The sequence below is a fragment of the Bacteriovorax sp. PP10 genome, assembly GCF_035013165.1.
Classification (GTDB): Bacteria; Bdellovibrionota; Bacteriovoracia; order Bacteriovoracales; family Bacteriovoracaceae; genus Bacteriovorax; species Bacteriovorax antarcticus.
Window position 1 is genome coordinate 1,204,299 of record NZ_JAYGJQ010000002.1, and the last position, 115,343, is coordinate 1,319,641.

The 115,343-nt window shown below is 39.1% G+C and carries 101 protein-coding genes and 1 tRNA gene (2 of these 102 cut by a window edge); 64 read left to right on the forward strand and 38 right to left on the reverse strand.

The annotated features are described in order from the left end of the window. Positions 1–538 carry the beginning of a TolC family protein gene (locus tag SHI21_RS15900; protein ID WP_323577845.1) on the reverse strand. The gene continues 773 nt to the left of window position 1, outside the view, so the window shows 538 of its 1,311 coding nt (coding positions 1–538); its start codon is at positions 536–538; its stop codon lies beyond the left edge, outside the window. 71 nt (positions 539–609) lie between these two features. Between SHI21_RS15900 and SHI21_RS15905 the strand changes: the two genes are divergently transcribed. After that, positions 610–1,116, forward strand: coding sequence for a MarR family winged helix-turn-helix transcriptional regulator (locus SHI21_RS15905; RefSeq protein ID WP_323577846.1), 507 nt, complete (start codon positions 610–612; stop codon positions 1,114–1,116). Between the two features lie 36 nt (positions 1,117–1,152). Then, the gene (mtgA, locus tag SHI21_RS15910) at positions 1,153–2,028 is read left to right on the forward strand and encodes a monofunctional biosynthetic peptidoglycan transglycosylase (RefSeq protein ID WP_323577847.1); all 876 of its coding nucleotides are present in this window, start codon (positions 1,153–1,155) and stop codon (positions 2,026–2,028) included. Position 2,029: 1 nt separating this feature from the next. On the opposite strand, the gene SHI21_RS15915 is transcribed toward mtgA, so the two are convergent. Together SHI21_RS15915 and SHI21_RS15920 are read right to left on the reverse strand one after the other, a co-directional pair. Beyond that, positions 2,030–3,334, reverse strand: a complete 1,305-nt coding sequence (locus SHI21_RS15915) for a S8 family peptidase (protein ID WP_323577848.1) — start codon at positions 3,332–3,334, stop codon at positions 2,030–2,032. 98 nt (positions 3,335–3,432) lie between these two features. Further along, positions 3,433–4,983 carry a methyl-accepting chemotaxis protein gene (locus SHI21_RS15920; RefSeq protein WP_323577850.1) on the reverse strand — a complete coding sequence of 517 codons (1,551 nt, stop codon included), beginning with the start codon at positions 4,981–4,983 and terminating at the stop codon, positions 3,433–3,435. 380 nt (positions 4,984–5,363) lie between these two features. Between SHI21_RS15920 and SHI21_RS15925 the strand changes: the two genes are divergently transcribed. Continuing rightward, on the forward strand, positions 5,364–5,699 hold the full coding sequence (locus tag SHI21_RS15925; RefSeq protein ID WP_323577851.1) for a thioredoxin family protein: 336 nt from the start codon (positions 5,364–5,366) through the stop codon (positions 5,697–5,699). A gap of 228 nt (positions 5,700–5,927) precedes the next feature. Next, complete coding sequence (locus tag SHI21_RS15930) at positions 5,928–7,508, forward strand: HAMP domain-containing methyl-accepting chemotaxis protein (RefSeq protein WP_323577852.1); 1,581 nt, start codon at positions 5,928–5,930, stop codon at positions 7,506–7,508. A gap of 54 nt (positions 7,509–7,562) precedes the next feature. Here SHI21_RS15930 and SHI21_RS15935 read toward each other — a convergent pair whose 3' ends face one another. Together SHI21_RS15935 and SHI21_RS15940 are read right to left on the reverse strand one after the other, a co-directional pair. After that, the gene (locus SHI21_RS15935; RefSeq protein ID WP_323577853.1) at positions 7,563–7,868 is read right to left on the reverse strand and encodes a hypothetical protein; all 306 of its coding nucleotides are present in this window, start codon (positions 7,866–7,868) and stop codon (positions 7,563–7,565) included. 53 nt (positions 7,869–7,921) lie between these two features. After that, entirely contained in the window at positions 7,922–8,227 is a 306-nt protein-coding gene (locus tag SHI21_RS15940) for a hypothetical protein (protein WP_323577855.1), read from the reverse strand. Between the two features lie 152 nt (positions 8,228–8,379). Here SHI21_RS15940 and SHI21_RS15945 point away from each other — a divergent pair, with 152 nt between their 5' ends. The 6 genes from SHI21_RS15945 to SHI21_RS15970 all read left to right on the forward strand — a co-directional run bounded on the left by SHI21_RS15945 (position 8,380) and on the right by SHI21_RS15970 (position 14,317). After that, positions 8,380–9,339, forward strand: a complete 960-nt coding sequence (locus tag SHI21_RS15945; RefSeq protein ID WP_323577856.1) for a hypothetical protein — start codon at positions 8,380–8,382, stop codon at positions 9,337–9,339. A gap of 159 nt (positions 9,340–9,498) precedes the next feature. Continuing rightward, positions 9,499–9,981 (forward strand): NADH-quinone oxidoreductase subunit B, encoded by a 483-nt coding sequence (locus tag SHI21_RS15950; RefSeq protein ID WP_323577857.1) that lies wholly within the window; start codon positions 9,499–9,501, stop codon positions 9,979–9,981. After that, complete coding sequence (locus SHI21_RS15955; protein WP_323577858.1) at positions 9,974–10,591, forward strand: NADH-quinone oxidoreductase subunit C; 618 nt, start codon at positions 9,974–9,976, stop codon at positions 10,589–10,591. The genes SHI21_RS15950 and SHI21_RS15955 overlap by 8 nt, the downstream gene beginning before the upstream one ends. Further along, positions 10,591–11,754 (forward strand): NADH-quinone oxidoreductase subunit D, encoded by a 1,164-nt coding sequence (locus SHI21_RS15960; RefSeq protein ID WP_323577860.1) that lies wholly within the window; start codon positions 10,591–10,593, stop codon positions 11,752–11,754. The genes SHI21_RS15955 and SHI21_RS15960 overlap by 1 nt, the downstream gene beginning before the upstream one ends. A 40-nt stretch (positions 11,755–11,794) precedes the next feature. Then, positions 11,795–12,319: a 4Fe-4S binding protein gene (locus SHI21_RS15965; RefSeq protein ID WP_323577862.1), complete on the forward strand. Its 525-nt coding sequence runs from the start codon at positions 11,795–11,797 to the stop codon at positions 12,317–12,319. A 513-nt stretch (positions 12,320–12,832) separates the two neighbouring features. Further along, a complete protein-coding gene (locus tag SHI21_RS15970; RefSeq protein ID WP_323577863.1) occupies positions 12,833–14,317 on the forward strand; it encodes a hypothetical protein in 1,485 nt (494 codons plus the stop codon). Position 14,318: 1 nt separating this feature from the next. On the opposite strand, the gene SHI21_RS15975 is transcribed toward SHI21_RS15970, so the two are convergent. Next, entirely contained in the window at positions 14,319–14,885 is a 567-nt protein-coding gene (locus SHI21_RS15975; protein ID WP_323577865.1) for an RDD family protein, read from the reverse strand. Positions 14,886–15,037: 152 nt separating this feature from the next. On the opposite strand from SHI21_RS15975, the gene SHI21_RS15980 reads away from it, so the two are divergent. From SHI21_RS15980 to SHI21_RS15990, 3 genes are read left to right on the forward strand one after another with little or no spacing between them, the layout of a single operon-like run. Next, positions 15,038–16,729 (forward strand): urate hydroxylase PuuD, encoded by a 1,692-nt coding sequence (locus tag SHI21_RS15980; RefSeq protein WP_323577867.1) that lies wholly within the window; start codon positions 15,038–15,040, stop codon positions 16,727–16,729. Between the two features lie 10 nt (positions 16,730–16,739). After that, positions 16,740–17,063, forward strand: coding sequence for a hydroxyisourate hydrolase (gene uraH, locus SHI21_RS15985; protein ID WP_323577869.1), 324 nt, complete (start codon positions 16,740–16,742; stop codon positions 17,061–17,063). Positions 17,064–17,065: 2 nt separating this feature from the next. Then, on the forward strand, positions 17,066–21,667 hold the full coding sequence (locus tag SHI21_RS15990; RefSeq protein WP_323577870.1) for a serine hydrolase: 4,602 nt from the start codon (positions 17,066–17,068) through the stop codon (positions 21,665–21,667). Here SHI21_RS15990 and SHI21_RS15995 read toward each other — a convergent pair. After that, the gene (locus tag SHI21_RS15995) at positions 21,660–22,862 is read right to left on the reverse strand and encodes a class I SAM-dependent rRNA methyltransferase (protein ID WP_323577871.1); all 1,203 of its coding nucleotides are present in this window, start codon (positions 22,860–22,862) and stop codon (positions 21,660–21,662) included. The two genes, SHI21_RS15990 and SHI21_RS15995, sit on opposite strands and share 8 nt — an antisense overlap. Further along, positions 22,862–23,191: a hypothetical protein gene (locus tag SHI21_RS16000; protein ID WP_323577873.1), complete on the reverse strand. Its 330-nt coding sequence runs from the start codon at positions 23,189–23,191 to the stop codon at positions 22,862–22,864. Before SHI21_RS16000 ends, SHI21_RS15995 begins: the two co-directional genes overlap by 1 nt. A 79-nt stretch (positions 23,192–23,270) precedes the next feature. On the opposite strand from SHI21_RS16000, the gene SHI21_RS16005 reads away from it, so the two are divergent. The 4 genes from SHI21_RS16005 to SHI21_RS16020 are packed head-to-tail and all read left to right on the forward strand — an operon-like array spanning position 23,271 to position 28,188. Beyond that, the gene (locus tag SHI21_RS16005; protein ID WP_323577874.1) at positions 23,271–24,197 is read left to right on the forward strand and encodes a hypothetical protein; all 927 of its coding nucleotides are present in this window, start codon (positions 23,271–23,273) and stop codon (positions 24,195–24,197) included. A 43-nt stretch (positions 24,198–24,240) separates the two neighbouring features. Next, positions 24,241–25,296 carry a hypothetical protein gene (locus tag SHI21_RS16010; protein ID WP_323577876.1) on the forward strand — a complete coding sequence of 352 codons (1,056 nt, stop codon included), beginning with the start codon at positions 24,241–24,243 and terminating at the stop codon, positions 25,294–25,296. A gap of 54 nt (positions 25,297–25,350) precedes the next feature. Continuing rightward, complete coding sequence (gene ettA / locus SHI21_RS16015; RefSeq protein ID WP_323577877.1) at positions 25,351–27,033, forward strand: energy-dependent translational throttle protein EttA; 1,683 nt, start codon at positions 25,351–25,353, stop codon at positions 27,031–27,033. Between the two features lie 9 nt (positions 27,034–27,042). Next, positions 27,043–28,188 carry an aspartate kinase gene (locus SHI21_RS16020; RefSeq protein ID WP_323577878.1) on the forward strand — a complete coding sequence of 382 codons (1,146 nt, stop codon included), beginning with the start codon at positions 27,043–27,045 and terminating at the stop codon, positions 28,186–28,188. Here SHI21_RS16020 and SHI21_RS16025 read toward each other — a convergent pair. The 6 genes from SHI21_RS16025 to SHI21_RS16050 all read right to left on the reverse strand — a co-directional run bounded on the left by SHI21_RS16025 (position 28,185) and on the right by SHI21_RS16050 (position 32,675). Continuing rightward, complete coding sequence (locus tag SHI21_RS16025; RefSeq protein WP_323577879.1) at positions 28,185–29,282, reverse strand: CpaF/VirB11 family protein; 1,098 nt, start codon at positions 29,280–29,282, stop codon at positions 28,185–28,187. The two genes, SHI21_RS16020 and SHI21_RS16025, sit on opposite strands and share 4 nt — an antisense overlap. Beyond that, on the reverse strand, positions 29,275–30,885 hold the full coding sequence (locus SHI21_RS16030) for a pilus assembly protein N-terminal domain-containing protein (RefSeq protein ID WP_323577881.1): 1,611 nt from the start codon (positions 30,883–30,885) through the stop codon (positions 29,275–29,277). Before SHI21_RS16030 ends, SHI21_RS16025 begins: the two co-directional genes overlap by 8 nt. After that, positions 30,885–31,199, reverse strand: coding sequence for a hypothetical protein (locus tag SHI21_RS16035; protein ID WP_323577882.1), 315 nt, complete (start codon positions 31,197–31,199; stop codon positions 30,885–30,887). The genes SHI21_RS16030 and SHI21_RS16035 overlap by 1 nt, the downstream gene beginning before the upstream one ends. Next, entirely contained in the window at positions 31,183–31,659 is a 477-nt protein-coding gene (locus SHI21_RS16040; RefSeq protein ID WP_323577884.1) for a hypothetical protein, read from the reverse strand. Before SHI21_RS16040 ends, SHI21_RS16035 begins: the two co-directional genes overlap by 17 nt. An 81-nt stretch (positions 31,660–31,740) precedes the next feature. Next, on the reverse strand, positions 31,741–32,445 hold the full coding sequence (locus tag SHI21_RS16045; protein ID WP_323577885.1) for a hypothetical protein: 705 nt from the start codon (positions 32,443–32,445) through the stop codon (positions 31,741–31,743). A 44-nt stretch (positions 32,446–32,489) separates the two neighbouring features. Continuing rightward, positions 32,490–32,675: a hypothetical protein gene (locus SHI21_RS16050; protein WP_323577886.1), complete on the reverse strand. Its 186-nt coding sequence runs from the start codon at positions 32,673–32,675 to the stop codon at positions 32,490–32,492. 165 nt (positions 32,676–32,840) lie between these two features. Here SHI21_RS16050 and SHI21_RS16055 point away from each other — a divergent pair, with 165 nt between their 5' ends. The 3 genes from SHI21_RS16055 (at position 32,841) to SHI21_RS16065 (ending at position 35,477) form a co-directional block, all read left to right on the forward strand. Then, the gene (locus tag SHI21_RS16055) at positions 32,841–33,467 is read left to right on the forward strand and encodes an SPOR domain-containing protein (RefSeq protein WP_323577887.1); all 627 of its coding nucleotides are present in this window, start codon (positions 32,841–32,843) and stop codon (positions 33,465–33,467) included. 9 nt (positions 33,468–33,476) lie between these two features. Continuing rightward, positions 33,477–34,556: a mannose-1-phosphate guanylyltransferase gene (locus tag SHI21_RS16060; RefSeq protein WP_323577888.1), complete on the forward strand. Its 1,080-nt coding sequence runs from the start codon at positions 33,477–33,479 to the stop codon at positions 34,554–34,556. A gap of 315 nt (positions 34,557–34,871) precedes the next feature. Beyond that, on the forward strand, positions 34,872–35,477 hold the full coding sequence (locus tag SHI21_RS16065; RefSeq protein ID WP_323577889.1) for a GNAT family N-acetyltransferase: 606 nt from the start codon (positions 34,872–34,874) through the stop codon (positions 35,475–35,477). Here SHI21_RS16065 and purE read toward each other — a convergent pair whose 3' ends face one another. Both purE and SHI21_RS16075 read right to left on the reverse strand, forming a co-directional pair. Next, positions 35,478–35,987 (reverse strand): 5-(carboxyamino)imidazole ribonucleotide mutase, encoded by a 510-nt coding sequence (gene purE, locus SHI21_RS16070; protein WP_323577891.1) that lies wholly within the window; start codon positions 35,985–35,987, stop codon positions 35,478–35,480. After that, positions 35,984–37,129, reverse strand: a complete 1,146-nt coding sequence (locus tag SHI21_RS16075) for a 5-(carboxyamino)imidazole ribonucleotide synthase (protein ID WP_323577892.1) — start codon at positions 37,127–37,129, stop codon at positions 35,984–35,986. Before SHI21_RS16075 ends, purE begins: the two co-directional genes overlap by 4 nt. Before the next feature lie 122 nt (positions 37,130–37,251). On the opposite strand from SHI21_RS16075, the gene purF reads away from it, so the two are divergent. Genes purF through purM form a run of 8 tightly spaced genes read left to right on the forward strand, consistent with a single transcriptional unit; the run spans position 37,252 to position 48,270 of the window. Next, a complete protein-coding gene (purF, locus tag SHI21_RS16080) occupies positions 37,252–38,772 on the forward strand; it encodes an amidophosphoribosyltransferase (protein WP_323577894.1) in 1,521 nt (506 codons plus the stop codon). A 3-nt stretch (positions 38,773–38,775) separates the two neighbouring features. After that, positions 38,776–39,915 (forward strand): phosphoribosylaminoimidazolesuccinocarboxamide synthase, encoded by a 1,140-nt coding sequence (locus SHI21_RS16085; protein WP_323577895.1) that lies wholly within the window; start codon positions 38,776–38,778, stop codon positions 39,913–39,915. Further along, on the forward strand, positions 39,912–41,222 hold the full coding sequence (gene purD, locus SHI21_RS16090; protein ID WP_323577896.1) for a phosphoribosylamine--glycine ligase: 1,311 nt from the start codon (positions 39,912–39,914) through the stop codon (positions 41,220–41,222). The genes SHI21_RS16085 and purD overlap by 4 nt, the downstream gene beginning before the upstream one ends. Further along, positions 41,223–41,798, forward strand: coding sequence for a phosphoribosylglycinamide formyltransferase (gene purN / locus SHI21_RS16095; protein ID WP_323577897.1), 576 nt, complete (start codon positions 41,223–41,225; stop codon positions 41,796–41,798). It begins immediately after the preceding gene. Then, positions 41,795–44,881, forward strand: a complete 3,087-nt coding sequence (locus SHI21_RS16100) for a phosphoribosylformylglycinamidine synthase subunit PurL (RefSeq protein ID WP_323577898.1) — start codon at positions 41,795–41,797, stop codon at positions 44,879–44,881. The genes purN and SHI21_RS16100 overlap by 4 nt, the downstream gene beginning before the upstream one ends. Further along, a complete protein-coding gene (locus SHI21_RS16105; RefSeq protein WP_323577899.1) occupies positions 44,878–45,660 on the forward strand; it encodes a phosphoribosylformylglycinamidine synthase subunit PurQ in 783 nt (260 codons plus the stop codon). Before SHI21_RS16100 ends, SHI21_RS16105 begins: the two co-directional genes overlap by 4 nt. 12 nt (positions 45,661–45,672) lie before the next feature. Next, positions 45,673–47,268, forward strand: coding sequence for a bifunctional phosphoribosylaminoimidazolecarboxamide formyltransferase/IMP cyclohydrolase (gene purH / locus SHI21_RS16110; RefSeq protein WP_323577901.1), 1,596 nt, complete (start codon positions 45,673–45,675; stop codon positions 47,266–47,268). 12 nt (positions 47,269–47,280) lie between these two features. Further along, positions 47,281–48,270 carry a phosphoribosylformylglycinamidine cyclo-ligase gene (purM, locus tag SHI21_RS16115; protein WP_323577902.1) on the forward strand — a complete coding sequence of 330 codons (990 nt, stop codon included), beginning with the start codon at positions 47,281–47,283 and terminating at the stop codon, positions 48,268–48,270. Here the strand turns inward: purM and SHI21_RS16120 are convergent. The 5 genes from SHI21_RS16120 to SHI21_RS16140 form a co-directional block, all read right to left on the reverse strand. Beyond that, on the reverse strand, positions 48,267–48,860 hold the full coding sequence (locus tag SHI21_RS16120; RefSeq protein ID WP_323577903.1) for a hypothetical protein: 594 nt from the start codon (positions 48,858–48,860) through the stop codon (positions 48,267–48,269). The genes purM and SHI21_RS16120 overlap by 4 nt on opposite strands. A 1-nt stretch (position 48,861) precedes the next feature. Next, positions 48,862–50,166, reverse strand: coding sequence for an adenylosuccinate lyase (purB, locus tag SHI21_RS16125; protein ID WP_323577905.1), 1,305 nt, complete (start codon positions 50,164–50,166; stop codon positions 48,862–48,864). A gap of 14 nt (positions 50,167–50,180) precedes the next feature. After that, entirely contained in the window at positions 50,181–50,837 is a 657-nt protein-coding gene (locus SHI21_RS16130; RefSeq protein WP_323577906.1) for a hypothetical protein, read from the reverse strand. Between the two features lies 1 nt (position 50,838). Then, positions 50,839–52,578, reverse strand: a complete 1,740-nt coding sequence (locus SHI21_RS16135; protein WP_323577907.1) for a TolC family protein — start codon at positions 52,576–52,578, stop codon at positions 50,839–50,841. An 80-nt stretch (positions 52,579–52,658) separates the two neighbouring features. Further along, on the reverse strand, positions 52,659–53,009 hold the full coding sequence (locus tag SHI21_RS16140) for a hypothetical protein (RefSeq protein ID WP_323577908.1): 351 nt from the start codon (positions 53,007–53,009) through the stop codon (positions 52,659–52,661). Positions 53,010–53,068: 59 nt separating this feature from the next. Here SHI21_RS16140 and SHI21_RS16145 point away from each other — a divergent pair, with 59 nt between their 5' ends. Genes SHI21_RS16145 through SHI21_RS16175 form a run of 7 tightly spaced genes read left to right on the forward strand, consistent with a single transcriptional unit; the run spans position 53,069 to position 58,959 of the window. Next, positions 53,069–53,842, forward strand: a complete 774-nt coding sequence (locus SHI21_RS16145; RefSeq protein ID WP_323577910.1) for a 3-deoxy-manno-octulosonate cytidylyltransferase — start codon at positions 53,069–53,071, stop codon at positions 53,840–53,842. Continuing rightward, entirely contained in the window at positions 53,829–55,442 is a 1,614-nt protein-coding gene (locus SHI21_RS16150) for a CTP synthase (protein WP_323577912.1), read from the forward strand. The genes SHI21_RS16145 and SHI21_RS16150 overlap by 14 nt, the downstream gene beginning before the upstream one ends. Positions 55,443–55,444: 2 nt before the next feature. Further along, complete coding sequence (gene kdsA / locus SHI21_RS16155; protein ID WP_323577913.1) at positions 55,445–56,245, forward strand: 3-deoxy-8-phosphooctulonate synthase; 801 nt, start codon at positions 55,445–55,447, stop codon at positions 56,243–56,245. 2 nt (positions 56,246–56,247) lie between these two features. Next, the gene (locus tag SHI21_RS16160) at positions 56,248–56,808 is read left to right on the forward strand and encodes a KdsC family phosphatase (RefSeq protein WP_323577914.1); all 561 of its coding nucleotides are present in this window, start codon (positions 56,248–56,250) and stop codon (positions 56,806–56,808) included. Then, on the forward strand, positions 56,808–57,077 hold the full coding sequence (locus SHI21_RS16165; RefSeq protein WP_323577915.1) for a DUF493 domain-containing protein: 270 nt from the start codon (positions 56,808–56,810) through the stop codon (positions 57,075–57,077). Before SHI21_RS16160 ends, SHI21_RS16165 begins: the two co-directional genes overlap by 1 nt. Further along, positions 57,074–58,102 carry an NAD(P)H-dependent glycerol-3-phosphate dehydrogenase gene (locus SHI21_RS16170; RefSeq protein WP_323577917.1) on the forward strand — a complete coding sequence of 343 codons (1,029 nt, stop codon included), beginning with the start codon at positions 57,074–57,076 and terminating at the stop codon, positions 58,100–58,102. The genes SHI21_RS16165 and SHI21_RS16170 overlap by 4 nt, the downstream gene beginning before the upstream one ends. Next, positions 58,099–58,959, forward strand: a complete 861-nt coding sequence (locus SHI21_RS16175) for an ADP-ribosylglycohydrolase family protein (RefSeq protein ID WP_323577919.1) — start codon at positions 58,099–58,101, stop codon at positions 58,957–58,959. The genes SHI21_RS16170 and SHI21_RS16175 overlap by 4 nt, the downstream gene beginning before the upstream one ends. Here SHI21_RS16175 and SHI21_RS16180 read toward each other — a convergent pair. Next, positions 58,940–61,183 carry a protein-disulfide reductase DsbD family protein gene (locus tag SHI21_RS16180; protein WP_323577920.1) on the reverse strand — a complete coding sequence of 748 codons (2,244 nt, stop codon included), beginning with the start codon at positions 61,181–61,183 and terminating at the stop codon, positions 58,940–58,942. The two genes, SHI21_RS16175 and SHI21_RS16180, sit on opposite strands and share 20 nt — an antisense overlap. Before the next feature lie 156 nt (positions 61,184–61,339). On the opposite strand from SHI21_RS16180, the gene SHI21_RS16185 reads away from it, so the two are divergent. The 8 genes from SHI21_RS16185 (at position 61,340) to SHI21_RS16220 (ending at position 69,328) form a co-directional block, all read left to right on the forward strand. Beyond that, a complete protein-coding gene (locus tag SHI21_RS16185; RefSeq protein ID WP_323577921.1) occupies positions 61,340–62,656 on the forward strand; it encodes a sensor histidine kinase in 1,317 nt (438 codons plus the stop codon). Next, positions 62,649–63,449, forward strand: a complete 801-nt coding sequence (locus SHI21_RS16190; RefSeq protein ID WP_323577923.1) for an ABC transporter substrate-binding protein — start codon at positions 62,649–62,651, stop codon at positions 63,447–63,449. The genes SHI21_RS16185 and SHI21_RS16190 overlap by 8 nt, the downstream gene beginning before the upstream one ends. Before the next feature lie 91 nt (positions 63,450–63,540). Then, positions 63,541–64,353, forward strand: a complete 813-nt coding sequence (locus SHI21_RS16195) for a tetratricopeptide repeat protein (RefSeq protein ID WP_323577924.1) — start codon at positions 63,541–63,543, stop codon at positions 64,351–64,353. Next, positions 64,346–65,428: a hypothetical protein gene (locus SHI21_RS16200; RefSeq protein WP_323577925.1), complete on the forward strand. Its 1,083-nt coding sequence runs from the start codon at positions 64,346–64,348 to the stop codon at positions 65,426–65,428. The genes SHI21_RS16195 and SHI21_RS16200 overlap by 8 nt, the downstream gene beginning before the upstream one ends. 59 nt (positions 65,429–65,487) lie before the next feature. Then, a complete protein-coding gene (gene guaB / locus SHI21_RS16205) occupies positions 65,488–66,957 on the forward strand; it encodes an IMP dehydrogenase (protein WP_323577926.1) in 1,470 nt (489 codons plus the stop codon). Positions 66,958–66,964: 7 nt separating this feature from the next. Beyond that, positions 66,965–68,521 carry a glutamine-hydrolyzing GMP synthase gene (gene guaA / locus SHI21_RS16210; protein WP_323577927.1) on the forward strand — a complete coding sequence of 519 codons (1,557 nt, stop codon included), beginning with the start codon at positions 66,965–66,967 and terminating at the stop codon, positions 68,519–68,521. Between the two features lie 3 nt (positions 68,522–68,524). Beyond that, positions 68,525–68,911, forward strand: a complete 387-nt coding sequence (locus tag SHI21_RS16215) for a hypothetical protein (RefSeq protein WP_323577928.1) — start codon at positions 68,525–68,527, stop codon at positions 68,909–68,911. A 9-nt stretch (positions 68,912–68,920) separates the two neighbouring features. Next, a complete protein-coding gene (locus SHI21_RS16220; RefSeq protein WP_323577929.1) occupies positions 68,921–69,328 on the forward strand; it encodes a hypothetical protein in 408 nt (135 codons plus the stop codon). On the opposite strand, the gene SHI21_RS16225 is transcribed toward SHI21_RS16220, so the two are convergent. The 3 genes from SHI21_RS16225 to SHI21_RS16235 all read right to left on the reverse strand — a co-directional run bounded on the left by SHI21_RS16225 (position 69,329) and on the right by SHI21_RS16235 (position 73,323). Then, positions 69,329–71,632, reverse strand: coding sequence for a fatty acid cis/trans isomerase (locus SHI21_RS16225; RefSeq protein WP_323577930.1), 2,304 nt, complete (start codon positions 71,630–71,632; stop codon positions 69,329–69,331). Between the two features lie 161 nt (positions 71,633–71,793). Beyond that, entirely contained in the window at positions 71,794–72,696 is a 903-nt protein-coding gene (locus SHI21_RS16230) for a hypothetical protein (protein WP_323577931.1), read from the reverse strand. A gap of 3 nt (positions 72,697–72,699) precedes the next feature. After that, entirely contained in the window at positions 72,700–73,323 is a 624-nt protein-coding gene (locus SHI21_RS16235; RefSeq protein ID WP_323577932.1) for a hypothetical protein, read from the reverse strand. Positions 73,324–73,490: 167 nt separating this feature from the next. Between SHI21_RS16235 and dnaE the strand changes: the two genes are divergently transcribed. From dnaE to SHI21_RS16255, 4 genes are read left to right on the forward strand one after another with little or no spacing between them, the layout of a single operon-like run. After that, complete coding sequence (dnaE, locus tag SHI21_RS16240) at positions 73,491–77,081, forward strand: DNA polymerase III subunit alpha (RefSeq protein WP_323577934.1); 3,591 nt, start codon at positions 73,491–73,493, stop codon at positions 77,079–77,081. Then, the gene (locus SHI21_RS16245; protein WP_323577935.1) at positions 77,074–78,372 is read left to right on the forward strand and encodes a hypothetical protein; all 1,299 of its coding nucleotides are present in this window, start codon (positions 77,074–77,076) and stop codon (positions 78,370–78,372) included. Before dnaE ends, SHI21_RS16245 begins: the two co-directional genes overlap by 8 nt. Positions 78,373–78,410: 38 nt before the next feature. Continuing rightward, a complete protein-coding gene (locus SHI21_RS16250) occupies positions 78,411–79,334 on the forward strand; it encodes a hypothetical protein (RefSeq protein WP_323577937.1) in 924 nt (307 codons plus the stop codon). Next, positions 79,306–80,382, forward strand: a complete 1,077-nt coding sequence (locus SHI21_RS16255) for a quinone-dependent dihydroorotate dehydrogenase (RefSeq protein WP_323577941.1) — start codon at positions 79,306–79,308, stop codon at positions 80,380–80,382. The genes SHI21_RS16250 and SHI21_RS16255 overlap by 29 nt, the downstream gene beginning before the upstream one ends. Here SHI21_RS16255 and SHI21_RS16260 read toward each other — a convergent pair. Further along, the gene (locus SHI21_RS16260; RefSeq protein WP_323577943.1) at positions 80,379–80,603 is read right to left on the reverse strand and encodes a hypothetical protein; all 225 of its coding nucleotides are present in this window, start codon (positions 80,601–80,603) and stop codon (positions 80,379–80,381) included. The genes SHI21_RS16255 and SHI21_RS16260 overlap by 4 nt on opposite strands. A 201-nt stretch (positions 80,604–80,804) precedes the next feature. Between SHI21_RS16260 and SHI21_RS16265 the strand changes: the two genes are divergently transcribed. Together SHI21_RS16265 and SHI21_RS16270 are read left to right on the forward strand one after the other, a co-directional pair. After that, positions 80,805–81,500, forward strand: a complete 696-nt coding sequence (locus tag SHI21_RS16265; RefSeq protein ID WP_323577944.1) for a hypothetical protein — start codon at positions 80,805–80,807, stop codon at positions 81,498–81,500. A 159-nt stretch (positions 81,501–81,659) separates the two neighbouring features. Beyond that, complete coding sequence (locus tag SHI21_RS16270; protein ID WP_323577945.1) at positions 81,660–84,359, forward strand: RCC1 domain-containing protein; 2,700 nt, start codon at positions 81,660–81,662, stop codon at positions 84,357–84,359. Between the two features lie 5 nt (positions 84,360–84,364). Here SHI21_RS16270 and queC read toward each other — a convergent pair whose 3' ends face one another. Both queC and SHI21_RS16280 read right to left on the reverse strand, forming a co-directional pair. Further along, the gene (gene queC / locus SHI21_RS16275; RefSeq protein WP_323577946.1) at positions 84,365–85,066 is read right to left on the reverse strand and encodes a 7-cyano-7-deazaguanine synthase QueC; all 702 of its coding nucleotides are present in this window, start codon (positions 85,064–85,066) and stop codon (positions 84,365–84,367) included. 6 nt (positions 85,067–85,072) lie between these two features. Next, a complete protein-coding gene (locus SHI21_RS16280; protein WP_323577947.1) occupies positions 85,073–86,800 on the reverse strand; it encodes a phospho-sugar mutase in 1,728 nt (575 codons plus the stop codon). 103 nt (positions 86,801–86,903) lie between these two features. Here SHI21_RS16280 and SHI21_RS16285 point away from each other — a divergent pair, with 103 nt between their 5' ends. Together SHI21_RS16285 and SHI21_RS16290 are read left to right on the forward strand one after the other, a co-directional pair. Beyond that, complete coding sequence (locus tag SHI21_RS16285; RefSeq protein WP_323577948.1) at positions 86,904–87,152, forward strand: ferredoxin; 249 nt, start codon at positions 86,904–86,906, stop codon at positions 87,150–87,152. Then, a complete protein-coding gene (locus SHI21_RS16290; RefSeq protein ID WP_323577950.1) occupies positions 87,152–88,435 on the forward strand; it encodes a putative Na+/H+ antiporter in 1,284 nt (427 codons plus the stop codon). Before SHI21_RS16285 ends, SHI21_RS16290 begins: the two co-directional genes overlap by 1 nt. On the opposite strand, the gene SHI21_RS16295 is transcribed toward SHI21_RS16290, so the two are convergent. Next, entirely contained in the window at positions 88,432–89,517 is a 1,086-nt protein-coding gene (locus SHI21_RS16295; RefSeq protein ID WP_323577952.1) for a branched-chain amino acid aminotransferase, read from the reverse strand. The two genes, SHI21_RS16290 and SHI21_RS16295, sit on opposite strands and share 4 nt — an antisense overlap. 234 nt (positions 89,518–89,751) lie before the next feature. Here SHI21_RS16295 and SHI21_RS16300 point away from each other — a divergent pair, with 234 nt between their 5' ends. From SHI21_RS16300 to cheB, 4 genes are read left to right on the forward strand one after another with little or no spacing between them, the layout of a single operon-like run. Next, positions 89,752–91,620, forward strand: coding sequence for a chemotaxis protein CheA (locus SHI21_RS16300; RefSeq protein ID WP_323577953.1), 1,869 nt, complete (start codon positions 89,752–89,754; stop codon positions 91,618–91,620). A 10-nt stretch (positions 91,621–91,630) separates the two neighbouring features. Beyond that, positions 91,631–92,131: a chemotaxis protein CheW gene (locus SHI21_RS16305; protein WP_323577954.1), complete on the forward strand. Its 501-nt coding sequence runs from the start codon at positions 91,631–91,633 to the stop codon at positions 92,129–92,131. 35 nt (positions 92,132–92,166) lie between these two features. Further along, positions 92,167–94,050, forward strand: a complete 1,884-nt coding sequence (locus tag SHI21_RS16310; RefSeq protein WP_323577955.1) for a CheR family methyltransferase — start codon at positions 92,167–92,169, stop codon at positions 94,048–94,050. A 6-nt stretch (positions 94,051–94,056) separates the two neighbouring features. After that, complete coding sequence (gene cheB, locus SHI21_RS16315; protein WP_323577956.1) at positions 94,057–95,517, forward strand: chemotaxis-specific protein-glutamate methyltransferase CheB; 1,461 nt, start codon at positions 94,057–94,059, stop codon at positions 95,515–95,517. Positions 95,518–95,550: 33 nt separating this feature from the next. On the opposite strand, the gene SHI21_RS16320 is transcribed toward cheB, so the two are convergent. The 5 genes from SHI21_RS16320 to SHI21_RS16340 all read right to left on the reverse strand — a co-directional run bounded on the left by SHI21_RS16320 (position 95,551) and on the right by SHI21_RS16340 (position 100,023). After that, entirely contained in the window at positions 95,551–96,264 is a 714-nt protein-coding gene (locus SHI21_RS16320; protein WP_323577957.1) for a hypothetical protein, read from the reverse strand. Positions 96,265–96,310: 46 nt separating this feature from the next. Further along, complete coding sequence (locus SHI21_RS16325; protein ID WP_323577958.1) at positions 96,311–96,433, reverse strand: hypothetical protein; 123 nt, start codon at positions 96,431–96,433, stop codon at positions 96,311–96,313. Positions 96,434–96,641: 208 nt separating this feature from the next. After that, positions 96,642–98,198, reverse strand: coding sequence for a methyl-accepting chemotaxis protein (locus SHI21_RS16330; protein ID WP_323577959.1), 1,557 nt, complete (start codon positions 98,196–98,198; stop codon positions 96,642–96,644). Positions 98,199–98,464: 266 nt separating this feature from the next. Further along, positions 98,465–99,583, reverse strand: coding sequence for a hypothetical protein (locus SHI21_RS16335; RefSeq protein WP_323577960.1), 1,119 nt, complete (start codon positions 99,581–99,583; stop codon positions 98,465–98,467). Between the two features lie 83 nt (positions 99,584–99,666). Then, the gene (locus tag SHI21_RS16340; protein ID WP_323577961.1) at positions 99,667–100,023 is read right to left on the reverse strand and encodes a hypothetical protein; all 357 of its coding nucleotides are present in this window, start codon (positions 100,021–100,023) and stop codon (positions 99,667–99,669) included. Positions 100,024–100,437: 414 nt separating this feature from the next. Here SHI21_RS16340 and SHI21_RS16345 point away from each other — a divergent pair, with 414 nt between their 5' ends. Both SHI21_RS16345 and SHI21_RS16350 read left to right on the forward strand, forming a co-directional pair. Further along, positions 100,438–103,536 carry a response regulator gene (locus tag SHI21_RS16345; protein WP_323577962.1) on the forward strand — a complete coding sequence of 1,033 codons (3,099 nt, stop codon included), beginning with the start codon at positions 100,438–100,440 and terminating at the stop codon, positions 103,534–103,536. Positions 103,537–103,608: 72 nt separating this feature from the next. Continuing rightward, positions 103,609–104,760 (forward strand): hybrid sensor histidine kinase/response regulator, encoded by a 1,152-nt coding sequence (locus SHI21_RS16350; protein WP_323577963.1) that lies wholly within the window; start codon positions 103,609–103,611, stop codon positions 104,758–104,760. Positions 104,761–104,806: 46 nt separating this feature from the next. Here the strand turns inward: SHI21_RS16350 and SHI21_RS16355 are convergent, their stop codons facing one another. The 3 genes from SHI21_RS16355 to SHI21_RS16365 all read right to left on the reverse strand — a co-directional run bounded on the left by SHI21_RS16355 (position 104,807) and on the right by SHI21_RS16365 (position 105,672). Next, complete coding sequence (locus SHI21_RS16355) at positions 104,807–105,148, reverse strand: hypothetical protein (protein WP_323577964.1); 342 nt, start codon at positions 105,146–105,148, stop codon at positions 104,807–104,809. Between the two features lie 19 nt (positions 105,149–105,167). After that, positions 105,168–105,497, reverse strand: coding sequence for a hypothetical protein (locus tag SHI21_RS16360; RefSeq protein ID WP_323577965.1), 330 nt, complete (start codon positions 105,495–105,497; stop codon positions 105,168–105,170). A gap of 100 nt (positions 105,498–105,597) precedes the next feature. After that, positions 105,598–105,672, reverse strand: a tRNA-Val gene (locus SHI21_RS16365). Between the two features lie 114 nt (positions 105,673–105,786). Here SHI21_RS16365 and SHI21_RS16370 point away from each other — a divergent pair. From SHI21_RS16370 to SHI21_RS16400, 7 genes are all read left to right on the forward strand, one after another. Continuing rightward, positions 105,787–107,436, forward strand: coding sequence for an ABC transporter ATP-binding protein (locus SHI21_RS16370; protein WP_323577966.1), 1,650 nt, complete (start codon positions 105,787–105,789; stop codon positions 107,434–107,436). Beyond that, the gene (locus SHI21_RS16375; RefSeq protein ID WP_323577967.1) at positions 107,408–109,192 is read left to right on the forward strand and encodes an ABC transporter ATP-binding protein; all 1,785 of its coding nucleotides are present in this window, start codon (positions 107,408–107,410) and stop codon (positions 109,190–109,192) included. The genes SHI21_RS16370 and SHI21_RS16375 overlap by 29 nt, the downstream gene beginning before the upstream one ends. Before the next feature lie 57 nt (positions 109,193–109,249). Continuing rightward, positions 109,250–110,305 (forward strand): DsbA family protein, encoded by a 1,056-nt coding sequence (locus SHI21_RS16380; protein ID WP_323577968.1) that lies wholly within the window; start codon positions 109,250–109,252, stop codon positions 110,303–110,305. A gap of 131 nt (positions 110,306–110,436) precedes the next feature. Continuing rightward, positions 110,437–112,347: a hypothetical protein gene (locus SHI21_RS16385; protein WP_323577969.1), complete on the forward strand. Its 1,911-nt coding sequence runs from the start codon at positions 110,437–110,439 to the stop codon at positions 112,345–112,347. 48 nt (positions 112,348–112,395) lie between these two features. Next, positions 112,396–113,889, forward strand: a complete 1,494-nt coding sequence (gene pyk / locus SHI21_RS16390; RefSeq protein ID WP_323577970.1) for a pyruvate kinase — start codon at positions 112,396–112,398, stop codon at positions 113,887–113,889. Continuing rightward, positions 113,880–114,077: a 4Fe-4S binding protein gene (locus SHI21_RS16395; protein WP_323578344.1), complete on the forward strand. Its 198-nt coding sequence runs from the start codon at positions 113,880–113,882 to the stop codon at positions 114,075–114,077. The genes pyk and SHI21_RS16395 overlap by 10 nt, the downstream gene beginning before the upstream one ends. Continuing rightward, positions 114,077–115,072 (forward strand): epoxyqueuosine reductase, encoded by a 996-nt coding sequence (locus SHI21_RS16400; protein WP_323577972.1) that lies wholly within the window; start codon positions 114,077–114,079, stop codon positions 115,070–115,072. Before SHI21_RS16395 ends, SHI21_RS16400 begins: the two co-directional genes overlap by 1 nt. Here SHI21_RS16400 and SHI21_RS16405 read toward each other — a convergent pair. Continuing rightward, positions 115,055–115,343 carry the 3' end of an ABC transporter permease gene (locus tag SHI21_RS16405; RefSeq protein ID WP_323577974.1) on the reverse strand. The gene runs 929 nt beyond the window's last position, so the window shows 289 of its 1,218 coding nt (coding positions 930–1,218); the start codon falls outside the window, past its right edge — the gene reads right to left on this strand; it ends in the stop codon at positions 115,055–115,057. The two genes, SHI21_RS16400 and SHI21_RS16405, sit on opposite strands and share 18 nt — an antisense overlap.

Consider the following 115,343-nt stretch of genomic DNA (forward strand, 5'->3'; position numbering starts at 1 on the left):
ACTTGAAAAGCTTAACGTCTTTTAAGTGATCCTGAAGAACTTTTAAGTTCTGTGCAGCTACATCCTTAAGCGTTTTGTTTGCCAGATTTTTATAGTAGGCAAGAGTCACATCCATTTCTGTTTTAAATTGTGTCCATTGTAATTCTGCGTTGGCTGCATTCGCGCCTTCTTTAGCAGAGCGAAGACGATTCATACTAGCGAATCCTTCGAATAGTGGATACGTCCCAGTTAAAACCAACTGACTATTAGGAATGATTTGTGGAACGATGACTTCATTACCACCAAGAGCAACGTTTGTGAGAGCGTACTTCTTATCAAAAAGATAAGTAGCGTTCGCAGTTAACGTTGGAAGGTATCCAGAATATCCTTCTACTTTTTTCCATTTCGCTTCATCAGCAACACTTTGCGAGCGTTGTACTACTGGAGAAGTTCCAAGAGCTTCATTGATTGCTTCTTGTAATGTAAGAGCGTTCGCGCTGCCTGTAAGGAGCATCGCCGAACCCATAATAAGACTGTGTAATAGTATATTTTTTTGCATATTAACCTCGTATAAATCAGTTTTACTCCTAAATCGTTTGCGTTGCAAACTATTTGTGATAGAATCTATTGATGGGAAAAAAAGTAACAAAAACAAAAAACATTGAGACAGATAAGCTAACAGAATATGAGACGAGGGTTCATCCGGGACTCAAAACATTCTTTGGCTATAGCCTCTATAAAACAGGAATTATCCTCCGCTCTTTAATGGAAGATGGGCATCTCTATAAGCTTGAACTTGCGGCCCCTGATTGCGGTATACTCTATGTGCTCAACACGGGAGCAATCGTTAATCAATTAACTCTAGGACAGGAGTTAGGGATAGATAAAGCAACAATTGTAAAAATCATTGATAAACTTGAGAAGCTTAAATTGGTAAAGCGCGACGTAGATCCTACGGACCGTCGCTCTAAGCTTGTCTCTCTAACAGCAAAGGGTGCTGCCATACTGGAAAAAATTAGAACTATTAGAAGTGAATTGGAGGCCGAGGTCTTTAAGCAATTTTCTAAAGAAGATGAAGCTCACTTAAGAAGACTGGTCCCAGAGCTTTTAGAAGCTTTGATGAACATAAAAAAATAACAAAATATTTTTGCTTCATGGTAATCTCATACCTATATGAGTGAAACTACTGTGAAGCCCCCAAGAGGCCCCTTTTTAAAGGGACTAATTATCTTTTTAAAAACTGTGAAATGGTTTTTGATTCTTAGTATTGGTCTTACTATTTTCTATCGTTTTGTTCCTGTTCCTTACACTCCACTAATGTTTTGGCGTAGCATCGGCTCAGTTTTTACTGAAGATAAGTTCGTAGGTATTGATAAAAAATGGGTACCCATTGAACAGATTTCTAAGCCTATGCAGCAGTCAGTTATTAAAGCAGAAGACTACAAATTTTATCAACATAATGGTTTTGATTTCGAAGCGATCGAAAAGGCCATGCAGTATAATAAAACTCACAAAAAGAAAAAAGGGGCGAGCACGATTTCTCAGCAGACAGCTAAGAACGTTTTTCTGTGGCCTTCGCGTAGCTGGCTTAGAAAAGGAATGGAAGCTTATTTCACTGTCCTGATCGAGGCCCTGTGGCCTAAAGAGCGCATCCTGGAAGTTTACTTAAATGTTATTGAGCAAGGTAAAGGCGTCTACGGTGTAGAAGCTTCAGCTCAGAAATTTTTTAAGAAGCCAGCATCCAAACTAAACTCTTCTCAGGCCGCACTGATGGCCGCTGTACTACCAAATCCAATCAGGTTTAGAATTGATAAACCAAGCCGCTATATCAGCCGCCGTCAGCGCAGAATTATGGGAGGACGTGCACCGATTGCGATAGCTAAGGTTGATGTAAAAGCTGAATTAAAACCAATCGAGACACCGGAAGAAAAATCACGAGAGTTCTTTTCTTTAAAGTTTGATAGTGAAGAAGAAGCTGATAAAGAAAAAGGGGCCGAAGCCCCCAAAGAATCAACGCCAAATAATAGCGAAGACAATAGTAACGATTAAGTTATTTGATTGATCTAGCTAACTCTAAACCTTTTAGAAGATCAATTCTTCCACCAGTAATCATTTTATCTTTGTAACGATAATCAGTGTTCACAGAGTCCATGATGACTTGTTTTAACTGAAGTGGTGAAAGGTTAGGGTAGTGAGAAAGAATTTCAGCAGCTACACCAGTTGTTGTGGGGCTTGCCATTGAAGTCCCTGACATCGAAGCGTATCTGTTACCTGGAGTTGTCGAGAACACGTCTGAGCCTGGAGCAGCTACATCGACATTCACCTTACCATAGTTAGAAAATGAACTTAGAGCACCTGTCTTAGTCGTTGAAGCGATAATTAAAAGGTTATCACTCTTATGGCTTGCCGGGTATGTAGGGTACTTATCAATATCAGAAGTATCGTTTCCAGCGGCCGCAATAACTAAAACACCATATTTGTCCTGAATGTATTTAAGTGTGTCAGGAATTAAATTCTTCCCTTCGTTCTGTCCTTTCCCAAATGAGCAGTTAATAATTTTTGCACCATTTTTAGCAGCGTAAATAAAAGACTCAGCTACATCAATATCAGTTTCATCACTGCTGTTTGGAACTGTCTTGATTCCGATAATTTTAACGTTCGATGCGATTCCCGCAATCCCAATACCGTTATTTTGTTTTGCCCCAATCGTTCCTGAAACGTGAGTTCCATGAGAGTGAGTGTCTTTATTATTTCCTGTTGCACGCCCTTGTGAATCTCTTACAAGAGTGTTGATTCCGTTTACATCATCAACATATCCATTGCCGTCGTCATCAATTCCATTTCCAGGAATTTCGCCCTCGTTAACCCACACAACATCTTTTAAGTCTTCGTGAGTGTAATCAATCCCTGTATCAACTACGGCAACGATCACAGTCGATGTCGCGCTTGTTCCATGAAGCTGGTAAGCAGCGTTTACTGAAACACCATTTTTATCAGCATCATTGAATGACCAGATTTTATCAACCTTAGGGTCATTAAAAAGATTAACGGCCTTGAATGATTTTTCAACATCAAGAGGAGATGCTACCGGCATTGGTAGAGGAGACTTCTCTGCGCGAGAGTTTCTTTCTGTGTACTCAATGTTCGGGTTGTTTTTTAATTGTTTTTCTAAAACAGAAACATCGTTATTTCTTACGATATAGATATTTCCAAATAGATTTTGAACTTTTGAATCAGCACCAAAGTTTGGAACAGCTTTACCAGCTTTTACTTTTACAACTAATTCAGTGGGAGTTATTGCAGCATGGGCAGACGTCATTGTCAGTACCAGCATACTCATAAGCAGAAATTTCATAAGTTTAATCCTTTAAACAGTGTTGAAGTAACAAGTCTAAAGGACGCATTTTGAAATGAACAAACTTTTCGTCTACGGTGTTGGATAAAGTTAGAAATTTATCCCTTTATGGCCACAAATAGAGAATCTACCGACTCTTCCAGGCTTTTTGATTGAGCACTCAGTTGGTGAGCTGAGGTCGCACATTTCTCTGCCGACATGACATTCTCATTGGTAATATGGTCGAGTTGGCTCATGGCAAGTGAGATAGAGCTGATCCCCTGGGCCTGCTCGCTTGAGCTCGCATTGATTTCTTTTATCATATCTTTCATTTTTTCTACGTGGTCGTAAATTTCAATCAGGGCATCATCACAGTTTCTTGCTGTGCGAACACCGGTTTCAATGCTGGCCTTACTCGATCGCGTAATTTCCACCGAGCTTCTTTCCGTTTTTTCAACGATGGACCCAACCTGGTGGATGCTATTGCTTAGAAGTTCATTAATCTCTTTCGCAGCATCTCCACTCATCGTTGCCAGTTTACCAATTTCTTCAGCGACAACCGCAAACCCTTTTCCATGTTCACCGGCGCGGGCCGCTTCTACTGAAGCATTAAAAGATAAAAGTTTAGTCTGAAAAACGATATCATTAATGACATCAGTTTTTTGTCCAATGCCTTTAATCACATTCACCATTTCTCTGATTTCCTGTGCGGTTTCTTCCAGCATTTGTGTGGTTTTTACCTGGTCGTTTTCAATTTCACCAACGGCACTCACCATATCGCGAATAGCACTTTTACCTCTTTGCGAAGACTGCACGCACGTTTCAGCAATCGAGACGGACTCATTTGATAAGTCAGCATTTCTGTCGACTGTTGCTTTAATTTCGTCGATAGCACTCACTGATTCCTGAAGTGAAGAGGCCTGCTTACTTGTTGAGTCTTTAATCATGACTCCCAGGTCAGCAAACTCCATAGAACTTTTTAAAACGGTGTCAGTTCCTTCTGTGAGTTTTTTTCCTGCTGTATCCAGTGTCATCTTAATCGAGCGGATCACATAAGTCGCAATGAGAATTCCACAAAGGAGCACTGAGAGAAGTGAGATGATTGAACTTTTTGAAATCATCTGTTGAGCATCTTCTACTTCAACTGATGCGGCCTTGAATCTTTCATTGGCAAGATTGAGTTTTTTTGCAATATCAACCTGCAAGGATTCATTTAATCCATCAATGACGTCATCATATTTACCTAACTCATCAACTTTTTTATTTTTAATATCGGTGATCATATTCGATCCAGCTGACGAGTAACTTTCTATTTTTTTTGTAAAAGCGGATTCATCAAATGCCGGATCAATGAATTTGATATGCGCTAAGAATGGCGTTCCATTATCTTTTATCCATTTAGAAAACTCATCATTTTTATCTGTAATTGTTTTATCAACGGTTCCGGAGTCTTTATCAACAATGGCATCCATAAAACCTAAGGTATTGTTGGTAAGAAGATTGGTAAAATAATTAAGTTCACGACTGGCATCATTTAAATGAGTGAACTCAGAATAGGCACGGGCCACTTTTTGGTAGGCCATGTAATTGACCAGCGAGCTGATAGAAGAAAGAATCACAAGTGCAGTAATTCCGATTTGTAGTTTCTTGGTCACTGACAAGTTCTTCATATAATTCCTCTCGATGTTTAATCATTAATCGGCTTATAAAGAAGGATCTGAATTTAATAAATAATTAAGAAAAATCTGAAGCTGACAATCATTATCAAACTCCAGATTTGGGTACCAAATAGATTGGAACGCCCTTATGGCCCGATTAGCTGAGTGTGTAAAGGGATCGGCGTTATTGACTAGAAAAAACCATAAATAGTTCAAGAGGAATACAGGGCAATTTAAAGGTTTTTTTCGTGCAATGTGAAATCTCTTAATTAGGGCCTTTCTTTACAGACAAGTTCAAGGGATTCTTGTGCCTAGCTATGGCCTACATGGATTTAACCATTGTTCTTTAATCGGCCATTGAGATGAGCGTCGGTTTATAATACTCTGCCAAAATGAAAGCACAACGCCTTAAAACATTCAGCGATTTTTTAAGAAGAGCAGAGATCATTCCGCATGCTCTTTTGGTGATTACTGAGGATGATTCGGATGCTTGTGACCGCGCGATCCTGGAGCTTCGATCTCTTAATTATGACATCCCATTTTATGAATTAAATCTTTCAGACAATCCAAACTTAAAAGAAGAATTGAATCGTTATTGCGACATCGATGGTCTTCCGACTTTTATCTATTTCCGTGGTAAAAAAATGGTGAGTCAGATTGTGGGCTTTGATAAATCAAATAATTTTTCTCAATTTTTGACAAGCGCAGTTCAAGTAGAGCAGCTTTAATAAGCTTTTTTCAATCAATTTTTCAAATAAATCTCATCGTTATTCTAAATAAACTCCAAATAGGAGTTGCCAAAAAAATCAATGAAAAAACACCTTTAAAAAAATGCTGGCAATTGAATAAATAAATTTCAAGGCCCATTCATAAGAATGGCCAAAGATGAATATGTTTAAGTATTTCTTCATTCTTTCGATCTGTTAGGCATACGACTAATGATGGAGAGAAAAAGTATGTTTGAAAAAAGAAGTTTGAATTGGAAAATGAGAGCAGCATTTTGTGTGTCTGCGCTTTGTTTGGCAGTCGTAGGCTTTTTTAGCTATCAAGGTTTGCAGGAAGTGAAAGAGAAATATGAACACGTTTCTAATATTAATCTTCCCAACGCTATTTACCTTGAAGAGTTAAAAGGTATCTCTGATAAAGCGATGAGCTTAATGATTCAAAGCACTCTTGAGGGCAATGATGAAAAAGAAATAAAGCGCCTTGCTGGGCGATTTGAAGATACCATGAAGCAGTTCAATGCAGTTGTTGCTGATTACGAGAAAGCTCCCTTTGTTGAAGGCGAGGGTCCTCTGCGTGATAAAATGATGGCAACGTGGAAACTGGTGAATGCAGATATTGCTAAAGGAAGGGAGCTGGCCTTATTAAAAAAACCTGAAGAAAGACATTTGTTTCAAAAATTTTATATGAGCACTGAAGTTAAAGATGCTCGTTTTAAATTTTATAAAGACCTGGGCGAATTATTAGAATTTCAAAAAACAGAAGCAGTGAAATGGGTTGATAGTGCAAAAGCGAGTAGTGCCAAAGCTGAAAAGACGATTATTGTCTTAGGGATCGTTGGTTTTATTTTTTCAATCGCTACAGGATTTTTATTCTCACGTGCGATTTCTTCAACATTAAATCGTATTGCAGAAGTTCTGGCAGATGGGGCCAATGAAATTGCGCAAACATCTTCTCAGGTGGCCGGATCAAGTGAGACATTATCATCAGCAGTCTCTCAACAGGCAGCGGCCGTTCAGGAAACTTCGGTTTCAGTTGAAGAGTTAACGGCGATGGTTAAAAAGAGTTCTGATAATTGCCATTCATCAGCTCTTTTCTCATCGGAGAGTCGCGATACAGTTATTGAAGGAAAGCGCGCAGTAGAAGAAATGATCAGGTCAGTTGATGAAGTGAGTGTTGGTAACGATCAGATCATGCAATCGGTAGAAGAAGGTAACAGAAAAATTGCCGAGATCTCTTCTGTTATTGCCGACATTGCAGCTAAAACAAAAGTTATTAACGACATCGTTTTCCAGACAAAACTCTTATCTTTTAATGCTTCAGTTGAAGCAGCAAGAGCAGGTGAAAATGGAAAAGGATTTGCGGTTGTTGCGGAAGAAGTAGGGAACTTAGCTCAAATGAGTGGTCGTTCTGCCGGTGAAATTTCAGCAATCGTTGAAGAGAGTATTAGAAAGGTAGATCAAATCGTGGCCGACAATAAGGCCAACGTGGAAAGATTTGTTTTAATTGCCAAAGGCAAAGTTCAAAAAAGTCAGGATGTCGCTTCAAAATGCGGAACGATGTTTGATCAGGTGGTCGACAGCACTTCAAAAGTGAATGTATTGATTGACGAAATTTCCAGAGCATCTACTGAGCAGTCAAAAGGGATTCAGGAAATTACAAATGCTATGGGACAGATTGATGTGGCCACGAATGAAAACTCAAGTGTCACACATTCAGTAGCAAAAGCGGCAAAAGATTTATCAGATAGAGCGGATGTATTAAAAGAGATGTCTTCGGAACTTTATCAAACGGTGCACGGGAAAGCTGCTTAGATAAAGTTGATAATTGAAAATAAAAGGGGCCTGATTGCACAGGCCCCTTTTTAATTATTTAGAAAGAAGTGATTGTGCAGATTCAATTAAAATGTCTAGAGCTTCTGACTCTGAAGCACCTGCGTTTAAATCCTGAGTTTCTTTAATTTTTTGAGATAGGAAAGATGAAGTCTCTCCAGTTTGTAGCATTTCCTGAGCGTCGTTGATGATAGCGTTTGCCTGAACTTTTCCTAAACTACCTGACGTTGTAGCACTTGAAAGAAATGGTGCTGCAGATGTTAATACAGATGAGTCAGTTACTGAGTAAGCAAATACGTTAGCAGTTACAGCAAGAGCAAGAATAGCGATAAGTGATTTCATAATAACTCCAAAAGTTGTGACGAAGAGAGTGTGTGATCTTCGTTAGTCTTTATTTATTCGTTTTCTTTAATAATTTCTTCTGCGCGAGCAAGTAACATATCGACTGCTTCTCCAGTAGATAGGGCGCTATTGTTGTCTTGAAGAATATTAATTCTTTCCGCTAGCTTCGGATGAATAGCTCCACTTTGCAAAAACTCTTGAGCATCATTAACAACCTGAAGTGCTTCAGGGTATCCACCTGTTGTAGAGGCAGAACTGATACTAGGTAAAATAGAAGTAAGAACTGTTGAATCAGTAATTGAGTAAGCAAATACGTTAGCTGATACAAGTAAAGTCATCATTACGATTGCAAATTTCATAAAGGCTCCAAATTAAGGGGGAGGCCTTTAGGGCCTTCCAAGATTAGTTATTTTTTATTTCAATGGAATTGTACATGGGGGAGCAATTCCCTCAAGAATGTTTGTAAAGATTACCTGTAAGGCCCGATCAAGTGTCTACCGACAAGACACTCATGAAGAGATCGTCTTTAATAATTCCTGTATTTATCGCTATGTTGAGCTTCGGTGGTCAGGCCCCTGCTGCAACTAAGTTTGATATCGAAGAAACCCTAAACTTCACTGAGGCCTGGTATAAACCGGGACGTTCTGATGAAGATAACTTTAGACGTCTGGTAGAGGGATTAAAGAAGATTTCTACTGGGAAAAAGGTCATTGCCAAGGCCACGGAAAAAGCAGCTCAACAAGGCTTTACGCTTTTTGATGTCGTCGCAATCGGGGATGGCTCACTCACAGACACAACTTTAATTCGTCGTTTTGCGGCCTCAAATCCTGCCGCCGTCATGTATGAAACCAGATCGAAGGTCTATCTTAATAAACACCTTAAAACTCTGGATGCTTTATTAGACTTCGCTCACGAGCTTACTCACTACACTTACCGCGAGCCTTTTAATCCATACGATTCAAGATTCCATTTAAAAGACTTCATTAAAAGTACGGTCGAAGGCAGGGGCGGAGAAGTTGATGCCTATATGGTTGAGTGCAAGGTCCTTCAGGAGCTGCTTCCTGGGGTAGGGTTTGCCCGTTCGAACTGCCAGAAGGTCTACGACCAGAAACTGGGCAGTGTTTCAAAGGAGCTGGGGATTCAGGAGTTCTATAAAGTGGGGAACCATTTTGATAACCTGAAAAAGGACCTGGATAAGTTCGCTATTACCGCAGGGGAATTGCCACAAGCATCAAATAGTGAAGCTTTGTTTATATCTTCGGCCTGGGGACTCCCATATCCCGTTGCTGCAGTGAAAGAATACGTCAATATTATGGACCGCGTTTGTAAAAACGACCAAAACCGCATCACGCTTATGCAAGATAAGATAGGAAGAGCGCCTGCGAGTGTCGACTCCAATAAAGACACTCAAGATTTTCGTCTTATGTTCGAAGATTTCAAATCTCGCTGTGACAGATTTGTTTCTAAATAGATTTTTTAAAAGCACATCTCGTCATAAAATACCCGTCTAATTTTATCACTTTACCTCTCACTTTTCATTGACGACAACCAGTACCGTCGGTAAAATTTGTGTAATAATTGTAAAGATTTAATGAAAGAACTTTGTGCGTACAAAATATAGGAGCACGAGATGCAAGACAGCGTCGTCATGATGAAAGTAGATGATTTTTTAAACTGGGGTCGCAAGAACTCACTTTGGCCTATGACTTTTGGTCTCGCTTGTTGCGCGATCGAAATGATGGCGACAGGTGGATCGAAGTACGATCTTGAGCGTTTCGGATGTGGAGCTTTCATGGCCACTCCAAGACGTGCTGACTTAATGATTGTTGCAGGAACTGTAACTCTTAAGATGGCGACAAGAATTAAAACTCTATTCGAACAAATGCCAGAGCCTCGTTATGTTTTATCGATGGGTTCATGTGCAAATAAAGGTGGCCCTTACTGGCAACACGGATACCACGTTTTAAAAGGTGTGGATGAAGTTGTTCCTGTAGACGTTTACGTTCCTGGATGTCCTCCAAGACCGGAAGCTTTAATCGAAGGGATCATGACTCTTCAAAAGAAAATTGCAAACGAAAGAATGCTTCGTGATAAGTGGGTAAAACATGCATAATCAAATCGCAGAAACTCTTAACAGAGTCGTGTCTGGTGCCAACGCTGTAGTTAATACTGCAACAATTGGTGACTCATCAATCACTGTTGATTCAGGAAAAATTTTAGACGTTTGTAAAACTCTAAAGAGCGAAGGATTTAATGTTCTTCAAGTTATCACTGGATGCGACTACGCAGACAGAATCGAACTTACTTACATCCTAGCTGACTATACAAAGAATCTTGAGCTTCTAGTAAAAACTGCTCTTCCTCGTGGAGACGGTAATGGAAATAATAGAGACACTCTTCCAAAAATCGATTCAGTTGTATCGGTTTGGAATGCAGCTAACTTTCAAGAGCGTGAAACTTACGACATGATGGGTGTGAGCTTCGTTGGTCACCCTGATCACAGAAGAATTTTAACTCCTGATGACTGGCAAGGTTACCCTCTACGTAAAGACTACGTTGTTCAAGAGAAATACTTAGATATGCTAGTGAACCCTCCAAATAAAATTAATACTGAAGATCACTTCTTCGGTAAGAAATTAAAAGCTGAAATTGGCGACCCTAAAAAAGTATCTGCAAGCTGGAAGTCAAACGATGCAGAAGAAACTGAAGCGGAGGAGGCATAATGTCTAGTCATCACGTTGAAGAAGAAAAAATCTTATTAGGTGATCAGGAGATTTTAAAATCTGACCTGCTTACTTTAAATATGGGTCCTCAACACCCTGCTACTCACGGTGTATTAAGACTTGAAATTAAAACTGACTCAGAAATCGTTGTAGAAGCGATTCCTCATATTGGTTACCTTCACAGATGTTTCGAAAAACATGCTGAGAACTTAGACTATAGAGGAGTTATTCCTTTCGTAGACCGTATGGACTACGTAGCTGCAATGGGGATGGAGCTTGGATACGTTTTAACAGTAGAAAAAATGCTGGGAACTGAAGTTCCAAAACGTGCTGAGTACATCAGAGTTATGGTTGCAGAAATGCAACGTATTGCTTCTCACTTAATTTATTTTGGTACGTATGCAATCGATATGGGAGCTTTCACTCCTTTCCTTTATGCTGCTCAAGATAGAGAGCAAATCCTGAGACTTCTTGAAGAATTATCAGGTGCTCGTATGCTTTATAACTACATCTGGATTGGTGGTGTATGGAATGACGTAAACGACGATCAATTAAAACGTATCGCTGCTTTCTGTGACTACTTCGAAGGTGCACTAAAGAAATACTTCGACCTGGTTGGGGAAAACAAAATCTTTATCGAAAGAACAGCTAACGTTGGAATTCTTACAAAAGAGCAATGTTTTGATTACGGAGCTACTGGGCCGGTTCTTCGTGGTTCTGGTGTAAACTGGGATTTAAGAAAAAATCGTCCATACGGAATTTATGAAAAATTCGATTTCGACGTTGTTGTTGGAAAAGGAGAAAAAGGAACAGTGGGAGACTGCTGGGATAGATTCTACGTTAGAATTTTCGAAATGTTCGAATCGATCAAAATCATCCGTCAGGTTCTTGAAGGAATTGAAGAAGGCCCTATCATGGGGAAAGTTTCAAAGATCATCAAAGTTCCAGCTGGTGAAATCTATATGAGAACTGAGTGTCCTCGTGGAGAGTTAGGGTACCACCTAATTTCTGACGGTGGAAAAACTCCATATAGATTAAAAGTTAAGTCTTCATGTTTTACTCACGTATCTATGCTTCCTATCATTGCTCCAGGGCAGATGGTTGCCGATTTAGTTGCTTCTGTAGGAAGTATCGACATCGTATTAGGTGAAGTAGATCGTTAAGTATAAACGGATTTTAAAGAATAATTATTAGGGAATAAATATGGAAACGATTCACCTTAAGAAAAACATTGAACCAGAACTGACTTTTTCTCAGTGGTTTAAAAACGTTTACTACGCTGTTAAATCGACAGCGATTGGTATGGGAATTACTTTTAAATATGTATGGGGGAGAGATACAGTTACGATCGAATACCCAGAAGTAAGAGAAGAGCTTCCAAGCAATTCACGTTCACGTCTTTATAACGATGCTGAAAACTGTATTTCATGTCTTCAATGTGCGGTTTCTTGTCCAGTAGACTGTATCTACATCGCGGCAGTGAAGAGACCAACAGATGCACCAAAAATTAAAACGAAAGATGGAACTCCGATTCGTTTAGATCTTAAGCAATACACTATCGATACTGCTCTTTGCATGTACTGTGGACTGTGTACGACAGTTTGTCCGACTGAGTGTTTAACTCACACGACTGATTACGAATACGCTTCATACACACTAGCTTCTATGAAGTATGACTACCTCGCTCCGGATATTAGGGCGTGGAGAACGAGAATCGTTAAATCTTAAAATCTAAAAGTTGGCCTCCCTTTTTGGGAGGCTTTTTTTTGCCTAATCTATCTCTGTGAAATCTAATCTCAGGGGTAAAAAATTCCAAATAGTCCTGGTTATAAATAAAAATAACGATTTACTGGATTATGCTAAAATTGAGCAATGAAGCTTTCCAAAAGAATGTTCCTTTTTTGTTTCTTAATATCCTTCCAACAAATTGCGTTTGCTGTTTCCGACAAGATGAATGCTTGTTTCATTACTATAAATTCAAGTGAAGAGAAGAATGTTTTTAAGAAACAATTATCGAGTGGAAAAAATGCTGGAAAATTTGATTTTCATGAATTTGCTCCTATCAGTAATGACACGAATAAAAATGATTCTTGGTTTAAGAATGCATGTGACTCTAAAATAAAATGCGATATTTTAGTTGTCTCGGGGCATTTTGCGGGCAAATTTTTTGGATCAACTGGACTAACTCTTCCTTTAAATGAGTTAGAAAAGAGATCTTGTTCAGATGATTGCCAGGGCATAATGGAAAATCCGAAAGAAGTTTTTTTATTAGGTTGTAATACGCTGGCAAAAAAAGAAGAAGATAACAGAACTGCTTCTCAGTATTTAGATATCTTGCTCGCCGATAATATTCCATTAAGTGAAGCCACTAGAACAGTTGAGCAAAGATATGGTTCAGTAGGAACTTCAATTGAAGATAGTATGAAGAGAGCATTCAAAAATGTTCCTCATATTTATGGTTTTGATTCTGTTGGACCCAGCGGAAAAAACATTGAACACATGTTAAATAAATATCATCAGCAAAACCCGGATTACTACTCCCATTTAAATGAAGTAGAGATTAAAAGAGCACTTTCATTGATGAATAAATTTACAGAATGGAATCAACAAAATCAAAGCTTGGCCAATGTTTTAAAAGTAACAAACTTTGCACAAACTTCTGGTCTATTAGTTACATGCTCAGGTTTAAGTGGGTTGTCGGTTGAAGACCCTGCTTATGAAAAGCTAAAAAATATATGTTTGTTAAAGTCTGATAAATTAAATGAAGAGGACGGGATAGAGCATATTCTAAATCTATTAAGTGATGAGAATTTTTCACTCTACATTCCAGCGATCAGTGACTATTTAGACAGTAAACCTTCGCTGAGTGAGGGATTATTAGAGAGAATTGAAAACAATTCGGTTATTAAATCGAAAATTCAAAATCTTTATAATTCAGCAAAAACTGGATTTGGTAAACTCGATATTGCTTCTTTCGCGCTTAAGTTGAATATTATTTCTAAAAGCGAATATTTAGATACAGAGAAAAAGGCAATGTTGACGTATTTGCAACCTCCTGTATCAGTCGGCTCCCGTGATGCAATTTGCAGTTATAATGCAAAAAATAATATTAATCTAAAGAAGAGTGATTTAAGCAATAAGGTTTTTTCAGATTTTAATGCACTTCTAGCTCTAAAATGCTTAGAGGTTAAAGACCCAGAAATTATTAATGCGATTTTGGATGTTGCTCAATCTAAGTCTAGTCTCGATAATAGATTAGGGGCGATTTATGCCTTAGCGGTTGTTGGGCCTGATAATATTAAGACTTTAAAATATTTAGAAGGTAATTTATTAAATTCTAAAATTAGCGATGCAGAAAAAGGTTTAAGTTTAATGGCGCTTGCTGAAACGGGGTATATTTCAGATGTAATGATTTTACGTCTTGTGAAGATGCTTAAATCCAAAAGTGTTTTTCGCATAAACAATGAAAGTATGCCGGAGAGAGTGGCCGGTCTTGGTGCTTTAAGTATGATGCAATTTAAAACATACGATCAGGTTAAGACCGTTTGTAAGGTTGTAGGAGAAAGCAAAAAAATTGACTACCAAGATTATGAAAATCTCGTTATGGCGCTTGAAAAGCTTCCCCCTGAGGAGCGTAGTAAGTTTTTTCAAGACACTAAATTTGAAAACAAAACCTTTTATAATGAATTAAAAAAGGTTGCTTCTCAATACAACGTGACTGAATAAATTAAAGCTTCTTTAAATACTCTTCTTTTTTAGATTTATATTCTTCTTCAGTTAAAATCCCTTTTTGGTAAAGGTTGTAAAGCTCTTCAAGAGATTGAGAGTCTACGCGTTTTTCTGCTGAATTGTTTGATCCTTTATCAGTTCCAAAAATCACTTTGCATTGAGCGACGAAAATTTGCCAGAAGTTGTTTTCTGCAAATGTTTCTTCAACAACCACTGTTTCAGCAACCATATCGTGGAAAGTTTGTTTTTTGTCTGTGAAAAGTGAAATGAAGTACCCAAGACACAAGAACATCCCAGAAACCCAAGACAGAGCGTATCTGATAATTGAATCTTTGATTGTTAACTGTCTTCCGTCTGCTTTTAAAACGGCAATCTTCATAAGCGCTTTACCTGGAGTGGCACGAAGTGGAGAAGTTTCAAACACCACGTGATAAAAACCACCTAAAAGGAAGGCAAGGATTTGCGGGAAAAAGGCCACAAGTAGAAGAATGGCCATGATGACCCAAATAACAAGAGCGTCTAAAATAAACGCAGCTGCGCGCTTCCAAAATCCAGCATAAATCATACAAATTCCTTAAGTGAAGGTTACCCAGAATATTTATCATCAAATGTGAGATTTTCCCAGTGATTTACACGTTTTTCGACATCTCGCACGGTTTTTTTTCAAGGCTTGTATGATCTAATTGGCCGACATATTTCAATCAGTTAAGGAAGTTTATGAATCAAGATTTTTACGAGTGGATACTACTCATCGGAAGATGGCTGCATATTACAGTTGCAGTGACATGGATTGGTACCAGCATTTTCTTTATGTGGCTTGATCGTACATTCCAAAGAAATATGGAATCAACTAATGAAGGACACGTCGGCGAAGTCTGGATGGTTCACGGTGGTGGATTTTATCACGTCGAAAAATTACTTATGGGCCCGACGAAAGTTCCAAAAGATCTTCACTGGTTTAAGTGGGAAGCTTACTGGACGTGGTTATCAGGTGCTTTTTTAGTTTTTATGATTTTCTATACAGGAGATGCCACTTATCTTCTGGATTCAAGTGTATCGAATATCACTTACACTCAGGCCGTGTGCCTGGGAATTTTTACTTTAGTTGGTTCATGGATTTTCTATGATTTTTTATGGGAGAGAAAACTTACTAAAGATAAACCAATCGTCGGTCACATCCTGACTCTGGCATGGTTTTTTGGAATGACTTATCTTTTATGTAAAACACTAAGTGGTAGAGCAGCTTACATCCACATCGGTGGGATGCTTGGGACATGGATGACGGCCAACGTGTTCATGAGAATTATTCCTCGTCAGTTGAAAATGGTTGAAGCTTCAAAAAGTGGAACACCGGTTAATCAGGAATGGGCGAAAAACGCTAAGAACAGATCAACTCATAATACTTATTTTACTCTTCCAGTAATTTTGATCATGATTTCAAATCACTTTCCTATGACTTATGGAAGTGATTACAACTGGCTTATCCTGCTTTGTTTAAGTGGTGCCGGTGCTTGTATCAGAGAGTACTTTGTTGGGAGACTTAAAACTCCAGGAAGATCAAAAATCTTTGGTGCTCTTGGTGTGATTATTATTGCAACGGTTATGTTTTTTACGACTGGTGGAAATAACCCTGAAGTAAGTGTTGAATCAACTCCTGCTCCAGTGGCCGTTGAAAAACAATCAGCAGAGGTCGCTCCTGAAACACCTGTTGCTGAAGCTCCTGCTGCGACAACAGCGGCACCTGCGAATCCTGAAGCTTCTGCAGTTGCTGCAACTTCAAATGCAACTGTCGACGTAAAAGGACTTATCACTTTTACAGGAACACCACCTCAAGGTAAAAAATTAACTCTACCAGGTGGATGTAAAGAAGGTGGATCTAAATTCACTGATGAAGTCATCGTCAACAACGGAAAACTAGAAAACGTTTTAGTAAGAGTTGTGAAAGGTCTTGAAGGAAAAACTTATACTGATGTTCCCACTGAACCAGTTGTCTTGAATCAAAAAAATTGCATCTACCATCCAAGAATGGCAGCTGCGAGAGTTGGTCAGGAAGTTGTGTTCGTTAACAGCGATCCAGTTTTTCACAATGTTCGCTCAATCAGTAAAAGTAATGAGAAATTCAATTTAGCGATGCCTAAAAAAGATCAGCGCATTTCTAAGCGCTTTGATAAACCAGAATTTTTCGTTCAGGCAAAATGTAGTATCCATCCATGGATGTCGGCTAACCTTGCGATCGTTGAGCACCCATTTTTTGCTGTTTCTGATGTTAAGGGAGAGTTCACAATCAAAAAACTTCCTGTTGGAACTTACACAATTGAAGTGTGGCATGAAGTGTTTGGTGTTCAGACGAAAGAGATTACTGTCACTGAAAATGGCAAACCTGATTTGAATTTTAACTATAAACTTTAAGAGAATAAAAATGATTAGCACACACATACTAGATACGAGCTTAGGGATGGCGGCAAAAGATGTCCGCGTTGTTCTGGAAAAACATGATGGATTGGCATGGAGTGTTTTATCTGAAGATAAAACCAATGCCGATGGCCGAATTGTTTTCAACTGCCCAAATGTTGCCGGTGAATACCGACTGACATTTGATATTGTCGATTACTACAAAGCAAAAGGACAAGAGTCATTCTTTTTAAATACGCCTGTCTCTTTCAGAGTTACTGACGTTAATAGAAAATACCACGTTCCACTTTTATTGAATCCTTACGGATACAGCACTTATAGAGGTACATAGAAATGAAATCTTTTGAAATACCATATTATCATGACTATATTTCCCCTGAAATTTGTGCATCTCTAAAAGAGCATGCACAAAACTATAAGGGTGTTGAAGGCCTGGTTCATATCGGAGCGAGTGGAGGATTAGAAACTCCTGAGTCTATGAAGTTTTTATGTGAGCTTTATGAAAAAACAAAAGGCGAGCTGGCCCAAGTTTTAGAGCAAAGAATACTCGACAGAAAGTTCATCGATGAAAGAACAGCTTCTTGTTATAAATTCAATCAATCCTTAAAGATTGATTTCGAATCGAGCGATTATAAAACAATTTTAGGTCATGAAGACTCTCGCGGACGCGTGGTCATCGGGCCATTAAGTACATTGTATGCCAAAAAAGGTGGAGGAAAACCTATTTCCGAAATCCCTGAGTACTTAAAAGGCAATCATGTGACTCTTTTTGGGCCACCTGATAATGCCAAACTTTCTATCAATGCGATGAACGCTTATCACAGAAAATTAAAAGGTGAGCCTCAGATCGTTGAAGAGCTTTTAAAAACTCACATCAGCACTCCTAAATGGGGAGCAGACGATGAAGATTCAAAAACACCACTGAGAGAAGACCTGATTTCTGCCGGCGAAAACCTTACACATTGTTTCGATAGAACAATTAAAGTCGTCGATGATAAATCAAATAAGACTTATGAGCTTGCTGAAGATAAATTATCACTTCCTATCAAGCGCTTTCCGGGCCTTGCTCTGCCATGTTTCTTTTTATTTTATAAAAACAATCCAATCCCATTACACTTATATGACTTCGCTCTTCACTTATTTAAAAACTGGCACAATAAAGAGGCCCTTGCTTTTTATGTTCCTAAATTAGAAAACGAAGAAGAGGCCCGCTACATTCGCATCATGCTTGAGACAGCTGAGAAGATGATCGCGGCCATCCATAAAGACTACGTCGTTGGATCAATCCGCCTGATGATCGTTCTGGAAAACCCACGTGCTATTTTACGTGTGAATGAAATTATGGATGAACTTTATCCATACTTCGCTGGAGCTTCTCTAGGGTGGCATGACTACCTGGGATCAACAGCACGCTTATTTAAAGAAGACGGCAATTACCGAATTCCTGTTAAGGCCGACCCAAATATTGTTATTAAATACATCAAAGGCTCTCACGATCTACTCGCTGCAGTTGTTGGTTCTCGCGGTGGAATTAAAGTAGGTGGTATGTACGGAATCCTTCCGACAACTCCTGATCTTTTCAGTGAATCTTTCCAGGTGACGATCAAAGGATATATCAAAGATATCATCACTCAGATGAAGCGCGACCTGACTGGATTTTGGGTAGCTCACCCGGACTTCGTGCGTATCGGACTTGCTCTAGTGGAAGCATGGAAATTTCATCAACAAGGTGACAAATCAAAACTTGATGAGATGGTCACTGGTCTATTAGACAAAAAATACCATAAAGAAATTCTCGATTTTATTCACGGCCCGGATATCACAGGTCTTGATGTTGACGATGATATGTATGTGCGCTCACTCTTAGTTGCAGATATCAAAGAATCAAACTTCATTGCTAACAATCACCCGGATGAAGTCCGTTATAATATTTTCCAATCGCTTCAGTACATCACTGACTGGCTTTCAGGGAATGGCTGCGTGGCCTTGCCGGCGCAAATCGCTGGAACACCAGTGCGTGTAATGGATGACCTTGCAACGGCTGAGCGCTCGAGATGGGAAGTGTGGCATGAAATTTACCACGGTAGATTTACGCTGCAGGAATTCCTGAAAATCGCTCACGAAGAACTACACTTTATTCGCAAAGACTTATCTGACGATACAAAAATTGTTCAGGTTAAATGGGATGAGCGTACAGAAAAGTGGTACCCGATTGCTATGAAGTTAATGATTCGTTTAATGACGGATAAAAAGCCGGTGGAATTCGCAACTGAGCTTCTTCTGCCATTCACGATCCCATACGTTCGAGAAGCATCAGACCCTTGGGCAGCTGTTTCTAAAATTGATAAAGAGAAGTTTGCCATTCCTGGTGAGATTGAAAGATTCAATTACTACTTCGAAATGTGCGGAGCTTTCGAGTTCGCGGCATCACAAACTAAAAATGTAGTTGTGGATTTATCATCAATCGAAAAAAGCATCATGATGTTTGATAAAAAATCCATCATTGAAGCAGCAAGCTTCCACGGTGATATTGGTGAAGGCAAAAAAACTCTGGATAAAATGGCCACAAGTGAGCAGTCACTGGTGTTTAATACTGAAGAAAAAGTTAAATCAGAGTTAAAGGATCTGGGGAAACAGTACCTGGCAAAATTCGGAGTAAAATTCCTGGTTTCGGCCAAAGGTAAAAGTGGAGAAGAGCTCCTTACTGTTTTAAAAACGAGAATCAATAATAGTGAAGCTCAAGAACTAGATAATGCCAGAAACGCACTTTTTGAAATCACTAAAAAAAGAGTGATGGAGCACCCGTTAAACTCTTTAAATGAAAAGTTTCAACAGAGTTTAAATAAGCACAAAATCAAAGGGGCCATGGTTGCCATCGCGACACCTGAGATCCAAACTGTATGCCTGGGAGATAGCACTCCTGATACCTGGTTTGAGCTAGCTTCATTAAGTAAAACTTTTGCCAGTGCTTTTGCTATTGAGTATTTTACAAAAAATAATATCTCTATCGAAACTTCAGTTAATACAGTTTTAAAGAATACTAAATCAACTTTCCGTTTATCAGACGACAATGTTCAAATTAAGCACCTGATGAATCACAGTGCGCTTAATATGCACTATGTGAAAGGTTACCCAGCGAACGGAGAGATGCCTAAAATTGAATCTCTTTTAAGTGAAGTTGCGGTTATTAATCCTCCGGGAGAAAAATTTAAATATTCAGGGGCAGGATTTATCACTCTTGAGCATTTAATTGAAGCTCACTCTGGTAAATCGATTAAAGAGATCACAAAAGATTTCTGGCCTGGTTTTAGTTTCGAGCAAAAAGATCTTCCCAATACTAAATACGCTCACGGCTTTACAGCAGAAGGCGTAGAAGTTCCCGGCACCAGACTTATGTTTCCTGCTTTTGCAGCAGGAGGAATGGGAACAGGCAAGAGCATGGCCTCATTCCTAAACGCACTGACAGACGCCTACCAGAATCTTTCAGGTAGTGGGCCAATCAGTCACGACACTGCAAGATTGATGCTTCATTCGGCCGATAACGGCTGCATGAAGTTCATGGGCAGTGAAATGGGACTGGGAGTGTTTGTTGCCGAAGCTGGAGATAACAAACTCGCGATTCACCAGGGTGCCAATGATGGATTCAGAGCAATCTACATCCACTGCTTCCACGGTCCTGATATCGGAAAAGGTTTTGTGATTCAAAGTAATGGCGAACTCAATGCGGTACTTTTTATTTCTGAAATCTCTCAAATGCTTTTAAAAGAATTAAACTTCTCAGGAATTGATTTCACGAAGTTTAAAGAAAATTTTAACGTGTCTAATCTTTCACAAGAAGAAGTGGTTAATATTGGATACAAGAATTTAATCTTTGATGCTTTTCTTCCAGCACTGCCAGAAGAAATTATTGAAGTAGGGGCATTAGACCCATTATCTAAAACCAATCTTGCTATTGGTGGAAAAGTTTTAGAAGTCACAAATCAAAAATTTGCCCGTGCGACTAATTTACTAAGCCCGTTTGAACCATTCTTTGATCCCAAGTTATTTGGGAAACAAGGAAAGATCATGGATAGCTGGGAAACAGTCCGACACAATCAAAAAGAATGTGACCAGATGGTTTTTGAATTAAAAAAACCTTCTGAAATTAACTTTGTTACTTTTTCTACAAAGTACCATCTTGGAAATCAAGCTCAGTACGCTAAAGTTGAAGGACAAGTTGATAACAATTCAGAGTGGATTGAGATTGCACCTAAGACTCATCTTGAAGGTCACGCTTTCATGGCCTTAAAAGCAAACCCAACAAAACTAGTCTTTAAATACATCAGAGTTTCAAATTACCCGGATGGTGGTTTATCACGCCTGGGTCTTTATAAAGACCTCGATGAAAAAGAAATCAAAAGCTACGTTTATAAAGACGAAATCAAGCTTCCTACAAAACCATTAAGCATTGTGTACAAACCAGACGCTGCTGAAATCAAAAAGAATCTTGCACGTTTTAAAAAAGGCGACGAGATCAATGTGGCCAGCATGGCCTTTGGTGGAAATCTAGTTAAAGCAAGTAACGAGCATTATGGGCCCGCGATTTTAGTAGTCTCACCTTATTCACCAATGAGTATGTTTGACGGTCTTGAATCAGCGAGAAGTAGAGCAAAGGATCACTCAGAAGAGTGTATCGTGTCTCTAGCTTGGGGCTGCAAGGTTCATCGTATTGAAATGGACTTCATTTATTTCGTAAACAACAACCCGTTATTTGTGAGCATCGAAGGCCGAGTGAATAATGAATGGGTAGAGATTATTCCTAAAGTGCGCGTAAAGGCCTTTGCAGGAAATGCGAAATCATTTGAGATTAAGAGTGATAAGATGTTTGATCAAATTAAGGTGAAAACATTCCCAGACGGTGGGATCAATCGCCTGAAAGTTTTTAGCTTTATTTAAACTCGATGAGGAAGCCTTTTAAGTAATCACCTTCGTGAAAACCCTTAAGAGGCACACAATCTTCGCTGAGCTTAAAGCGCTTACCAATAATAATTTTATTTTTAAACTTAGAAGCATCGACGATGCTTTTAAGTTTTTCTTCAAACTTCGTCCAGCTGATAGTGTGAGTGTTTAAGAAAGCAAAAATCTGCCCTTTTTCTTCATCTAATAATTCCAGCATTTGCGGAAGTAGATTTTCATAGGACTTAAGTGCACTTGAAATTTTATTCCCATCACTCGAAGCACTTGGAGGATCGCAGACGATCACTTCAAATTTCATTTTCTCATTAATGAGTTTATCCATCGCACGCTCGCTTGGCATGCAAAGGCTAGAGTGGTTGTCTTTTTTTAATTGCGGATTAAGGGCCAGGTTCTCATCAAGCCAAGCTAAATACTTTGGCGAGAGATCCACCGAAACCACATTATCAAAATCCATACCCAAGCAGTAAACTGAGAAGGCCCCAGTGTAGCTGAAGAGATTTAAGAGACTTTTTTTATTCTGTAGATACGGTCGCATATTTTTTCTAATGGCACTCATGTCACTATAGATACCAAAATCATAATGCTGATTAATTTTGATCTGGTAGTTAAGTCCAAATTCTTTCAGAGTAAACTCAGAAGAATTTTTTGCTACATTAAGACATCTGATAGCTTTCGCCTGATCAAAGTTTCTCTCTTGTACCCAGATATCTTTAATTTCTGGAAGGTTCTGTTTTAAAAGTTCAACCAGACTTGCTTCCTGATCTTTCCAAAACATTGCGTAGTACTGAATCATCAATTCATTTTTCAACAACTGAACTAACAATCCCGGAAGACCATCACTTTCACCGTTGATCAAAAAGATATTTTCACGCTCACTCATAAGTGGACGTCTTAAATCAATGGCCGTTTTAATTCTTGCTGCTAAAACCTGCTTAAAATCCAATGTCCATTCAGCTTTATCCAAGCTCCATAGTCTGGCCTTCACCGTCTTATGTTGAGGATCATTAATTAAAAGGGCCACATCCTGACGATTCTTTTCATCGACACCGATTAAAAAGAAAGCATCTTTAGGGAATTTTTTTGTGTAACTGTCGTCAGTAATCCACGGGTGCCCAAGCTTCAAGTATTTGCATGAGGCCGGGTGTAGATTGACCTTAGGTATTGGTTTGTTCATTAGAGGATTTCTTTTACCGGGCTGTTAGTATCGTCGTAAGGTTTTAGGATGTGAAGTTCATCAATCGTGTCTTCTAAAAGCATAAGCAGCCTATTAGTCACTTTGAATGGATCATCCAGATCAAGAATGTTGAAATCCATCAGCTTCATTTTAAGCTCATCTGGAATCGCTTCATAAGGATTAATTTCAGTGCAGATATCGCCTAGAAGTTTTATACGTGCTTCAAGATCATCAATCTTTTCTTGAAGGGGGTTGTACTCAGATAAATCATTATCCTGAATACGTCCGATTTCTGCGATATCATTTGGGTTTTTTGAAATTTCACTCATGCACTAAATATTTCAAATATGAATTCTTACGTCAATTGTGAAGTGGGGATTATGGCCAGATAATTGCCTATGAAGCCTTATGATGACTAAACTTTTTATCTATTGTGCACTTCTATCAAGCATTCTTTTATTGCCAGATCGTATTTGGGAAAAAGGATGGAATCTTCTTGAATGTTTTTTCACTTACTTGAAAAAAATGAATGAGAAAAACCCTTTTCAAAAAGAGCAGAAAAGTGGAGAAAAACTTCTTAGTTTTCTTCCTAATTTGGAAGCCAAACTGGCCATGGGTTTGAAAACCACGACAGACTCAATACCACGGTACAAATTCTACACCACACTGCTTTTTGATTTACTCGAAGTTCACCAAAAAAGAGGGATCAGTTTAAAAAATATCCTTCCGGAACTGCGCTTAAATCTCATCAAAGATTTACAGTTTGAAACTAAACTTCGAAGCAATCTCTTGGGAGGAAATTTACAATTTGTTGTGATCACCATGACCACATGGGGCTTTATCTTTTTCTCGTCTTCTATGGCCGATTTACCACTAAAATCTTCCGACCTGATGATTATTTTAATGGTCCAGATATTTGGAATTTTAACCTTTAATATAGCACTTAAAAAATTCAAAAATCATATTTTTAATAAATTCTCAGAAGCAATCGAGAGACTTTATCTTTTTGTAAGTCTGGTGGAAATAGGGATGCCTGTAGGACAGACACTCTCGGAATCACGCGTTTTAGAAGGGGGGCTTATGAAGCATAAACTCTTTTCTGCCTGTGCTTCAAGACTTGTGACCCTGGTGAATCGTTGGAAAGAAAACGGTATATCTCCTAAAGTAGAATCTCAGGAAATCATCAAAGAGTTGTGGAGCTTAAAAGAAAATGGTTTCGAACAATTTAATAAAGGCGTTGAGGGACTTAAGTTTTGCGTGACGGCCTTCTTTTTTCTTCCGGCCTATTTCTTTTATCTCTATTCAATTTTCCAATACTTTATGCAATTAAATTAGAATTAGGTGTAGACAAAAAACACTGGTTACCTGCTAATAAAGTATGCGTTTAATTGGTCTTGTTTTTTCTTTTTTATTATTGAGTGGGCAGTCTTATTCAGAGACTGTGGTTGTGCATACATCTCAAGAAATTGGGGGCGAGCATTTAAATGCAACAGAGTCCATCACATACAATACAAAAATTAATTATGAAGTGCGGGATAAATTAAAGAAAGATGTGGGTTTTACCTATTATCCAGAGACGAGGGTCAGGCACTCTAAATTTGATAAGCAGGGACAAGGTTACGATGTTACTTATAGCATTGGCGCCTTTGGACTCAGAGACATTAATCAAAAACTAGTAAACCCCAAAGCAAAGAAGCATTTTATCATAGCTGGAGACTCAACGGTCTTTGGAGAAGGCTGCAATGATGGAGACACCATTGTCGCTAAGCTTGCTCCGTTTGAAACGAATGCGCATTTTTATAATTTTGGGATGCGAGGAGGGGCCGTCCACAACACGATGGCCTTGATGGATTCTTATCCATGGCACACTCTGATCAAAGAGAAAGAAGGTGTTTTTATTTATGCATTTGAGAATGGTTGGATGTTGCAAAGGATCATTGGAAGTCTTGACTATTCTTCTTGGGATAGAGGTCAATCACCCTATTACAAATTAGAAAATAATAAGCTTGTGCGTCAAGGAACCTTTAGAGACCGTTTTTTTGTCTATTGGTTTTACAGACTGATCAATAGTAGCACTTGGCTTAGAAAATACATTATTGATTTACCTCGCCTCAATGAAGATCATACTCAATTGGTAGTAGAACTTTTTAAACGCATGAAGTTGAATTATTCTGAGCATTTTCCTCAAGGGAAATTTATTGTTTCAATGAGAGATACGGCCTTGCAGATTGGGCCTCAGCTTTTTGTTAGTTTGAAAAATAAACTAGAAACAGCTGGAATAACCGTCATCACGCTTCCTGAGCGAGTTCATGTCGCAGAAGAAGTGCTTATACCCAATAAAGATTACCATCCCAATGGAGTAGGCAATCAGGCCATGGCACATCTCTACATAGATGCCTTGAAAAAAATAAATGTTTTACCCATGGAACAATAGCACTTTTTTAGGTAAATTAACTATTCAGTCGAACCTCTTTTAACAGGAAAAATCATGTCATACGTGAACGATAAGCAAATTATTTATAATATGAATAAAGTCGGAAAAGTTTATAAACAAAAACATGTCTTAAAAGACATCCGCCTTTCATACTACTACGGTGCAAAGATTGGTGTTCTTGGTCTTAACGGATCAGGGAAGTCGACACTTTTAAAAATCATGGCAGGGCTTGATACAGACCACTTAGGTGAAACAACTTTATCGAAAGGCTACACAGTTGGATACCTTGAACAGGATCCTCAACTTGACCCGAATAAAACAGTAAGAGAAGTGGTTCAGGAAGGAGCACAACATGTTGTCGATCTTCTTCGTGAGTTCGATGAAGTCAACGCAGCTTTTGGTGAAGAGCATACTGATGCTGAGATGGAAAAACTTTATACAAAACAAGCTGACCTTCAGGATAAGCTTGATGCTGCCAATGCTTGGGATTTAGACTCTCGTCTTGATCTAGCAATGGATTCACTAAACTGTCCTCCTGCTGATCAAAAGTGTGGAGTTCTCTCAGGTGGGGAAAAGAGAAGGGTTGCTCTATGTAAACTTCTTCTTCAAGAGCCAGACATTCTTTTATTAGATGAGCCTACCAACCACCTTGATGCTGAAACTGTTTGGTGGTTAGAGAGACATTTACAAAGTTATAAAGGAACAATCATTGCCGTTACCCATGATAGATATTTCTTAGATAACGTTGCAGGTTGGATTCTTGAACTTGACCGCGGTCAAGGGATTCCATACGAAGGAAACTACTCTGGATGGCTTGAGCAAAAATCTAAACGTCTAGCTCAAGAAGAAAAGACTGAATCAAAAAGACAAAAGTCCCTTAAAGAAGAGTTGGAGTGGATCCGTGCTGCTCCTAAAGCTCGTCAGGCAAAATCAAAAGCGAGAATTGCAGAGTACGAAAAACGTCAGCAAGTTCAATCAGAATCGAGAAACGAGACGAACGAACTCTTCATTCCACCAGGGCCTCGTCTTGGTCAAAAAGTTGTTGAGTTTGGCGATGTCGCTAAAGCTTATGGCGATAGACTTTTATATGAACATTTAAATTTCAAACTTCCTCCTGGAGGAATTGTTGGTGTTATCGGGCCAAACGGTGCTGGTAAGACAACACTGTTCCGCATGATCACTGGAAAAGAGCAGCCTACAAAAGGAACAATTGATGTAGGTGAATCAGTTAAGCTTGCTTACGTTGACCAGGACAGATCTCTTGATCCTGACACAACAGTTCTTCAAGCTATTTCAGGTGGATTAGAGTTATTAAAACTTGGTGGCCGCGAAGTAAACGCTCGCGCTTACATTTCACGTTTCAACTTTAACGGTGAAGACCAAGGTAAACGCATTAAAGAATTATCTGGTGGTGAGAAAAACCGTGTTCACTTAGCAGCGATGCTAAAAGAAGAAGGAAACGTTTTACTTCTGGATGAGCCAACGAACGACCTTGACGTAAACACACTTCGTGCACTTGAAGAAGCTCTAATGGAGTACGCAGGTTGTGCCGTTGTTATTTCCCATGATCGTTTCTTCTTAGATAGAATTGCAACTCACATGGTAGCTTTCGAAGGTGACCAGGTTGTATTCTTCGACGGAAACTTCTCTGATTATGAAGAAGATAAGAAAAAACGTCTTGGTGATAAAGCTCTTATTCCAAGCAAAACTTCTTACAAAAAACTTACGAGAGATTAAGAGGCAACAATGTCGAAATGGATCGTCGCTAAATTTGGTGGAAGTAGTGTTAAAGATGCCGAGGCCATGCTTCGTGTATCTAACGTGGTAGATGCAAACCCCGATATTAGAATCGTTGTTATCTCTGCCACTCAAAATACAACTAACCAGCTAGAGTTTATCGCTCGCGCCGCTTCTAGCGGCGATAGTGAGACCCTAAAATCATTGATTTTAGAACTCACTAATCGCCACACGACAATTGCAAACGAACTCTTCTCAAGTGAAGAGGTTCACTCAGAGCTAAAGTATTTGTACGATGAAGTAGAACTCATCGGAGAAACAATTTCGAATGCCCGCATGTTCACACCAAAAATTATGGACCAGCTCTATAGTGTTGGTGAGCGCATGTCTTCGCTTTTAGTTTCTGATTTGATTCGCCTGCGTATGCCAGATCACAAGGTCACGTTACTTGATGCCAGAGATGTTATTAAAACCAATTCTGAGTTTCAAAAAGCAGAACCACAAATTGATTTGATTGCTGAAAAAACGCGCGAATTAATCTATCCGCACTTAAATAAAGACTCAATTATCGTGACTCAAGGATTTATTGGGAAGGACCTTCTGGGCAATACAACAACCCTTGGAAGAGAAGGCTCTGATTACTCAGCAGCTCTTTTTGGAGAGGCCATTGATGCCACTTTAGTTCAAATCTGGACTGACGTTGCAGGGATCGCAAGTTCTGATCCACGTTTAGTTAAGAATGCAAAATTCATTGCGACTCTGTCGTATGATGAAGCCACTGCGCTTGCCACTCTTGGAGCGAAAGTTTTATTCCCGACAACTCTTCTGCCAACTAAAAGAAAAGATATCCCGGTTTTCGTTGGATCAAGTATTCACCCGGAAGCAGGTGGAACAACTGTGACAAAATACCAGGATGGAAAATTCTCTTTGAAAGCAGTCACTTTCTTACAAAAGAAAGAGTACGGCATAGTTTCTTTTATCGGATGCCACTTAGATCAATCTCCCCATTTAGTTGCTGATTTACGCTCTTATTTAGGTGAGTCTTCTTTTGATTTCTACGATCTGACTTCAGTTTCAGTAAGCTTTAAAATTGTGAACTCTGACCCGACACTTGCTCTGATCAAAGCTCACGAAATTTTAGTCACTCACTACTAAGCACTATACAATCTTTCATAAAACGGAGTCTCGGCGTCTGAGCCGATGACTCTGCATATTTCAATAATCTTTTTGTGTTCCATATGAATGACGTAGTCGACGTTCTTACAAACGAGTTTTGTCACCAGAGCAAACGAGATGTCGTTAGACTCAGAAAACAGTGAAAATAAAAGTGAGATACGAGATAAGGCATCGACCGCTGAACTGGCGTGAATGGTGCTCATAAGCCCCTTATGGCCGGTGTTCATGGCCAGAAGGAAAGGCACCACTTCAGTTGATCTCATTTCTCCCACAATCAATCTGTCAGGACTCATCCTGAGAGAATAAGCACAATAGTCCTTGAGTGATTTATTATTTTGTTCTTTACTGGCAAGAAAAGATGTCTGTCCTGGATGATGATTTAAAATTTCATAAGTGTCTTCCAGAACGATTAAGTGTTCTTCATCCGGGATGAGGGCCAGCAAACTTCTAAGCAATGTCGTTTTCCCCGAACCAGTTCCACCGGAAATAAGCACGTTCTTTTTTTCAGAAATAATATTCTTTAAGATCTCAAGAGGGGATTCTTCCAGCTTAAATAAATCAATTGAAGGAGTATTGGTTGGAATGGAGCGAAGGAATGCTTTTGACTTCGCATTCGATGATGTGGAAAAGTGAATCAACGTTGCTCTTAAATTTAAATCATTTAAACGAACATTAAAACTCGAAAACGGTTCCTGAAAATTCCAGCTCACCTGATTTTTAAGAGCTAAAACTTCAAGACTCAGTTGAAAATCTTCCGCACTTAAATCTTCAAGACCAAAACTATGTTTTTCATGCAAACCAATCACCTGAACACTTTTGTGAGAGTGAAAAATAATTTCGGTAAAAGCATTTTTCGTAAAGTTTTGAAAATAAATCTGGTGATGAACATTGTTAAACCACGATTCGAGGAAAACTGTATCACTCGAAGATGATTTTTTAATATTTAAATCCATCATGGTCGCTTCAAGAATTTCATTAAACGACACGTCGACACTTTTAGTAATCATTCTGCGGTAATGATTCTTAAATAAAATGAGAATGTCGTGTTGATAATCAACTAATAGGTTATTCATGGTTTTTTACCTCAATAATTCCCGTAATCATTTTATAATTGTTCTGCGTACTCTTAGATTTAAACAGCTCTCCTAAAAGTGGGATGCGATTTAAAAACGGCATTTGATCCACGCCCTTGGCCTCTGTCTTAAGTGAAATCTGAAAGATCTGAGTCGGCGTACTCAAATCAATAACGATAGATGATTTTTCTTTATTTCCACTGATCGATCCATTGGTATCATTTGAAGGTTTGGTTAATTCTGTTTCATAAGTGAGTTTGACTTTTTCTCCCATATTCTCCAGCGTAATTTTCACTCGCAATCCCGCAAACTGCCACTGAGTCTGAGTCACGTAACCATCTTTCCCTGTAGTCACATAAGGAACGTCGGCCCCGATTTGAAACTCAGCAGGACTCATCGGACGAATCAATCCCACTGGTTCAGCAAGTGTATTCATCTGAACTTTTTTCTGAGCAAGCAAAACCGCATTTTTTTCGACAATCTTATTAAGAGGGATAGTAAGTAAATCACCAAGACTCGCACTTAACTGCTCAAGTCCCAAACGAAGTTCTTCACCATCCATTTGTTCAAGTTGAATAAGTTTTAATTTAAAAGAATAATTCGATCTGAGTTTTTGATTATTGTGCTCAATAAAGATCACTCGGTATTTTTCGCTTAAATGTTTTTTAAGAGATTCACTCGGAGCTTCGTTGGCCGGATATAGACAAGTGAGTTCAGAAAAATGCACCTGGCATTGAAGGGAGTCTTTATAGTCGTTAAAAAAGAGCTGAAACACTTCGGCCAGGATCTCTCTTTTTAAATCACCTTTTAAAGTCGCTTCATCCAAAATGATGTCCGCATTTTGATTCTGAATCTTTTTATACTGTAAATATTGTTTAAGTGAGGTGATTTCACCGCTGACTTGAAGATTGGGAAGACGGACTTTTGTTTCTAAACCAAGTCCACCTAAGACTTGTGCAAGGTGTAAGAATTTCGCTTCCTGGATTTTAGAAATAACGAAGATCTGGTGCTCAACCGGTGCTGGTTGCCCTTTGGTCCAGACCAGGATTTCGCTGGCCCCAAGACTAGTCCCGCGTATTAAAAGGGTCTTATTACTTTCATTTAGCTTATATGTGAGGACTTCTTTGTTGCCGACATTAAATCTCACCATGTCCGGGAGCTTTAAAGTCATGGACTGACCGCGGGATAATATATAGTCTTCCGCCTGAAGCGTTGCCCCAGTAAGCAGTAGATTTAAGAGGGTAAAACCAAAGATTCCTTTGACACATTGACTGGGAATCGGTAAAAAAGACAACTTAAAGTTCGTATTTTTTAAATTTGGTAAAATATTAGTGTTGATCCTGCGGTTATAGTCGCGGTTATAGAGGAGTTTTCCGATGGTTTCAAGAACATGTGTAACGTCAAACAGAAGATTAAGAAAAATGAAGAATGCTGGTGCAAAGAGAAAAGCTGCTAACAGAAACAAAGGAACTACGCCTAAGTTTGCTATCCATTTAGACGCTGCTACTGCTCCTAAAGCAACTGCTACAAAATAGTTTAGTACTAGACCGCAACTTCGGTTGCGGTCAGCTTGCTTCGTTTTTCTCGTCTTTAAAATTTTCATTATCCCTCCGTCTCTAAAAAAATTCGAAACGTATTCTCAATCACAAATTTATTTATCTTCACAATGTCCATTTCACCGTTTGCTTTCAAGCATAACTGCATAATCGAATCACTTGTTTTCATGCATTCCTTGTTCACACTTCTATAAGTGATGAGCTTTCTGGGGATGTTGAATTTTTTCTGGATGATATTTAAAAGCATCTGGCCTGATTCTTCCGTCGCGAGATTTTCAATTAAAATCACGTCGCGTGAAAATGCTTTTGTTGAACAGGCGAGAACGGTGGCAATGAGCAGGCATTTAAAGTGAGACTTCATACTTTGATCCTCTTTTAATGGATTTGATTTTTTTATTTTCCACATAAGGGACAGCTATCACACCAAGTTCTGTGGCCGGGCCGACTTTCGCTATATCAGCGTTGGATATTTCAATTTTGAATTGAGTGAGCTCTCCAGAGGCCTTGATTTCTTCGTGAAGGAAAGCTTTTTCAGCAATAACTTTTTTATCTCTGGTGATTAAGGTGACCGGCGTTTCAGGATCGTTATCAGAGAGGTTTGAAACGAGTGCCTGGAGGGGAAGCGCCATCATCTGATAGTTGGGATGAAGAGTCTTGAGACTTTGTCTCTCGGCGATTTTCGCTTGCTGAGAAGGCATACACAGGACGGCGACCATTATGTTAGTAGCGAGGATGGCCCCGATAAATTTAAATTTCTCTTTCTTCTTAATGTCGTGAGACTTTTTAATTTCTTCTTTTAGATTCGAGCTTATTCCATTCATTTTGATATTCCTTTTGCACAACTACATGTTCAGATACGTAGACTTGTTGAATAGAGAAATAGGCAACAAGAAGCAAAAGAATTATTGAAATCCAGATAAGCATTTCAATTGTGAAAAACCCGCCATTGAGATTTCCTGGGTTTTGATTTTGAAGTTGGGGATGAAGGCGCCTTCGGCAGACATTTCGGCCTCCAGGCAAAATGATTTGTTCAAGCGAATGCCATCTGGTTTTTGGTAATAAGTTATTTTCCATTGTTCCTCTTTTAACTTTGCAGTTCCATCTAGATCCGGTGAGAGCAAGTAAGCTTTGTTGGTTTCGAAAGGCTGCTTTTGCAGATAGGGAAGAATTGAAATCTTTCCTTTGCAGTACTGGTTCGAAACCAGGCCTTTAATGTAGTAAAGATGTCTGGCATTTCGGGCGATCTTTAAAGCGTTCCATACAGCTTCGGCCTGGGCCGTTCCCACAACAGAAAATGTTGCGGCGAAAGCAGTCCTTATGGCCCAGTTGAATTTCACCATGTCGCTGAAGTAATTTTCAGTTTGGATATTGAGGTAGTGAAAGCAGAGGTAGCTGTCTTTTCTATAGCGGGCCTCTTTGAGTTCGACTTTGAATTTGAAAGCAAAAAACATTAAGAGGGCGGAGATCATTAGAGTTAAAAGGGCGGCCATCAGAGTGATGTTGCCGCCTTTGTGAGACTTTTTTGTTTCCTCAATGAAGCTTGAGCGCTTCTCTGTAAGTTTTTTGTCGCCCCAAAGAAAAGCGTCAGCGACGCGAATGACCGACATAATAAGGAGACTAAATGTAAGGATGTAAGTCAGAATCATACTGGTTACGTCTTGATGTTTTTAACAATTGATTCTTTCATCGTTTCGACTCTGTTCTTAATAACGTCTCCGAAACCTTTAACTGCGGTGATGCAAACGATACCGACCAGACTGGAGATGATGACGTACTCCATGACCCCTTGGCCTTTTTGATTTTTAGTGAGTTTTGCGAATTTTTTTAGTTTTAACATTTGATGCCCCCTGTGGTTGTAGGGGCAAATTGCAGGAGAGATGCCGTATTTTTCATTACGGAAGGTATTGAAAGTGGTATCTTGGGGTTGGGAGAGTGGTCCAAAGGATGAACTAAGGTAAAAAAAGTCCATTGCAACTAGATGAGATCACGTTATAATTTATCTATGGATTCAAAAACAAAACTGTATGTCTTTGCTAAAAAAGAAGTAGCGCTTATTTTCATTTTCATGATTTTAATCGCCGTCACCTCATTTGTTTTAGGGGTGAAAATTGGAAAAAACTATTCGATGGAAATGGCGGGGATTACACCTGAAGACCAGAAGAAAGTTGTAGAGCTTTTATCTAATAAAGAAGAAGAACTCTCACGCATTAAAGCGAATCCAGAATCAAGTACAGTTGAGAGCTCAGATATCGAGCACAAACTTCAAGAAAAAATCAGTGAAGAGTTTGGTGGAGCAGGTAAGCCTGCTGCTGCGACAGATGCTCACGGTGCAAATATGAGTCACGAAGCAACTCCGGCAACAGCAGCGACAGTTAAAGATGCACTAAGTGGAAAATTCACAATTCAATTGGGAAGTCACAGAACACTTAAAGAAGCAGAAAGTTTCGCAGAAGGTTTCAGAGCACGCGGATACAACCCCATCATTAATCAAATTGAGATTAAAGGAAAAGGGACTTGGTACCGTGTAAGTCTTGAAGCATTTAACAGTGCGGAAGAAGCAAAAGCTTACGTAGGAAGAGAGAAATCTCTTTTCGTGGGACAAGACTACACAATCATCAAAATGCCATAGGCCCTTATCATGAAAAAAAAATCTTACGAGTTATACGCTCTTATTATGGCCGGTGGAAAAGGCACGCGCTTTTGGCCCGAGTCTATTTCTAAAAAACCAAAACAATACTTAAGTCTTACGAGTGAGAAAAGTCTTTTAGAGGAAACTTTAGAGAGATTTGACCGCTTTATTCCTAAGGAAAAAAGATTTGTTGTAACGGTTAAAGAACAAGAGAAGCTTTGTAAGGCATCTAGTAAAGGCAAGATCAATTCAAACGGGATTATCTTTGAGCCGACTGGAAGAAACACGGCACCTTGTATTTTAATGTCGCTAGCAAGCCTTTTACAAAAAGGGTTGAGTGAAGATGATGTTATTACCATCGTTCCTTCTGACCATGTTATTTTAAATAAAAAAGGATTCCATTCAACGATTAAAAAAGCAGCTGACTTCGCTCACAAGAATCAGCAGATCGTAACGATTGGAATTACACCGAACTTTCCTCATACGGGGTTTGGGTATATTCAAAAAGGGAAACTTCTTAATGAAGAAGCTTTCAAAGTGTCGCGCTTTAAAGAAAAGCCGCATTTTGAATTAGCGACTGAGTATGTGAAGAGTGGACAGTACTTGTGGAATGCAGGGATGTTCGTTGCTCCGATTAGAGTTTTCTTAGAAGAGTTTGCAGAACATGCGCCTTTAATGTTTAAGCATTTTGAAGCGCTGATGGACACTGTAAAAAATCCTGTGAAATTAAAGAAAGTTTACGAGAAGCTTCCGAGTGATTCGATTGATTATGCCATCATGGAAAAATCAGATCGTATCGCGGTTATGCCAGCTAACTTTGACTGGAATGACTTAGGGTCTTGGGATGCACTTTCAACGGTTATGGAAGAGACTCACGGGAATACTGTGGTTAAATCTGACGGAGAGTTCTTCTTGAATTCTGCGGATAACGTAGTGTTTGCACCAGATAAGTTTGTTGCTCTAATCAACATGGATAAACACATTGTGGTTGTGAACGATAAAGTTGTGATGGTGGCGCCGGTTGCTGATGCTCAGGAGATTAAGAAGATCGTTGAGCATTTAAAGAAGGCGAGACCGGATCTGCTCTAGTTCATGGAGCTTTCAAAAAAAGAATTATCATCCATCATTAATATTTTCAGTGCAAGATACAAAAGTGTTTTTAAAAAAAGCATGGCCCTTGCTGCCAAAAAAGAATTGGCCGAAAATTTAATTAAGGCACGCGAAGAAAAGTGTTTAATCACTAGTTTTTCGAAACTGGGAAAACTCAACTACTTTATTAAATTTAATAAGATTTTCATGGGAGAGTTCAAAGAATATTTTTTTGATGTTGAGAGTTGTTATTGCGTGAATTTGAGTGCAACCAGAAAGCAATTTTATAAGAAAATACAAGATGCTTCTTTAGAAATGAAAAAAACTGAAAAAGTGAAAAGAATGCTTATTCAGATAAGTTTTGATGATCCTGTCTCTAAAAAGCATTTTTCAGAAGCTGGTGAACTGACTTATTTAGAATTGGTAGGAGAGACTAAAAAAGGGCTAAAAGCGCTCGAGTCTGTTTCTTTAAAAGGGACTGGGTTACGTTTAGAAAAGTTGCAAAAAAAGGATATTAAAAAGCTGGCAAAATTTGATAGAGAGTCTCATCTGGTAGACAAAAGTAGCAGGATGAGAAAAATCTTTATGAAACCAGATGCAGAAAAAATGCTTATTAAATTTTATAATGCTCTTTTAAGAAATAAAGGATGCATTGTGGTTAAGGAAGGTAATACACCTGCAGGTTCTATTGGCTTTTTTGTGGACAAGAAAAACAAGTATGGATTAGTTGCTTCTATTTATGTGGGGAATGATTTTAAAGGTCGAGGCATAAGTAAGCTTCTCTATAAAAGCTTATTAATGGAGTTTTCTAAAAAGAAACTTGCTTATTATATTGGATCAACGACAACACAGAATGTACTTGGGTCTGCTAAAACAATGGGAAGATTAGAATTTAAAAGCGCTTATATTTCTAAAATCTAATTACTTCACTTTCTTCAAAACTTTATTTGATTCTTTAACATCTTGATTCTGTCTTGCACGGAATGTTTCAATTTTTTCATGTAGATCATCATCACTCACTGAAAGCATTTGCACAGCGAGAAGACCAGCGTTGCTGGCGTTTCCAATCGCCACTGTCGCCACAGGAATACCTTTTGGCATTTGAACGATTGAATAAAGACTATCAATACCATTGAGTGCTTTTGATTGAATCGGCACACCTATTACAGGAAGAGTTGTATAAGCAGCAGTCATTCCTGGAAGGTGAGCTGCGCCTCCAGCGCCAGCAATAATAATTTTAATTCCAGCTGTACGGGCACCGATAGCGAAACTTCTCATTTCGTCAGGTGTTCTGTGAGCTGATAAGATTTGTTTTTCAAAAGGAATTTTAAAAGCAGTTAAGACATCACAAGCTTCTTTCATTGTCGGCCAGTCTGATTGACTTCCCATAATGACGGCAACAACAGGCTTATTTGATTTGCTTTTTTTCATAGTGAGTATTCCGATTTAAGTTTGGTTAATATCTCGATCATCTCATTTGGATCTTCACCTAAGAGAGTGAAGTGCCCCATCTTGCGGCCGATCTTTGAATCTTTTTTTCCGTAGAGATGAAGATGGCCATCTTGAATTAAAAGGAATTTGTGAGCAGGCATAAGTTCTGCCAGGCCGTTTTGTGTTCCTAGAAGATTAAGCATCAGGACATCTGATTTTCTCAGAGTTGTACTTCCCAGAGGGAGATTTAAAACACTGCGAACGTGATTGTGAAATTGTGAAGTCGAGCAGCCTTCGATTGTGTAGTGACCGCTGTTGTGTGGACGAGGTGCTGATTCATTTAAGTAAAGCTCGCCATTTTTCGTCAGGAAGAATTCGAAAGCAAAGATTCCGACAGCGTCGATGGCAATCATGGCCTTTTCTGCGGCCTCTTTTAATTCTTTTTCTACCAAGTAAGTAATGTCGGCAGGTACGCTGACAAAATGGCAGATATGATTTTCTTGAATCGTGTGAGCAACAGGGTAGTGAACGATTTCACCGCTGATGTTTCTGGCGATTAGGATTGCGAGTTCTTTTTCATAGGGGATGAAAGCTTCAACTAAAAGATCTCCTTTTAGTTTTGAAAACTTTTCTTCTAGTTCATCAGAATTTTTAATCGTGCTATTTCCATAACCATCATAGCCGCCTTTCGAACTTTTTAAGACAACAGGGAATCCGTGTTTTTTTGTAAAGTCTAAAACTTCAACCGCACTTCCAACTGGCATGAAGGGCACAACTTTAATTCCGGCATTTCTAAAACTTTCTTTTTCAGAGATTTTGTCTCCGATATGTTTGAAGGTTTTTGAATTCGGAAAAAGTTTATTGGGAAATTTATTATCGATAGCATCTAGGATGTTTTGATTGATGAATTCATTTTCTAAAGTCACGATGTCGCAAGTCTCACAAAATTTTAGAATGGATTCTTGATCACTTAGGTTGCCTTTAAAAGTTTTTGTTGCAACATGCTCTGCTGGAGATGTTTGAGATTCATTGCAGTAAACGTGAGTTTGAATGCCTAATTCAGCAGCAGCGAGTGCGGTCATTCGAGATAATTGACCACTACCTAATATTCCGAGAACTGTTTGGGAATTGATATGATTCATCTGAAAAAGATCATGCATGAAGAAAATTAAAAATACCAAAAGATTTTACTGGCCTGTTCAAATAAAAATAATTAGTCTCTCTTTATCAACTATAAGTATTTCTAATACAAGGTATAAGTCTGATGTGTGGAATTGTCGGAGTTTTTGGAACTCCTTATTCTTTTCAGGAAGTCTATCAAGGTTTGCTCCTACTGCAACACCGAGGACAAGATGCCGCCGGAATTCTCAGCTTCGACTTCTTGGACAAAAATTTTCACAGCCACAAAGACCTGGGGCTCGTGAGCGATGTCTTCCGTCCTGAAATCCTAGCGGGCTTTTCAGGACAAATGAGCATTGCTCACACCCGCTACGCTACTGTTGGCCCTCGAGAAAAAGAAAATTCACCACTCAATTCAATTGATCTAAAACGCGATATTCAACCAATGACAATTAACTACCCACATGGAATCGGAATGGTTCATAACGGGAATATTGTTAACTACTATGAGTTGAAAACTTATCTATTAGAAGAAAAACGCAGACACCTTTTTACCAATAACGATCTTGAAGCACTTTTAAATATTTTATCTGATGGATTACGTGAAAAAGTTGAAGGTAAACATCACTTTGATATTTTTCAAGATGCTGTGAAGTCTTTATTTGATAAAGCGAAAGGTGGATTTTCTGTTTTAGGACTCCTTGCTGATAAAGGATTGTTTGCTTTTCGTGATCCGCACGGGCTTCGTCCACTTATATTAGGTGAGAGAAAATTAACTGAAGAAGAAATGGCCGTTCATCCAACACACTTTGGAAAAAGCTATTGTTTAAGTTCAGAATCAAATTCATTAAACTTCCTGGGCTACGACGTTGTTCGTGATTTAGCTCCGGGAGAAATTCTTTTTATCGATCAGACAGGGGAGATCTTCTCTTCGATGGATTATTCAAAGAAAAAAAATATTGCACCTAAGTCTTGTATGTTTGAATGGGTTTATTTTGCTAATCCTGAGAGTGTATTAGAAGAAAGAAGTGTTTATTCTGCACGCCTGGATTTTGGGAAAAATTTAGCTGGGGAAATTCAAGCGCTCATTGAAAGCGGTGAAATTAAGCCTGATCTGGTTGTACCTATTCCTGAAACGAGCCGTGTGGCCGCTATTAGTTTAAGTGAGACATTAAAAATTCCTTATAGAGAAGTTCTTATTAAGAATCGCTATATTCAAAGGAGTTTTATTCTCAATACTCAGGCGAGCAGGAATCGTGCGGTTCAATTGAAACTGACGGCGATTGCCAGCGAGATTAAAGGAAAAAATATTTTGCTTCTTGATGACAGTATTGTCAGAGGGACAACGTCTAAGAGAATTATTGAAATGGTGAAAGAGGCCGGGGCAAATGAAATTTACTTTGCCACGACTTGTCCGCCTATTAGATATCCTTGTTACTATGGAGTGGATTTTCCAGATCCTAAAGAGCTTGTGGCCGCAGACCGTACGGTTGAAGAGGTGCAGGAGTACTTAGGTGCCACACGTCTTATTTATCTATCAGAAACAGCAACTAAAAAAAGTATTGGAAAAGAAAGTTTATGTATGGCCTGTATCAATGGGTGTTACCCGGTTGATATCGGAAGTGCAAAAACTTTTCAAGATATGAGAAGCCTTCATAGGGAGTAATGTATGACAAATCTGCCACCTGTACTGTACCGTGGATCGGTAAAAAATGTCAGGGGAGAAGTGTCCGCAGAATCTCTGGTTTTTGAATTCTCTGATCGTTATTCTGTGTTTGATTGGGGGGAAATGCCTGATCAATTGGACGAAAAAGGGAAAACGCTTTCTATAATGGGGAAGAGTTTTTTTCAGTACCTTGGAGAGTCTGCAAATTGGGAAGGTCTGTTTTCTTCTGAAATTATTAATCAAACATTTTCTAGTGAGTATTTGTCGGCCTTATCGCAATCTGAAATTTATAAAAGATACTGTGCTCAAGGATTAAATCATCATGCTGTTTTAGATGATGAATTTAATACGCCTTATTTAAAAGTTAAAAATATTTCAGTTATTCGCCCGCCATTTGATGGTGTGAATTATCACTATGAAGCTTACACGGATAAACCTGTGCATGCTTTGGTTCCGTTAGAAGTGATTTTTAGACTTGGGTTATCTCAGGGGAATTCTCTGACGAAAAGATTAGGGAGTGATTTATCCAAGTGGAAGGCGTTTGGATTTAATGAAATTCCAGAAGCAGGATTACTTAAAACACCGATTATTGATTTTTCGACGAAGTTAGAGCGAGGCGATCGTTATCTTGATTATTCTGAGGCCCAGAAAATTTCTGGAATGAATGACTCTGAATGGATTGAACTTCAGCAGATGACAAATCTCATTGCTCTTAATCTATTTCGTTTTCACCATGACCTGGGGCTTGAGCTTTGGGATGGGAAAATTGAAGTGGGATTTATTCCAGGTTCAGATGGAAATCGCTCATTTATATTAGTGGACTCGATTGGGATTGATGAATTAAGGCTCCTTTATAAGGGCAAGAGTTTCTCCAAAGAATTCTTGCGAGAGACTTATAAAGGAAGTGCCTGGTTTTTAAATCTTGAAGCGGCCAAAAAAGATGTTCTAGTTGTTGGGGGAGATTTTAAAGAAGTGTGTCTAAGTAAATACAACTCTTCTCCCTTAAAACTTAATCCAGAAGTGAAAGCAAGAGCGGAAGCCGTCTATAAGAGTTACTCCAATGCAGTGACATCCAAAGTGTTGGGAAAGAAGTTTTTCTCAGAAGAATTTAATTTAGAAGATTATAGCAAGAGGTACTTATGAGAGTTTTAGTTGTTGGTAGTGGTGGGCGTGAGCATGCTCTATGCCATAGTTTAACTCAGTCATCACTTGTTTCTAAAGTGATTGTGAGTCCAGGTAATAGTGGGATGATTCAAACTTTACCTCAATTACAAATTGAAAATATTGGAGCGATGGATATTCAGGGATTGTTGAAGTTAGCTTTGAAAGAAAAAGTTGATTTAACAGTTATTGGACCGGAAGCGACTTTGTCTGAGGGAATTGTTGATCTTTTTAAAGAAAATAATCTTTTAATTATGGGACCTACAAAGGCCGCAAGTTTGCTTGAGACATCAAAAGCTTTTGCTAAAGATGTGATGATGACGAATCAGGTTCCTACTGCGGGATACGCTGAGTTTTTTGAAGCTGATGCGGCCTTGAAATATATTGAAGAGTCGACTTCGCAAAAAATGGTTGTGAAGTGTGATGGGCTTGCTCAAGGCAAAGGCGTGATCGTTTGTCAGAGTAAAAACGAAGCGCGCATTGGTGTGATCTCTCTCATGAAGGAAAAACTTCTGGGAGAGAACATTAATCATATTATTATTGAAGATTTCTTAGAAGGGATTGAAGTTTCCGCTTTTGCTCTTTGTGATGGTTCGAATTATGCCTTTTTAGGTACGGCCTGTGACCATAAGAGACTTCGTGATTATGATATGGGGCCAAATACTGGTGGAATGGGAGTGTTTGCTCCTGCTTCTATTGTAACGGCAGAAGATGAGACCTGGATTAATAAAAATGTTTTTTCTCCAATGATAGAAGGAATGAAAAAAGCGGGAACGCCTTTTTCTGGAATTTTATTTGCTGGTCTGATGAAGACGATGACCGGTTGGAAAGTTTTAGAATTTAATGTGAGATTAGGAGACCCGGAAACTCAGGTGCTGCTTCCTCTTTTAGATGAAGATCTATTACCTTGGTTAGAGGCTTCAGCAAAAGGTGATATTAAAAAGCTTCAAGTTGAGCTTGGTAGATTATCACCAATAAAAAAAGATATGAAAGCCGTCCATGTTGTCATGGCCGCTCATGGTTATCCAGGCACAGAGGGGGAGAAAGTCCGCTCAGGTGATCCGATTAATTTTAATCCAACATTTAATTTAACGGCCTATGACTTTTTGTTCATGGCCGGAGTTGAGAAGACTCATGGTCAGTTGAAAACGAAAGGTGGAAGAGTTCTTGGGATTACGAGTCTTGCCGAGACTTATACCTATGCACGTATTCAGGCCTATGAGTATGTATCGCAGATTGAGTTTTCGGGAGCACAGTACAGAAATGATATCGCCAGAGGACAGATCTAAATGACAAAGATCAAGATTGCCATTCTTGCTTCGGGATCGGGATCAAATGCGCAGGCGATTATGAACTGGGCGCGTACATCTGATATGGCAGAAGTGGTTTGTGTCTTGAGTGATAAGAAGAGTGCTCTTGTTTTAGAGAGAGCAGCGACTTCTGGAGTTCCTGCTTTACTTGTTCGTAAGAAAAAAAGTGAAAGTCGATTAGATTTTGATCAGAAGATGATTGTTAGGCTTGCAGATTATAATCCGGACTGGATTGTGCTTGCTGGGTTTATGAAACTTCTGACTCCGCATTTTTTAAATGTGTTTAAAAATAAGATTGTAAATATTCATCCTTCTCTTCTGCCATTATTTCCAGGAACTGATGGATATGGAGATGCTTTTAGAGCGGGGGGTCTTGAATCAGGATGCACGGTTCATTTTGTTGATGAAGGCATGGATACAGGAAAAATAATTGATCAAAAGAAGTTTGAGTTAATTCATGGTGAGAGTTTTGAAGAGTTTAAAGCACGTGGACTGAAAATAGAAAATGAATTTTATCCAATGGTATTGGAGAAATTATTTAAGGGATTATTATGAGTCATGTTTATCGTTTTGAAATTTACCCGAACGTTTATAACCTGAAAAATGTGACAACACATGAAGAAGGTTTAAAAACCTGGTTTAAAGATTATATGCAGGTGGATTTTTCACAGATCTTTGAGGTGAAATATTTTTTAGTTGAATCCCTTAATCCTATTCATCGAATTCATGATTACGCTGAAGAGGTTTTTACTGACAGTGTAATGGAAAATCTTTTTAGTTCAGAAAATGATAACCAGGAAATTTATCACTCATGGCTGAAGTCCCGTGGATTTAAAAATCCATACTTAATTGATATTGGATTTCGCCCGGGAGTTACTGATAACTCTGCTCATGCTGCCCTTGAAGCATTAAAGCTTATTCCAGCTTTATCGAAAGAAAAGCTGAAGGTGTCATCAGGGGTTATGTACTACGTAGAAGGGACTTCTTTAGATGTCGCCACATTAGAAAAATTAACTTATGAAAAAATGGCGAACTTCCTTTTACACAAAGTTGCCGTCACAACTTCAAATGAACTTGTTCATAACACTCGTTTTAAAAATATTACATTCCCGAATGTGCAAATTAAGGCCAATAAGTCAGCGGCCATTAACCTCGATGTACCGGAAGCTGAGCTCTTGAAGATGAATCAGGAAAACTGCTGGGCCTTAAGTGCAGCAGAACTTACTCACATAAAATCCCATTACAAAACTCTTGGTCGCAATCCAAGTGATGTTGAAATGGAAGTCATCGCTCAAAGCTGGAGTGAACACTGCAAACATAAGATTTTTTCTTCTGAGATTACTTACAGCGAATCAAATTTACCAAAAGGGGTGAAGGCCATTGGGGATTTGAAAGTTAATGGGATTTTTAAAACGTTTATTCGTGGGTCGACGTTAAAGATTAAAGAAGAAAGAAAGCTTCCATGGCTGATTTCGATCTTTCATGACAATGCGGGGATTGTCCGCTTTGACGACAACATTGATGTTTGTATTAAAGTTGAAACTCACAATTCGCCAAGTGCACTTGATCCATACGGTGGAGCGCTGACAGGAATTCTAGGAGTGAACCGCGATATTTTAGGTGTAGGGCTTGGAGCTAAGCCGATCGCGAATACAAACGTATTTTGTCTGGCAGAAAATAAGTATTTTAAAGACAATCAGATTTCAATGCCACTTCTTCTAAAGAATCCTGATCGCATTAAAGAAGGTGTTCATCTTGGCGTTCAAGATGGGGGAAATAAGAGTGGAATTCCTACAGTGAATGGAGCTTTTGTTTTTGACCGCGACTTCGTTGGAAAGCCACTGGTTTTTTGTGGAACGATTGGAGTCATGCCTCAGGTAGAAAATGGTTTAAACACTTGTGATAAAGGTCAGCGTCCAGGGGATCTTATCGTTATGGCCGGTGGAAGAATCGGAAAAGATGGAATTCACGGAGCAACTTTTAGTTCAATGGAATTGGTTGATGGAGTCCCTTCGTCAGTTGTTCAGATTGGAGATCCAATTACTCAGAAGCGCTTGAGTGATTTTTTAATTGAATCGAGAATTCATGGCCTCTTTAATAGTGTGACAGACAATGGGGCCGGAGGGCTGAGTTCAAGTGTTGGTGAGATGGCCCAGTTAACAAATGGGGCGATCGTTAACTTAGAAAAAGCATTAGTGAAGTATCCGGGATTATCTCCTTTTGAATTGATGGTAAGTGAAAGCCAGGAACGTATGACGTTTTCGGTAGCAACAGATAAAATTAACGACTTTTTGATTCTTGCAGAAAAGAGAAATGTAGAAGCTTCGGTTATTGGTGAATTCACTGATAGTGGGTCACTCATCGTAAAATACAATAATGAATTGGTCGCAGATCTTTCACTGCACTTTTTACATGAATCTTTAATGCCGATGCAGCTTAACGCTCATTTTGATGTAAATACAAAAAGTGCACACTGGATTGGAAAGAAGATTGATAAACCACTTCTTCCAAAAAATGATTTTAAGAAAATTCTTTTAGATCTATTTAGAAGTCCAAACATCAGAAGCCATGAACATTTAATCCGTCGCTATGACCATGAAGTCAAAGGGGCAACGATTGTAAAACCTTTTACGGGAACAAAAGAGAAAGGTTACTCGGCACCAAGTGATGCTGGAGTGATCTGGATGAAGCCTCATGGCGGAGATGCAGACAATGCTCTGGCAATTGCCTGTGGAATTTGCCCGAAAGTGACTCAGTATGATTCATACCTGATGGCGGAATACGCACTGGATGAAGCTGTACGAAATGCCGTTTGTGTGGGGGCCAATCCAGATGAAATGGTTTTAGTTGATAACTACTGCTGGCCTGATCCGATTGAGTCGGAAAGAAATCCAGATGCAAAATTAAAGTTAGCTCACTTAGTTCGTTCCTCAAAAGCGCTTTACGATTTAAGTCTTGCTTACGGAATGCCTTTTGTTAGTGGAAAAGACAGTATGAAGAATGATTTTATCGGAAATACTGCTGAAGGTGAAAAAGTTAAAATTAGTGTTCCTCCAACATTGCTTGTAACGGCGATGGGAAAAATTCCAAGCTTGAAAGCTATCACAACTTCAGAAGTGAAAGGTGTAGGGTCTTTGGTTTATTTAATCGGTGAAAAACTAGAGCATTACCATTCTGCTTTTGAATTGAGTGATCTTTATGAAGATTACTCAGTGGAGTATCCACTTCCTTATATTAATGGAAAAAAACAACTCGATTTATACCGTTGCTTTCATAAAGCGATGAGAGAAGAGTTGATTGCGAGTTCTCACGATGTTTCAGATGGAGGAGTCTTGATTTCTCTAGCTGAGAAAATGATGGGAACACCTTATGGGATGAACCTGGAAATAAAAGGTATCAGCGAAAAAGATATGCTTGGATTCTTGTTTAATGAGAGTGCAGGACGTTTTGTTGTCACTGTAAATCCAGCTGATCAAAAGGAATTTGAAGACAATCTCACGGGACATTATTTTATGAAGCTTGGTGTGACTACCAATGATGAAAAATTAATGGTTCATGTTCAGGATCAAACGATTTTAAATGTAAGTGGTCGCGAGTGTATGGAAAACTATAAAGTAGAAGTGGAGGGATTAGTATGAGCTTAGCACGTTCAAATATTAAGGCCTTAATTTTAACAGGGGACGGGATTAACTGTGAAACCGAAACGGCACTGGCCTTTCTTGAAAAGGGAATCAGAGCTGAGATCATTCACATTACAGATCTTATAAATAACCCACAAATTTTAGATACAGCTCACATCTTGGCCCTTCCTGGTGGATTTTCATTTGGAGATGAGATTGGTTCAGGACAAATTCTTGCTCTGAAACTTAAGTACGCTCTTAATGTTGAGTTAAAGAAATTCATTGATAACAAAAAGCTTGTGATTGGTATTTGTAATGGATTTCAAGCATTAGTAAGACTGGGACTTCTTCCAAAACCATTTACAGAAAGAACAATGACTTTAACGAGTAACCGTCAAGGGCACTTTATTAACCGTTGGGTTGATTTAGATGTTCCAACATCTAGTTGTGTTTGGACAAAAACACTTAAAGGTAAAAAAATCAGTCTTCCTATTCGTCACGGTGAAGGAAGAATTGTTTTTAAAGGAAATGCTGAAGACCAGCTTAAAACTTATAAAACTCTTGGTGAAAATGGACAGATCGCTCTTTCATACTCAGAAGATGTGAATGGTTCATACAATGAGATCGCTGGAGTGTGCGATCCAACAGGAAGAATCTTTGGATTGATGCCACATCCGGAAGCGGCGACAAGCGCATGGCATAGTCCATCTGGGAAAGACAAAGGATATGCTGTCGGAATTGGTGCAGCTATCTTTGAAAGTGGAATATCTTATTGTGAAGAAAATTTTAATAATTAAGATGAGGATGAAATGAGAAACGAAAACCGTAAAATTTCGCGTGCCCTGATCAGTGTGACTGACAAGACTAACTTGACGATGTTAGTAGAAACTCTTCATAAAAATAATGTTGAGATCATTTCAACAGGTGGAACGAAAAAGTTTATTGAAGACCTGGGGATTCCTGTAACATCGATTGAAAAAGTGACAGGCAATCCTGAAGCTTTCGGCGGGAGAATGAAATCTATTTCTTTCCCTGTAACCAGCGGACTTTTATTTCGTCGTTACCATGAAACAGATATTGTAGAGGCCCGTGAATTAAATATTGAGCCAATTGATTTAGTTGTTTGTAATCTTTATCCCTTTGAGAAGTACGCAGGAACAAATGCTACAGAAGAAGTGCTGATTGAGAATATTGATATCGGAGGCCCTTTGATGTTGCGTGCGAGCGCTAAAAACTATGAGTCGGTTGCTGTGTTATCAGACGTGAGTGACTATGATTCGTTTTTAACAGGATTCACTGGGACAACGTCTTTTGAAACAAGAAGATCTCTGGCCGTTAGGACATTTAATCGTGTTGCTCAATATGACCTGATGATCGCGGATGAATTGTCTGCAAGATTTGAAGAGAAGAAAGCTCCAGAAGAAAAATCATGGCTTTCGATTGTTGCGAAAGAAACTCTTCGTTATGGGGAGAATCCTCATCAGACAGCGAATATTTTTAAATTAAAAAATACTCAGACTTCTATCAATTTAGTTGATGCTGAAGTTCTGCAAGGAAAAGAGCTTTCTTATAATAACTGGGTTGATGCAGATGCAGCTTGGCGAGTGATGAGTGACATTGCTCATGTCTCAAGTGGCAAAGCGGTGACTGCTGTTATTAAGCATGCCAACCCATGTGGACTTGCGGTTTCCTCAAATCTTTTTTCTTCGCTAGAAGAAGCCTGGAACGGGGACAGTGTCAGCAGCTTCGGTGGGATTATTTCATTTTCACAAACAGTGGATGATCAATGCGCTAAGTTTTTATGTGAGAAATTTATCGAAGTGGTTATCGCTCCTGATTACTCAGCAGAAGCATTAAAGTTTTTTGCTAAGAAGAAAAATGTCAGACTCCTTAAAATTGCCAATCGTCCTAAAGAAGAATCAGAGTTTATTGTAAAAAGTATTTCTGGTGGTCTTCTAATGCAAAATGAAGATGAGAGTTTTGGAAAATCAGAAGAGCTTAAGCTTGTAACAAAAAAAGAGATGCCTTTTGAAACACTTGAGTTGGTTGATTTTGGGATTCTTGCTTGTAAACATTTAAAGAGCAATGGGATTGCTCTGGTTTGTAAGACTCTAGATGGGAATTTTACAATGGCCGGGACGGGGATGGGGCAGCCGAATAGATTGGACTCGCTTCGTTTATTGGCAAAGGTTCGTGCTGAGAATAAAGGGTTGTCGATGGACAATATGCTGCTTGTTTCAGATGCATTTTTTCCATTTGCTGATTCGGTTGAGGTTTGTCATGAGGTTGGGATCAAATCGATTATTCAACCGGGTGGAAGCATCCGTGATGATGAAGTGATTGCAGCTTGTGATAAGTTTGGGATTGCGATGATGACGACTGGGAAAAGGCACTTCAGGCATTAAAAAGGAAAAATTATGGGAATGAATTACAAAGATAGTGGTGTTGATATAGAAAAAGGTGATTTGTTCGTAGAGCGAATCTCGAAAATGGTAAAATCAACTTATAATCAACAAGTCGTCTCAGGTGTAGGAGGCTTCTGCGCCCTTTATGCTCTTGATGAAGACAGATACCTTGCTTCTTCAACAGATGGAGTAGGAACAAAAATAAAACTCGCTATCGACCTGGGTGTGAACGATACAATCGGAATTGATCTGGTTGCTATGTGTGTGAACGATTTAATTTGCTCAGGGGCCCGTCCATTATTTTTCTTAGATTACTTTGCTTCAAGTAAACTTGAATTAGATGTAAGCGAATCAGTCTTAAAAGGAATCGTTGATGGTTGCTTGCAATCAAGTATGGCCTTAATCGGTGGAGAAACGGCAGAAATGCCAGGTATGTATCAAGTTGGGGATTACGATCTTGCTGGCTTCAGTGTTGGTGAAGTGAGTAAGAAAGATTTGATTGATGGAAAGAAGCTGGTCGCAGGGGATGCTTTAATCGGAATCGCAAGTTCAGGTTTCCATTCAAATGGTTTTTCTCTAGTAAGAAAAATTTTAGATGTTAAAAGCTGTGATCTCGATTTAAAAAGGGCCTGTCTGACTCCTACAACAATCTATGTGAAGACAGTACTCTCGTTATTAAAAACTCATAGAGATTCAGTTAAAGGATTGGCCAATATCACAGGATCTGGATTTTTAAACATTCCAAGAATTAACGACACTTTCGATTACCATGTAACAGCTGCACCAGCTCTTCCAAACTTCATGAAAGAAGTATGTGATCTAAGTGGTCTTGATACTGCTGAACTTCATCGTACATTCAATATGGGAGTGGGCATGGTGGTCGCCACTGATAAACCAGAGTTGATTATTGCTGAGCTTGAACGCCTGGGAGAAAAAGCATTCTTACTTGGTCATGTTACAAATGGATCAGGGAAAATTTTCTTGGATAAAACTGAACTTTAGGGTTTTTTAGTATGTTCATCTCGTGCCTTGATGTAGTCGGCACGAGAGATCTTTCCACTTTCAAAAAGTTTTTGATTCAATTGTAAAAACTTCTCATTGCGAGCGTCTTTTAAATCATCCGCTTTAATATTCTGAATATTCTTTTTGTTAGCATAATAAAATGCCGGAATCATCGAGAGACCTAACGTTGTAAAAAAATCGACGTAAGGCAGAGTGAAGATCACAGCGATCAAAAACATCTCTGTCGAAGTGAGTTCACGATCAACAATATCTTTCATTCTTTTGATATCAATCATACGAAAAGGAATGATGAAGAGGTACTTAATCACGATGATAATCATCGTTTCTTTTGGTGCCTGATCTAATGCCTTAAAGGCGTAAGCAAAATGCGGAGCTTCTCTTAATTGTTCAATAAGGTATTTATAATCAGGATTCGCTTTCATCTTATAAAAAGATTCAACAATCTGTGGGTAGTATAGGAAGCGAAATCCAACAAGATTGATAAGTAGGTTTTGGGTAATGTAAGCGGCCCGGCTCAATCTTCCTTGGAGAGAAAAGATATTATTGTTGTATGGAACCGCTTTATTCATTTTATAAAACTCTGTTGAAGACGTGATCAACGGACTTCAGATAAATGTTTCTTAATCCTTCTGGGGTTACTTCCGGAAGTTTTACATCAATTTTTCTGCTTTTAAGTTCGTTTTGAATGAACTCACGGTATTTAAGTGGATTAGATTTTGCTTCCACGTCAAACGATGCGGCCTGAACCACTGTGTATAAATCTTCTCTTGTAAGCGACTCGCAGTTCTTAATTAAGAAGTGCAGGTAGAAACTTGATAAGTAGTGAGTGTGAGCTAGAACTTTACCTTCTATAACTTTCTCATCGATATCAAGCAGGTTGAGAGTAGTTGTAAAACGATCAAGAGCGTACGTTAAAATTCCAAAGTGATCTGGAAGATAAAGTCTTTCTGCACTTGAGTGGCTGATATCTCTTTCATGCCATAGGATTGCATTTTCGAGGGCCATCGTTAAATGTGAGCGAAGAAAGCGCGATAGACCAGTAAGGTTTTCGCTGGCAATCGGATTTTTCTTATGGGGCATTGTGCTTGAGCCTTTTTGACCAGCTCTAAAACCTTCAGCAACTTCTCTCACATCTGAGTGGTGAAGATGACGGATTTCAACAGCAAGCCTTTCAATAGCGTTAGCAACAAGTGAAGTGATAGAGATCATTTTTGCGATTCTATCTCTTGGGATAATTTGAGTTGAAACGTCTTCAACTTTTACACCCAATTTTTTAGCTACACTTTCTTCAATGTCTGGAGTCAGGATCGTATAGTTACCAACAGCTCCTGAGAGCTGAATAGTTAATTCATTGTCGTAGAATTCCTGAAGTTCTGATCTTCTGCGTTTGAATTCAGCATAGTGACCAAGAAGCTTTTGTCCAAAACTCATCGGCTCAGCGTACATTCCGTGAGAGCGACCTAGGGTCATAAGCATCTTCGTTTCGATAGCACGTGCTTTGAGAGCTTCTAAGAAAGCGTCGTATGACTTCATCACGACATCTAAAGAAGATTTAATTTGAAGGGTAAGAGCACTATCAATAACGTCTGAACTCGTCACACCGTAGTGGAAGTACTTTCCAATATCAGCAGGAAGTTGTTCAGTGATTGAAGTGCAGAATGCGATGACGTCGTGTCTGGTTGTTAACTCGATTTCATCAATTCTATCAGTGTGGATTTTTGCCGTGTTCTGGATTGTTTCGGCGATCCCTGATGGGATCATCTTTTTTTCTTCCAGAGCACGCAGCAGTTCAAGCTCGATTCGAAGGAAAGTTTTAAACTTGTTTTCATCACTCCATATTGGTGTAATGGCCTTTGCTTCGTAACGAGGGATCATATTTCATCCTTAGTTTATAGGTAGAAACTCAAGTCAATTCCCATAGTCAAAAAGCCCAGGGTTAAAGAGCGCTGTGAGTTTGTTTCCGTGTCATTCTCTTGAGCTCTTTTTACCACAGCAAGGTTGTAATTGAAATGAGCACCGGCACTAAAATAGTCGTTGAATCTCTTATAAACAGAAAATTTTGCAAGCAGACCAGGCCCTGAAAAAGATTTTCCAGAAAAGTCTTCTTTGTAGCTGTTGTAAGTGATGTTGGCGGCCATTAGTTCATAGATATCGTTAAATGGAAGCAGAGTTTGTGCGTAGCGAGTTTCTCTTCCGATACCTACACCGATCGTTGTGAGAGAGTTTTTTTGCTCTTCTAATTGCTCATCTGTAGCACCTGTGGCCGTTTGATTATTGGCAGAAAACTTTTTGAATAATCCCTTATTCATGGCAAAATTTGTATCGATCCAGTAATTTTCCATTTTCTTTCCGTATGAAAATGTAAAATTGCTCATGTCGGCCGATTTTGTCAGGCTTGGGTTCACACCCATCATGAAAGAAAAGCGGTTTTCGTGAGTAGGGTTGAAAGTGCTGTCAGAATTTAAAATTAATTCAGCAGAGTTTGCAGAGGCCATACTCGCAGTAAATAAAACTGGAAGAATCATTTTTTTTGTTAATTTTTTCATCTTATTTACCCTTTGCCCTTTTTGCCAGTAACTCGAAATTCTCACCTGGGAAATCTTCAATTCCTGCCAGGCGGGCAAGAGTTAATTTTTCTCTTAAATGCTGAAGTTTGATTTGTTCGTAGAAGATTTTAGTCGTCGTTAAATCATCCAGTGCCATTGAGAAATCATAGAATTTTGTTCTTCCACCAAGGTAGTTGTCTAAAATTGTATCAAACGTTTTTTGTAAGCTTGGAAGTCTTGCTTCTAAGATCACTAATTGGTTTTGAAGAGATAAAATCGTCTTATAAGTCTGTCTGATGTTTGATTGAGTGTAGTGAGTGTTTTTCTCAAATTCCTTCATCGCAATTTCTTTCGTGATTCTGCTGGTTGCCAGGCGGTTTGAGTTTAAGAAACCATCTTGACCAGTTAAGCTCCACGTTGTGTTGATAGAGGCCACGAGTTCAACATTTCCTCCACCTGAATAAGTTTCATAGCGAGTTGTGTTTGTTCCAGGTCCAAAGCGGTGGTTGTAAGCACCAAGATTGATCGAGAACTTTGGAAGAGGCATGTTGTCTTTAAGAGCAACATCATAATCTCTTTCAGCATTATCAATGATCACTTTGTTCGTTAAAAGAGTTGGATTGTTTTTTTCAGCAATGGCCACCACTTCATCTAAAGTGATTTTTAGACGGCGGTAATCAAGAGCTTCATTAATGACGTATTTTGTTCCAACCGCATCGGCAATTTGGAAAGCGACACCTTCATCAGCTTGATCCGCAACGATTTTAGCATCGTGGTAATCGTTTTGAGATTTTAAGTATTCACTGCGTGCCTGGTAATAATCTTGTTTCGAAGTTTTTCCTACCGTGATTTTCTCTTTGCTTAAGCGATAAACAAAAGAAGTCTGGCGCAATTCTTCCTGGCGGATTTTTTCGATATTTTTAGAAGACATTAGAGCGAAAAAACTATTGATCAAATCGAGTTTTAATTCACGTTTTGATTCATTGAAAATTTGAGTGTTTCTTTCATAAACTGATTTTTTATTCAGATAAAGAGCGTAGTCTTTACCCCAGTTAAATACAGTGTAATCTCCCAGCGATAATCCTAAAACTCCGCTTGGTGAAGTTGAGTTAGGAACCAGTGGTGGGCGAGAGCTGCTATGAAGATTAGAAATCTTTTGGTTGTCTGTATTAAGAGTCACTTTTAATTCTGGAAGCCAGAAAGCACTTTTAGCACCTGAAAAAGAGATCTCATTTAATTCTTGTCTTTGACCGCGGATATTTTGGTCGTAGTTTTTTCTTAGACCTTGCTCGATCACATCATTGAGCTGCAGGTTTTTGTAAATATCGTTGAGTTTGTATTTGTTAGCGTCTTGCTGAACGTACATTTCAGTTTCTGTCGTTTGCTTTTGCGAGCGAACTTTTTCAACTTTTTTTGGATTTTTTGGTTTTAGTAATTCTTCTTCGGGAATCACACCAGTTCTTTGCTGAAGAGTAGAACCTGCAGGTGCAGGAGTGCTCACTGGCTCAAGGTTCTCAACATCTTCCGTCATCTCATCCACTTTTTTTGAAGGGATTGATTCAGTTTGAGGCATAGGTGCCTCGCCTGCAGGAAGTGTCTGAGGCCCATCGCTTAATTCTTCGTTTGATGTTGATGACGAAGAGTCCAGAGTTTCAATTGTGTCATCGTTATCTTGAGACAATAAAACTTTTGGAGTTAAAAGAGATAATACGGCCAGGGACAAAAAGAGATTTTTGGTCATGTTTGTTCTCTATTTATTCTAAAAGTAACAGTTAAATGTTTAGAATAGGATAGAGGGGGCGATATGCATTGAAAAGTATTTTATAGCGTTACGCCGGGGCAGCCCTTTCGTACGATATTTTCTTCCTGGAATTGAATTTGAGTCAGAATCAGAGTCAGTTCATGTTCTAAATGGCCGAGATTCACTTCTAGTTTTTTCTTTACCGTAACTTTGTTCTCAGGTGTTACACTTTGTAAGTGTTTATTTCTCTCGATCATGGCCAGTATGCGTTGTTTATTGGCAATTTTCTCTTTTCTGGTCTCTGTGAGGATGTCACAGCGGCGGCTGATGCTTGGATCAGTAATGACGGTGCGCTTATAATCTTCGGCATGCGACAATGAGCGGTATCCGATAAAAATAATCAGGAATAGAATTGAAATTCTTTGGGCCATAAGGCGTGCGCTCCTCTATAATCTTAAGCTTATTATATCTATTTTTGGAGACCTTTAAAGTGAGTAAAAAAAGTGTCCTCATTTTAATTCCCGCGCGTTTTGCTTCAACTCGTTTTCCTGGTAAGCCACTGACTTTAATCGCCGGCAAAACCATGATCGCCAGAGTTTTGGAGAATTGCCAAACTGCCTCTCATCCCAACATTGAATTCGATTCATACGTAGTCACTGACAGTGATGAAGTAGAAGCGCATATCAAGTCGTTCTCACAAAATGTTGTGAGAGTGGATGACGATGTTATTTCTGGAACGCTGAGAATTGAATTAGCTTACAATCGTTTTTTCAAAGCAAAAAATTACGACCTTGTGATTAACGTTCAAGGTGATGAACCACTTCTGGAAGGAAGTGACCTCGTACGCCTTGCTGAGTTTCATTTGAGTAAACCATTTGAGATTTCTACATTAGTAAAAAAGCAAATGGGATTTGATAGTTTTTTTCACGATGTGAATAAAGTTAAAGTAGCGATGAGTGAAACAACTGGAAAAGCATTTTATTTTTCTCGAGCAAGTATTCCCTTTAAACGCGATAGTGGAATTGATCCAGTCGGTGATTACTGGTTCCTGCATATCGGTGTTTATTCATATAAACCATCTGCCTTAAGTGATTTTGCGAAGGCCCCCGTTTCAAGATTAGAAGATCTGGAAAAACTAGAACAACTAAGAGCATTGGAAATGGGCATGACAATTGGAGCTCTTGAAACAAAGAGCACTGTAATGGGTGTAGACCATCCTGAAGATGTTAAAAAAGTAGAAGAGGTGTTAAATGGCAGAAAATAAGAAACATAAAAAGTACATTTTCATTACTGGTGGAGTAGCAAGCTCACTTGGGAAAGGATTAGCAGCTGCGAGTATTGCAGGTCTTTTAGAGAGACGTGGAATAAATGTATCGATGTTAAAAATGGATCCATACATCAACGTTGATCCAGGAACAATGAGTCCAACTCAGCACGGAGAAGTTTTTGTTACCGATGACGGTGCTGAAACAGATCTGGATCTTGGTCACTATGAAAGATTCACTTCATTAACACTTAAGCGTGACAGTAACTTTACAACTGGTCAGGTTTATTTAAAAGTTATTGAAAATGAAAGAGCGGGAACATACCTTGGAAAAACTGTTCAGGTTGTTCCGCATATCACGAATGAAATTAAAAGAAGAATTCATGTGGCCTCAGAAAACTGTGACATCTTAATCGGTGAGATCGGTGGAACTGTAGGGGATATTGAATCGCTTCCATTTATTGAATCAATCAGACAATTATCTCACGATGAGGGAGCGGATAACGTTCTCTTCATTCACCTTGTTCTTCTTCCTTATATCGCAGCAGCAGGCGAGCTTAAATCAAAGCCAGCTCAGCATTCGGTTAAAGAATTAATGTCTCAAGGTTTATCTCCACACATCATCATTTGTAGATCTGATCGTGAAGTGGATGAAGACACTCTAGATAAGATTTCTCGTTTTTGTAACGTGGGAAGAAAAAATGTATTCCAGTCAATCGACATGGATTCAATTTATAAAGTTCCACTTGAATTCCACAAGCAAGGTCTTGATGAGAGAATCAGTGAGCTTCTTGGAATTTGGGCACCAGCTGCAAAAATTGAAGACCTGGAAAAAGTTGTTTATAATTTCGGTCACCCTCTAAGAGAAGTGAAGATCGGGATCGTTGGTAAATACACTGACCTGGTAGAGTCTTATAAGTCATTAGACGAAGCTCTTAATCACGGTGCGATTGCATGTCAGTTAAAATTCAAACCCGTTTATATCGACTCTGAACAATTAGAAAAAGGATCAAACCTGGATGAATTGTTTGCAGGAGTTCAAGGGATTTTAGTTCCAGGTGGATTTGGAAGCCGTGGAACAGAAGGAAAAATTAAAGCGATTGAATATGCACGTACGAAGAAGATTCCATTTTTTGGAATTTGTCTGGGGTTACAGCTTGCAGTTATTGAATACGCTCGTCACGTGGCCGGTATTACAGATGCAACATCAGAAGAATTCCAAAGTGGTGGAGCTCATTTGATTCACTATATGGAAGGACAAAGTGAGAAGGGAACAAAAGGCGGAAGCATGCGATTAGGTTCGTATGACTGTCATCTAGAGCCGAAATCTTTGGCAATGAAAGTTTATCAGAATGAAACTATTCAGGAACGTCACCGTCACCGTCTTGAAGTTAATAATATGTACATGGATAAAATTACGGCAGCAGGAATGGTTGTATCAGGGTTTAACCGTGAACTTAATTTAGTTGAAGTGGTAGAGTTAAAAGACCACCCGTTCTTCATTGCTTGCCAATACCATCCAGAATTTAAATCAAAACCATTTTCTCCTCATCCGCTTTTCAAAGCGTTTATTGAAGAATCAGACAAAAATAGGAAGTAACTATGACAAAACCAAAATTAGATTTATTCATCGGCTCATGTGTTCTTGAAAGTGAAGAGATGTCACTTCGTATCGCTGATAAACTTGTAAAAGATTTAAAACCTTTTGAAGATAGAATCACTCTTACTTACAAAGGAAGCTTTGATAAAGCGAACCGTACATCAATCAGCTCTTACAGAGGACCTGGAATTGATGAAGGGATGAGAATCTTACAAAAAGTAAAAGAGACATTCGGTCTTCCGGTATTAACGGATTTCCACGAAGCTTCTCAAGCAATGAAGCTAGCAACTCTTGTTGACGTTCTTCAGGTTCCGGCATTCTTGTGCCGTCAAACTGATATTATCGCAGCTGGAGCAGAAGCTTGTGCTAAGTACGGAAGAATCCTAAAAGTAAAAAAAGGACAATTCCTATCGCCGGAAGATACAAAAAACATCGTTGATAAAGCGACAACATTTCTTCCAAAAAACCAAATCCTTTTAACTGAACGTGGATCGAGCTTTGGATACAACAACCTTATTGTTGATATGGCCTCTTTCCAGATCATGAAGAGTTTCGGAGTTAAAACTGTTCACGATGCTACTCACTGTGTGCAAAGACCAGGTGGTTTAGGAAATGCGACTGGTGGAAAGCGTGAACAAATTTTTGTTTTAGCAAAAGCTGCCATCGCTGCTGGAGCTGACGGGATTTTTATGGAAACTCACCCGGACCCGGATAAAGCATTATCTGATCCAGCGACAAGTCTTCCACTTGACCAAATTAAGTCAATTGTTGAACAATTACTTCGTATCTATGAGGTAGTTTAATAATGGCACAAGCACTAGATGAAAAAAAATCTCTGAGAGTCACAGCTGAAAAGTTTAAAGATAAACTCTCAAAGATTAAAGTTTGTATTTTTGATATTGATGGAATTTTAACTGACGGGAAAATTTCATGGGAAGGTGAGGATGTTGGTTTTAACCGCACAACTCACGCTCTTGATGGGCATGGTTTAAAAATGATGATGGCCGCAGGACTGCATGTCGGAGTTATTTCAGGTGGAGACAGCAAGGGTGTAAGAAAGCGCTTTGTTGAAAACCTAAAACTGAACTTTGCTTATTTTGGAAACGAAGACAAAAGAGAATCCTATAAAAAAGTCCTGGCATTGGGTTATACTGATGAACAGGTTCTTTATATGGCCGATGAGTTTATTGATTTACCAATTTTAAGAAGAGTTGGATTTTCTGCCACGGTTCCGAACGCAAGTTTAGAAATCCAGGAAGCAGTTGATTACATCACTCATCGTGAAGCTGGGGATGCATGTGCTCGCGAAGTGATAGACATTCTTCGTTACGCTCAGAACATTCCTTTGGAATTGATGGAGTTTTAATGAGCGAATTTGAATTAAGATTAAGCCAACTGAAACTGGTGCTGGATGAAACGGTAAAATTTCCCAGCGAGTACTTGTTTAAGTTTATTGTGCCACTTGAAGAAATTCACCAGATCATTTTCATTATGCAAGGGATGGAGATTGAGCAAAAGGCCTCTTCAAGCGGTAAGTACATCAGTGTCAGTGGTAAAATGGTTATGAATACAAGTGAGGAGATCATCCTCGTTTATAAACGTGCTTCAGTGATAAAAGGAATTATCTCACTATGAACGCTTCAAAACACAAAATTGCTCTTGTTATCGGTGCTGGTGCATTTGGGACAGCGATGGCCCAGGTTCTCTCGCAAAACTTTGATAAGGTTATTTTAAAAGTAAGATCTCAGGATATTTACGATGCAATTAAAGGTGGAGAGAATTCAATTTATCTTCCGGGATTAAAAATTGCTCCTAACATTGATGCTGCTCTTACGTGGGATGAAGTTGATAATATCCCGGGGAAAATCGAGTTGATTGTTTCAGCTCTTCCGACAGCGGGAATCAGTGAGTATTTTAATGAAAATTACGACCGCTTTTTAAGTTATCTGATGAAGCGTATTCCGATTGTATCTCTGTCAAAAGGGATCGATCCCAATACACTTGAGCTCTCAGACGATTTATTCTTTGATATGTACCCACACTTTAAAGACCATTTCTGCTTTTTATCAGGGCCTAGTTTTGCTCATGAGATTATGCAGGAACAAATCACTTTAGTGACACTTGCAGGACGATCTAAAAAAGTTTTAGAAGAAGTTTCAGCAATGATGAATACTAATTCATTCAAAGTGCTGGCGAGTTACGATATTAAAGGTGTTCTTTTAGGTGGAGCTTTAAAAAACATTCTGGCGATTGCCGGAGGGGTTATTGAAGGTCTGGGTTACAACCACAACACTCGTGCAGCGATGATCACTCGTGGGATTGCAGAAATGCTTCGCTTTGGTGCCGTCTATAATGCCCGTCCTGAAACTTTTTATGGCTTATCAGGAATGGGGGATTTAATTCTTACGACCACAGGGGATCTTTCAAGAAATAAAACATTTGGACTTGAGCTGGCAAAAGGTCGTAAGGCCGAAGAAATTATTGCTTCTCAACGATCAGTTGTGGAAGGTTATAAAACTGCCAAAGCAGCTCACTTTATTTCAGAGCAATTTGATATCCGCGCACAAATTTTTAATGGTGTGTACGGTGTTCTTTATAATGAACTAGATCCAAGAGAAGTTATTACAAAACTGATGAGAACTCCGGGGCGTTTTGAGTGATTGAATTAAAAGACCGCTTCTTAGGTTGTCTTTTAGGTTTAGCAGTGGGAGACGCCCTTGGTGCTCCTGTTGAGTTCAAAGAAAGAGGATCTTTTCCTCCCGTAGAAGAAATGCAGGCCGGTGGACCTTTTAATTTAAAAAAAGGGCAGTGGACTGATGATACAAGTCTCGCTTTATGTCTTGGTACCAGCCTTATTGAAAAGAAAGGATTCGATCCTTACGATCAGGTTGAGCGTTATGTGAAATGGTTCCGTGAAGGTTATATGAGCTGCACGGGCAACTGTTTTGATATTGGCAATACAACGAAGGCCGCTCTTTTAAGATACGAAGAAAATAAAGATATCTATGCCGGTGCAGAAACTGATCCAGCGACTAATGGATCACTGATGAGACTGGCGCCTATTCCACTTTTCTATTTAAATAATTTAGAAGATACAATTAAGTACGCTGGACTTAGTTCTAAAGTCACGCACGCCCCACTTAATTGCATTAAGGCCTGTGAAGATTTAGCACGCTTTATTCACAGAGCACTGCTTGGAAAATCTAAAGAAGAAATTTTTGCTGATTCCACAATTGATTTTAAGAAGTCTTACGAAGAAGTTTCAGGGAAAGGGGATGCTCTGTTATGCCTGGAAGGAGCAATGTGGTGCTTTTATCACTCAGCAAGCTTTGCTGAAGGAGCGAAGATGGCCGTGAATCTTGGAGATGATACAGACACAACGGCAGCGGTTTTTGGCCAGGTGGCCGGTGCTTTTTATGGAGTGAACTCCATTCCAGCACCGTGGCTTAATGATCTTTGGGATAAACCCATGATTGAAAATCTTGCCCTTGATTTATTTAATTCAAATACTCTTTAATTCTAGCGATTGTGACCGTCTCTCCAAGATTAACTAATGTTCCGTCTTTTTTCTGAATGAAATAAGCAGGCACTCCCACTAATCCATTTGCTCGAAGGAAACTTCCGATCACTTCATCTCTTTTTGTCCAGTCACCAAGTAAAAGTTTTAAGTCTTTTTCTTGAACCAGGTCTTTAAAGGCCTGAGTGTCTAAAACTAATTTCTCATTCACTTTACAAGTGAAACACCACTTGGCCGTAAAATCGATAAAGACCACTTGTTGATTTGTTTTATGGTCATTCATTTTTGCTTCTGACCATGGCTGCCAGTCTAGACCTTTGCTTTGTTTGTCTCTGATCATGGCCGTTTGTTCATCTGCACTTGCAACTATCGTTGTCGTTGTGATGTTAATGAAAACACCAAGAGCTATAAGGAAACTTGCAGCTCCAATCCATTTCTCTTTTTTCTTTGAAAGTAAAAATCCTACAAAGATAAACACCAGGATTGTTCCTAGTTTTATTAAATGTGAAGATCCATCGACAAGAGCATTGTAAACATCAAGAAGCCAGATCATCGTTAAGAGAAGAGTGACACCTAAAACTTTTTTAACAGTGTTCATCCAGTTACCAGGTTTTGGTAAGAAGGCCACCAGCTTTGGGTAAACTGCAGTCAGGATAAAAGGAAAAGCTAATCCCAGACCGATCATAATGAAGATCAGATAAATTTCCATCGTTGAAGAAGTGAAAGCAAATGTTAAGGCCGTTCCTAAAAAAGGAGCAGAACAAGGAGTCGATAAAACAGTTGCTAGAACTCCGCTCAAGAAATCGCCACCAAAACTTTCTGAAGTTGAAACGTTTCCTAGTTTAGATCCACCAGGAGTTCTGAATTCAAACAGGCCAAACATATTTAAAGCAAAAATGAAAAGACCAGTCACCATCACGGCAATGAAGTTAGGCGATTGAAGCTGGAAGCCCCATCCGACTTGTGAGCCGATAGATTTTAGCGAGAGAACTACTGTGGCCAGAGTGATGAAGGTAAAAAGAATCCCCATCGTGTAAAAGAAGTTGTGACGAAGAATTGTTTTGTGTGATTCGTTTTTATATTTCACTAAACCAAAGAGTTTAATGGAAATAACAGGGAGTACACATGGCATAATATTGAGGATTAATCCACCAACGAAAGCAAGAGCAAGATAATAGACGATTGAGTTCGTAGACGTTGCAACGATTGTTTTTGTTTCAGTCGGCCCGATTGGAGTACCACCCATATCAGCAGGCGGTGCTTCAGTTGTTGCTGCAGCGGCCACGGCCACTTCAGTTAAATCAAACCCGGAAAATTTCTTTTCAATAACAATCGTTTTTCTTTCGATCGGATCGTTGAATAAAAATCTAAGTGTATAAGGTTTTTTAAATTTACCATCTTTGGGAAGATCTTGCGGAGGTGTCTGGTATTCTCCATCCCAGCTGATTTCAGTCACACCAGTCAGTTCATTCGTTCCTGCTGTCACTTTCTCATGTTTCACATCAAAAGGGATTTGCGGGAAAGCATAAAGAAGATTGTTATCTTTTAAAAAACTCATATCAGTTGTTTTTGCAACTTTGTAATTTAAGACCAGAGTGTTGGGAGCTTTTCCTTTTGCCAGACGAAGATCCAGGTAAGCTGGAATCGGCATAACTCTAGGAAGCGCTTCAAATCTTTCTGAGAGCACAGTGGCCTCATACTCAGGCATTAAATCAGGAGTTGTCGTAGTGATTTTTCCTGGAGCAAGCTTGAAGGTTGTGATCATTTGCCCGGGAACGCAAATATGCTTACACACCAGCCATGTTGATTTGAGTTCAATCGTCTTGCCATTCAGTTTATTAAAGTCAGCTTTTTTTAATTTGTAGAAGAATGAGTACGTTCCTTCATACCCGTAGGCCCAAAGGTCTCCGGGCTCAATGAAGCGATTAGGTGCAGGCCATTCCATCTCGTCAAACTTCACTTCTTTTGCGTCAACTGTGAAAACATTTTTAACCGCAAGGCCTGCGTCGCCTGGATTTTTCCAGTAAGTGTGCCAGTGTGGGAAGTTTTCAAAATTTAGTGCAATGAATTCATCATTGCCTGCTTTAAAAGTTTGAATACCAAATTTTACTGGTTTTGCCGGGACTGATTCATCGGCAGCAAAAGCAGTAAAAAATGATAGCGAAAGAATCATGAGAATGAATGAGCGCATAGTATAAGACCTTCCTAAAAATGGGTGTGTCATCTATAATTATCCTTAAGAATTTTAACCTATTTTAGCCTTTAAAAACAACTTTTAGAAATGTTAACAGATAATTCACAAAGTCCTTACAAAGAGTTTACAAAGGCCCTATTAACGACATAATGTTTAGTACATAAAAGCTTAATATAATGGGTAGCGATGCTAAAAAAACTCTATCTTCTACTAGATTTCTTTCTTCCGGAACACGTTGCTGAACAAGTAGATATTGCCACTGTCTTTCGTGCGCGCTCTATTGTCGCGGCAGGGATACTAGGCATTATAGTCTGTGCCATACTTTTTATCGGAACCACGATATTAGAAGTACCTCTATTCATCCGAATTGGCGTGCTTTGTAGCATCATAGTTTTCTTCACGTTAATTATCTTTCTTAAGACACGTACAACCAACTTCGAAGTTTCGCTGAATGTCGGAGCTTTCCTGCAAATCAGTGTGCTTTTTCTGGCCATCTACGCTAGCGCTTTTTCGACCCACGGTTTAGGGTTCTTTTCTCTTATCTGGCTTATTCCATTATTTTTAATGTCGGCCTTCTATTTTAAACCATCATATGCGTTAATCTTTTTTGGAATCAACATTGTGGTCATGGGTGTGATCATTAATCTTTTGAATTACAAATTCTTCGTGCCTATTGAAACGGTTTCAAACTTTAAACCACTTTTTCTTTTTTATTTCATGCTGGTTTTTGTTTCATGTTTTTTAATGAGTTATTTATTTGTTCAATTAAATGAGCATCTAAAAGAAGAAATTGGAAAACAAAAAAATCTTCTGCTTGAAAGTGCTAAGTTCCAGTCACTAGGGCAAATGGCCTCAAACCTTGCTCACGATATTAACAATCCACTTTTTACGATTCAGGGGAAACTTCACCAGATCAGAAATCTTTTTTCTCATGATGAACTGGACCTGGATAAATGTGATCATATTATTGAAGAAGTAGAGAGCACGATTTTAAGGCTTTCTCAAATTGTTAAAGGGATCAGTACTTTTGCCAGACAAGGTCACCAGGATCAGATGGTGTCTGTGAGTGCCGATGAACTGATAAGAGGAATTGTGCTTCTTGGTTCAGATCGCATTGTTCAATCGGGAATTGCTTTTGATTTAAAAGTGGCGCCGGATACGAGAGTGATTTGTTATCCATCATACATTTCACAGGTCCTTATCAACCTGCTTAACAATGCTATTGATGCACTAGAAAATGCTGAAGTGAAATTGATTCAGGTCGAAGCTCTTGCCACTGACAAGTGGATTGAAATTCATATTAAAGACAGTGGACCTGGTGTGACCGCTGAAATTGAATCAAAAATCTTTGATTCTTTTTTTACAACTAAAAAATACGGAAAAGGGACGGGACTTGGTCTTTCTATTTCGAAAGGTCTTGTGGAAACCCATGAAGGTTTATTAAAATATCATCGAACAGGTAACATGACCGACTTTACGGTCTATCTTCCGACTTATGAGTAACTTTCGCTATAAACCAGAACGCATCATCTGCATGACTGAAGAGTCTGTTGAGTTCCTGCATGCCATTGGCAGAAGTGACCTCATTGCTGGTGTTTCAGTTTATGCGAAGAGGCCAGCTGAAGTCTCACAGCATCCCGTGATCTCTAGTTTTACTCACGCCAATCTTAAAAAAATTCAAAAGATTAAACCTGACCTGGTTATTGGTTTTTCCGATATCCAAAAAGACATCGCCAGAGATTTAATCGCTGAAGGGATTGAAGTTTATATTTCTAATCAAAGATCGATTGATGAAATCTTTCGTTACATGTGGATGTTAGGGCACATGATTGGTGAGGCCGAAAAAACGAATACCTACTTGAGAGTCCTGGAAGAAAAGATAGCGACAGCTAAAACTTTTGCGAAAGCTATGAAGAAGCGTCCTAAGGTTTACATTGAAGAGTGGGACGAACCACAGATCTGCGGGATCCGCTGGTTTAGTGAGCTGGTTAGTCTTTGTGGTGGAGTGGATATCTTCGAAGCAAAGTCTCTGGACGGAATTAAGGCCTCTGATCGCTTCGTGACCAATACTGATGTAGGTCTTGCTAACCCAGATATTATCCTGGCCTCTTGGTGCGGGAAAAAGGTCGATATTCAGAGTATTAAGGATAGAGCAGAGCTTAAAGACTGCTCGGCCGTAAGAAATAATACAATTTACGAATTGGAGCCGGAAATCTTCCTGCAACCAGGTCCAGCTCTTTTTGTGGACGGTATTGATCGGTTAATCGACCTATTTAGCTCATATAATTCAAAATAATCAGACATTCTAAATTTCATTAAATTTTTTTTTCTATCTGCCGAAAATCATAAGGAGAAATGCCATATGGCGGTTTTTGGGAAGAATAATTATGAAAAAAGTAATTTTAGCATCATGTTTAGTTTTACCTCTTTTAAGCTCTTGCGGCTATGAGAAGGAAATCGCAAAGATTGAACACAAGGCCATCTTGATTAACAAGTATGAGAATGTGGCGCTTAAATTAGCAAAAGAAAATAGGGAATTGCATTCTGAAGTCAAAAGACTTGAGTTTGAAATTCAAAAACTAAAACAACAAACAGGTTTTAAAAATGTAGCAAGTGCAGAAGGGCATGGTGAAGCATCAGCTCACGCAGCTCCGGCACATGGTGAAGCTCACGGAGCAGCAGTTGCTCATACAGCACCAGCAGCTCATGGAGAAACGAAAGCAGCACCATCGCGTTCTGTGGCCAGCGTAAAACCAGTTGCTCTTGAAGTGAAAAAAGATTTAGTAGAATACAAAACATACAAGTGGTCAGCTGACGACATGATGAAGATGGCCGATAAAGAATTCAAAGATAAAAACTTTGAAAAAGCGGCGCAGTTTTACACATCACTAGTGAACTACTATCCAGAGTACAAGCACCTTGATGATGAGTTCTATTTCAAAGCGGGAATTTCATCGTACGAGTCTGGAGAACACCACGAGTGGACTCTAAAACACTTTGCAGTGTTAATGGATAAATGGCCTACATCACAATACTTCAGAAGCGCAAAACTATGGGTTGCTCTTACTCACATGAAAATGGGTGATAAGAAAAAATTCTTTGCGACAGTTGAAGAGTTCAGAAAGAAATACAGAAATACAAATGAATGGACCATCCTAAGTTCGTATTACGAAAAAATCGAAGAGAAAACAAATGAATAAAATACTTTCAATCCTAGCTGTACTTATCCTTCCAACTCTAACGTTTGCAGCACCAGTCCAGTTCGGGCGTGTTGTCGACATTAAAGGAAGTGCTTTCGTTTCATACGAAGGGCAGACTCACGAAATTAAAAAAGGTGAGACTCTATACACTAATTCTGAAATCAATATTGAGCACGGTGGACAAGTGACGTTCACGGATAATGCTGATCACCAGTTCCATATGGGGAATGCTTCAACGGCCGCGATCTATGCTGGTAAAGTAGAACTCCGAAGCGGTGACGTTTGGGTTCAATCAATCAATAAGACTGACGACTACTTATTAACTTCAGCAAACGCGACAGTTAATTATACTGGTGGGGAAGCGATCTTCTCTTACGATTCGGTAAAAGGTAAAACACAGTTAATGGTTATCAATGGTCTGATGAAATTTTCAAACCTGAGAACGCCGGAATTAAATTTAACAGTAGCAGAAGGAAACTTCTCTTTTGTTGACCCATCTTTTGAAGAAGGGATGCCGAGAGATCCAACTCCTGTGGGAGAAAAAACTTACGGGCAATTAGTGGCAATGTTTCCTGGTATTGCACCAATGGATAAACATTCAGTTGAAATTTTCAAAAATCAAAATGGAAAGTCTGCTCAAAGAAGTATTGCCTCTGCTCCAGAAGCACCAGCTCATCATGTAGCGGCGACTGAGCATAAAGCAGCAGCAGAATTAGAAAAAGAATATAAAGCTGAATTAATGAAATTAACTGATAAAAAAGCACGAGTTGCTCACGCACCTTCAAAGAAGGAAGTATCAACTGTAGCAAACACAGCAGCGAAAGCAAAGACGCCAGTAGCAAATGAATTAGTTGTAAAAATTTATGGATTAGCGGGATCAGACACTAGTGCAACCACTGCGATCTATGATATAACTCCTTCAGAAAGTAAGAGAGCGCCGGCTTCAGTCCCGGAAGTAATTTCCGAAACTGTACTTGATCAAGCTGTGCCTAAAGCAGACAACATGAATACAATTCCAACGACACCACAATATAAAGAAAGCGAAAAGTTAATTGACCAATTGAACAAGCTCTAAAGTCTTGCTCGAAAATTCAAACTTAAAATCTGCTTTTTTTTGAAAAAGAGAGAGCAGCTATGACTAAAGTCAAAGAACAACTGGCCCTTACCTATGACGATGTCCTTATTAAACCCGCTTATTCTGAAAACCTTCCTTCAGAAACAACTACTGAGACGAAATTTTCGCGCAACATCTCACTGAACATTCCGATTGTTTCAGCGGCGATGGATACAGTAACAGAGGCCCCTTCTGCCATTGTACTAGCGGAAGAAGGCGGGATTGGGGTTATTCACAAAAACCTTACGGCCTATCGCCAGGCCGAAGAAGTCGAAAAAGTTAAAAAATTCGAAGCAGGGATGATTTTAAATCCAGTAAGTGTGGATGAAGAAACAACTCTAAGCTACGTCATGGATTTAAAAAATCAAAAGAAGATCACTGGGGTTTTAGTTGTCGACAAGAATAAAAAACTTGTGGGTATTTTAACCAACAGAGATCTGCAGTTAGAATCAAACTTCAATCAAAAAGTTAAAGACGTTATGACGAAGAAAGAAAAACTCGTCACAGCTGATCCAAAAATTACAGTGGATGAAGCGAAAAAACTTCTTCATAAACATAGAATTGAAAAACTTCCATTGGTAAGTGCAGATGGTTCAGTTCACGGTTTGATCACAGTAAAAGATATTTTAAAAACGATTACTTTTCCTAACGCTAATAAAGATTCACTGGGACGTTTAAGAGTGGCCGCTGCGATCGGTGTAGGGGAAAAGGAATTTGAGCGCGCTAAGATTTTAGTTGAAGCGAATGTTGATGCCTTAGTTGTCGACACAGCTCACGGACACTCTAAAGGTGTTATCGAGATGGTGAGACTTTTAAAGAAAACTTTCCCGAATGTTGATGTGGTTGCAGGAAACGTTGCCACAGCTAACGCTTGCAGAGATTTAATCGCTGCAGGTGTTGACGGAATTAAAGTCGGAATCGGGCCCGGATCAATCTGTACAACAAGAGTTGTGGCAGGGATTGGTGTTCCACAGTTCTCAGCTGTTTTAGAATGTGCTGAGTTTTGTAGAAAAGCTGGTATTCCAATCATCGCTGATGGTGGGATTAAATTATCAGGTGACGTTGTGAAAGCACTCGCTGCCGGTGCAAACTCAGTTATGATCGGATCATTATTTGCTGGAACTGATGAAGCTCCAGGTGAAATGGTTCTTTATCAAGGACGCGCTTATAAAGTGTACCGTGGAATGGGATCTCTTGGTGCCATGGCACTAGGATCAAAAGACCGTTACGGGCAAGCGTCTGTTGAAGATATGGGAAAATTAGTACCGGAAGGAATTGAAGGACAAGTTCCTTATAGAGGATCTCTTTCAACGAATATTTACCAACTAGTTGGTGGACTTCGTTCTGGAATGGGATACGTTGGTGCAAAAAATTTGACTGAACTTTTTGAAAAAGCAGAGTTCATCACTATTTCAAATGCATCGCTAAAAGAAAGTCACCCCCATGATGTCTTTGTTACGAAAGAAGCACCTAACTACAGATTGAGTTAATAAAAAGATGAAGAATTTTGCAAAGAAAATATGGATCGTGGATTTTGGTTCTCAGTACACTCAACTTATCACTCGTAAAACCCGTGAACTTGGTTTTTCAAGTGAGATCATTTCAGTTGATGAATGTGAAGCGCGCTTTAAGTCCAACTCACTTCCTGAGTGTTTAGTTTTATCTGGTGGACCTCAATCAGTTTTTGAGGACCCACATGATTACTCTTTTATCTTCAACCATAAAGAGCTTCCGGTTTTAGGAATCTGTTATGGGATGCAACTCCTTGGGAAATTCTTTGGTGGGGTTGTAGAAAAAGGGATCATCGGTGAGTACGGCCATGCTGATATTCATTTCACCGGAGCATTTAAAATTCCCTCAACGCCTACCAAGATGAGCGTGTGGATGAGTCACTCGGATCATGTGAGTAAAGTACCTCCAGAATTTGATGTCGTGATGGAGAGTTCAAATAAACTGGTCTCTGGGATTAAACATACGAGTCGCCCGATTATGGGGCTGCAGTTTCACCCCGAAGTAGAGCATTCAAAGCATGGAAAATCTGTTTTAGATTATTTCTACCAAAAGATCGCCAAACTCTCTAAAGACTGGAATGCCAGCGAGATGCTTGAAGAAGCATTTGCGATGGTAAAAGAAATCGGTGATAAAAAAGTTCTATGCGCTTTTTCAGGTGGAGTTGATTCACTCGTGGCCGCGACTTTAAGCGAGAAGATTTTAGGGGGTAACCTTTATTGCTTCTTCGTTGATAATGGTCTTCTTAGAACACAAGACTACATTCACATTGAAAAACTCAAAAAAGAAACCAATCTTAATATCGAAGTGATCGACGCTAAGAAAGAATTCTTAGGTGCCCTGGAAAACGTCAGTGAGCCGGAAGCAAAAAGAAAAATCATCGGAAAGATGTTCATTGAAATCTTCGAGAAAAAAGTAAAAGACTTTGAGACGAATCACAAAATTCATTTTGAGTATCTCCTTCAAGGGACTTTATACCCTGACGTTATCGAGTCTTCTCCCCATATCAATGGTGGAAAGTCGGTGACGATCAAGTCTCACCACAACGTTGGTGGATTGCCTGAAAGAATGAAATTAAAATTATTAGAACCTCTTCGCCATTTATTTAAAGATGAAGTGCGTGAGATGGGACTAAGCCTAAATTTAAAACGCGACTGGGTTTACCGCCATCCATTTCCAGGACCTGGTCTAGGAGTGAGAATTTTAGGAGAGATAACTCCTAAGGCGATTAAAGCATGTCAGGACTCTGATCAGATTCTTTACGAAGAACTGCTTGAAGCAAAACTTTATCACTCAACATGGCAGGCCTTCACCGTTTATCTTCCAGTGCAAACTGTAGGAGTAAAAGGGGATGGACGTGCTTATGAAAATGTTATCTGTCTTAGAATGGTCAATTCAAGTGACGGGATGACGGCAAACTGGTCGCACTTCCCACATGAATTTTTAGAAGTGGTTTCTAGACGAATCACCAATGAAGTGGCAGGGATTACCAGAGTCGTTTATGACATTACTTCGAAGCCTCCCGGCACAATTGAGTGGGAATAAATAATGAAAATCACCCTTCCGGAAAATCTTTATTATTTTAATTTACTAGAAATATTTTTTGGAGTTTGTGTAATTCTTTTTGCCTCTCTTCAGCAAAAATACAAATTCAAAGTTGCACTTGAAACCAGATCCCAGAAAAGAATTGGATTAATCGTTTGTCTGTTTATCTTTTTTGTCGTCCTGGCCGTACAGCTTCATTTGGGGCTTCCTCAAAATGAAAAGTTTATGAACTATGTCTATGGGGCGACTGCTTTTATTGTTCTTCTAGAAGGACTTCAATTCTTTCTTCATGAAAAGAAATCAGATGAATCAAAGAGCACTCTAAGAAATAGTGGGCTTGTTGTACTCGGATTAGTTTTTATCTATATTGGAATCAAAACCTGGTCTTAGTGAGAGTCAATGACTGAACTAACTCTTTCCACAAATCAAGCGGCCGTTTTATACGGAATAGTATCTGCCATTACTGGTTTAGCATTTCTTCTTTGTGTTATTTTTACAATTAAATTAAAACTACAAAAGAGAGCACTGGTATTAAAACAAAAAGTTTATATTGGATTTGCTTGTTGTATTCTAATTGCAACACTTGAGTTGATAAAAATTTATCTCGAGCTTCGTAATGATGATATTTTATATATTGCAGTTTTTCTCCCTTTTTGGACAATCTTTTTTATTGAAACGGTAAGATTTATTTTGGATTTAATTACGCCTTTTGATTTTTGGTCGCAAAAAATGCCCTATGGTAGTCTTACTTTAATACTCATAGGGATAGTTTATATTTTTGACGGTATAACAATGATGTTTATCTGATTACTCCATCAAGTATCTGGATAAATCAAGGTAACCAAATTCAATCGTTTCTTCTTTTTTCATCGTCGCATTGATCAAATCAAACGTCGGCCAGAATTGATCTGAAACTCTCGACACCGCAAATTCCGTTGTAAACTTTTTATAATCTTCTTTCGTCTTAACTTTTAAGGCCTTGTTCTTAAAATCCACAAGCGTCTTATCATTCACCACAAAAAACTGGTTTGGATAATAGCTATAATACCCACGAAGAATCGTTAGCGTATCTTCTTTAGGGGCCAGTCTTAACGACTCAGCTAAAATCCATGAAACATTCTCGTGCTCTCGGTTTTTAATAATTGTATAAATTTCCGGCGCCGCCTTTTCATGGATCACAACAATGTATGAATTCTCAGGAAAGAAGTTAGGGTAGCGGTTAACTCCCACAGCTTTATTAGAAGCAAGATCTCTTAAAACTTTATCAGAGGCATTTAGAGCAGCTTTGTTGGGTGCCTTATCCGGAATAGAGTAACTCCTCACGTTTAGCGTATCGAGCACTCCTGTGACTTCTGGTTTCATGTAAGAAAAGAGAACTTGTTCAACAAATTCTTTCTTCGCATTTTGAGCAGACTTATACTTCATCTGTGTTGGTCTGTGGCCATCTACATAAGGAAATAAGTATTTCATCTTAGCTTCAGTCAACAGGCCTTTGTACCAGGACTTTCTTAAAGGAATACGAGTTTCAGGAGGAAGAAACGATAAAAACATTTCTTCAGCTTCCATACGAATCAAATCCATATAAACACGAGTCAACATTTGGTGAGAAACATTCCCGTAAACATCAAAGTTCACCACCAGGTTATAAACCAGTCTTTCGAAAAGAGCGTAGTCTAAAAAGAAAAGTGTTTTCGGCAGGTCTCCGTGAAATCCCTTTAAGACAGCAGCATTGTCGTTATGACGGAAAATAGTCAGTAGAGCATTCGGATTATGGCCTTTACCGTCCCAAAGATCGGTGATGGCATATCCTTTCGGGAAATTCTTTGTCGTCTCATCTGCACGAAGTTTTCTATAACCTTCACGGTGTTTGACGATCGCTTCCGTTAATTCAATAGAAGTTTTAAGTTTGATATCACTTCCCCAAACGCCAGGAAGAACTAAAAGATCTTGGGCCTTATCAGCAAAATCTTTTGAGCGAACCATGTTGTCACTTTCAGGAGCGATAAACATGACATAGAACTGCTCTTGAATTGAATTAACTGCATTCGTTCCATTACAAACAGGGCCTTTAATAAAAGTGCTGATTATAAAGTGAGCGTTGTCTAAAAGGAATTGGTAGCGCGCCTTAACCGGGATATCATGAAAGGCAACAAATGGGTTTTCAGACGATTGGTAAGAGTAAGACTCTGCCTGAGTTTTTGTTCTTGGTATTTCCCATTTATCTTCAAAGAAAATTTTTTTCATTCTCTCCATAACTTTTGGATTGAATTCAAACGGCATATGAGTTTTGGCGACATTTGTACTATCAAGGTATTTTAAGCAATAGTAGAAATCTTTAGTATGAGGGTTATCATTGGCCCTTCTCGTTGCGATTTCATCAATTTCTTTATCACATTGAGTGAAAGACCTTACGAGCCTGAAAAAGGCCGTAGGAGCTTCTGGGAAATAAATATGGGCCAGGTATAAATGCTCAAACATGTAGCGGTTAACCAGTTTTTCTTTTTCAGATTTCTGATTAAAGAAATTCTCCCATAGTTTCACCTGCGATTGTGTAACAGCAGGAGCTTCTGCTTTCTCAGGGCCAGAAGCTCCATTGGCAAGCCATGTTCCTAAAGTATTTCTTTCCACATCAGTTAAAGGTGGAAGAGCGTATGGCATTTGCAAATCAGAAGACTGAGCAAGAGTCAGCTTTAGTTGTTCGGCCGTATCAATACAGTAAATACTTTCTTCAACCGTTTTAAACGGAATATCTTTTTGTTCTAGTTTTTTTACACCAAGGATTTGATAGAAAATATTTTCTTCAAGATTGCGGGATTGATTGACGTCGTAGAACCCTAATTTTCTCCAGTCGACAACTTTCTTCGCGTCGATTCCAGGTCTGGTTGGTGCAACACTATCAATACGAAGTCCGTCGTAAACATTTTTATGAGTCGCCCCTCGAGCGAAGTTGTCGTAGTTTTGCAAATTTAATTGGCAAGGTCCATTCAAACAACTGTGACAAGCGATACAGCGATTATCAAAAATCGGCTGGATTTTTTCGCGGTATTCAGAAGCTAGTAACGAATGGAATGAGAGAATATAGAAAACAAAGAGATGTTTTAAAAATGGCATGAATTATCCTTGGTAGGATAATCATAAATAAGAAGTTGTAATATGAGAATAGGTATTTCAGGCGAAGGTTGGCGTGTCGCTCGAACTCTTAATGCGACGTGAGTCTTTTTATATTTCCATTGCGTAGTAAAAATGCTCCACTGGAGCATTTTTTCGAGCGACTAATCAAAAAGAGACAATTGAGGTTTAGTCGACTCTTTCGCCGAGATAATCTCGCGCGTTTCATGAAGTAGTACTTCTCTCTTAGAAAACGAATCCTTAAACGTCTCAATCACAAAGAAACTCATCTCTGGGTACTTACGTTTTAAATCTCTCATCTCTTCAGTGATAAGCTCAACGTTCTTATGATCGTCATCACTCATTCCAAAGCGGTGGTAAGGAGAGTAACCATATTGAGCAATTGCTTTTTCAACCGACGCTCTAATCGCATGCTTTTTTAATTCAGCGACACTTTGTTTGAAATCAATATCACCCAAATCTTTACGAACTTCCGGATTCGATACCGGATAAATACTGTGATAATTCGGTGTACGCGGAAGGTATCCGGCCTTAACCATCTGTTCAACACCTTCGATAATTGTCGATGGGTGATGACCTCTGGCCGTGATTAATGAAACGGGTCTTTCATTGTAAGTTGCATGATAGAAGTACTCCCATGATGGAGCTTTCCAGTGCGTATCAACTTCTTTTAAAGCTTTGATAATATCTTCAACAAAACCTTGTTTTTTACCTGCTCTAATTTCCAGCGGGTTTAGGTCTTTATCGCGAAAATGCCTGAACGATCCGGAAGCATCGTTGAAGTCCATATAGTAATCAGCGTAACGTCCGCTCGTTCCAATATGTCTGTTTTCGTGAGCGAATTCACCGGACGATAGAGCTATTTCTGAATTGTCTTTTTTATTGAAAATGATAATGGGAGTAGAGAGGAAAGCGACGTTATCGTCGAAGTCGAAAAAGTAAAAAGAGCGTCCACCCAAATGAAGATTTCGGTCTTGTTCGCGAGGCACATCGAATTTAAAACTCATCTGGCCTGGAAGAATATTTGGATTACTTTTTTTCTTCATAAATTACATATCAGTAATCAATCTTGTAAGCTCAACGACATCACTCGGGAAAGCAGCAAGATTAAGTTTTTCTCCGTTCTTCTTTTTGATCTCAATAAGGTTTGTTAAACAAAGGGCCTTAACTGACATCGGTCTTTCTTTTGTCAGTGCACATTTTTTGTAAAAATTGACTGCGTCTCTCTCATACGACTCATGCACTTTTAAAACTTCTTTTAAAAGTCCTAAGTCTTTCCCTGCCTGCATAACCGGCGCAGGAGTGCGGTGAAGGGCACCCGCTGGAAGTTTTCTAATATCACCAACAGTGGGAAGTTTGGCCTCTGTTTCAACTAAAAGCGCTCTAAATTCCACTTCTGACATATTGTTGATTTCGGCTTCCGTGTAAACGCGCTCTCTCACTAGTAGTGAGGCGTCGTCAAAATCCTTTCTCTCGACCATTTCTTCTTGTTTTTGAAGATTGCCGGCGATGATCTCTTTTAGGCCTTTTTTCTTCTGTTCATTGGGAGTCAACTGACTTTTCATATCATCTGAAGCGATGTTTTTTTGTGATTTTAGGTAACGCGATCCCACTAGCACAAGTAGCGCTAGAACAAGGACGGTCACAAGAGCAGACAACCCGCGGACTTTCATAGGATCTCCATAGAAATTGTCGATAGTGCGGGTAGTTTACGCTAAAAGTCAGATACCCACAATCTAGCTCTCAAGACCATGTAAAAAATGACTCTATTTTTACTTACAGATCGAGGTGAAAATGCTTAAATTTAGGTATACACACGCACTTCAAGGAGACGAGGATTATGTCCTTTTTGGAGACTCACTCAGACAGTTTTGTTCATTTACATTTACACACCCAATACTCGCTTTTGGATGGAGCAATCCGTTTAAAAGATTTAATTAAACGAGCAAAGGAACTTGGTGTTCCGGCCATTGCTCAGACCGATCATGGAAACATGTTTGGGGCGATCGATTTTTATACTCAATGTAACGCTGCTGGAATCAAGCCGATTTTAGGGTCTGAAATTTATTTCACTCCTGGGTCTCGTTTTGAAAAAGGTGCGCTTAAAAAGCAAAAAGTCGTAGGCTCTCAAGATGAGCAGGAATCGCGCCACCAGATTCACCATTTAATTTTGTTATGTAAAAACGAAACAGGTTATCAAAACCTTTGTAAGCTTTTATCTCGCGCTTACATGGAAGGGTTTTATTACAAGCCTCGCGCTGACTACGAACTTCTTCGTGAATTCAGTGAAGGATTAATCTGTACGACGGCATGTCTGAAAGGTGAAGTTGGATACAACTTCTTTTCTGATCAAGATGACAAAGCGATTAAGGCCATTGAAAAACTAAGTGATATTTTTGGTGATGACTTCTATTTAGAAATTCAGGAAAACGGAATTCCAGAGCAGCAGATCGTTAACAGAAAAGTTTTAGAGTACGCTCGCGCGAATAATGTTCAAGTTGTAGCAACCAACGATTGCCATTATTTAACTCGTGAAGATGCGGCCGCTCAGGAAGTTCTTCTTTGTGTTCAAACAGGAAAGACTCTTCAAGACGAACAACGTATGCGTCTGACGACCAACGAATTCTTTTATAAGTCTCCGGCCGAAATGCGTGAAGCTTTTCACTATGCTCCGGAAGCTTGTGACAACACACTTAAGATCGCTGATAAGTGTGATGTAAAATTTAACTGGAAAGATGAGAACGGAAATCAAATTTACCATCTTCCGGATTATCCAATTCCAACTGAAGAAACTCCAGCTGACTACTTCAGACGTGAGTCTCAGGAAGGATTAGAGAGAAGATTCATTGGACCGCACTTTGCAAAACTCAGAGCGGAACCGAATTGGGAAAGTGAAATTAAGCCGAAATACTACGAGCGTCTTGAAGGCGAAGTAGACATGATTATCCAGATGGGATTCCCTGGATATTTCCTGATCGTATCTGACTTCATCAAGTGGGCAAAACAAAATGGTTGTCCGGTAGGTCCGGGACGTGGTTCGGGAGCGGGCTCTATTGTTGCTTACGCACTCGATATTACCAACGTTGACCCGATTCCATTCAACTTACTCTTTGAGCGTTTCATCAACCCTGAACGTGTTTCGATGCCAGACTTTGACGTCGACTTTTGTCAGGAGAATCGTCACAGAGTTATTGAATACGTAACTCAGAAATACGGTGAAGAGCGTGTTGGTCAGATTATTACTTTCGGTAAACTTCAAGCTAAGGCCGTTATCAAAGACGTGTCCCGTGTTTATGGTTTAACGTTTGGTGAAGCTGACGTTATTTCAAAATTGATTCCGGATGAATTAAAAATCACTCTGGATAAAGCATTAGAGATGGAGCCGAAGCTTGGCGAATTGATGGATGCAGATCCACGCATTAAGCAGGTTGTAAATATTTCGCGTCGTCTTGAAGGTCTTCTTCGTCACGCATCTATTCACGCGGCCGGAGTTATCATTACCAACCTTCCTCTTGTAACTTACTGTCCGCTGTTTAAAGGGCGTGAAGGTGAGAAGGTTATTCAATTTGATAAAGACTTCTCGGAAAAAATTGGTCTGGTTAAGTTCGACTTCTTAGGACTTAAAACATTAACAGTTATTGAGAACGCTTCTAAATTTATTAAGCGTGATAAAGTCGCAGACTTTGATATTGAGAATATTGATCTTGAAGACCCGAAAGTTTTTGAGTTCGTTTCAAAAGGTGAGACCGTTGGTGTATTCCAGCTCGAGTCTTCGGGGATGATCGATCTTTGTAAGAGGATTGCTCCGGGGTCTATCGACGATATTTCTGCCATCAACGCACTTTATAGACCAGGCCCGCTTGAATCGGGAATGGTTGATGAGTTCATTGAAATTAAGCACGGAAGAAAGTTAACTCACTATCCATTTCCAAGTCTTGAGCCAGTTCTAAAAGATACGTACGGAGTTATCATTTACCAAGAGCAGGTAATGAACGTGGCCCGTATTGTTGCCGGATACTCACTTGGACAAGCGGACATGCTTCGTCGAGCGATGGGGAAAAAGAAAGCAGACGAGATGGCAAAACACCGCGAACTCTTCTTAAAGGGAGCAGCGGAAAGAAATTATAATACTGATACTGCCAATGACCTTTTCGATAAAATGGAAAAGTTCGCGGAATACGGATTCAACAAATCTCACGCCGTTGCTTACTCAGTTATTTCTTATCAGACAGCATGGCTGAAGTATTATTATCCGGCAGAATTCTTTGCTGCTCTTCTAAGTTCTGAACTTGGAAGTATGGATAAGGTTACTCAGTACATCAGTGATGCAAAACATTTTGATATTGAAGTTCTTCCGCCATCGGTTAACGAGTCGTTATGGCCGTTTAACGTTGTTGGAAAAAATATCCGTTTTGGTATGGGAGCGGTTAAGAACGTTGGGCAAAACGCAGTTGAAGAAATCGTACGTGAAAGAACTGAGAACGGTCCGTTCACAGGATTCTTAAACTTCGCTGAACGTATTAATCTGAAAGTTGTTAACAGTCGCGTTTTTGAATCCATGATTAAAGTTGGATGTTTTGATGAATGCGAAAAGCTTAATAGAAAAACTCTTTTAGAAAACCTGGATATGATTCTTGCTTATTGTAAGAAGCGCCAGGAAGAAGCTTCACTAGGTCTGGTATCATTATTTGATTTAGGTGAAGAATCAATGTCTCAGACAGCTGAATCTAATTTAGATATTCAGGAAGTCAGAGACTTTGATGACCTGGAAAAGCTTGCCCATGAAGCAGAATTGATGGGTATCTATATTTCCGGACATCCGCTGGATCGTTATAAAAATCTTATGGAAGAGCTTGCAACTATGCCAGTTGCAAACGTTCAGGACTTTTTAGGTTCTGACCAAAAACGTATGATGACTCTTGCCGGACAAATTACTCAAAGAAAAAACATCCTGACCAAAAAAGGTGATAAGATGTGTTTTGCCCAGTTAGAAGATCTTTCAGGAAAAATTGAGTGTATCATTTTCCCTAAGATATTTGCTGAGTATGAGTTAGTCCTGGCCGGAGATGAACCACTGGTTATCGAAGGTTATGTAAATATGCAGGAAAGTCCGAGAAAGATTTTTGCTGAAAAAATCTTTAAGCTCAAAGAGCATTCGGAAAATAAAATCACAGGTGTTCGTATCAATGTGGATTTAACTGACCTGACAGAAATGAAACTCAATAAGCTAAGACAAGTTCTTCTTTCATACAGAGGGGCGACTCCAATGCATATGATTTTTGAAGGCCCGGGTGGGAAAGCTAGACTTCCACTTGGAGAAGAATTTTTAATTAACCCTACACCGCAGATGGCCCACCAGATTAATGAAGTCTTTAACCGCGATGCTGTTAAATTCATTATTGATGGAAGGCTAGAGGATGTTCATGCTTGATAGATCGCTTAAATTGATTCTTGGATTTATTATGATGGTAAGTCTCTCTACTGCTATGGCGGTAGAAGAAAAACTTCAGGTCATGGTAAAAAAAGCAGACCTTGCAAAACAAGAAACTCAATCAAGTGATCCGGCAGCTAGAAAAGAGCCTTTTTCATTTTTACTAAATGGAATGAGACAGGCCGTAACAGGTGAATTAGTTAAGAATGAACTCGATCCGGATATTTTCTGGAAAAAAATCGAAGAAAAGAATTTTAGTGATGCGGACGAGATTAACTTTTTTCGTCCGTATTTTAATCGCTTCAATATCGTAATGGACAAAGCGCCTACACCGGCACCAGCTCCAGCTGAAGCGCCAAAACCAACAGATCCAGCAGACCCGGGGATTCTTCAGACTCCAGCTCCCAAACCAGTGGTGGCAGCTCAAGACCAATACCAAAGAGCAACGTTTAGTTATGAGTTTGATGCTGTAAAAATCAAATCACTCTTCGTTGAAACAATGACGAATCTTCCTGATGTAACAATCAAAACGTTCTATATCATTCCAGATATCAGCATCACAGATGAGATGACGTGGATGGATGTGGGAGTGACGAAAAAAGAAAACTTCTCAGGAGTGATTATTGATTCGTGGAAAAAATGGGCAGAAACTCAATTTAAAAATTTCACCAACGTTGTCGTTTTAGAAAAAGACTTTGCAGAAAAACCTGCCGGGATGAATGCTGAATCGGTGACACTAAAGTGGACTTCAACGATTAAAAAGAGTGAAGTTTTCCAGGACCGAAAAAGTGCCCGTTATGAAGTTGGCGCTCAGTATGTTTTAGTGAATACAAAAACAAATCAGTCTCTGCTTGCTTTTGATTTTCCTCTTCAAAAAAGAGAAGTAGGGATTTCTGTTCCCAAAGATTTAAGCTCAACGATGGCGAGCTTAATTTATAATTTACTCAACTCACAAACTGTAAAGTTAACGAGTGCTCTTGAACTCAATCGTGCTTCAAGCACGCTATCTATTGTCGATATTAAAGTCACTGGAAAGCATGGGTTGTATGACATCACACAGATCAATTCATTCCTGGCAGAGCGATTTAAAGAGTACGCACTGGCCTCTGAGATGAAGAGTTACTCAGTCGATTCGTCGATGATCTCAATAAAAAGTACGATGAATCAAGAGGCCCTATACGCGGCACTAGGCAAAGATGGCGGGAAATTCCCTCTTAATGAGCAAAAAATTCTTCTTTTTTCCCCTGAGAGCAAGACTTTTGCAATTATTCCAAAAGAAGCAAATAATTAAGAATAGTTAAGACCAAATCTTGTTAATGAGGGATGAAAATGGTCAAGAAATTATTCTTGTGTCTAATATCACTGCAAATGTTCGCTTCGTGTTCGTCACCGGTTGTCCAAAGAGACATGCAGGGGAAACGTCCGCGCGCTGAAGAAAGAAAATATTTTTCAGGCGTAAAAAAGAAAATCGCATTACTCCCATTCTTTAATGAGTCTCCTTTTGAAAGTGAAGACCTTGAAGTGAATGCTACTGAAGAGCTTCGTATGGAGCTGTCGCGTTCTGGAGAGTTCATTGTTGATCCAAGTTCAGCAAAACTTTTTGGGCCTTCTAAAGAGATCTACGTTGGTGGTGGGATGAAGCTGGTGCAGATGACCAGACAAGCAAAGATCGCCGGAATTAACTTTATCGTTTTCGGACGAGTGATCGATGCCCGCGTTCGTGAGAAGTCAGATGAGATCGGGATTGTAAGACAGACGAAATCATACACAGAAGCAAAAGTAGAAGTGCGCGTGTTTGATGTGAACGCTGGAAAAGAAATTTATACTGAAACACTTAATGGTTACGCTGACGACAGCACATACAGATTTTTTGCTGCTGATCGCGAAGACTACTTAACTTACAGAAGAGACCTGCTTCGTTATGCGGTTCGCGTGAGTGTGAGAAAATCTATTCCAAAAATTATCGAGCTCGCTTCAAAACTTGACTGGGTTGGACGAGTTGCTAAAATTATCGGAACAAAAGTTTATCTGAATGCCGGAAGAGAAAGTGGAATTAACATTGGTGATATCTTAAAAATCATCACTGAAGGAACCGAGATCTACGACCCGGAAACAGGAGCTCTGATCGGTATGAGTAAAGGAGATATGAAAGGAACAATCGAGATCGTCGACTACTTCGGTACAGACGGATCTATTGCGATTTTACACTCTGGAGGCCAAGTCCTTGAAGGGGACTTCGTTCAGCTTTATTAACTTATACAAACTCACTTACCCCTTATTTAAAAACATCGCTTTTGGAATGGATGCCGAACGTGCTCACGAGTTGACGATTCACTCGATGAAAGCGATTGGCAATTTCCTTCCAGATCATAGTGTTGACCCACGCTTTGCAATCAAGGCCATGGGGATGACTTTCTCCAATCCGATTGGCCTTGCGGCCGGTCTTGATAAAAATGCTGAGGCCATTGCTTTTTTAACTCATCTGCCTTTTGGGTTTGTTGAAGTGGGAACAGTGACGCCGAAAGCTCAAGCTGGAAATGATAAACCAAGACTGTTTCGTTACGTTGAAGAAGAGTCTTTAAGAAACCGTATGGGTTTTAATAATCAAGGCTCAGAAGCTGTTTTAGAAAACCTTTTAAAGGCCAATAAAAGAGGCAAGATCGTTGGGGTGAATCTTGGTAAAAACAAGGTTACAAGTAACGAGGATGCGCCTTCTGACTACGCTTATCTCTACACTCAGTTTGCAGAGCATGCTGATTATCTCGTCATCAATGTTTCTTCTCCCAATACTCCAGGACTGCGCGATTTATTAAAAGACGCCGGTCTTCGTCAGATCTTTGAAGCGGTAGATGTTGAAAGGAAAAAATTCACCAAACCATTACTGGTTAAAGTTTCACCTGACATGGCCCTTGAAGAGCTTGCTTCAGTTGTAGGATTAGTTAACGAGTATAAGTTAGATGGAATCATTGCGACCAATACAACGATTATGAAAGAGCGAGGCGAAGGTGGAGTGAGTGGGAAACTACTGACAACCAAAGCGCGCGAGACCAGAGAGTTTCTTTTAAAAGAAATTAAAAATACCAATTCACAATGTGAACTCATCGGCGTCGGTGGAATTTCAAAATTTTCTGATTTGATGGATTTCTGGAAAGCAGGTGGAAAATTAACACAGGTTTATTCAGGATTTGTTTTTCAAGGGCCGCCACTTTTATACAACTTTGAGGCAGAGCTAGCGCAGGAATTTAAAAAGCGCGGAGTGAAGACCTTCGAAGAATTTCTTCACTCCGTAAAATTTAATTAATGAATTTTGTAACAAAGCTCGCGAGTGTCTTGATCTAATGACACGATTAAGCTTGTATCGTTTTCAAGTTCAGCAAGTTCTTCTGAATCAAGAGAATTATAATCAGCACATCTAATAACCGTTGGTCCACTCATGATTGGTGAAGGTGGAATTGGTGGAATAGCGTAAGCGCTAATCGATGCAGTTAAAGCAAAAAGAGTAATGTACAAAGAAGCTTTCATATTGATCTCCTAGTAATTTTATCTTGAAATAAGAATCCCCCAAATGTTACTGCGCTTTAAGAGGCCCATGGGGTCTTTTGAAATTTTTACAGGTGCTATCCAAAATCTAGACAGTTCAGGCCTTGTTTAATGCCTTTTTTCAAAGACTTATAATCACTAAATAAATTCATTAAATGAGGGGAGTATGCCGAAGAGTTAGCTATGAAAATGGCCTCTAAGCTTATTTTATTCATCTTTATGCTAACCAACGCGAGTGCGTGGGCTGCCGCTGAAGTTGATTGTGCTGGTTACGATCATCCTGCTTATCAGGATGAATACCGCACATGTCTACGCTTACAAATTGCGAAGTCTGCAGGAGACCAAGGTGTGGACTGTATCGACTGTTTATTCAAGCAAGAGACAACTGGAACGAACAATTGGGTCGCGGCCTTAAGTGCTGTCGCTCAGCCATTAGCTTATCTTGCTGGGACATACACTGTTGCTAGTTATCAAAACAAAACTCAAAAAGCATGGGCAGACGCTTATAAGTCTGGTTATGAAGAGTGTACAAATCGTTTCAATAGTTACCTTGATTACAATACAGCAGCAGGAGCAAATCCTCTGACGGCAGCTGAGGCCAACTCAATGTCGATGTCATGTAATAGTTATGGATATGGATCGTACGCTGGTTATGGGGGATTAACTTCTAACGGTTATGGTGGGTACGGTAATCCATTTCAATCTGCAGGATACTCTTCAGGTTTCCTAAATGGCTATGGTGGTTCTTGGCCAGGTCTAGGGTCTAGTTCTAGTAGCTCGGGAATGCTTTCCGGTGGAATTGGAGTAGGTGCTTTCGGGACTCTTGGAACTTCATCATCTGTTTATCAATCAGGTGTCACTTCAGCATTCGGATTTTAATCTCAAATTGCCAATGAAAAATGGCATAAATTCAGTCACATTTTTTCTATCTTATTGATATCTATTCCAAACAAAATAAATAGTTTTTATGATGTAGAATTGCTAAAAACATGTCGATAAATACTAAGCAATACTTTACTTAAAACCAAAAGTTGTTTGATGCTGAAATTAATTAAAAATTTCATTATTTATTCTATCGTAATGTTTACGGTGAGCGGATGTTTTTCTCCGGAAACTCTGGTTAGTTTAAAACATAAAATTCTTGGCACTGAAAACGACAACCCTGTAAATAATCCAAATAATGTTTTAAGTTCATTAAGTGTAAATGGTAGTAGCTTTTGCCTGACCCAAGGTAATGGAAATCGTTTGTGTTGGGGAGGGCAGTCCGATTATGCAAAAACAGAAACTTTTTCAGCGGTTCCATCTGTTTTAAAAAATAAAACAATTAAAAAAATAAGTGTCGCGACTTCCCATTCATGTGTGATCGCCAATGATGATAAAGTTTATTGTTGGGGAGCAGGTGAAGAGGGGCAGTTAGGTAATGGGCAATTTGAGACTTCAAGCATACCTGTTGCTGTTGATACTTCCGGAGTTTTGAGCGGAAAGACGATGGTTGAAGTTTATGCTCGTTCAGAGAATACTTGTGCTGTTGATAGTAATAGCATTATTTATTGTTGGGGAAATGGGGAGTATGGACAATTAGGTGATGGTGGAGTCCTGGATGCAAATCGAAAATCATCAGTTCCCGTTTTGATTGATATGACTTTACTTGCGGGAAAAACAATAAAGCAATTTGTTAATAAAGGTCCAGCTTCATGTGTTCTTGCTAGTGATGATAATGCTTATTGTTGGGGGATTAACTTAGTTGGAACTTTAGGAGAGGGGAGTGGAAATGTTGATGTTAATGGAAACTACATTAATTCAACGAGTCCGGTGCAAGTACAAATGCCAGGTGCCTTAACGATTAAAAAATTAGGTGAAAGTTTCGGTGGGGCCAATTGTGCTTTAGCTTCAGATGATAATGTTTATTGCTGGGGTTATGGAGGATTTCGAATATCCAACCTAGCAAATAGAGACACTCCTGCAATTGAATCTATTGGTGTGAGTGGAACGATTAAATCCTTATATATGGGGGAGTATAATGCCTGTGCCATCACAACAAGTGATGTTGGTTATTGCTGGGGGAGAGGGGCCACTGGGGCCATCGGTAATAATAATATTAGTAATCAAGATGCTGCACTTGTAACTCCTGTTGGTTCACTGGCCGCAGGATTTAAATCGTTTACTGTAGGTAGTAAAACTGTATGTGCCATTGCATTAGATGATAAAATTTATTGCTGGGGACAAGGCACAAATGGGCAACTTGGAAATGGTGCTAATTCTAATTCATTAGTTCCCGTTCCTGTCGATATGTCTGGTGTTTTAAATAATAAAATAATTACAAAAATTCAAATTGATTATGAAAGAGTCTGTGCATTCGCCACTGATAATGAAATTTATTGTTGGGGATTGGGCGCAGCTGGAACGATTGGTGACGGTGCTAATAATAGTACAAATGTTCCGACGCTTTTAAATAAAACTGGGAATCTCATCGGAAAAACATTTAACAGTTTAGAAGGTAGTGACTACGATTCGACATGTGCAATAGCGAGTGATGATAAAGTTTATTGCTGGGGACGCGGTAGCTCACCGATGGGTGAACCTGAATTAGGAACAGGACGTTCGGCATCAGGATATACTCCTACAGAAGTTTATTCGCACAATATTTCAAATCAACCCATTTTAAATGTTATCTATAGCAAAAATAATCGAGATGGTGGTACGTGTTTACAGGTCAGTAATGGGGATGTTTATTGTGGAGCTAACTCTTCTGCAATGATTTATCAATTTTCTTTGGGTAGTCAAAAAATTAAAGAATTATTTTACGATGAATCAAATGATGCTCAGTGCTTTATCGATGATAATGACCTCGTTTCTTGCTGGGGAGAGTATGAAGATGTAATGGGAAATGCAGTTATAAGTAAATCTCCTATACCCAGGCCAATAGATTTCAGTGGTGCTTTAAATAATAAAACAATTAAAAAATTAGTTATGGGTTATCAATATGCTTGTGTGCTGGCCAGTGATCAACAAGTTTATTGCTGGGGATATGAAGATTATGTTGGTAATGGAGTATCGTCAAATGCCTTAGTGCCAACACCGATTGACACGACAGGTGTTTTATCCGGCCTAGAAATAAATTTTTTATTTGCAAAAGCAGATGGTGGTACGTGTGTGATCGCCGATAACCAAAGAGTTTATTGTTGGGGGTACGGTACTGGTAATGGAGATATTTCTGGTAATGCAATTCTTTCACCGGTTGAGGTTAGTTTACCTGCTGGAGTTAAAATAGAGAAGTATTCTGCGGGGCCATATGCAACATACTTATTAAGTGATGATGGAGATATTTATAGCTGGGGATATGGAGGAAATGGATTGCTTGGTAATGGGGCAGCTATTGATTCTTTGATTCCTGTTGTCGTCTCTAAACCTGGGGCACTTGCTACTAAAAAATTCTTATCTGTCAGTGGATCTGAATCTCATACGTGTGCTATTGATGAAGACTCTCAAGTTTATTGTTGGGGATACGGTAGTGACGGAAATTTAGGTAATAACAGTACAAGTGATTCAAATGTCCCAGTTGCTATTTCAACTTCGGGTGTAATGAGCGGTAAGAGTACACATAGCTTAATAAGTTTATGGTCTACGACTTGCGCTCTTAGTTTTGATGAAGATGTTTATTGTTGGGGGGCAGGGCAATTAGGTAATAACACGAGCACTGGCTCTCTTGTACCGGTTGAAGTCCGTTATACACCATAAAAAATTTAGTATTGAGGACGAGTCAGATACTCTATCGGATCAGCAATCCCAGCTTTTTGAAATCCACGCAATCTCAGAGCACATGAATCACAAACACCACAAGCTTTATCGTTTCTCTCATAACAAGACCAAGAAAATTGTAATGGCGCTTTTAGTTCAACGGCCTTTTTAACAATCTCATCTTTCTTTAAGAAGATAACTGGAGTGACAACTTTGATGTCGCCGTCTTTCGTTCCTTCTTTAATCAAATTATTGATAGCTTCGTAGTAAGAAGGTCTGCAGTCAGGATACCCTGATGAGTCTTCGTAAACAGCACCGATGTAGATTCTCTTAGCACCAATCACTTCTGCCCATGAAACGGCCATAGAGATGATGTGAGTGTTTCTAAATGGCACGTATGAATCAGGAATTTCTTCTGAGTCGTCGCCTTTGTATTTCTTAACGTCGATTTTATCGTCAGTAAGAGATGAGCCTCCAATTTGTTTTAGGAAGCTCACGTCGATAATTTTTTGGTGAGAAGCAGGCACGTTGTAGAATTCAGCAATCTTCTTAAAGCTTTCTAATTCACGCTCTTCAGTTTTTTGGCCGTAGTTTAAATGCAAGAAAGCAAGATTTTCATATTCTGTATTGGCGATCGCTGCACACACAAGTGAGTCCATTCCACCGCTTACTAAACATACTGCTAAATCTTTACTTTTTGTTGTCATAAAATTCTACGCTCTTTCTGATGCCGCCTTAAAATAATCTAGGAACTGTGTAGCTTTGATTTCGGCGTTTAGTTTTTTGTTAGCTAACGTTCCTTCTTTTTCCTGGATCATAATATAAAATTTGATCTTAGGTTCAGTACCCGATGGTCTTAAATAAACCTGGTTCCCGTTTTCGAAAAAGAAACCTATCACATTACTCTTAGGAAGTCCTTCGATTCCCTTTGAGTAGTCTTTAATATTTGCAATAGCATTCCCTAGAATGTTGTTATCGCTGAAGTTCCTGAAGTTTGTCATGATTCGTGAAATTTTTTCAGATCCTTCGATCCCAAAATAGTCCAAAGACAATAAATCTTCTCTAGAAAAACCGAATTCTTCATAGATTTTATCGAGAGCTTCAAGGAGGTTGCGACCTTTTAGCTTGTGGAAAAGGGCCACTTCCGCCATTTGAGACACCGAGCTCACACCATCTTTATCGCGAGCGAAAGTATGGCAAAGGTAACCGAATGACTCTTCTGTAGCGAAGATAAACTTCTTTTGCGGCTGAGTTTTTTCCAGCTCGTTCATTTTTCCACAGATCCATTTGAACCCAGTCAGAGTATTGAAAACTTCAACACCATAAGAGTGAGCGATAGTATCCAGGAGTGGAGTTGTTACGATTGATTTAACAACGTAGTTTTCTCCAGTCAGTGTTCCTTTTCTTTTCATTTCAGAAAGGATGTAGTGAACTTTTAAAATCCCGATCTGGTTACCTGTTAAGTATTCAACGACACCGTTAACTTTAATGGCAACGCCAAGACGATCTGTATCCGGATCTGAACCCATAACGATATCAGCTTTAAGTTTATCCATTAAATCTACGGCCATTTTTAATGCCGATGGATTTTCAGGGTTCGGGCTTTTTACAGTAGGGAATCTTCCGTCTGGTTGTGCTTGTTCTGGAACAACATGAACGTCAGTGAATCCTAAATCTTTCAGGGCACGCGAACATGGAACAAGACCTGCTCCGTGAATAGGAGTGTAGACGATCTTTAGTTTACCGCCATTCTCACGGCAAAGATCAGGATTGATCATCGCTTTATGAATGGCCTTGTAATAATTTTCTTCGACTTCATCCTTGATCCATTCAATCAGTCCTGCTTTTTCTCCGTCAGCAAATGGCATCACTTTTACAGAAGAAAAATCTGTAATCGAGTTGTAGTTGTTGATGATGTTTTGATCATTCGGTGGAGTCACTTGTGCTCCATCAGACCAGAAAACTTTGTATCCATTGTACTCAGGAGGATTGTGAGAGGCCGTCACCATAACTCCTGCCATCGACTTGTGAGTACGGATTGCAAAAGATAATAGAGCAACTGGATTTAAATGTTTGTAGATATAAGCTTTGATTCCATTACCGGCCATAACTTCAGCGGCCACTTGAGCCAATTCAAACGACATGATTCTTGAGTCATAACTGATGCACATGCTTGGGTTTGATGATTTTTGTGCAAGGACTTCAGAGCATAGTGCCTGAGTTGCTTTTCTAATCGTATAAATATTAATTCGGTTAATACCCTGACCTAGGATGCTTCTCATCCCACCAGTTCCAAACTCGAGGTCTTTATAGAAGCACTCGTCAATTTGTTTGGTATTGTTCGTATCTATGAGTGCTTGGATTTCTGCACGCGATTCAGGGCTAAAATAAGTGTTCTGGGCCCATGCTTTTGCTTTATCAAGAGTTGTTTTAGTACTCATACAATCTGTCCTCATTGGTTGATAGGGGGTTATTCTAGCAAATAACTCTTCATAGATCACAACTTTTTCGCTATGATGGTGAACGAAATATTCCGGAGGATTTATGGCCAATAAAATGATGAAACACAAAATGAACATACCAGGGCCTTGGTACTGCACAGATCCAGATGATGACAACGGAGAAGGGTGTATTGCCTGCAACGTTTGTTATACTGGTGCCCCTGAGTTTTTTAAAGAAGACGAAGATGGAAATGCGTACATTTATAAGCAACCGGTAAGTCCTGCAGATATCGAATTATGCCAAGAGCAATTAGAAGCTTGTCCTGTCGCTTCAATTGGTAAAGACGGTTAATGACGGCTTCAACGCTCGAAATTATCTCGACGATTTTATTTTTTATCGCAATCGTTCATACATTTTTGGTCAGCAAGTTCGAACATATTGCTGACCAAAAAGTTAAAGGATCAATGAGCGCGAATATTTGGCATTACCTTGCTGAAGTTGAAGTCGTTTTTGGACTGTGGGCGTTGGTTTTTATTACGGCTTACATTGCTCTTTCGGGTCCAACCGAAGCGATCCAGTATCTTGATACATTAAATTACACCGAACCTGCTTTTGTTTTTGTGATCATGTGTATAGCAGCAACAAGACCAGTCATCTTACTTGCGACTAAGATTATTCAATTCTTTGCCAGGCTTCTTCCTTTTCAGGAGAAGATGTCTTTTTATTTATCTGCTTTAATTATCGGGCCATTGCTTGGATCTTTTATTACAGAGCCGGCAACGATGACGGTCACAGCGCTTATTTTGCTTGATAGCTTTTACAAAGAACAAGTCTCACTGAGATTTAAATACGCAACAATGGGACTACTTTTTGTTAACGTTTCCATTGGGGGAACGCTGACTCATTTTGCAGCTCCGCCTGTTTTAATGGTCGCGACAAAATGGAACTGGGGAACTCTTTATATGCTCGAGCACTTCGGGTATAAATCAGTTCTGGCGATTATTATCTCAACTGCACTTTATGCATTCCATTTTAGAAAAGAGCTAAGCGGGTATGTAAAAGTAAAACAACAAAAAGATGATTATCTTATCCCGAAGTGGTGGAAGATTTTTGCTCACGTTGTCTTTTTATTTTTAGTTGTCTATACAGCTCATCATCCAAAAGTTTTCATTGGAGTTTTTTGTTTCTTCCTAGGATTTGTAAAAATCACCGAGAAGTATCAGGATGCTCTAAAAATTAAAACAGCATTTCTCGTTGCCTTTTTCCTGGCGGGATTAGTGACTCTAGGTTCAATGCAGGCATGGTGGCTTCAACCGTTATTATCAAAGATGGGTGATCTGACATTATTTTTGGGAGCGACAGCTCTGACGGCCATTACAGACAATGCGGCCTTGACTTATCTAGGTTCACTAGTCGATCTCTCAGATGCATCTAAATACGCTTTAGTGGCAGGAGCGGTGTGTGGTGGTGGATTAACGGTTATTGCAAACGCTCCAAACCCAGCTGGATTTGGAATTCTAAAAGATACATTTGGTGCTGATGGAATTAATCCAGTAAGACTTTTCTTGTATGCATTAATACCCACAATCATTTCTGTCTTATGTTTATTAATGCTCCCAAGTTTTAATTATTAAGGAAGAGTTTTCGGCTCAACTGTCGCAATCCATTTGTACGTATCAGCGACACGTCCTTCTTGAATCGCCAGAAGCTTTTCTCTTAACTCCATTGAGATTTTTCCTTCAGGGAAGTGAAGAGGGATACGCTCTCCATCTGATTCACCAAAGTAGTTAATCGGCGTAATGATGGCCGCTGTTCCGCAAGCGAAGGCCTCAGTACATCTTCCAGCTCTTATATCTTCAATCAATTCATTGATGTCGATATTTTTTTCGTGAACTGTGTAACCAGAGTCGCGAGCAAGAGCGATTAATGATTTTCTTGTAATACCATCTAAGATTGTATCGCTGATTTTCGGAGTACAAAGTTCATTGTTGATCACAACAAAAACGTTCATCCCTGACATTTCTTCGATGTATTTTCTTTCTCTGGCATCAAGCCAAAGTGTCTGAACAAATCCTAATTGTTTTGTTTTGATGGCCGCAGATAAACCAGCAGCATAGTTTCCACCAGCTTTTGCAAACCCAGTTCCACCAGGGAAAGCGCGTGCATTTTCTCTTTCGATGTAAACTGAAAGTCCTTCAGATGTGTTTGAAAAATATGATCCAGACGCTGAAGCAATAACCATGAAACGGAATTTTTCAGCAGGCTTAATTCCTAGAGACTCTTCAGTCGCAAACATAAACGGACGAAGATAAAGTGATTCACCTGATCTTCTTGGAACGAAGTTCGCTGTATAAGACACGAGTTCGAAAACTGAATCCATAAAAATATTATGAGGTATATGTGGCATCGCCATTCTTTCTGCAGAACGGTTGAAGCGCAAGTAGTTTTCTTCCGGACGGAAGATGAAAGGGCCTTGACCATTTACACGGTAAGCTTTCATTCCTTCAAAAATTTCCTGAGCGTAATGCAGAACTTTTGCTGTCGGATACATTGTGATCGGGCCGTAAGGAAGAAGCTCTAGTGGCCCCCATTTTCCTTTTTCATAAGTACAGCTCGCCATCACCGGAGTCATGACATTACCAAAACCTAAAGTCTCTGGAAGTTGGTAATCTGAAATGGCCTTTTTTAGACCAGGGTCTATCGTAATTTGAGTCATAACTATCCTAAATAAAAAGTATAAGCAAAAGTTGAGGCATTATATCCAATATTGCTCAAGAAACAAAAAAAAAAGCTTCGGATGACTAAACAAGTCGTAGGTTTTTAGCACTAATCAGTTAATTACGCTGCGAAGCTGAATAAAAATAAAGGTAGAAATTCCTAACTAACGCAAAGGAGATACCGATAAATTTAGCGGACAAGTTTTTACAATTCCAAAGAGAGAGAAGATTTTATGGATGATTTTGAAAAAGAAGTTAAGTTAGATTTTTTAACGGAAGCACTTCAACTGTTGGATGATTCTGAGCAGGCGTTTTTGGCACTGGAAAGTGACAAGCATAATGCTGATCTTATGAATCAGATTTTCAGACTCGCACATAACTTGAAGGGAACTTCGAGAGCTGTAGGTTTTGGAGATGTAGCAGAGTTCACTCATGAATTCGAAAACCTGATTTTACAATTGAAAGAAGGGAAGCTCGAAATCACTGATGCTATCGTATCACTTCTTCTTGAGTGTAACGATCACGTAAGTGTCATGATCAAAATGTTGAACATGGACTTGAACTCTCGTTTTGATTCAAAAGAAATCATCGAGAAAATTCTTTCAGCTCTTGCTGGGAAACTGGTTGTGGCCGCAAAACCACAAGCGACTGAAACACACGAAGAAGTCGTAGACGAAGAAACATTTTCATCAGAAGAAATTTCAGCAGAAGATATCGCTCTACTTCAGAGCTTTGAAGATAATTTAAATGCTCCGGCAGAAGTTCTTTCAATGGAACAAAAAGAAAAAAGAGCAGAGTCATTTTTTCCTTCTGAAAAACCAGCAATGGCCGCAGCTCCGGTTGTTGCACCAATTGAAGGTGTGGTTGTTCAAGATCAAAAGAAAGCTGCAGCTGTTAAAGGAAATAACGAAGACGACAGTATCCGTGTGAGTTTAGCTCGCGTTGAAATGTTGAACAACGTTGTTGGAGAGTTGGTTATCATCCAGACTGTGTTAAACCAACACAGAGAGGAAATTGAAAACCCTCTAATGTTAAAATCACTTTCTCAGTTGGCAAAACTTTCAAAAGAAATTCAAAACATTTCAATGAGCCTAAGAATGGTTCCATTGAAGCAGACTCTTCAAAAGATGCAAAGAATTGTCCGCGATACTTCTAAGGCCCTTGATAAAAAAGTTGTCCTGGAGTTAGTGGGTGAAGAGACAGAAATTGATAAAACAGTATTAGAGCATTTAGCGGATCCACTAGTTCACATCGTAAGAAACGCTGTTGACCACGGTCTTGAGTCGACTGAAGGTCGTCTTGCTGCCGGTAAAGATGAAGCTGGAGTGGTAACGATTAAAGCGTTCCACGAAGGAAATAACCTTGTTATCGAAATCAGCGATGACGGAAAAGGGATCAACGCAAAAGTCATTCGCGAAAAAGCGATTGAGAAAGGTGTGATCTCAGCAAACGCTACAATGAGTGAAGAAGAAATCGTAAATTTAATCTTCCACCCGGGATTCTCGACGAAATCAGAAGTTTCAGAAATTTCTGGACGTGGAGTTGGGATGGATGTTGTTAAGACCAACATCGAAAAACTTTCTGGGGAAGTAAAAGTTATCACAGAGATCGGGAAAGGATCAAAATTCAAAGTTGTTCTTCCATTAACTCTGGCGATTATCGAAGCAATGATCACGAAAATCGGTGATGAAAGATACATTATCCCTCTGGGACAAGTGTATGAGTCTCTTTCTCCGACAGCTGATATCGTTCACCACGTAAATGGTGTGGGTGACTGTTTGAAAATCAGAGGGGAAGTTATCCCGCTATTTAAGATTTCAAAAGCACTTCAAAGAAATCTTAATGAGAAACCACTGCACGAACAAATCGCGATCATCGTTAACACGAATGAGAGAAGTTTTGCAGTACTGGTTGACGATATTTTACACCAACAACAAGTTGTTATTAAGAAGTTGGGTGAAGAAATTAAGAACCAAAAAGGATTCATGGGTAGCTCGATTCTTGGAGACGGACGCCCGGCATTCATCTTGGATTTAATTGAATTGTTTGCAGGATCAATGAAGAAGAAAAAATCAACTTTTATAGACGACATGGCCGCATAGGGAGAATCAAATGGAAAAAGATAACGTAACAAAAATGAAAAAGACATCAACAAATGAACTAAGCCGTTTTATCGAGTTTAGTCTTGGAAACGAAGATTATGCAATCCCACTTCTAATGGTGAGAGAGGTAATTTCAGTTCCAGATACAACGCCAATTCCTAAATCACCAGCTCATTTTCTTGGGATCATGAACCTAAGAGGACAGGTTATTTCGGTTGTAGATTTAAGAAAAAAATTAAAAGTAGACGCTCGTCAGGATAAAGAAGAAGCAGTTATCATCGTTGATATTGGTGGAATGAACATTGGTGTGGTTGTCGATTCAATCAACAAAGTTCTAGCTTTCTCTTCTGAAGATGTAAGTGAAATGCCGGAAGTTGAGCACCAGGTTAACACGCATTTTATCTTTGGTGTTTATAAGAAAGAACACTCTCTTACTATTCTTCTGGATATCGCTAAGGTGTTAGACCTTAAAGATCTTGAAGCAATCAGTGGAATGAAGAAGGCCGCTTAATTAAAGTTTGAATTAAAAAGGTGTTGGGGAATCGTATGAGTCAGGCGGCAGTTGGTACAATTAGTAAAGACTTCGTAAATTTAATTGAAAAAGTTTCGAATGTTGTACATAAAATTTCAGGTAACCGTTTAGGTGATAAACAAGCTTATATGGTTGAGACGCGTGTAAAAAAACGCATGATGGAATTAGGACTTAAAACTGCTGACGAGTATGTTAAGTATATTGATCAAAACCTTGATCATGAATCTTACATTCTTGTAGGACTTATTACGACCCACCATACTTTCTTTTTCCGTGAATTCCCGCATTTTGAAATCTTAAAAGCAAAACTCCCAGAGTTACTTGCTGGAGCAAAAAAGCGTGGAGATAAAAATTTAACGGTTTGGTCGGCAGCTTGCTCACGTGGACACGAAGTGTATTCACTGGCAATGTTCCTGGATTTTCATATCCCGCAAATTGACCCTTCAATGTCATTTAAAATTTTAGGAACGGACATCGATGGGGAGTCGGTTAAAATCGCCAACAACGGTGTTTATCACCACAATGAAATCAAAGAAATTCCTATGAACTTCATGGGGAATAACTGGGCAAAGGGGACAGGCGATATCGCCATGTACGCTAAGGTTAAATCAAACCTTAAATCAAAGTGTGAATTCAAACCAGGAAACTTACTGAAAGTTTCTGAAGCAGTTAAAGATCAAAAATTTGATGTCATTTTCTGCCGTAACGTTTTTATTTATTTTGAAACTCCTCAGATCGAAGCGATTTCAAAAGAGCTGATCGCGAGACTTCATCCGCACGGTGTTTATTTCTCGGGGATTTCAGAGCCGCTATCGGGAATGAAGCTTGAGATTAATTCAATCGGGCCATCAGCTTATATGCATAAAGCAGCAACACCGACTGCATCCGCTAAAGCACCGACACCTGCGGCCGCTGGAAATGTTCTTCCAATGAGAAGTGCAGCAGTGGCCCCATCACCAGTGTCGTACCAACCACAAATTTTAAGAGTTATGTGTGTGGACGACTCACCAAGTATCCTTACACTTCTAAAGAAAGTGTTAACTCCAGAACATGGATTTGAAGTGGTAGCGACAGCTATCAACGGTAAAGATGCCATGGAAAAAATGAAAACTATAAAAATCGATTTAATGACTCTCGATATTCACATGCCGGAAATGGATGGTATTGCTTATCTGGAAAAAAATCATACGAAATCTCACCCTCCGGTCATGATTATTTCATCGGCCTCAAGAGCGGACTCTGATACAGCAATGAGAGCGTTTAAGTTTGGTGCTACGGACTACGTAGAAAAGCCTGCTCTAACGAACCTTGAAGAGCGTGGAGAAGAGATTAGAACGAAGTTAAAATCAATTGCAGGAAGTGCACAACGTCCAATGGTTTCTTCTTTTGATAAAGAAAACCAGAAGACATTTGTGATCGCTAACCCTGAAAAGAAAATGCGTGTGATGCTGGGATCTCTTTCTGATCTTCCAATGTTCAAAGCATTTTTTAATGAAACAGATAACTCTCAACCGCCAACTTTCATTTTCTTTGAAGGTGCCGGAGAGATTTTAGAAGGGATTGTAAAAGAGCATCAAAGAGATTTTAAAAAATCTGTTGTGTTTTTTGATAGCATGGAGACAAAACTTGCTCCAAATACAATTTACTTTGTAGATTTTAAGAAATACTTCTCAATGGTTCACAGTAAATATGGAACTATGCCAACGTCGATTATGGCGTATGGAAATACATCTGCTCATGCAGCTAAGCAAGTCTCAGCATGGCGTGGAGTTGAATTGTTACTTGAAGATTTAGGTGAAAAAGGAAACGCTAAACATCCGTTGAAGGCCTATGCTTCAGATGTTGTCCCGGCGACAAGCTTTCCGTATATGTCATGCCGTTACCTGAGTACAAAGTAATCGTTTATGAAAAAGATGAGATCACTACATATTCAGACGAAAAAAGATGGGGGGGAGTTTTTAACAGCTCTTTTTCCCGGTGACGCTTTTCTTTCTTTTCACCATTCATCTAATGATTGTTTTGGAGTTTATGTAAAGAGAAGTGATCTTGGTAAACCAGTATTTGAAAAAATATTTGCTGAAGTCAGCGAATATTTTGCACATGATCTGAGTAAAGTAGAGATGAAGGTGATTGGTGCCAAAAAATCAATTGCTGAAGTAAGCAGCTTTTTTGATCAGAAGAAATTTCAATCGATCAAAAAAGTCGATAAAGAAACCCAGGTGGAAGTTTGTTTCCTTCCTGAGATTAATAAAGTGCGCGTATCGATAGAAGGAGCAGCTCCAACTGTAACATCTGCTTTCACACCGAAAGTGATGCCTTCAAAATTTAAAGTTTTAATTGTTGATGACTCAAAAACCATCAGAACAATTTTATCTAAGATCTTTTTAAGTGACCCCATGTTTGAAGTATGTGCGATGGCAGAAAGACCTTCTGAAGTCGAAGCACTTATTATAAAACATAAGCCAGACGTTATTACACTTGATATTCACATGCCGGAAATGGATGGGGTAACGTTATTAAAAACGATTATCGCACCTAAGTATTACATTCCAACGGTGATGATTTCCTCAATCAGTATGGCCGAAGGGCCGATGGTTTTAGACGCTCTTGAAAACGGTGCCGTCGACTATATTCAAAAACCGGAAATGTCAGAAATCGCCAGCGTGACACCTTTCATTTTGGAAAAGGTAAGAACAGCGGCCATGGCCAATGTTAATAAAACAAGCAGAAGAGAAAGGACTCAAGCAGTCCAGACTAAAGAGCTGTGTAATCTGGATTCGCTTATTGTTCTTGGTTCATCAACAGGTGGAACAGAAGCAATCAGAGAGATCCTGACTGCGCTTCCAAATAAAATTCCTCCGATGCTGATTGTTCAGCATATTCCTGCTGTCTTCTCACTGGCCTTTGCCAAGAGAATGAACGAGCTTTGTCCCTTTGATGTGAAAGAAGCAGAAGATGGTGATGAAGTAAGGCAGAACCGCGTTTTAATCGCTCCTGGTGGCTTCCAGATGAAGATGGTTCAAAAGAATGGGAAAGTCTTTGTTGAGATCAACGATGATGCTCCAGTGAATCGTTTTAAGCCTTCAGTTGATTACATGTTTATGACGGTCGCTAAGAATATCTACACGCATACAGTTGCTGTTATCTTAACTGGAATGGGGAAAGATGGGGCGAAAGGGATGCTGGAGCTTAGAAATCTTGGAGTGAGAACCATTGCTCAGGATGAAGCGACATCTGTTGTATTTGGTATGCCGAAAGAGGCGATCAATATTGGTGCAGCGGAGTTTACAGAGTCGTTGGGGAATATTGCCGAGAGGATTACGTTACTGACCAATCAAAAAAAAAGTAGAAAAGAAGTTTCATGAATAAAAAAGGGCCTCTTAGAGGCCCTTTTTTTATTATAATTTTGAAAAACTAAATACAGGTGGCTCCATACCACACGTTCCACTTACTCCACCACAAGTCGAGTGTGCTGAATCGCAAACTTTTCCAGTAGGATTAACTGTAAATTTTCCAGATGAAGTTCCAGTGATAACTAGCGGAGACGCTAAGTTAAATCCGTGAGTATTTACACCTAAAGTAAGTGGAGGATTAAAAGCATCATTACCTCCAGTCGTTACACCTGTCGACAGGTAAATCGATACACGGTCTGCCCCAGGTGTCCCATAAACCCCTGCATTGGCCCCATTCGTTCCTGTACAGCTCGTAGTAGATCCATCAATCAGCTTGCTGGAACCACCGTTATCAGAGCGGCAGATATCCAGGTTGCGTGGAGTGCTGGCAACGCAATTCCCACTGGTCGATGTGGTGCTTGGTGTGAAGGATAGGACATCTGAAAATTCAATAACAATACAATTGTATGTTCCATTGGCCAGTACGCCATTACCAAGATCCGGGTTAGATAAAAAATTAACGGCAACGGGAGTATTTCCATTGTCGACAACAGTGATGAGGTCGGTGCAAAGAGCACTGGTTGAAACGGCCATCTTATAAACTTTAAAAGTGAGAGCACTTGCAGACAGGCCAATATCTCCGGCGTTGTCTACAGCATGAGCGACCGGCAGTATTGATAAGCAGTTTACAATGAGAAAGGTTTTAAAAATGTTTTTCATAAATTGATCCTTTAATGGTTAATAATTTTTTTACTGCAAATAATAATTAAGAACCAGATCCTTTTAGTGAAAATGTATTTCCGCTTCCCGTTGTATCTGCTTTTTTACCACAAGCAGTTAGCGAGATTATCGTTATAAGAATAATTGAAATAATAAATAATTTTTTCATAAAGTTCCCCTGTTGAGACACTTGTCGTGAGTCGCTAGGGTGAGTTTAGTCTTATTAAGGATGGGGAAACTAAATTGTGGTGGATGTATTAAATAATGAGGAGATAGTGAAATTACCTTAACTCCTTAGGTAAACTTCTTAATGTTGATTTGGCATTTATTTGTGTCAGGTGAAAGAACAAACAGGTGAAAATCTTTTTTTGAAAACATTATCCATTGATTAAAGTAAAAAGCTTTGTCGCAGTATCTTTTACAGAAGTCGAGAGCTGCATAACTTGATTTGCATTTTCAGAAACGCTTTGCGAGGCAGCACTATTTTTATTTGTTATCTCATCAATTAGGCCCATTGCTTTATTGACTTCATCAATTCCTTGCGACTGCTCTCTGGAAGCACCGGCCACCTCTGAAACTAAAGACTGGGCGGAAGCTGAGGCATTGCTGATCTCGTTCAAAATAAGATCACATTGTTTTGCTTTATCAATCCCAAGTGCAATTTTATCTTTTCCATCATGAATCAGGATTTCTACTTGAGATTTAGTTGTAGAGACAATCTTATTAACCTTGTTGATACTTTCATCGAGTTGAATCTTTATTTCATTGGCAGCACTTCCACTCATTTGAGCGAGGTTTCCAATTTCTTCAGCTACTACCGCAAATCCTTTTCCTTGCTCGCCGGCGCGGGCCGCCTCAACAGATGCATTAAAAGATAGGAGTTTGGTTTGAAAAACAATGTCGTTAATAACATTTGTTTTATCAGCAATGTTCTTAATAACCTGAACCATCTCGCTTAATTCAGCATTATTTTTTGACATGAATGAGTTAAAAGAATCATTGTTTTCACTGATTTCGTTCATGGCATTAAGCATTTCGACTAGTGCTTTCTGTCCGCTTTTGACTGATTCAAGACTTTCCTGAGATGATACTTTCGCGTTGTTGGCATTGTCTGAATTTCTTCCGATCATTGCGGCTATCTCTTCAATACTTGCGGCCGTCTCTTGTACCGCTGCTGCCTGTTGAGTTGCACAGGTTGAAAGCTCAGCACTAAGGAATTTCATAGAGTCAGATGAATTAATAAGAAGAGGTGTTGTCTGGTTGAGTTCATTAGTTAATTCACTGAGCTGTCTTGTGAGCTTTTTAATAAAATTATAACTAAAGATGCTAAATCCAACGAGGGCGGCGAGAGGGGCCCAGATAGATAAGCGAAGTATAAGTTCTATATCTTGAGCTATCTTGTTGATATCTTCTGTAAAGTTTACGGTTGCTTGCTTTAAAAAAGCATCGACTTCTTTCTGTAATTCTAATGATGCCTTGTCGAAATTAGGCATGTAAGTATTTCCGGCCTTAGTTCCTTTTGTTATGTAAAGATTGGCCATAGTCACACCCGTTTTATAATATAAATCGGATAATTTTTTTATAGTATCAAGCGATACCATCATCTCTTGATTATTATTTTCGCTGGCGAGCTTTCTTTCTTCATCAATGTTTTGTAAAAGTGCTCGATAATTATTCTCTGCTTCTTTTAAACCGTCATCCAGACCATCTTCACCTCGAGTTGCACCAATGTCAGAAATAAATTGTTGTATTTGTACGACGTGAATTTTCGTTTTTTGAGAATATCTATAATGTGAAAAATTGAGTTTAAGATTTTTCAGATTCGTACTTTTTATATTACTTAAATAAAAAATGACAAAGGCAGCAAAGGATAAGAAAAAGAGAAAAGATACAATTTGTCCAAAAGAGATTTTTCGCCCAAGTGAGTGTGCCAAAGTATATCCTTGATGAATAATATTTAAAGTAGAGTTTAATAATGAATGAAACTCTATTTTTAAAATATGATTAATATCATAATGATCAAAAAGTGTAGGTTATGTATTCAAATATGCAGTGAAAGTAATTTTATTTATTTAAAAGTGTCAGGATTAATTAACAATAGTGAAGTTGCTTAGGTGAACTTCTTAAAAATGATTCGGAGTTTTTTGTATTAAGTAGGAAAGGATATGGAAGTTTGTATAATTAAAAATTAACTGATCTTTTATTTATCTGGAAAACTTGATCCAGTATTGGAACGGGCCTCGTCCTTTTTTCTTGTTGAATTATTTTCTGCAGAAATAATTTCACCGGCCATGAAAATTGTATTAACGCCTTTTTTTTCTTTTTTACACTGATATACAGGGATTCCTGTCTCTTTCATTTTTGCCAATGTCTCGTCTGATACCAGGTTATAGTTTTTTATTTTTGCAGAGTCGACTTGGTAGTTTATTTTCTCAGGACAGTTGACGATAAAATGTGAAACATCACTGAAGCATACATCGCCCCATATTTGAGCTTCCCAGTAGTCAGTTTTATCTTTTCGAATTTCTTTATAGTCTGCTTTGGTATTTAGAGGAATGGCCTGGCCTATAACTTTTAAAGAGTCCTGGGCCGTAAAGGTCGAGCGGTCTTTCACATCACTTTTCATGACAGCATAGATGTTCCCATAACTTTCTGAATAAGACAGAGGAGAGACGTCTTCCATTGGTTTTGTCGGAACCAGATAGGCATACTTAGGGCGAATGCGATGGCTCTTATCATTTGGATCAGTCAGGACTTTGGCATTTCCATCAATATTAGCACCGATAAGAATTGTCTCTGCTCTTTGGCGCTTTGAGCGCGAAGCAAAGCCTTTTGAGGAATTTGTTTGAAATTGATTTCTAAAACAGCCTCTTCTGATGCTATCAAAATTCTTGTCACTAAAGGCCAGCTGTATTTCAGTGTCTCGATAAAAATCGTAAGAGTTTTTACTTTCTTTTATTGCTTTATCTTTCTCCTTAAGTCTTGCCACCAGACTTATGCCAATAGTGCGAGAGTCTTTTTCCTGGATGATTTGTTTCGGAACTTCATCGCCTGTTTTTAAAGTTAAAATATCAGGAACTATTTTTTTAAGGACTCCGTCGATGAATGTGCGGGCCTGACTATCCAATGGATCTTTGACAATCGGAGTGCATGTGAGTGTGTTGTTAATGCATTTAATGTGATCGACTTTTTGAGTCTTTCCATTAGGCATGACGGCCATGCAAAATTTGTTTTTAGTGCCAGTCCATTTATATAGAATATCGTCAGCACTCATAGTGTTGGTGGTTAGGATTAAGAAAAGAGTTAAGAGAGCTTTCACGTTATTATTTCCTAAAAGGAGATAATAACGTTTCGGGCATGTTGATGAAAATAGTTAAATAGTCAGGTATTTAAAAAAGGAGCTTATTTTGTTTTAGTGCATGTAATATCAGCGAATTTTTGAAAACCATTCACTTTATTATGAATATATACATACCCACTGAATTGACCTTCCGCTGTTGCCCCTATAGCTGCTCCAAGACGTTCTGCCTGATCAGTATTTTCCAGGCACATGAAAGCTGCACCAGTAACCTGGCATGGCATTGGGACTCTGATGTTTGCGACAGTCACCAGGCCTTGGGCCGTGTAAGAAGACTCTTCGTGATTGATCACTAGTGACACTGATTTATCTGCCGAGAGGCAAGTCCATTCAGTATTTTCTGCTGCATTAACTGAAGAGATTAAAAGTAATGTTGCTGCAATTAAGAAAGGGTATTTCATAAGTTCTCCTTAAATTTTTTGCCAGATTATAACTAACAGAGGGGTTGGTATAGAGATTCATCGGAACGAAGTGTTGCTGTGTTGTAAAAAAGAAAAAGGAGCTTTTAGGTGCTATCTACGATCAGGTGACTCAATGATCTATTTGGGAAAGACCGAGTATATAGTTTGTACTTATGCTCTAACTTTCTGGAAGAAGCTCGCCTCTCATTTAATTAGTATAAAATAAGCTAACTTCTTCAATCCTAGGCGGTTTAATTAGCTAATGTTTGCTTATTAAGCTAGCGTGTAAGTGAATAACAATTCATATCCCAAAAGTTCATTACTTTCTCCTTTTTGGTCAAGGCCCGCCTCCCTAAGTTCAATGTCAGCGAATCAAAGATTCTTTGATTCAACGTAAATATTTTAGAGTAAAAAATGGCCAAAAAAAATGTTCCGACTCAGCAAAAAAATAAAGCAATTCCAAAATTAAAAGATTCGAAAGCTTCTTTATCAGAACAAAAAATTACGTTGGAAAAATTTCGTCGTATGGCGACAGTTATTCAGGATTCCAACGATGCAATTACTTTCCAGGATCTGGAAGGAAACATTCTGGCATGGAACCGTGGCGCAGAAAAAATGTATGGTTACTCAGAGGCCGAAGCCTTGAATATGAATATTGTCGATACTGTTCCCGATGAATATCAAGAAGAAGCAAGACAATTTATTGCTTCTCTTAAAAGGGGCGAGCTGGTTCCCAATTTAGAAACTAAACGAAAGCATCAAAATGGTGAGATCATCGATGTGTGGTTGACCAATACTAAACTGACAGACGATAAGGGAAAGCTAACAGGAATTGCCACTACTGAGCGTGACATCACGGAAAGAAAGCAGCATGAAGCTTCACTGAAAGAAAAATTTCGCGAGTTGGATTATTTACGTGAAGGGCAGATTGCTCTTTCAGAAAGTATGCGTGGGCAGCAGGATTTATCGCGTTTGGGGCAAAGTATTCTAAGCCATTTAGTTCCATTTACGAATGCTCAAATTGGAGCGTTCTATCTGGTGTCTGGTGATAAAACACTTAAGCGCATAAGTGGGTATGCCTTACCTGAAATGGAAGGAACTGAAAAGCCTGTTAAATTCGGTGTAGGTCTTATCGGCCAGGTTGCATTAGAAAAGCGCACTTTGTTGATTGAAGATGTACCGGCCGGCTACTTTAATAAAATTCAATCGACGTTTGGGGAATTGATTCCCAGGTCACTTTTGATTTGTCCGATTCTTTATGAAAATGAAGTCAATGGAGTCATTGAGCTCGGATCTCTTTATCCATTTACTGAACATCAAAGAGCTTTTTTAAGTCACGTTTCGGCCAATATTGGAATTGCTATTAATACTTCTGATGTTCGAAATAAAGTTCAGGAGCTGCTTGAGCAGTCGCAGACATTAAATGATAAGCTTCAAACTCAACAGGAAGAACTAAACAAAGCACAGGTTTTACTTGAAGAGAAGGCCACTGAAGTTCAAAGAGGTAGTCAGTATAAAACTGAGTTCCTTGCCAACATGTCGCATGAGTTAAGAACGCCCCTTAACAGTTCTTTGATTTTGGCCAAGCTTCTAATGGATAATGCCAAAGGAAATCTAACTGAAGATCAGATTAAGTATGCGAGCTCTATTTATTCTTCCGGCAACGATTTACTAAATCTTATTAATGATATTTTAGACCTTTCAAAGGTAGAAGCTGGAAAACTTGATATCAGAGTAGAGGATGTCTTTTTATCGAGAGTGATTGATGGACTGAAGCAGACTTTTCAAACTCTGGCGCATGAAAAAACTGTCAATTTTGAAGTGACCTGTGAAAATAATTTACCACAATTTTTTCAAACAGACCGTCAGCGACTGGATCAGATTCTAAAAAATCTTATTTCAAATGCTTTTAAATTTACTCAAGTTGGTTCAGTAAAAGTCAGGATATTCCATCACTCAAACGAACATCTTGGATTTGAGGTGACAGATTCAGGAATCGGAATTCCTAAAGAGCAGCAGGAAATTATTTTTGAAGCTTTCAGGCAGGCCGATGGGACAACGAATAGAAAATTTGGAGGGACTGGTCTTGGGCTTTCAATCTCAAGAGATCTTGCCAGACTTTTAGGTGGAAGCATTAAGGTCACAAGTAGTCCTGGAAAGGGAAGCTGCTTTACCCTGATTTTGCCAGAATTTTATAATGAAGAGTTGATAGCTACAACACCTTCCAAACTTTATTCTGCCCATTCTGTGAGTATTTTAGAGAAGGATAAAGTTAAGCAAAGAAATTTTGAGAAAATTATGTCTCCACCTTTTGAGGATGATCGTTCTGACGATGTTAAATCGGGGCCGACAATTTTAGTTATTGAAGATGAGCCTCAGTTTTCTAGAATTCTTTTTGATCTAGCTCATGAATTACAATATAAGTGTCTAGTGGCACAAGGGGCCGATGAAGGTTTTGAGATGGCCATAGAGTATAAACCGGATGCTATCGTTCTTGATATGAGACTTCCAGACCACCTGGGACTCGTGACTCTTGATAGATTAAAAAAAGATCCGAGTACGCGCCATATTCCAGTGCATGTGATCTCAGTAGAGGACTATACGGAGGTTGCCCTTCGCATGGGGGCCATTGGTTACATGTTCAAGCCTGCCAAGCGTGAAGAACTAAAAAATGTATTTGAAAAATTAGAAGCTAAGTTTTCACAAGATATTCATCAAGTTTTAATTGTTGAAGAAAATGAGTTCCAAATAAAAAATATCTGCCATCTTTTATCAGACGAAGGCATTAAGTTTACAAAAGTCGCGACAGCTGCAGAAGCGGTTATTGCACTTAAAGACAATGCTTTTGATTGTATGATCATGAATCCTAACTTGCCCGATATGTCGGCCGAGCAAGTCTTAAGTCAAATTATGCATGCAAATATTACTTCCATTCCTCCCGTTATTATTTATAACGGCAGCCCCATTTCACGTGAGCAAGAAGAAAAAATCAGACATCATTCCCAGTCCATTACTGTTAAAACAGCAGGGTCTTCAGAAAAGCTTCTCAATGAAGTAACATTATTTCTTCATCAGCCAGAATCGGAAATGTCGCCAGCACGCAGACTTATGCTTAAAAATAACCGAGGACTGGAGCAGTCTTTTGAAGGAGTGAAAATCCTTTTAGTGGATGATGATATCAGGAATATTTTTGCACTTACCAGTGCTCTTGAGCAACAAGGTGCCACGATTGTCATTGGAAGAAACGGCTATGAGGCGTTGGATAAACTTGAGCAGGATTCAAAAATAGATTTGGTTCTCATGGATGTAATGATGCCGGAAATGGATGGGCTTGAAGCAACCCGAAGAATCAGAAAACAAAAAAAATTCGATAATCTTCCTATCATTGCTGTCACTGCAAAAGCGATGAAAGAAGATCAGATGATTTGTCTTCAGGCGGGAGCGAGTGACTATCTTTCTAAGCCAGTTAATCTGGAAAAACTATTTTCTATTCTACGGGTGTGGGCACCTTAGCTAAAGAAGCTTTACTGCTTACCGGAACTTAAACTGTGCAAATAATATCTGCACACTATTTTTGGAAGTTTTATGCACGGATCGAATATTACAGAGAAGCTCGATATTTTAATTGTTGATGATGTGAAAGAAAATTTATTTGCATTAACAGAGCTTTTAAAGACAGAAAATATAAATATCCTGGAAGCACAATCCGGGAATGAAGCTTTAGAGTTAATGGTCGTACACGATTTTTCTGTCGCTTTAGTAGATATACAAATGCCAGGCATGAATGGATTTGAGCTTGCAGAATTCATGCGTGGAACTAAAAAAACTAAAAATATTCCCATTATTTTTGTGACAGCGACGGCCAATGATGAAAAATACGCTTTCAAAGGTTATGAAAGTGGGGCAGTCGATTTTCTTCGAAAGCCACTTGATCCCCATGTCGTAAAAAGCAAAGTGAAAGTGTTTCTGGAAATGCACCAGAATAAAAAAGAGCTGGAAAAACAAGTTGAAGCTCTCAATATAATCAGAGACAAGCTGGAGCAGGCCAATCGTGCCAGAGAGGAATTCATGGCGATTGCCACTCACGAATTGAAGACTCCGCTAACTGTTTTAAAACTCCAGGCACAAAATAGACAAAGAAGCCTTGAAAAAGGTTCACTCTCGGCGTTTACTCCAGAAAAATTAATTAAGATGTTTGATTCCGATAGCAAGCAAATCTTGAGACTTAATCGCCTGATTGATGACATGCTGGATGTTTCGCGTATTAGTTCAGGTCAGCTGACAATGAATTTTGAAGATTGTGATCTTTCATTATTAATCAGTGAAGTTTATGAAGGGCAATTGATGCTTTTTAAAGCGGCCGGTGTGCATATTGAAATGAATTCATGTGAGTCGATAATCGGGCGCTGGGATAAATTAAGAATTGGGCAAGTCATCACTAACCTTTTAACGAATGCTATCAGATATGGGGATGGGAAGCCGGTTAAAATCCATGTGCGTAAAGGTGACGAGCATGCCGTAGTTACCGTTGAGGATCATGGTATCGGCATCGCTGAAGAAAACGTAGAAAGAATTTTTCAGAGATTCGAGAGGGCCACAGGGACCGAAGCAAACGGCTTAGGTTTAGGTCTTTATATTGTTAATCAAATTATTGAGGCCCATGATGGTTTCATTAATGTAAAAAGCCATCTAGGTGCTGGATCGATTTTCACTGTTCATTTGTCTTTAAATTTGTAGGAAAAATTAAATCTGCCCCATCGTAGTGAGGCAGTTAAAATGATTTTTACTGACCAATTTGGTAATTAAAAGTAGCGTTGTTTGTATTAGTGTTGTCTTTTTTCATCTGTCCTGGATTTAATTTATTCATATCGTGTTGAGCTTTAATTCCAGCAAGGCACGCATCATATCCGGGCTCTTCTTTGTTGAAGACTTTTCCCGCAGAGTCTTTGCAGCTCATCGAAAATGTAGATTTAGTTTCAGTGTCATTATTTTTTGGAAGAGTAGGTTCCATTTTTAAGCTACTTTCGTCAATTCTTCCTAAAAGGGATAAGTCTTTCTCAGTAGTTTTTTTAGCAGCAAAGGCCAGTGATGATTGTAGTAACAATAAAACAATAATAAATTTCATAGATAGGCTCCCGTTTTAATTAAAAACAATTCTGTAGATTAAGTCTGTTCTTGAAACTCGGTAGAATAGTTAAGACAGCATTTGAAAAATCAGCATCTTTAACTGAAATAAAAATTCTATCTACGTATTGATTAGTTTCAGGGTTTGAAAGAATCATAATATATTCAAAATTACTTTCATCTGAGGCCACCGTTGAAACATGTGAAAAATCAAATTTTGCTAAAGGGGTGAATTGTTTTTTTACTTCTTCTTTTACACAAGCTTGAGTTTCAATTCCAAAGGGATCATTACTTGCGCACGCAATATTACTTAAGATCAAACATGTGACTAATGCCATTAACTTTTTCATAAACACTCCTACTAATTTGAAAGAATTATATAAGAAGCAAATTTGACTTGGATATAGTTTAAATGAATTTAGTGTGGATAATGTTTCAATTATTAAGAAATGGTAGTCGGAATAGGGATCGAACCTACGACCACTTGGATGTCGACCAAGCGCTCTACCACTGAGCTATCCGACTAGAGATAAAAAAGTAACCTCATAGTAAAAGCGATTAATTCTACTGTCAAACTTTCCGCTCCGTGTTGACGAGTTTTTTTCGTGCCTTGTGAAGCGTTCCTCATTATATTTACCTATGCAAAAAAATCGAATGCTCCTTAGTTTTACCGGAATGCTTTGGCAACAGCTCAAAGAATTTAAAGTTTATTATTTTTTTGGTGTTATCGCTCTGATTGCGACTCATGAAATTCAAAGTCAGCTGCCTTTTATGGCCAAAGAACTGGCCGATTTCGTGGCAAAAGATTCGAATGAGTTAAAACCAAGTTTATTTTTCTTATGTGCGCTGGGAATTATTGTTTTCAGAACATCTTCGCGTATTTTATTTTTCTATCCGGCACGATTATTACAAAAATTTCTTCGTTCGGAGCTTTTAGAAAAATTAGAATCGAACACTCCTCAAAGATTCCGCCATTTAAACTCAGGACAGCTGTTTCAGTACCTTTCAGGGGATATTGATCAGATCAGAGCACTGATTGGTTTTGTTGGTCTTCAAGGTGCGAACTTTATCATCGCATTTTTCGTTTTAGTCCCTAAGATGATTGCTTTCAATGCTCATCTGTTAATCGCACTGACTCCGATGTTGTGTGCTTTCATTATTTTTACAGTGGTTGTTTCGAAAAACCGTAAGTATTTTAAACTCACTCAAGACATGCAAGGGGAAGTTCAAAACCTGATCATGGAAAGTTATGTTGGAAAGAGAACCATTAAGAATTTCCATTCTGAAGAGTCTTTCATGAAACTCTTTTCTGAATTATCTCTCAAAGAACTTTATTATTTCTATCGTTCAAGTTTAGGTGTATCGATTTCGATGCCTTTAATTGCACTAGGAGTAGGGCTCTCGATGTTATGGGGTGCTTCGATTATTAAAGACAATCACCTTGGTGCCACATCTCTGATTTTATTTTCAGGTTTCATTTTCTTATTTATGGAGCCGATGGGATACCTTTCATGGATTGGTGTCGTCGTGGCCAGATCAAGTGCCTCATGGGATCGCTTGAAGAATTTAGATGTGACTCTTACAACGGGAATTGAAGCAGAAGAAAAACTTAAAAATTTAAACACTGCTCTTCCTGATAATAATTTCAACATTCCTTTCTGGGAGAGTTCCCTGGCCGTGACATTCAGGCCCGGCGCCTGGAACGTTCTGGTCGCCAAAACCGGGCATGGAAAAAGTGAAATTTTAATAAAGCTCTCTGAAGTACTGCGCCAGCGTGGAAAAAGTATCAGCTTAGTCGCGCAGGATCCTTATATCTTCAACGATTCACTTGAGCGCAATATCTTCCTTGGTAAAAAAGAAACTCATGAAGAAAGAGAATGTGCTAAATCAATTTTAAAAGTTCTGGGACTTGATTACCTTGAGCCCAACTTAGAAAACTTAATGAAGCTTGAAGTAGGAGAAAACGGTAAACGTTTATCCGGCGGACAGGCGAAACGTTTAAGTTTAGTCAGAAGCATTATGAGTGGATCAGACCTGCTGATTTGGGATGACCCATTTTCATCAGTCGATTTAATTTTAGAAAAAGAAATTATTCTGGAGCTTAAGAAGCATCCAATTATGAAAGACAGGACGGTTATTTTAACCAGTCACAGACTTTCAACCGTCAGGCATTCTGACTATCTGATCTTTTTAGATAAAGAAGGCGGAGTGGTCGAAGAGGGCGTGGTATCAACACTTTTAAGAGAAAATAGTAAGACGTATGAATACTTCCAAAAACAAATGGTATAGTTTATTTTTATTTGAGGGCTCAAAGTTCATGCTGGTACTTGTACTAGTATGCTTGGCGATCTCTGCATGGCTTGGGGTTTTAACTCCCAAGTTAATCGCAAATCTTTCTGCGACTTATGACAACGACGCACTTTTTGATAAAGCACTGATTGCTTTATTCATTAACTTTGTGGCCGTTTATTTCAACCGAGTTATTTATCAGCTTGCCGTGAATAAGTATGTCCGCTTACTGATTCAATACGCCCGTACTCAAACTTATGGCAGATGGCTTTCGAGCAATGAACACGACAGTGAAAAATACCCGCAGGGAGAAATCCTTTCGCGTATTATGTCTGATACAGAAGCTATCAGAGATTTAATTACTTCAGGATCTTTTGGGATCTTTATCGATCTGTGTTTTGTTATTTCATGTTTAGTGGGATTCATTACGCTTAACAAGTTCACTGGATTTTTCATCAGTGGGACAGAAATCTTAGCGACACTTGGTCTGATCTGGGGAAGTCAGTTAATGCGTGATGTATTCATGCGTTTAAGAAATGCTCAGGCGAAAGTCAATCGAGTGACAGCAAACGTTCTGGGAGGATTCTCTCAGATGTATTACACTCGTCACGATAACTACGCTTCAGAGAAATCAAACGTAGCTTTCGAAGACTTCCTTCAAAAACAAAACCAGGCCAACAACTTAGATGCTGCTTATTACGCTTTAGCAGAATCACTTTATCCAATTCTTCTGGCCCTGCTTATTTTTGTCTTTCCATTTTCTGGATTAACCGAAGCAGCTCTTATTTTTGCTATCGTAGATTTAATTCAAAGGTCAATCAGTCCCATCAAAGAAATTTCCGGCAAGATTGCCAATATCCAAAGAGCAATTACGGGAATTGATCGCATTCAACATTTCTTGAATGATATGCCACTGAAATTGAACCTGACAAAAAGTCAGCTTCTATCAGAAGAGTATCACTCGAAACTAGTGAAATTTGATGTGCGTGTACCAAGTTTTTCTTATCCAAAAAGAGTCAATAAAAATGCTGATGGAGTTGAGGAAGTCAGAGACTTCTTTTCACTTCAGGATATTTATTTTGAAGGGCGTCCAGGAGAGCTCATTGGGATCGTAGGACTTTCGGGTTCTGGGAAATCGACACTTCTCAATATTCTGGCAGGGAACCTGATTGCTTCTGAAGCAGTTGTGGACCTGACGATGAAATCTCAGGATGGCGAGTATCACTTAACAATTAGTGACCTTGATGAATACCGCCGTGAGGTGAGTATTGTTTCTCAGGAGTCCCATATTTTTAGTGAGTCTCTGATTTTCAATATCACCCTAAGGCGCGAGCTTGCTGCTTCGGAAGTGGACCATTTCCTTCGCGAGTGGAAGCATCTGGAAGAGAGCATTCCTTATTTAAAAACCATGGGACTTTCAGCTTACGAAAAAATTATCCCTAATAAGTTATCTCTGGGCCAAAAACAGCTTCTGGCCGGAGTTCGTGCCTGTTACTTAAAAAAGAACATCGTCTTCTTTGATGAGATCTCTTCTGCACTTGATTCCGAGCTGGAATACGCCCTTAGAAAGTGTATTTTACTTATTCAGGAGTTCTCGTTAACCATTATCGTTGCCCACAGAGTGGAGACGATTATCGGGGCCGATAAGATTCTGGTCATGGAAAAAGGCCGAGTGGTCGACTCGGGTAATCACCAGGAGTTGATCGGAAAATCTAAAGTGTATCAAGAATTTATTGAGGAACTCTCGCATTCTTGATTTTTTAGCGATATCCTACTGGCTGTTAAAATTATCTATCCAAGGTAGGAGACTAAGATGAAAAAGCTTATGGGAAAACTATCCCCGCTAGTGGCCGTTGTAGCAGTTGCTGTTGTTGTTATTGCATGTAATAAAGATGCACAATCAAAACCAAATTTTATTTTTAAACCAGCTCCTTCAAAAGAGATTGTTGCCTCTATGGGTGGACAACCTGTTCTTGAAAAAGATCTTGTTAAGGGAATCGAAAGTGACCTTTATGAGGCTGAGTTAAAAGTTTATGAAATTAAGTACGCGAAGCTTCAGTCGATGCTTCTAGAGCGTTTCATGAACCAGGATCCAGATAAGAAAAATCTTACGAATGACGAATTCCTAGATAAGTTCATTGCTAAAAACGTAAAAATTACGGACGCTCAAGTTGAGGCCTTCATTAAAGAACGCCAGATTCCAAAAGACCAAATCAACCCGGAAATCAAAGCTCGCATCGTTGAGTACTTAACTGTTGAATCTAAAAAAGTAGCAGTTGATAACTGGATTGCAGAAAAAACAAAAAAGACTCCGGTAGAAATCTACATCCAAAAACCATCACTTCCAATGTTCGAAGTAAACGTTGGGGACGCTCCATTTAAAGGTGGATCAGATGCAAAAGTAACGATCGTAGAATTCTCTGATTTCCAATGTCCATTTTGTTCGAAAGGAGCGCAAGTTCTTTCAGCTATCGAGAAAAAATACGGAAACAAAGTTAAAATCGCTTTCAAGCATTACCCGCTTCCATTCCATGCTCAAGCTAGAATTGCAGCAGAAGCTTCAATGTGTGCTAACGAGCAAGACACAAAACTATTCTGGAAAATGCACGACGCTATGTTTGCTGACCAATCTAAGCTTGATAAAGACAACTTAATCGCTACTGCTAAAAAAGCAGGCGTAAAAGAAGCGGAATTCAAAGCTTGTCTTGAATCAGGAAAATTCAAAGCAAAAGTCGATGCTAACGTAGCAGAAGGTGGAGTGATCGGAATCAAGTCAACTCCAACTTTCTTCATTAATGGAAAATTGATCAGTGGAGCTCAACCACTTGAGGTTTTCTCGGAAGTTATCGATTCAGAGCTAGCAAAGTAGTACTTAATACCTGACTAATTACAGAGGGCAAAGGTCATCTTTGCCCTCCTCCAAAAGCACCCTCCAATCTTATATACTTGTTTAATGCTAATCCCTCTCGTTTCAATAGGGGACAACGCTTAAAGGGTATTATGGATATTAAAGAATCAGTCGCCGCAAAAGATCGTTATCGTGAAGCTCAGGTAGAGTTGAAGAGCAGTTACGACCGCGACCTTAAAAACATTAAAGATAATTTTGATGGAAAGATTGAAAAACAATCTAAGAACTACTCTGAACATAAAACTAAATTAGAAGAAGAAAACCAAATCAATAATGAGTTTTACACTGATAAAACCAGATCGGCGATTAACCGCGGACAAGAAGAATTTAAAACTAAGTTAAAAGAAAATACGAATAGATTTGAAAAAGAAAAGAACTCTTCGAAAGCAGATTTTAGCGAGAAGCTTACTGACTTAAGTAGTGCTTACAAAAAAAGCTTCGATGAAAATAACCGCTACCACGACCAGGTGAAAAAATCCCTGGGGGACAAGTACACGACTGCAAGCAAGCGCTCGGATGCGGAGTTCAATAGCAAGATTAGTGGAATGTCTGAAAAGATGACGACTGAAAATGCAAAGTCACGTGACAACGAACGCGCTGACCGCATGTCCTTAATGGCGAAAAACTCAGAAGAATTAGACTCTCTGAGAGTCAATGCGACTGATTCAAAATATAAAGAAGTCTCACGCTTAAAACAAGACAATGAAAATCTTCGTACGACGCTGGGAAGAGACAATCAAATGCTTAAAGATCGTCAGGAAGAAAGAGTTGCTGATCTAATGAAGCTTAAAGGCAAAGAAAGTGACGATGGAATGAAGAACTTTGAAAACCTTCAACAAAACATCCGTCAAAAAAATATTAATGAGCAGGAAAAAATGAATGCCTCTCATAATGCTGAAGCTAAAAACTTAGAAAAGAAATTCAATGATGACGTAAGAAACATCAACAATATTGCCAATCAGAAAATTAAAGGTGGGACATCTGCTGATACATTAGTAGATGAATTAAAACAAACTAAGACTTCTTATGAGAACCGTTTAGCGGCAGCTCATGATGAAATTAACCGCAGCAACCAGGTTAGCGCGGAAAAAGAAAAGACAACGGACTTGATGTTCCGAGATAAAATCAAGGAAATGAAAACTTCTCAAATCGAAAACATGTCGAAGAAAGAAGCAGAGGCCAATGAGACTTTAAATAAAACTGTTTATGAAAATAGAGAAAATTTTAACTCTTTATCGGAACGCTTTAAAGCTGATGCCGGCCTTGTCAAAAAAGAAACTGACGCTAAGTTTGCTCAGTCAAATGGTGACAGTAAAAACAAAATTAAAGAACAAAGAGTTGAGTTTGGTAGAGTCGTTAATTCCATGAATGATAAGAATATGGAAACAATCAATTCACTTAAAGAAGACTTAACAAAAGATAAGTCAGTAACCATTGAAAAAACTAAAAAAGCTTTTAGCGAAGAAAAAATCGCTATGAAAGACAGCTTTAACCGTCAGGCGACTATCCGCGATTCATTGTATGAGCAAAAGCTTGCTGATTTAGAAAAACAAACTAGCAAAATTATTGATAACTATGAAAACCGTATTTCTCAGATTGCTAGAAAGGCCGAAGCTGAAGTGACGTCGGTAAAAAGTAGAGAAGAGACAAGAAAGCTAAAAGAAGGGCAGGCCAATGCCATGGCCTTCGAGAGTCTAAGACAAGAACAGCAAAATGATATTGCCCAGATGCGTGATAAGTACGAAGGAACAATTCAGCGAAACCAAGCTTTATCTGAACAAAAAACAGGTTCTATTGTTCAAAAATATGAAGATACGATTCTTCGCGAGAGAAATGACCACCAGAAAGAACTTGCTGTTCGTTTAGGTGAGGCACAAACCCAGTTCGAAACACTTTATAAGAGTTCTGAGCTTGAGAAGACGACTCTTAGGAACCAGTATGAGCAACGCATTGAGAATATGAAATTAGCAAGTTCTGCAAATGAACGTTCAAAAAAGGTGTAGTTAGTGGTAAGCTAGGTAGATAAAGAAATTTATCTACCTAGGACATCAATGAGACGCGCCAAAATTATAGCTACTATCGGCCCTTCGACAAATTCAAAAGAAATGTTATCAAAATTAATTGAAGCAGGCGTAAACGTCTGTCGAATTAATATGAGTCACGGAACTTATGAGGCCCATTCTGCGGTTATTAAAAATATTCGCGAAGCTTCTCGTGAGTCTGGATATGAAGTGGCGATTCTAGCTGATTTACAAGGGCCAAAAATCCGCGTTGATAAACTTCCTGAGCCACTTAAAATTGAAAATGGAACTGAATGGGTTATTGGAGCTGCTAAGCTTAAAGACAAATACCCTGAATACGCTGATTGTTACATCCCGACTATTTATGAAAACCTTGTGGCCGACTGTCACGATGGTGCAAGAATTCTTTTTGATGACGGGCTTATGTCCGCTGTTGCGACTGTTCGTGATCGTGATGTGTATAAAATTAAAATCATTACTGGTGGAACACTTAAATCAAACAAAGGAATTAACCTTCCTGATTGTGAAGTGTCTGCTCCGGCATTCACTGTAAAAGACCGCGAAGACTTAATGTTTGCTTTAAAAGAAGGTGCAGATTACGTGGCCCTTTCTTTTGTTCGTAGAAAAGAAGACATCATGCAAGTGAAGACACTTTTACATGAATTAAAAGTGAATATCCCAATCATTTCTAAAATTGAGAAACCTCAGGCCGTAGACAATCTTGATGAAATTTTATCAGTGACAGATATGATCATGGTTGCCCGTGGAGATATGGGTGTTGAGGTTGGAAACCATTTAGTTCCAGCAATTCAGAAAAAAATTATTAAAGAATGTAATGACCGCGGGATTCCAGTTATCACTGCGACTCAAATGTTAGAGAGTATGACGGAAAACCCGACTCCAACCAGAGCTGAAGCTTCTGACGTTGCCAATGCGATTTGGGACGGAACAGATGCAGTTATGCTTTCAGGTGAATCAGCTTCAGGGAAATACCCTCTGGAAACTGTAAGAATGATGGATAGTATCGTCAGAGAAGCTGAGCGCACTCCAAAAGAGCGTCCACTTTTAAGACATCAGGATTTATCAAGTGTGACAGCTTCTATTATGGTTGCTGCTTCAATGATTGCTGAGAAAATTGGTGCCAGAAGAATTTTATCTGTGACTGAATCAGGAGCGTCTTGTTTACGTATCACTCAGTTCAGACCAAGCATTCCAGTTTTAGGAATTACAAACTCAATTCAAGTGGCCCGCCGTATGTGTTTATACTGGGGTGTGAGTCCGTTTATTGTTATCGATCAGGAAAAAGAGTCTTCTGAGTTCATGAAAAATGTTCTTAAAGAAGTAAAAGACCGCTTAAAGCTAAAAAACGGTGACAAGTTAGTCGTGACAAAAGGTGACGGACAATTCTTCTCTCAAGGGAGTTCAAACTCTGTGAAAGTTGAATTAATCAAGGATACACCGAAGGTTATTGGCGGATCTCAAGGATTGGAAGAAGCTTCCGACGAAAAAAAAAAATCCTTCTAGACACGAATAACTGCGCTTCTTGCCAGGCATGCGTCCAGGTTTGTCCTCATGAAATCTGGGCCGTGACTAAAGATGAGAAAAAAATCACTTATATTGAAGCAAAAAATATTGGCAAGTGTGCGATGGACTTCGCATGCATCGATGCATGCCCAACAGGTGCCATCGAAATTATCCCACATTTTTCATAATGGATTGGCTTAAAACTTTTGATGTCGTGGATTTCGGTTATACCGAAGAATCAGCGCCACAAACGCTATCGGCCTATAATGAATGGGTGTCCCGTGGCACTCATGCTCCTCTTCATTATCTCGAAGGGGAAAGACAACAGAAACGTCAGGACCTAAAAAATCACTGGAGCGATTTTCAATCGGCCCTGGTGTTTTTATTCTCTTATCACCCGGCACATTTTGAACTTCAGCAATTAACAAAAAATAATCCAGACTGGAACGGGCTCAAAGTAGCGTCGTATACCTTGGGATTTGAAGGCGGGGATTATCACAACTTACTTCGTACTAAACTTGAAGCGATTGGTGAAAAATTAAAGGCGGAACATGGTCTTGATTATAAAATAACTTTAGACACTCACCCTGTTTTAGAGCGCGATCTTGCGATGAGAGCGGGCCTTGGATGGTTTGGAAAAAATTCCATGCTCATCAATCGCAGTGAAGGAAGTTTTTTTATCATTGGATCATTACTGCTTAATCAGAAGCTCAATTTAGCGACGAGAGCAGTGGAAACAGATCACTGTGGTCAATGCACCCGCTGTATAGATGCTTGTCCTACAGAGGCCATAGACCCACTATCGCGCACGATTATTGCCCAGGATTGCATCAGTACATTTACGATTGAACAATTTAAAATCGATACCACCCCTTCGGCCAAAATGGATCTTACCAGCGGGGCCATCTTTGGATGTGATATCTGCCAGGACGTCTGTCCATGGAATAAACGAGTCGACAGGCAACAAAAATTTCCACGCTTAAGCTGGAGTGCCGATCAAAAAAAGATTTTAGATTTTTTTATGTTAAGGCCTGTAGCAGAACTTCATCAGGATTTGGAGAATAGGAGTGGGGGAGATTTTGAAAGGCTCTTTGATAAAACCTCTTTCTCCCGTTCAGGAAAAAGAGGTCTGCTTAAAAATATCAGATTATACATAGCTCAGAAGTTAAATATTCTTTCTTAGTGCTTCAACGATATCAAGTCGTGAAGCTCGAAGGGCAGGAATCAAAGTTGCGACAACTGTTGTGACAGAGGCCAGGCAGCTGGCATAAATCACCGAAGACATCATGAAGTAAATTTTAATCTGGAAGGGAGTTGAAGCTCCTGGCATTTCCGTCATGATTTTTACTTTTTCTACCACTTCAATCATGATCCCTGAAAAGAGAATTCCGGAAGTGACGCCGATGATGGCAAGTAAAATGCTTTCTAAAACAAATTGAGAAACAATTTCTTTT

Coding starts and splice junctions, on each gene's coding strand:
- SHI21_RS15905 (WP_323577846.1), top strand. CDS start 610: ATGGGAAAAAAAGTAACAAAAACAAAAAACATTGAGACAGATAAGCTA.
- mtgA (WP_323577847.1), top strand. CDS start 1,153: ATGAGTGAAACTACTGTGAAGCCCCCAAGAGGCCCCTTTTTAAAGGGA.
- SHI21_RS15915 (WP_323577848.1), bottom strand. CDS start 3,334: ATGAAATTTCTGCTTATGAGTATGCTGGTACTGACAATGACGTCTGCC.
- SHI21_RS15920 (WP_323577850.1), bottom strand. CDS start 4,983: ATGAAGAACTTGTCAGTGACCAAGAAACTACAAATCGGAATTACTGCA.
- SHI21_RS15925 (WP_323577851.1), top strand. CDS start 5,364: ATGAAAGCACAACGCCTTAAAACATTCAGCGATTTTTTAAGAAGAGCA.
- SHI21_RS15930 (WP_323577852.1), top strand. CDS start 5,928: ATGTTTGAAAAAAGAAGTTTGAATTGGAAAATGAGAGCAGCATTTTGT.
- SHI21_RS15935 (WP_323577853.1), bottom strand. CDS start 7,868: ATGAAATCACTTATCGCTATTCTTGCTCTTGCTGTAACTGCTAACGTA.
- SHI21_RS15940 (WP_323577855.1), bottom strand. CDS start 8,227: ATGAAATTTGCAATCGTAATGATGACTTTACTTGTATCAGCTAACGTA.
- SHI21_RS15945 (WP_323577856.1), top strand. CDS start 8,380: ATGAAGAGATCGTCTTTAATAATTCCTGTATTTATCGCTATGTTGAGC.
- SHI21_RS15950 (WP_323577857.1), top strand. CDS start 9,499: ATGCAAGACAGCGTCGTCATGATGAAAGTAGATGATTTTTTAAACTGG.
- SHI21_RS15955 (WP_323577858.1), top strand. CDS start 9,974: ATGCATAATCAAATCGCAGAAACTCTTAACAGAGTCGTGTCTGGTGCC.
- SHI21_RS15960 (WP_323577860.1), top strand. CDS start 10,591: ATGTCTAGTCATCACGTTGAAGAAGAAAAAATCTTATTAGGTGATCAG.
- SHI21_RS15965 (WP_323577862.1), top strand. CDS start 11,795: ATGGAAACGATTCACCTTAAGAAAAACATTGAACCAGAACTGACTTTT.
- SHI21_RS15970 (WP_323577863.1), top strand. CDS start 12,833: ATGGAAAATCCGAAAGAAGTTTTTTTATTAGGTTGTAATACGCTGGCA.
- SHI21_RS15975 (WP_323577865.1), bottom strand. CDS start 14,885: ATGATTTATGCTGGATTTTGGAAGCGCGCAGCTGCGTTTATTTTAGAC.
- SHI21_RS15980 (WP_323577867.1), top strand. CDS start 15,038: ATGAATCAAGATTTTTACGAGTGGATACTACTCATCGGAAGATGGCTG.
- uraH (WP_323577869.1), top strand. CDS start 16,740: ATGATTAGCACACACATACTAGATACGAGCTTAGGGATGGCGGCAAAA.
- SHI21_RS15990 (WP_323577870.1), top strand. CDS start 17,066: ATGAAATCTTTTGAAATACCATATTATCATGACTATATTTCCCCTGAA.
- SHI21_RS15995 (WP_323577871.1), bottom strand. CDS start 22,862: ATGAACAAACCAATACCTAAGGTCAATCTACACCCGGCCTCATGCAAA.
- SHI21_RS16000 (WP_323577873.1), bottom strand. CDS start 23,191: ATGAGTGAAATTTCAAAAAACCCAAATGATATCGCAGAAATCGGACGT.
- SHI21_RS16005 (WP_323577874.1), top strand. CDS start 23,271: ATGATGACTAAACTTTTTATCTATTGTGCACTTCTATCAAGCATTCTT.
- SHI21_RS16010 (WP_323577876.1), top strand. CDS start 24,241: ATGCGTTTAATTGGTCTTGTTTTTTCTTTTTTATTATTGAGTGGGCAG.
- ettA (WP_323577877.1), top strand. CDS start 25,351: ATGTCATACGTGAACGATAAGCAAATTATTTATAATATGAATAAAGTC.
- SHI21_RS16020 (WP_323577878.1), top strand. CDS start 27,043: ATGTCGAAATGGATCGTCGCTAAATTTGGTGGAAGTAGTGTTAAAGAT.
- SHI21_RS16025 (WP_323577879.1), bottom strand. CDS start 29,282: ATGAATAACCTATTAGTTGATTATCAACACGACATTCTCATTTTATTT.
- SHI21_RS16030 (WP_323577881.1), bottom strand. CDS start 30,885: ATGAAAATTTTAAAGACGAGAAAAACGAAGCAAGCTGACCGCAACCGA.
- SHI21_RS16035 (WP_323577882.1), bottom strand. CDS start 31,199: ATGAAGTCTCACTTTAAATGCCTGCTCATTGCCACCGTTCTCGCCTGT.
- SHI21_RS16040 (WP_323577884.1), bottom strand. CDS start 31,659: ATGAATGGAATAAGCTCGAATCTAAAAGAAGAAATTAAAAAGTCTCAC.
- SHI21_RS16045 (WP_323577885.1), bottom strand. CDS start 32,445: ATGTCGGTCATTCGCGTCGCTGACGCTTTTCTTTGGGGCGACAAAAAA.
- SHI21_RS16050 (WP_323577886.1), bottom strand. CDS start 32,675: ATGTTAAAACTAAAAAAATTCGCAAAACTCACTAAAAATCAAAAAGGC.
- SHI21_RS16055 (WP_323577887.1), top strand. CDS start 32,841: ATGGATTCAAAAACAAAACTGTATGTCTTTGCTAAAAAAGAAGTAGCG.
- SHI21_RS16060 (WP_323577888.1), top strand. CDS start 33,477: ATGAAAAAAAAATCTTACGAGTTATACGCTCTTATTATGGCCGGTGGA.
- SHI21_RS16065 (WP_323577889.1), top strand. CDS start 34,872: ATGAAAAAAACTGAAAAAGTGAAAAGAATGCTTATTCAGATAAGTTTT.
- purE (WP_323577891.1), bottom strand. CDS start 35,987: ATGAAAAAAAGCAAATCAAATAAGCCTGTTGTTGCCGTCATTATGGGA.
- SHI21_RS16075 (WP_323577892.1), bottom strand. CDS start 37,129: ATGAATCATATCAATTCCCAAACAGTTCTCGGAATATTAGGTAGTGGT.
- purF (WP_323577894.1), top strand. CDS start 37,252: ATGTGTGGAATTGTCGGAGTTTTTGGAACTCCTTATTCTTTTCAGGAA.
- SHI21_RS16085 (WP_323577895.1), top strand. CDS start 38,776: ATGACAAATCTGCCACCTGTACTGTACCGTGGATCGGTAAAAAATGTC.
- purD (WP_323577896.1), top strand. CDS start 39,912: ATGAGAGTTTTAGTTGTTGGTAGTGGTGGGCGTGAGCATGCTCTATGC.
- purN (WP_323577897.1), top strand. CDS start 41,223: ATGACAAAGATCAAGATTGCCATTCTTGCTTCGGGATCGGGATCAAAT.
- SHI21_RS16100 (WP_323577898.1), top strand. CDS start 41,795: ATGAGTCATGTTTATCGTTTTGAAATTTACCCGAACGTTTATAACCTG.
- SHI21_RS16105 (WP_323577899.1), top strand. CDS start 44,878: ATGAGCTTAGCACGTTCAAATATTAAGGCCTTAATTTTAACAGGGGAC.
- purH (WP_323577901.1), top strand. CDS start 45,673: ATGAGAAACGAAAACCGTAAAATTTCGCGTGCCCTGATCAGTGTGACT.
- purM (WP_323577902.1), top strand. CDS start 47,281: ATGGGAATGAATTACAAAGATAGTGGTGTTGATATAGAAAAAGGTGAT.
- SHI21_RS16120 (WP_323577903.1), bottom strand. CDS start 48,860: ATGAATAAAGCGGTTCCATACAACAATAATATCTTTTCTCTCCAAGGA.
- purB (WP_323577905.1), bottom strand. CDS start 50,166: ATGATCCCTCGTTACGAAGCAAAGGCCATTACACCAATATGGAGTGAT.
- SHI21_RS16130 (WP_323577906.1), bottom strand. CDS start 50,837: ATGAAAAAATTAACAAAAAAAATGATTCTTCCAGTTTTATTTACTGCG.
- SHI21_RS16135 (WP_323577907.1), bottom strand. CDS start 52,578: ATGACCAAAAATCTCTTTTTGTCCCTGGCCGTATTATCTCTTTTAACT.
- SHI21_RS16140 (WP_323577908.1), bottom strand. CDS start 53,009: ATGGCCCAAAGAATTTCAATTCTATTCCTGATTATTTTTATCGGATAC.
- SHI21_RS16150 (WP_323577912.1), top strand. CDS start 53,829: ATGGCAGAAAATAAGAAACATAAAAAGTACATTTTCATTACTGGTGGA.
- kdsA (WP_323577913.1), top strand. CDS start 55,445: ATGACAAAACCAAAATTAGATTTATTCATCGGCTCATGTGTTCTTGAA.
- SHI21_RS16160 (WP_323577914.1), top strand. CDS start 56,248: ATGGCACAAGCACTAGATGAAAAAAAATCTCTGAGAGTCACAGCTGAA.
- SHI21_RS16165 (WP_323577915.1), top strand. CDS start 56,808: ATGAGCGAATTTGAATTAAGATTAAGCCAACTGAAACTGGTGCTGGAT.
- SHI21_RS16170 (WP_323577917.1), top strand. CDS start 57,074: ATGAACGCTTCAAAACACAAAATTGCTCTTGTTATCGGTGCTGGTGCA.
- SHI21_RS16180 (WP_323577920.1), bottom strand. CDS start 61,183: ATGACACACCCATTTTTAGGAAGGTCTTATACTATGCGCTCATTCATT.
- SHI21_RS16185 (WP_323577921.1), top strand. CDS start 61,340: ATGCTAAAAAAACTCTATCTTCTACTAGATTTCTTTCTTCCGGAACAC.
- SHI21_RS16190 (WP_323577923.1), top strand. CDS start 62,649: ATGAGTAACTTTCGCTATAAACCAGAACGCATCATCTGCATGACTGAA.
- SHI21_RS16195 (WP_323577924.1), top strand. CDS start 63,541: ATGAAAAAAGTAATTTTAGCATCATGTTTAGTTTTACCTCTTTTAAGC.
- SHI21_RS16200 (WP_323577925.1), top strand. CDS start 64,346: ATGAATAAAATACTTTCAATCCTAGCTGTACTTATCCTTCCAACTCTA.
- guaB (WP_323577926.1), top strand. CDS start 65,488: ATGACTAAAGTCAAAGAACAACTGGCCCTTACCTATGACGATGTCCTT.
- guaA (WP_323577927.1), top strand. CDS start 66,965: ATGAAGAATTTTGCAAAGAAAATATGGATCGTGGATTTTGGTTCTCAG.
- SHI21_RS16215 (WP_323577928.1), top strand. CDS start 68,525: ATGAAAATCACCCTTCCGGAAAATCTTTATTATTTTAATTTACTAGAA.
- SHI21_RS16220 (WP_323577929.1), top strand. CDS start 68,921: ATGACTGAACTAACTCTTTCCACAAATCAAGCGGCCGTTTTATACGGA.
- SHI21_RS16225 (WP_323577930.1), bottom strand. CDS start 71,632: ATGCCATTTTTAAAACATCTCTTTGTTTTCTATATTCTCTCATTCCAT.
- SHI21_RS16230 (WP_323577931.1), bottom strand. CDS start 72,696: ATGAAGAAAAAAAGTAATCCAAATATTCTTCCAGGCCAGATGAGTTTT.
- SHI21_RS16235 (WP_323577932.1), bottom strand. CDS start 73,323: ATGAAAGTCCGCGGGTTGTCTGCTCTTGTGACCGTCCTTGTTCTAGCG.
- dnaE (WP_323577934.1), top strand. CDS start 73,491: ATGTCCTTTTTGGAGACTCACTCAGACAGTTTTGTTCATTTACATTTA.
- SHI21_RS16245 (WP_323577935.1), top strand. CDS start 77,074: ATGCTTGATAGATCGCTTAAATTGATTCTTGGATTTATTATGATGGTA.
- SHI21_RS16250 (WP_323577937.1), top strand. CDS start 78,411: ATGGTCAAGAAATTATTCTTGTGTCTAATATCACTGCAAATGTTCGCT.
- SHI21_RS16260 (WP_323577943.1), bottom strand. CDS start 80,603: ATGAAAGCTTCTTTGTACATTACTCTTTTTGCTTTAACTGCATCGATT.
- SHI21_RS16265 (WP_323577944.1), top strand. CDS start 80,805: ATGAAAATGGCCTCTAAGCTTATTTTATTCATCTTTATGCTAACCAAC.
- SHI21_RS16270 (WP_323577945.1), top strand. CDS start 81,660: ATGCTGAAATTAATTAAAAATTTCATTATTTATTCTATCGTAATGTTT.
- queC (WP_323577946.1), bottom strand. CDS start 85,066: ATGACAACAAAAAGTAAAGATTTAGCAGTATGTTTAGTAAGCGGTGGA.
- SHI21_RS16280 (WP_323577947.1), bottom strand. CDS start 86,800: ATGAGTACTAAAACAACTCTTGATAAAGCAAAAGCATGGGCCCAGAAC.
- SHI21_RS16285 (WP_323577948.1), top strand. CDS start 86,904: ATGGCCAATAAAATGATGAAACACAAAATGAACATACCAGGGCCTTGG.
- SHI21_RS16290 (WP_323577950.1), top strand. CDS start 87,152: ATGACGGCTTCAACGCTCGAAATTATCTCGACGATTTTATTTTTTATC.
- SHI21_RS16295 (WP_323577952.1), bottom strand. CDS start 89,517: ATGACTCAAATTACGATAGACCCTGGTCTAAAAAAGGCCATTTCAGAT.
- SHI21_RS16300 (WP_323577953.1), top strand. CDS start 89,752: ATGGATGATTTTGAAAAAGAAGTTAAGTTAGATTTTTTAACGGAAGCA.
- SHI21_RS16305 (WP_323577954.1), top strand. CDS start 91,631: ATGGAAAAAGATAACGTAACAAAAATGAAAAAGACATCAACAAATGAA.
- SHI21_RS16310 (WP_323577955.1), top strand. CDS start 92,167: ATGAGTCAGGCGGCAGTTGGTACAATTAGTAAAGACTTCGTAAATTTA.
- cheB (WP_323577956.1), top strand. CDS start 94,057: ATGAAAAAGATGAGATCACTACATATTCAGACGAAAAAAGATGGGGGG.
- SHI21_RS16320 (WP_323577957.1), bottom strand. CDS start 96,264: ATGAAAAACATTTTTAAAACCTTTCTCATTGTAAACTGCTTATCAATA.
- SHI21_RS16325 (WP_323577958.1), bottom strand. CDS start 96,433: ATGAAAAAATTATTTATTATTTCAATTATTCTTATAACGATAATCTCG.
- SHI21_RS16340 (WP_323577961.1), bottom strand. CDS start 100,023: ATGAAATACCCTTTCTTAATTGCAGCAACATTACTTTTAATCTCTTCA.
- SHI21_RS16345 (WP_323577962.1), top strand. CDS start 100,438: ATGGCCAAAAAAAATGTTCCGACTCAGCAAAAAAATAAAGCAATTCCA.
- SHI21_RS16350 (WP_323577963.1), top strand. CDS start 103,609: ATGCACGGATCGAATATTACAGAGAAGCTCGATATTTTAATTGTTGAT.
- SHI21_RS16355 (WP_323577964.1), bottom strand. CDS start 105,148: ATGAAATTTATTATTGTTTTATTGTTACTACAATCATCACTGGCCTTT.
- SHI21_RS16360 (WP_323577965.1), bottom strand. CDS start 105,497: ATGAAAAAGTTAATGGCATTAGTCACATGTTTGATCTTAAGTAATATT.
- SHI21_RS16370 (WP_323577966.1), top strand. CDS start 105,787: ATGCAAAAAAATCGAATGCTCCTTAGTTTTACCGGAATGCTTTGGCAA.
- SHI21_RS16375 (WP_323577967.1), top strand. CDS start 107,408: ATGAATACTTCCAAAAACAAATGGTATAGTTTATTTTTATTTGAGGGC.
- SHI21_RS16380 (WP_323577968.1), top strand. CDS start 109,250: ATGAAAAAGCTTATGGGAAAACTATCCCCGCTAGTGGCCGTTGTAGCA.
- SHI21_RS16385 (WP_323577969.1), top strand. CDS start 110,437: ATGGATATTAAAGAATCAGTCGCCGCAAAAGATCGTTATCGTGAAGCT.
- pyk (WP_323577970.1), top strand. CDS start 112,396: ATGAGACGCGCCAAAATTATAGCTACTATCGGCCCTTCGACAAATTCA.
- SHI21_RS16400 (WP_323577972.1), top strand. CDS start 114,077: ATGGATTGGCTTAAAACTTTTGATGTCGTGGATTTCGGTTATACCGAA.